We start from the raw sequence: 107,888 nt of genomic DNA on the forward strand, positions 1-107,888 counted from the left end.
CCGCACTTCTGCTGGCCGGCGTCCTGGCCGCCGGCGCCTATTTTGACCAAGACGACGAACCCGAACTGGAGATCCGCCAGCTCGCCGATGCGCTCTACCGCCGCACCGACTGGCGTTGGGCGCAAAATGGCGGCGCCACCGTCACCCATGGCTGGCGGCCCGAAAAAGGTTTTCTGCGCTATCACTGGCAAGGATTTGACGAGGCGCTGATCCTCTACGTGCTTGGTTTGGGATCGCCGACACACGCGCTGCCGCCTGAGAGCTACGCGGCCTGGCTGTCCACCTACAAGTGGAAGACCATTTACGGCCGGGAGCTGATCTATGCCGGACCGCTTTTCATCCACCAGTTCTCGCATATCTGGATTGACTTTCGCGGCATCCGCGATGCCTTCATGCGCGATCACGACAGCGACTATTTCCAGAACACCCGCCAGGCGACCTACCTGCAGCGCGACTATGCCATCCGCAATCCGAAGGGACTGATCGGCTATGGCGAAAACTGTTGGGGCGTCACCGCCAGCGACGGCCCAGGCCCGATCAAACGGGAAATGACGATCGATGGCCGTCGCTTCTACGGTTATCTCGCACGCGGCGCACCGTTCGGCCCGGATGACGGCACGCTCTCGCCGTGGGCGGCGATCGCCTCCTTGCCCTTTGCGCCGGAGATCGTGCTGCCGGCGCTGCGCCATTTTCACGAGATGGACCTGCACGTGGGCAATCCTTACGGCTTCGTCGCAAGCTTCAATCCCACCATCGCCGCCGCCGACGGCCGCGCCTGCGGCTGGGTATCGCCGGACCATGTCGGCATCAATCAGGGGCCTATCGCCCTGATGATCGAGAATTACCGAACGGACTTCCTGTGGCGGCTGATGCGCCGCGTGCCGGCTATCACAACAGGTCTGCGCCGCGCTGGTTTTTCCGGCGGTTGGCTGTGACGGACAGCGATCTATTCCGCACCATCGTCAATGAAAAAGGGCGGCGCAAGCGCCGCCCCCTTGGGAAGATGATTGATCCTTGGGAGGATAAGGCTCAGGCCGCCTGGGCTTCGCCGGCAATCGCGTCGGCCTGACGCGCAGCCTTGAGCACCCGGGCCCACCAGGCAACGTCGTTGACCAAGGCAGCGCCTGCCTGGTTCAGATGCTCGATCTCCTCGAGCTTCTTTTCGCCCTGGCGGACCGCCAGGAAGTCACCCCAGGCGATGTGGACGGCGGACTTGACCGGCGCCATCTGCAGCTCGACGGCGGCTAGGCGCAGATGTTCGACAGCACGCGAACCGCCGACACTGCCATAGCCGACAAAACCGGCCGGCTTCTTGTTCCATTCATTGGCGGCGTAGTCGATGGCGTTCTTCAGCACGGCCGTCGGGCCATGATTGTACTCGGCGGCGGTGAAGATGAAGCCGTCGAACTCGGCGACCTTCTTTTGCCAGCGCTGCGCAACTTCGTTCTGCGAGGGCGCCCAGGCGGACGAAGCGACTTCGTCGAAGAAGGGCAGCGGCCAGTCACGCAGGTCGACGATCTCGACATCGATGTCGGCATGCGACTTGGCGATCTTGGCGATCCACTGGGCGGGCACATCAGCGAAACGCGCGGCGCGTGTCGAACCGACGACAATGGCGATTTTGGGCTTGGACATGGGGCTCTCCATATATGTAAAAGCTGGTATCGTTTGGATACCGGCGCTATATGAGATACTGACAACTGGCCGCGCAAGGAGGCACCGTTTTGTTACTGAGGCACCCGCACAACACCGAAGACTGCCGCGCCGTCTCGGAAATCCTGCAACGCGTCGGCGACAAATGGACCGTCCTGGTCGTCGGCAAACTCGGCGGCGGGCCGCTGCGCTTCAATGAATTGCGTGCGGCCGTCGGCGGCATTTCGCAGAAGATGCTGACCACCACTTTGCGCGGGCTGGAGCGCGACGGTTTCGTCACCCGAACCGTGTTCCCGACCATCCCGCCACGCGTCGACTATGAGCTGACAGAGCTCGGCCATGAGCTGCTGGTCCCGGTCGGCGCGCTGGGCGCTTGGGCGCGCAAAAACACCGAGCGCGTCCAGGCAGCGCGTGAAAGATTCGACGGCGCTAACGCCTGAAAACCATTGCGTTGCAAGGGTTTATGAAATTCCAACGCGAGGGCGCGTGGCCCAGGTTTGACCGGATCTGTATCGCATCGCTTGTCACGCCGTCGCGACAAGACTGCAGCGTCTCGTTCGCCGGCGCATGATCATCTTGAGGCTGATAAGCAGCTTCCGCTGACAGGCCCTCAGGCCTTTGTCGCGGGGTTGCTGCAACACATCGCGCCGCACGTCTCGACGCCTGCAGCCCGCTGGGCGGTCCGCTCGTTGCCAACGGTCCGGTCGCGCGCACAGGCGACGCTTGGAAGCTCTTTCCTGATCTCGGTATAGGCGGTCGTGCACAGCAGACAGACCAGCGCGACAAGGGCTGCCACGAGCCAGCCGTTCAGCATGTGTTGACGCATTGTCTTCCCTCCGCCATCCGCAGAATCGGATGGGAAGGCAACCATCGGATGTCGCGCAGCGCATCGGCCACGTGGGGGATGTTACATAAGCACAAGCTTGGGCGAATCGACTTGCGTCAGCTTTCCGCTGGAATCGGCTTCGGCTTGCCGTCGCTATCCAGCGCCACCATGACAAAATCGGCATGGGTGACCTTCTCCATCAGATCGGAGAGGTAGCGCTGCGCCCAGGCTTCGACCTTGAGCGTCATCGAGGTGCGGCCGACGCGCTCGACTTGGGTGTAGATGCACAACGTGTCGCCGATCTTCATCGCCTTGGCGAAGGACATCTCCTTGACCGCCGCCGTCACCACGCGGCCCTTGGCGCGCTCGGCGGCGCGGATGCCGCAGGCAAGATCCATCTGCGCCATCACCCAGCCGCCGAAGATGTCGCCGGCGGCGTTGGCATCGGCGGGCATGGCCAGCGTGCGCAAGGTCAGATCGCCGACCGGCCGTCCGTCCGCGTAGTGCACCATGCGCCAAATCCCCTGAAACGATTGCCCTCGATCCCGTAGCGTCATGGCGTTGACAGGTCAACGCGATGCGCGAGGCCGGCTGCGCGTGATGTCGTTTCCCTGGTGACATTTCCGAACCATGCGCCTTCCAGTCGCTTTTTTCACAACGCATGCCGGAAGGCGCGGCGACGCGGCGAGCCTGCCGCGTCTAGGCTGCGGCCAGTTTTCCGGAGCCGTCCAAATTCACATGCAGACCTATGACTTCATCATCGTCGGCTCCGGCTCGGCCGGCTCGGTTCTCGCCGACAAACTGTCGGCTTCCGGCCGTTACTCGGTGCTGGTGCTGGAAGCCGGCGGCACCGACCGCCGCTTTTACGTGCAGATGCCGCTCGGCTACGGCAAGACCTTCTTCGACCCGGCGGTCAACTGGAACTACAAGCCCGAACCGGATCCCGGTCTCGGCGGCAATGTCGACCATTGGCCGCGCGGCAAGCTGCTGGGCGGCTCGAGCTCGATCAACGCCATGGTCTGGATCAGGGGCGCGCGCGAGGACTTTGACGACTGGCGCGATGCCGGCAATCCCGGCTGGGGCTATGACGATCTGCTGCCCGGCTTCAAGGCGATCGAGGACAATGAAGCCGGCGCCGACGCATGGCGCGGCACCGGCGGACCGCTGCACATCACCGACACGACGAACGCCGTCCATCCGCTGACCAAACGCTATCTCGCCGCCGGCCAGCAGGCCGGCCTGCCGCTCAACCCGGACTTCAACGGCGCTGCCCAGGAAGGCGTCGGCACCTACCAGATCTCGACCAAGGGTGGCCGCCGCATGTCGGCCGCGCGCGCCTTCCTGCGCCCGGCGATGAAGCGCAAGAATGTCCACGTCGAGACCAACGCGCTGGCGACCAAGATTCTGTTCGAGAGCAAGCGCGCCGTCGGCATCGAGTATTTGCAGAACGGCGAGACGAAGACGGCGCGGGCCGGCCGCGAGGTCATCCTGTCCGCCGGTTCGATCAACTCGCCGCAGCTCTTGCAGTTGTCCGGCGTCGGCCCTTCGGCGCTGCTCAAGGGGTTTGGCATTCCGGTCGTCCACGCCAACGAGAATGTCGGCGCGCACCTGCAGGACCATGTCGGCATCAACTACACCTTCAAGGGCAAGGTGCCGACGCTCAACCAGATCCTGCGTCCCTGGTGGGGCAAGCTGCTGGTCGGCATGCAATACATCCTGACCCATTCCGGCCCGCTGTCGCTGTCGATGAACCATGGCGGCGGTTTCTTCCGCACCGACCCGGCGTTTTCACGCCCCAACATGCAGCTCTACTTCCAGGCCTTCTCGACCGTCATTACGAAGAGCGGCGAGCGGCCGATCCTGACGCCGGACCCGTGGCCGGGCTTTTCCATCGGCCTGTCCAATTGCCGCCCGTCGAGCCGCGGCGAGATCATGATCCGCTCCAGCAGCCCGCGCGATTACCCCAAAATCGTCGCCAACGCCTATTCCACCAATGCCGATGTCGACGAGATGCTGGCGGCGGTGAAATTCGTGCGCAAGATCGCCTCGATGCCGGCCATGGCCGAGATCATCGCCGAAGAAGTCTTGCCGGGGCCATCGATCCAGTCGGACGCCGACCTGATCACCGATTTCAGGAAGCGCTCGGGCACCGTCTATCACCCAGTCTCGACCTGCCGCATGGGCCCTGATGCCGGGAGCGCCGTCGTCGACTCGCGCCTGAAAGTACACGGCCTCGAAGGCTTGCGCGTCATCGACGCCTCGATCTTTCCCGCCAACATCACCGGCAACACCAACGCCGCCGCCATCATGACCGGATGGAAGGGCGCCGAACTGGTTCTGGAGGACCAAAAATGAAGATCACCGACGTCAAGACCTGGGTTGTCGGCAATCCGCCGCCAGGCATCGGCGGCAAGTATTTCATCTTCGTCAAGCTGACCACCGACGGTGGTGTCGTCGGCTATGGCGAGGCCTACAACGCCACCTTCTCGGCCCACATTACGGCCAAGCTCGTCGAAGACATGGCTGAGCGCTACTTGATCGGCCACGATCCGCACGACATCGAGAACTTCTTCCGCCGCGCCTATTCCTCTGGTTTCACCCAGCGCCCCGACGTGACCGGCATGGGCTGCTTCTCGGCGCTGGAAATGGCCTGCTGGGATATTGTCGGCAAGGAGGCCAACAAGCCTGTCTACAAACTGCTCGGCGGCCAGGTGCACGAAACGCTGCGCACCTACACCTATCTCTATCCGCACACCGGCAGCGTCCATTCGGAAGACGCGCCGGACGGCAGGAACGTCTACAACGACCCCGAAATGGCGGCAGCCTGCGCGCTCGAATATGTCGAGCAGGGGTTTACTGCCGTCAAGCTCGACCCGGCCGGCCCTTACACGGCCTTTGACGGTCACCAGCCGCGCCTCGTCGACATCGATGTCTCCACCCGCATGATCAAGGCGATCCGCGAAGCCGTCGGCACCCGCGCCGATATTCTGTTCGGCACGCATGGCCAGTTCACCGCATCGGGCGCGCTGCGCATGGCGCGCGCCATCGAGCCTTATGATCCGCTGTGGTTCGAAGAGCCGGTGCCGCCTGATATGCCGGAAGTAATGGCGCAGGTCGCCCGCGGCACCTCGATCCCGATTGCCACCGGCGAACGGCTGACGACCAAGTTCGAATTCGCCCGCGTCATCGAAAACCGTGCCGCAACCATCTTGCAGCCGGATCTCGGCCGCTCCGGCGGCATTTTGGAAACCAAGAAGATCGCCGCCATGGCCGAGGCCTATCATATCCAGATCGCGCCGCATTGCTATTGCGGGCCGATCGTCGGCGCGGCCAACATCCAACTGGCGGTGACGCTGCCCAATTTCCTCATCCTGGAATCGCTGAAGCAGTGGGATGGCTTTCACGCCACGCTGTTGAAGAAGAAGATCGAGTGGCAGGACGGCGACGTCATTCCCTCGAAGGAACCCGGCCTCGGCGTCGAACTCAATGAAGCGGTCTGCGACGCGCATCCCTACACCGGCAAGGATTTGCATCTGCAGATGATGCAAACGCCGCTGATGCCGTGAGCGAGCGCTACGCCTTCATCGGCCTTGGCCATCTCGGCGGCAACCTTGCCGCCAGCCTGCTGCGCAACGGTTTTACCGTGACCGTCTTCGACCGCGACCCCGCAGCCGTCGAGCGCATGGTTGCGCTCGGGGCGCTGGCGGCAGCCAACCCCGCAGAAGCAGCAGCGCTGGCCGGCAATGCCATCTCTTGCCTGCCCTCGCCCAAGGTCAGCGAAGCCGTGCTTGCCGGTCCGGGCGGGCTGCTCGAAGGTCTGCCCAAGGGCGGCACCTGGATCGAAATGTCGACCAATGGCCGCGACGAGATTCTGCGACTTGCCGCCCTCGCCTCGGCCAAGGGCGTCGAGACGCTGGAGTGTCCGGTCACCGGCGGCGTGCACCTCGCAGCGGTCGGCAAGATCACAGCGCTGGTCGGTGGCGATGCAGCCCTCTACGAACGGCATCGGCCGGCCATCGAAGCGATGTGCGCAAAATCGTTTCTGATGGGACCGATCGGCTCGGCGGCGGTCATCAAGGTCATCACCAACATGCTGGCCTTCATCCATCTCGTCGCCGCCGGCGAAGCGCTGATGCTGGCCAAACAGGGCGGGCTGGATCTCGCCCAGTCCTACCACGCCATCGTCGCGTCCTCCGGCAACAGCTTCGTTCATGAGACCGAAAGCCAGCTCATCCTGAATGGCTCCTACGACATCGGCTTCACCATGGACCTGGCGCTGAAGGACCTCGGCTTCGCGCTTCGCATGGCCGAACAATCCGGCGTACCGCTCGACCTTGCCGCGCGCGTCAACGCGATTTTCGAGCAGGGCAAAGCGGCCTATGGCGGCAGCGCCTGGTCGACCCAGATCGTCAAACTGCTAGAGGATGCGGTCGGAACCGACCTGCGCGCGCCCGGCTTCCCGTCCAAACTTGAGACCTAGCCGGCAAAGCATTTAGCCAATGTCTTCAGCGGCTTGGTCTGGCCTTCAGAATCAGCGCCTAAGGCACTTGATTCAATATCTCAACGTCAGCGCACCGGGCAGAATCTCGAAGGTCGCGGGAATACGCCCTGGCGATTCGCCATCTATGTCGACAAGCGCGCCATTTTTCTCGACATCGCCGAGCGGTTCGACCACCACTTTCCGGCCGCGCAATATGGTGATGGCCGGATGATTGCGATGCCGTCCGCCATAAAGCAGGCGGATGTCCCAGATCAGCTTCAGCTTGCCGGCCGCGCGCAGGATGACGATGTCGAACTGGCCGTCGGCGAGCTCGGCGTCCGGTGCGATCATCATGCCGCCGCCGAAGAACCTTCCGTTGGCCACCGCCACCAGCGCCATGCGCGCTTCGACCGGAGCGCGGTCATCGACGGTGATCCGGACATCCTGAAAACGGTAGCGGATGAACTCGACCACTGTGCGCCACAGGAACAGCGCCTTTGCCGACATCTTGCCCTTGCGCTTGTCGGCATTGACCGCGCGATCGGTCGCGCCGGACAGGCCGAGGCTGGCGATGTTGATGAAATGGCGGCTGGCCAGCGCGCCATGATCGTCGATGTAGCAGATGCGCCCGGCATCGACCTTGCGCGCCTTGGCCTCGGCGATCCGTTTCAGCACGGCATCCACCTCTTTCGGCAGGCCGAGCCCGCGGGCGAAGTCAATCCCGGTGCCGCAAGGCAGCAAACCGAGTTCGGTTGTCCGGCCGCTCTCGTCGAATGCCTGCAGCAAGCCGTCCGCCACCTCGCTGGCGGTGCCGTCGCCGCCGGCCGCGATCACCAGATCGAAGCCGCTGGCCGCGAGGTCGAGCGCCAGCCTTTCGGCATCGCCCTCGGCTTGCGTCTCGCGCAGCTCGAATTCGCCGAAATGCTTGTTCAGCGACGCGGCGACCTCCGGCCAATGCCGTTTCAGCCGGCCGCCACCCGCAATCGGATTGAGCACCACCCCGACTTTCAACGACGCCTCCCCAAAAGGACGGCGGGACGTGGTGGCCGCAGAGTCCTTTGCCGGCATTGAAACCCGTGCCGACCGCCGGAGCAAGGGGCACTGCCGATGGGAGTGTCAAAAAGCGGGAAGGCTGTCTAAAGCAGCAGTCGCAAGAATTGCGAGATTCGTGGCAAATGATCCCCGATAATCCCGTTATCCACAGGCTCGCGCCCATTCCCCAAAGCCCTTACCCGGCGTAAGTTTAACTCATCTCAGGCGGCTACCGATCGCCACGCCGAAAGGCAAAGCGAAAAGGCGGATTTCCTGAGGCCCGTACGGCCCGAAGCGAGAGCAGGCTTGCCTGTTTTAGGGACGGATGCCGAGACCTACGGGGCCGCGGAAAGCGTGCGAACGCCGACGGCGGACCGATGCTGCCATGAAGGACGGCAAAACCTTCGATGGCACGCTGAGCGAAGCTCGCAAGGGTGGAGAACGGCGTGGCCTGGAACGGGCATCGCCCTCGGGTGGTGACTGGCAGGGCCGTCAAAATCAAGGCCGGCATGGCGCGACATCTTTAGGGAAGTTGCTGCCTGACTGGTTCCTGATCTGACAGGGAGGCGCTGGGAGAAATCCCGGCGCCGACTGTCTTTTGGACCCACACACCTTTCCAGCTGGGGCTGCAACCCTCGGTAAAATCGGCTAACGTCCTGTCGGCGGCCGAGCTTGCGCCGCCCGAAGGCGCCCGCGCGCTGTTCAGCCAGCCGATCCCGGTCGATCCGGCCACGCGCCGCACTGGGCTGATTGTCGCCGTGCGCAAGCTGCACCTTCTGCTGCCAGCGCTGCTGAAGGCAGGCGCAAGGCTGGAACACGTCTACGATTACTGAAGCGGCGACGGCCGCACTGCGACGAGGCCGGCCTCCACGCCGGCCTACTGCTTTGGCCCGATGCCCGGGATCAATTTGAGGACCGAGTTTATATATTCCGGCCGTACAGCGCCGCTGATGAGCGTGAAGGTGGCGAGCATGATGCTGGCCAGGGCTCCGTCATGCCAAGGCCTGAAGGCCAGAGCATCGACGGCATAAGCCCAGAACGGGAAAGCGAGCATCGACATGACGATGTTGGCGCCCGGAGCCTCCGCATTGTCGGCGGCATCGCTCACCGATTTCAGGTACACTGGCGTCATTGCCAGCGCGATGAACAGCACGGCCCATGAAATGGTCCAGACGCTGATGCCGGCCATTTCAATCTTGTAGATAGCTGCCCGGACGTCCCCCGGGATATTCTTGGAGTCTGCGGCCACCGCATCGGTCAACGCCTTGGCGGCTGGCTTCTCGACCGCATTGACGAGGATGGAATTGACGAAGATGAAAAAGGCCACGACCTCGGCAGGCACATATTTCGCCACCCGGTCGAGATAACCATCGCCGTCTTTCGAGTCCGTTTCGCCCTGACCGTTCTGCCCGCCTTCGTCGTCTTCAGCGCCTGCAACGGCCTCAAGCCCCGGCCTGCCTCTCGACACCACCGCGGACCGGACAATTCTTCCCATGGTACCCCCCGACATTTGTTGTATCGCACCGTCAGTATCGTAATAGAAAACCGCTCCAGGAAACAGTTGTCGCTGCGATAGAAGGCAATGTTTATTTTGCGCTTCTTTCCGCAAACGCTCCATGGCCACCACCCATCTGCTTTCGGGCGTTTCGAAATCCACCTATAGTGAGCCGCTCCCGAAAACGTATCGACTGGCTCGTTGCAGGAGCGCGGCCAAATTCCCGCCTTGTTCGCGCGCGATGGAAAGGCGGGCTGCCGGGGGGCAATCCGAAGGACAAGACCGTGATCAAGACCGCCCTTGTCGCCATGACCATCGTCGGCTGCGACTGCGACGCCAAGCTTTGCGAATATATCGGCGAGACGCCGGCAAAGTGGGCGACCATCGCCGACTGCGAAGCGGCGATGAAAAGCCAGATGCTGCACCAGAAGAACTTCGACTATCCGCTGGTTTCCGGCATCTGCCGCACCAAGGGGTCGGCTTCCTCATCACAACTGGCGGCGACCGCATCCCGCCCGGAACTGAAGCCGGCCAGCCGGAGTGTTCAGTCGGAAAGCCCATTGCCGCCGGAACTGAGCCACCGGCCGAGCGTTCCCGTCGGCTCGCCGACGACGGCCATGGAAGCGGCAGCAGCCCGGCCCGTCGCCTACGAGCAGGTGGTCGATGGCGGAACCGGCGTGCTCTACCGCACCAGGAACGGCTATGCGGTGGTCAAGACCGATCTCGGCCGTGCCGCCTCGGCAACGGTCGGCATGGCCAAGCGCTCCGCGAACTGGCTGGCAGGACTGCTGCCCGGCGGGTTGTGAGCGGACGCGCCGTTCGGGGCCAATACCGCACCGTCGTACTGCCGTTGAAAACTCCAGGTAGATGCATGAAGGTGTGAGGCATCGACACGGAGGAGCGCCTTTCCATGAAGCATGCAATTCGCGTGATGCTGTCCCTGATGCTGGCGTCCGTTCCGATTTCGGCCGGGGCGCAGAATTCCCAGCAGGGCGACGACAAGGTTGTCAACGTCGCAAGGGACGATCCGGACATGGCGGCGGCAATTGCGCAAGCGCGCGCCAGCCTCGATCAATTCCTGGCACTGTCTGAAGCACCGCCGGCCGGAACCAGCGAGTACAAATTGAAGGTCGAGGTCAAGGAGGGGGACAACTCGGAGCACTTCTGGATCATCCCCTTCCACAAGACCGCAAGCGGCTTTGTCGGAACGCTGTCGAATGAACCGCAGGTCGTGCACAATGTCGTGGCCGGCCAAGAGCTCGAATTCACCCGCGACGAGATTTCCGACTGGGGCTACACCAAAAACGGCCGCCAGGTCGGCAGCTTCACCGTCTGCGTGCTGTTCAAGACGATATCGAAGGAAGAGGCCGACTATTATCGCCAGAATTACGGCTTCGACTGCTGATCCGCGTCAGCCGGGCTGAACCTCGCCATCCGTCGCGCCGATCTTGCGCACCAGCGCTGCCGTCGCCAGGATCGCGCCCATGTCGGCGATCATCGGCGCGATATGCGTGGTGTAGTCGAGCGGCACGGAAATGGCGGGCAATTCGAAAAAGTTCTTCGACTGCGGCAAAAGCAGGAAACCGTCGCTGCCGTTGAGCGCCACCCGCGCCGGATCATCGCGCCATGTCTCATGCAGCCATTTCAGCGCCTGCGCCAGCCGGCCGGTCACCAGCGGTTGGGCAGCGGCGACATTGTCGGTGCGGAATTCATAGTCGCCATCAAGCAGCGGATCGCCGCTCGACAGCTCCTGCATCTTGCCGGCGAAGATGCCGCGGAAGAAGCCGACGACAGCATTGCTGCGCCGCGTCGCCACCAATGTGCCTGGGAATGGCGCGATCGTCTCGAAGGCGACGATGACACCCTTGAAGACCGTCGACGAGCCTTTGCCCGTGCCCTGGCGCAACTCCGCCTCGTAAAGCTCGAACGGAAACTCCTCGTAGCGGCCCGACACGATGTCGTCGAAGCTCTGCCGGTTGAAGGCGCCGACCACGGCGCGCGGCAGCCGGTCGAAGGAATTCGGCGTCACGCTGTGCTGGTAGCGCACATCCCTGATGAAGCCGAAGATGATCGGCAGCAGCGTGTCGCGGAACGATTGCTGCAGCCGCGTCGCCGGTCTCATCGCCAGGAAATAGAGCAGCAGCGCCGCGAAGAAACCAACGACATAGAGGAACACATGCGGTGTCGAGAACCACTGCTCGTTCAAGTCGGCGACCTTGTTGAACAGCCAGGCCACCAGCGCGACGAAAACCAGCAGCAGCCCCAGAAAGACCGGCACCCGCCAGCGCACCTGGCGATAGGCCGAGGCGCGTCCGGCCTCATAGGCTTCGATGTTTTTCCTGATGCCGGCGATGACCGTTTCATCAGGCATGAACTCAGCTGCTTCCATCGCCCCCTCGCAAGCCCATTTCGCCTACCATACCGTTTTTGCGGAAAGTCGTCAGTCGCCGAAAATCGCCTTCAGTCGTTCCTCGACCTTGCCCTTCATCCGGCCCGCCAGCGCCTCGACCGGAACCAGCCGCTCATGCCCGCCAGCGCGCAGCCGCATGAAAGGATGCATCCGGTAGCCGGCAATGGCGCCACGCTTGCCGAGATCGGCGCTGACGTCGACGACGAAAATGCCGCCGATGCGACCGGGCCATGGCTGTCGCACCAAAGCGGTACCGAGGAAGTCGCCGAGCCCATAGGCGACAAGCGTTTTGCCGACCCACTGCACCGGTTGGACGACATGGGCGTGGTGTCCGGCAATCAGCCCGACGCCATGCGAGGCAAGCTGCCTGGCCAGCGCCTGCGTCTGTGGGCGCGGGAAATGCCGGAACTCCCAGTCCCAGTGCGGAATGGCGCAGCGCAGATCGATGCTCTTACCCGCCGCGCCTCGCTGCCATGCGACCGGGTCGCTCTGCATCGACACACGCTCGGTGAATGGCGCAGCGTCGGCATTGCGCCACAGCGTGAAAGCGGCAAAGCCGATTGTCAGCGGCCCGGCCTTGACCTGCTCGACCGGTCCCTTCTTTGCGGTGCCGATGGTGCGGATGCCGAGCCGCTTCAGCGCCGCAACGGTCTCGTCGAAACCGGCGATACCCTGGTCGAGCACGTGGTTGTTGGCCAGCGACAGCACCAGTTTTTCGCGCGGGATACCGGCGGCGGCCAGTGCCTCGGCGAGGAACCGCTCGCTCATCGCATGGTGCGTACCGAGCCGCGTGCCAAGCGCCACGCTTGGCCGCTCGACCACCGGACTTTCGCAATTGCCGATCACCAGATCGGCCGAAGCCAGCAGCTTGGCGATTTGCGGATCGCATTCGGGCGCGCTGCGATTGGCCACCGCCGAAATGTCGCCGACAAACGCCAGCCGCACCTTCCGCCCCGGCGGCGGATCGATGATGGTTGTCGCCGCGATCGGCGCAAAGTCCCTGACATCGCCGCCGAGCGACGGCTTCAGGAACCGCGGCAGCCATGACAGTTTATAGGAAAGCGGATAGTTCGACACGCGACGCCCAATCGTTTGCCCAATCGGTTGGCTTGTGTAGACGGTCTGCCTGGGAAGTGTCGACCGTCAGCCTCGAAACACTGCCGCCCGTGATGGGCAGACGCGGTGCACTGAATACGTGTATGGTCCGCGCAATGGCATAGTGGAGGAATGAGATGACACGTGTAGCAAGCTTGTTGGCGTCCGCCCTCCTTCTTTTGCTGCCCTTGTCTTCGGCATCCGCCGCGGCGCCCGAAGCGGCAACCGCTTTGTTCGAGGCCAAAACCGTGGCCGACCGCAATGCCGCGCTGACCACGCTCGAGGCTGCGGCGTCAGGCGATCCCGCATCGGCCTATGCCGCCGGCGCGGGCGAGTTCTTCACCGCGCTGGAAATCCTGGCCGGCGGCCTACACCGCCACGGCTTCGACAGCCCGCAATCCTTCATGCTGCCGCTGATGCGGCTGCCGGTTCCCGACAATCCCAATCCCGAACCGCTGACCTATGAGCAGTTTCGCGCCATTCTCGTCGCCTTCCGCGACCGGCTGGAAAAGTCGGCCGCCACGCTTGGCTCGGTACCGGCGGATGCCGATATTGGCGTGGTCATCGACCTCACCCATGTCGGCATCGATCTCAACGAGGACGGCAATATCGCGCCGGACGAAAGCATGGCCGCCATCATGGCCTCGCTGGCGCGTGGCGGCATGGCGCCGGATGATACCGCGCCGGCGCTCACCTTCCGCTTCGATCGCGCCGACGGTTTCTGGCTGCAGGGCTACGCAGAGTTCCTGATGGCGCAAGCCGATTTCTGGCTGGCACATGATTTCCGAAATATGTTCGACGGCTCGTTCCACATGCTGTTCCCGCACGCCAAACTGCCGCTGCAGGACATTCTCGTGCCGCTGGATGGCGGCGCCGGCGGCGGCATGCTGGCCTCCGAATGGCGCATTGCCGACTTCATCTCGCTGGTCCACCTCGTTAACTGGCCGGTGGTCGAGCCCGAGCGCCGGCAGGCGGCCCGCCGCCATCTCCTGGAAATGATCCGGCTGTCGCGCGAAGACTGGAAGGCGATCCGCGCCGAGACCGACAATGACCGCGAATGGCTGCCCGGCCCGCAGCAGAAGGGCGCCAATCCGCTGACCGGGCTCGAAGTCGGCGAGGAGCAGGTGCAGGCCTGGCTCGCCGCCTTGACCATGGCCGAGGATCTGCTCGAAGGCCGCACGCTGCTGCCGCATTTCCGCATCGCCGACAAGGGCATCAACATGAAGCGCTTCTTCGAGGAGCCGAAAAATTTCGACCTGGTGCTGTCGATCACCGGCCCGGCCATCGCGCCCTATCTCGAGAGCGGCAAGATCCTGACCAGCGACGAGTTCGACCAGATCCAGCGCCAGTTCGGCGGCGCCGGGTTTTTGACCTTCGCGCTGTGGTTCAACTGAGGGCAATCGCCAGGCACTCGCGCCACAGCTCCTGACACCCTTGTGTCAGCAGCCTCGGTTCGCCCAATGCCCGGCGCCACTGCACCCTTTCCATTTCGGCGGACTCTGCCCATATTCGGGGCATGGCCAAACTCCCCGACAAAAAGACGCCCTCGACGGCGGGTGACAACAGCGCTTCGCCGCCCAAGCGGCGCAGCCCGCTGACCGATTTCCTCGATGCCTCGGAGCCGCTGCACAAGGGCGGCTTCGCCGAAGCGCCGCAGGCCGACTTCACCGGCACGCCGCTGACCGGCTCGATTGCGGACTGGGCCGAGCAGATCGAGCAGGAGGCCGAAAAGGAAGGGCGTCTCGCCGGCAAGGGCGACGGCGGCAAATCGCCGAAGGCTGCGAAAAAGATCCCGGAGCGCTCCGCCGCGCCGGGCCGCAGTTCACGCGGCACTTCGATGGGCGGCGCCGCCACGGCCCGCGAACGCACCGCCGCCGGCCTCAATCCGGTTGCCGGCCTCGACATCTCGCTGGAAGACGCCGAGACGATGGCCTCGGGCAGCGTCACCGCCACGGTCGCGGCGCTGTCGGCGCTGATCGAATCCGGCAATCCGCTGCACAAGGACGGCGTGTTGTGGACGCCGCACCGCCCTGCCCGCCCGGAAAAATCCGAAGGCGGCATCGCCATCAAGATGGTGTCGGATTTCGAGCCGGCCGGCGACCAGCCGACCGCCATCAAGGACCTTGTCGAAGGCGTCGACAACAACGACCGCACCCAGGTGCTGCTCGGCGTCACCGGCTCGGGCAAAACCTTCACCATGGCCAAGGTGATCGAGGAGACGCAGCGCCCTGCCCTGATCCTGGCGCCCAACAAGACGCTGGCCGCGCAGCTCTATTCCGAGTTCAAGAAATTCTTCCCGGACAACGCGGTCGAGTATTTCGTCTCCTATTACGACTACTACCAGCCGGAGGCCTACGTCCCGCGCACCGACACCTTCATCGAGAAGGAATCCTCGATCAACGAACAGATCGACCGCATGCGCCACTCGGCGACGCGCTCGCTGCTCGAGCGCGACGACGTCATCATCGTCGCCTCGGTGTCCTGCATCTACGGTATCGGCTCGGTCGAGACCTATACGGCGATGACCTTCCAGATGCAGATCGGCGACCGGCTCGACCAGCGGGCTTTGCTCGCCGACCTCGTCGCCCAGCAATACAAGCGCCAGGACATCAACTTCGTCCGCGGCTCGTTTCGCGTCCGCGGCGACACGATCGAGATCTTCCCGGCCCACCTTGAGGACCGCGCCTGGCGCATCTCAATGTTCGGTGACGAGATCGAGGCGATCACCGAATTCGACCCGCTCACCGGCCAGAAGACCGGCGAGCTGAAAAGCGTCAAGATCTACGCCAACTCGCACTATGTGACGCCGCGCCCGACCTTGAATCAAGCCATCAAGTCGATCAAGGAAGAGCTCAAGCAGCGCCTGCAAGAGCTTGAAAAGGCTGGGCGTCTGCTGGAGGCGCAGCGGCTGGAGCAGCGTACCCGCTTCGACCTCGAAATGCTGGAAGCCACCGGCTCCTGCGCCGGCATCGAGAATTATTCTAGATATCTCACGGGACGCCAGCCGGGCGATCCGCCGCCCACCTTGTTCGAATACATTCCGGACAATGCGCTGGTCTTCGTCGACGAAAGCCACGTCACCGTGCCGCAGATCGGCGGCATGTATCGCGGCGACTTCAGGCGCAAGGCGACGCTGGCGGAGTATGGGTTCCGCTTGCCCTCCTGCATGGACAACCGTCCGCTGCGCTTCGAAGAATGGGACGCCATGCGCCCGCTCTCGGTCGCGGTGTCGGCGACGCCCGGCGGCTGGGAGATGGAACAGTCCGGCGGCGTCTTTGCCGAACAGGTCATCCGCCCGACCGGCCTGATCGACCCGCCCGTCGAGGTGCGTCCGGCCAAGAGCCAGGTCGACGATGTCGTCGGCGAGATCCGCGACACCACGGCCGCCGGCTACCGCACGCTGGTCACGGTGCTGACCAAGCGCATGGCCGAGGACCTGACCGAATATCTGCATGAGCAAGGCATTCGCGTCCGCTACATGCACTCCGACATCGACACGCTGGAGCGCATCGAGATCCTCAGGGATTTGCGTCTCGGCGCCTTCGACGTGCTGGTCGGCATCAACCTGTTGCGCGAAGGTCTCGACATTCCCGAATGCGGTTTCGTCGCCATTCTCGATGCCGACAAGGAAGGTTTTTTGCGCTCCGAAACGTCGCTGATCCAGACCATCGGCCGCGCCGCCCGCAACGTCGACGGCAAGGTCATCCTCTATGCCGACCAGATCACCGGCTCGATGGAGCGGGCGATGGCAGAGACGAACCGCCGCCGCGAAAAACAGATGGAGTGGAACGCCGCCAACGGCATCACCCCGGAATCGGTGAAGTCGCGCATCTCCGATATCTTGGATTCGGTCTACGAGAAGGACCACGTCCGCGCCGACATCTCGCAGTTCACCGACAGCGCCGGCGCCATGATGGGCAACAATCTGAAAGCCCATCTCGACGCCATGGAAAAACAGATGCGCGACGCCGCCGCCAATCTCGACTTCGAGAAGGCCGCCCGCATCCGCGACGAGATCAAGCGGCTGCGCGAGATGGAACTGTCGATCTCGGAAGACCCGCTGGCCAAATATGCCGACATGGAAAGCCCGGTCTCCGGCCGCGAGAAGGGCAAGCACAACAAGGGCGTTGCCAAGCATCGTACCGCAGAGGAACAGGAGCGTTTCCGCAAGTTCGACGAGGCGCGTGCCGCCGATGAAGCGGCCAGGGCTGCCCGGTCCAACCTCTTCCGCAAGCCGGCACTCGACGAAATGGGCGCCGATAGCGCTGTGCCGGTGAAGAAGCCGCTGTTTGCAAAACCGTCGCTGGACGATATGGGGCCCGGCACCGACATGCCGACGCCGTCCGGCGCGGTCTCGCGTTCTCTGTTCAAGAAACAGTCGGCGCAGGAAGCGCACGGCTCCGACTTCGGCATTCCGGGCGACGCCACCAAGCCGCTGTTCAAGAAGAACTCGCTCGATGAGATGACGGTGCGCCGGACGGAAAAGCCGGTGGAAGGAAAAGTGCCGGCCAAGCCGCAGCCAATCTCCCCCCAAGTGGGGGAGATGTCCGGCAGGACAGAGGGGGGCGCGAAGGATCGCGACGTCAAGCCAATCGTTCGCCAGCGAACCGGGATTGGTTCTTACGAAGACCCAGGCGACGCTCGCCGCGAAAAGCGGCGGCCTGGCAAGACGGGCAGACCGGGAAAGTAGTTTATTCGAAACGCTGGCGGGACAGCGCCCCCCTCTGTCCTGCCGGACATCTCCCCCACGAGGGGGGAGATTGGCCGCTTCAGCGCCAGCGCTCCGCACTCCCTGCCCCACTTGCCTCCACCCCCGCCTTTGGTGTAATCGCTCCGCACACTCACCGTCTTGTCTTGAAAGGAGGGCTCACGTGTTCACGTTTCATCGTCACCATCGTCAGCGTGGCCCGATTTCTGCCCTGCGAGCTAGCTTGCAGGGCTGACCAGGGACATCGCGGGTTTTTTCCCGCTTCGATTTTTTGGTCTGCCCTTCGTGGTACGCAAAGCTGAGCCTGATGGCCGGTATGCGCACCGTCAAAGTGCATTGAGCCGGTGACCGGCAAAGACCAGAGAAAATCACAATGGCCCTGATCAGCCTCAAATCCCTCGGCGTCACCCTGAGTGCGCCGCTGTTTTCCAATCTCGACCTCACCATCGGCACCGGCGACCGGCTCGGCATCGTTGCCGCCAACGGCCGCGGCAAGTCGACCTTGCTGAAATGCCTGACCGGCGCGATGGAGCCGACCTCCGGCGACATCACCCGCACGCGCGGCTTGCGCGTCGGCCATGTCGAACAATCGGTTCCCCCTGCCCTTCTCGGCCGCACCTTTCACCAGGTAGTGGCTGACGCGTTGCCGCCAGAGCAGGTCGACAGCGAGATGTGGCGTGTCGACGTGGTGCTGGATTCGCTCGACGTGCCGGAGCCGATGCGCGAACGGCCAATGCAGGCGCTGAGCGGCGGCTGGCAGCGGCTGGCGCTGATCGCGCGCGTCTGGGTCACCGACCCCGATGTGCTTTTGCTCGACGAGCCGACCAACCATCTCGACCTCGCCAAGATCAGCCAGCTGGAGACATGGCTGAACGCGCTGCCGCGCGAAGTGCCGGTGGTAATCGCCAGCCACGACCGCGCCTTCCTCGACGCCGTCACCAACCGCACGCTGTTCCTGCGTCCCGAGGAATCGCCGGTGTTTGCGCTGCCCTATTCGCGGGCGAGGCAGGCGCTGGATGAACTGGACGCTTCGACGGCGCGCCGGTTCGAGCGCGACATGAAGGTGGCCCAGCAACTGCGCAAGCAGGCCGCCAAGCTCAACAACATCGGCATCAATTCCGGCAGCGACCTTCTGACGGTTAAGACCAAGCAGTTGAGGGAACGGGCGGAGAAGCTGGAAGACGCGGCGGTATCAGCGCATCGCGAGAAATCGGCCGGCGCGATCCGGCTGGCCAACCGAGGCACCCATGCCAAGGTGCTGATCACGCTCGACGACGCGGCGGTGGAAACGCCCGACGGCACGCTGCTGTTCAAGACCGGCAAGCGCCACATCTGCCAGGGCGACCGCATCGTGCTGCTCGGCCGCAATGGCGTCGGCAAGTCGCGTTTCGTCGCTCTGATCCGCAACGCCATCGCCGAGCCGGACACGGCGGCCAACGTCAAGGTGACGCCGTCGACGGTGCTCGGCTACAGCGACCAGGCGCTGGCCGGGATCAGCGGCGACGACACGCCACTGGCCATGGTCTCGCGCCGCTACGATGTCGGCGAGCAGCGCGCCCGCTCGCTGCTTGCCGGCGCCGGCGTGGTCATCGAGATGCAGGAGAAAAAGATCGGCGTGCTGTCGGGCGGCCAGAAGGCGCGGCTGATGATGCTGGCGCTCCGGCTCGCCAACCCCAACTTCTACCTGCTGGACGAGCCGACCAACCATCTCGATATCGACGGCCAGGAAGCGCTGGAGGAGGAGTTGCTGAAGCATCAGGCAAGCTGCGTGCTCGCCTCGCACGACCGCTCCTTCATCCGCGCCATCGGCAACCGCTTCTGGCTGATCGACAAGCGCCGGCTGACGGAAGTCGAGGATCCCGAGGCCTTCTTCCGTTCGGTGGCCGGAACACACGATTGAGGGATGACTACATAGTCCGGGCCGGCATCTGGAACTACTGCCGGCCCGTCAAAAGTATTGGCGACACATCCATACTTCCCCATCGGCTGGAAAAGGCGCATTCTGAACCTTCAGCAAACTGAGGGGAAGGAACCAGTCATGGGTGGGGCAGACGTCGTCAAGAGCCTTTATGATGCATATGCAAAACGCGACATCAAAGGTGCACTGGACCATTGCGCCGACGATGTCGTCTTCCATTGGGTCGCCGAACCGGAGGCCCGGTACACCGGAGTTGCCAACGGCAAGCAGGAGTTCCTTGCCCGGCTTATGATGCTAGATCGCGACTTCGACTACCAGAGCTATGTTCCGGTGGAGATCATCGACGGCGGCGACAAGGTTGCGGCGCAGGTGGAGATCCATTTGGTGCACAAGGAAACCGGCCGCAAGCTTCTCGCGCGCACCGCCAATTTCTGGACGCTGCGCGACGGCAAGGTCGTCAAGATGATTGAATATTACGACACCGCCTTGGTCGCATCGGTGATTTGAAAAAAAGTTTCAGCGCTCTGTCGGATCGCCTGATTCTGCCGCGTCCTTGGGATGCCGACACAGTGATGCCGGCTTCATCTGAGGAGAAAGCATCATGTCCATTCTGTCATCCATAGGTCGCGTCGCCACCCGTTACGCACAAAACCGCGCCCGCCATCGCAGCGAGCGCGAGCTGCTGTCCCTGCCGATCGAACTGCGCAAGGATATCGGCTGGCCGGAAATCGTCATCGACGCGCAAAACGGCCCGCGGATCTGCAGGGCGCCCTGACCATGCGGTCGGGAAATATCGATGCAGGCCGCCATGGGGCGACTGTTGCTCAGTCATGCGTATCGCCCGACAGCGGCGTCGCCTGCATCGATCCGCGCTTTTCGAACGCCTCGAACCAGCGCGCCAGCCGTGCCCACGCGCGAAACGACGGCAGCTGGCGGAACGCCATCCAGGACAGCGTGGTGGCGAGCGCTATGTGGCCAACATGCAGCAGCGCCTCATCGTCCAGCGTGCTGTCGATCCAGTCGTAGCTCGCCTCGATTTTTTCGCGGTAGCCTTCGGCAAGGGCGCCGTAGCGCAATTGTTCGGGTCTTCTTTCCGTCTCCCAACGCAAGGCTATGCCCGTCTGCGCCAGGCCTTGAGCGACTGCTTGCAGCCGCAACGCCTGCCAGCGCGCCTCGCCATCTGGCGGCAGCAATTTGCGGCCGTCATGCAGCGTGTCGAGATAGGCGCAGATGACATCGGAATCGAAGAGCGGCGACGCATCCGGCCGCAGCAGCACCGGCACCTTGCCAAGCGGGTTTTCGGAATAGACGCGCGCATTGCGCAAGGTCGGGCTGGTCTCGTGATGAATGACCTCGAGCCGATCGGCAAGGCCGACCTCATGGGCAAAGACGAGCGCCTTGCGCGCGAAGGGCGAGTGGGTCTGGTAGTAGAGGATCATTGTCGTCCCAGGCGGTTGAGGAAGCAGTCCTCGTTCTAGCCTGCGGGTGGCGAGAATTGCGCTCTGATTGGGCGCTCCCAACGCAAGTTCATTTCGCGCCAAAAAAATCCATGGCCCATGTAGGATTGCCGCTGCCTCATTCGTCCTAGGGTTCGCAAGGCCAGACCAAAGCCCAGACCAAACGCAAAGAGGAGCAAGACATGACCGACCAGACCCCCGTTCAGCCGGCCGCGAAAGTTCTCGGTGGATTGACCCCCTATCTGCAACTGGACGGCGCCTTCAAGGCCGCCGAATTCTACAAGAAAGCCTTCGGCGCCGAGCAGGTGTTCTTCTATCCGCCCGATGACCAGGGCCGCACCATGCACATCCATCTCCACATCAACGGCTCGACCTTGATGATTTCCGATTTCTATCCCGAAAACGGCATGCCCGCGGTCAAGCCGCAGGGCTACACCATGCAGCTCCATCTCGGCGCCGACGACATCGACGCCTGGTGGAAGCGCGCCGTCGATGCCGGCTGCGAAGTCGCCGTGCCGCTCCAGCTCATGTTCTGGGGCGACCAGTGGGGCAACATGCGCGACCCCTTCGGTGTCGAATGGGCGATGAACGCACCGGCGAAGAAAGGCTGAGGCTCTCTACCTCTCCCCCTGTGGGAGAGGTTGGACTGCCCCGAATTGCTCTTCGCAATTCGGTTGGCAATCCGGGTGAGGGGTAACTTGGTGCCAAGCTGGAACACCCTCAACCGTCTCGGCGCTGCGCGCCGATCCACCTTCTCCCACAAGGGGAGAAGGAAGAACAAGGAGGAGAACCTCATGTCCTACGTCGATGGTTTCGTGCTCGCCGTGCCCAAGGCAAATCTCGATGACTACAAGAGACTGGCCAACCTCACAGGCCCCATATGGATGGAACACGGCGCGCTCGCCTACGTCGAATGCGTCGGCGACGATGTGCCTTATGGCGAGGTCACTTCGTTTCCGCGTGCCGTTCAGGCCAAGGACGACGAGATCGTCGTCTTCGCCTGGGTGGTTTATGAATCCAGGGAAAGCCGCGACACGGTGATGCCCAAGGTGATGGCGGACCCGCGCTTGACACCCGATTGGGGGCCCATGCCGTTCGATATGAAGCGCATGATCTTCGGCGGCTTCCAGCCGTTCGTGGAGCTGTAGCGCTACCTCAGGCCAGCTTGTCGAGCAGCGGCTTCAGCCGGTCTCCATAGCGCTTCCACAGATCGACCGATCCCTGATACATCGGCTGGCGCACCTGCGCGGCCGAGGCGGTGCGCACGGGACGATCGGTCTCGTGGAACGACAGCACCTTGTCATCCCAGGGCAGGCCGAGATGCGCGATCAGCGCCCGCGTCTGCCCCTCCTGGTCGGCGACAAAATCCTCGTAACGCACGTCATGGACAACGCCGGGCAGCACGCTGCGCCAATGCGCCATGATGTCTGTGTAAAGATTGTGGAAGTCGGCGAGTTCGCCGAGATCATAGCCGTAGCGGTGACTGTCGCCGCGGAAATGCACCTTGTAGATCGAAAGGCAGGTCGCCGCCGCATCGCGCGCGCAATGGATGATTTTCGCCTTCGGCAGCATCATGTGGATGAAGCCGATGAGCAGGAAGTTGCCGGGCATCTTGTCGGTGACATGCCTGAAGTCGGGATAGCGGGCATGCAGCATGTCGAGATAGGCTTGGCCCGCCTCGGCAAACTCCGTGTCGGATACCTCGACCAGTCCCCACGGGAACCCACCGGGCATGGTCGTCGGGAACTGCTTGCCGACCGCGGTCTTCAAAATGCTGAGCTCGCCCGCGCCATAGACCTGAGGATGGCTGGCGATGATCTGCTCGACCAGCGTAGTGCCCGAACGCGGCATGCCGACGACAAAGATCGGCGTATCGTCCGATATCGCGGCTGGCTGGTGCTTTTCGAAAAAGCCGGTGTCGAACACCGTCTTCATCGCGTCGAATTCGGCGCGCGTCCTGACGGGATCGTAGTCGATGCCCTTGCGGCGAATGGCATTGCCTTCGGCGAAATAGTCGAAGGCCCTGCTGTAATCCTTCAAATCGTCATTGGCCTTGCCGAGGCCGAAGGAGAGCTGCATGCGCGCCAGGCTGTCGGCCGGCGCCTTGGCATGCTGTGCCTCCATGCCGGCGAGTTCGGCGTCGCGCTCCTTCTGGCGCTTGACCTGCGTCAGCATCAGCCAGGCTTTGGCCATGCCCGGCGTGATCGCCAGCGCCTGCCGGAACAGGTCGGCCGCTTCATCGAGCTTGCCCTTTTCCATCAGCCCGACGCCGAGCCCGTGCAACAGGTCGGCATCCTTGGGCCGGATCGTCAGCGCCTCGCGAAAGGTCGCCAGCGCCTCGTCCAGACGCCCAGCTTCCTGCAGCGTTTCGGCAAGCCCTATACGCGCACGAACATGGAAGGGATTGCGTCCGACCGTGCCGCGATACATCGTTTCGGCCGCCTCGAACTGGCCGAGCTGTTTCAACGCGGAGCCGAGATTGTCGCGTGCCGCGAGTTGGTCGGGCTTCAGATCGACCGCACCCTGGAAAAAATCGGCGGCCGCTGCAACGCGACCGAGATCGCGCATCACCGTGCCGAGATTGTTGAGGAAATCGGGATTCTTCGGCTGCAGACGCACCGACTGCTCGATCAGTTCCAGCCCTTCGGTGCTGCGCCCCGTCTGGTGCAGCAGCAGGCCCAGGAAGTGCGCCGCCGCCGCGTGATTGGCCTTGCGCGCCAGCACCTGCCGATAGAGCGTCTCGGCCTCCTGCCGGCGCCCGGCCTGATGCAGCTGCAGCGCCTGCTGCACATATTGGTCGAGGCCCAGCGGCGGTTGTCCGCCAGCTCCAGCACCCGCCGCCCTTCTCTGATCTCTGTTGATGGGAAACCTGCCGTGTTTGTCCGCTTGCCGGACCTAAGGCATGGAAGAGACAGATTCAAGGGCAGATCGCGGCCGGGTGTCGCTTCGGTCAGGGCAACAACCGTGCGTAAAATCAAAGTGCTGCGGGGGTGTCCAGCGAGCGCGCAGCGCTACAGGTCATGACCAAGCCCCGGTCAAATCAGCCGGTTGCTTTCGGCAAGCTGGCGCTCCCGCCGCAGCGTCCCGTCGGTGTCGGCGACCTTGCGCCGTGCCGCTTCGTCGCTCCTTATCGTCAGGCGCACGGAGAGGACCTTCGGGAACGCGACGATTGGCGCGATGGTTATGGATGGGCCGTCCGGTGTTTTCATGATTCTCATAGTTTTCGCCTTTTCAGGAAAAATAAAAGCGGGCGACGGGACAATTATTCCGGCGCGCCATCGATAAGGGATTTGTTGATATAATGACGTCATAGCAGTTTTATCCAAGATTTATATGCATTAAATTTTTAGGCCGGTCGAATCTAGCCAGAAATTATCTTGAACAAGCCGCTGTTTAAGGCTATGGATTGCAAGATCGTTTTTGGGCCAAGCTTGGCATATCGCGGCGTCAGAAGTTCTCGACCCGCCAAACTCATTCCAAATAGCCGATATCTGAATTGCCGGCACAGTGGCGTGCAGCGCGTCCAGGCGGAACCAGAGCCAAGCCAATGTCGGAGCGCACCACCCATTCCATCGCCCATTTCGCAGCACCCTTCGTGCTCGGCGGGCTGGAAGGGCAATTGCCGGCTGGCGACTATGACATCGACCACGACGAAGAGCTGATCGAGGGCATGTCGCGGCTTGCCTGGCGTCGCATCGCCACCTTCATCCATTTGCCGGCACGGGCGGTGAAGAACCCGACCACCAGCCAGCTTGTCGCCATCGACTACCTCGAACTCGAAACAGCGCTGAGGCGCGACCAGGAGAACGCAGCATGATCCGCTTCCAGCAGAATGCGCGTCCGCGCACCGACACGCCCTCGCACCGCTTCGCCGTCGGCCAGACGGTCCGCATGAAGAGCCGCATCGGGATGCTCCAGAAGCCCGTGGAACTGTTTGAGATCAAGAGCAGGTTGCCGGTCAAGGACGGCTCGCCGCAATACCGCATCCGCAGCGAGCAGGAGACCTATGAGCGGGTGACCACGGAAGACAATCTCGAAGTGGCCGACGATCTGGTTGCTGCCAACAACCCGGCCATCTGACACTCCGTCCACCCAACACATTAAAGGAGCAGACAGATGGCCAAGGGTCAGCAGCGCAGCAATCGCGAAACGCGCAAGCCCAAGAAAGACAAGGTGGTGGCCAAGGCCCCCTCCCCGTTCGGTTCCGCGGTCAAGCAGGCAGAGAACAGCCTGAAGCCGAAGTCCAAAAACTGACCAGCCAGGGGCGCCTCGTGCGCCCCGCCGTCGCCTTGGAGCAATTCCAGGAAAAGTGTGAGCGGTTTTCCGTCCGGAATTGCGAAAACCAAAGAGATAGAGCGGCTCGCCGTTTCCGGGAAACGGTGAAACGCTCTAGGTGACGGCAACAAGCGCGCAACGCTCTGCCACGGAGACTTGCTTGAACTTCTTCATCGAGTTCTACCGTTCGCGCGACGCCGACGAAGCCACGCTCGACAAAGTGTCGCTGGAAGCGCCCAACCTGCGCGCTGCTCTGCAGGGCGCCACCGCGCTGTTCCACAGCCTGGCCATGCCGCAGATCCCCGACCGTCTGCGCATTTGCGACGAGGACGGCGCCGAGCTCTACGCCGGCCCGGCCGACGGGGCGTATCCGTCGTAGGCAACCATTCCGATCTGATCCGCGAGTCTTCAGCACGGCCCATCGTCGACGACGCGATAGTCGGCGGCGCGAGCCTCGCAGGCATTGGGGAAGGTGCGCAGCTCGCCATGACGGCGGGCGCAGACGGGCGCATATTCGCGGGTGCAGAATGTCCGCTCTTCGCTGCCGCCACCGCCACCGCCACCGTCACGGCAAGTGCCGTCGCGCACGATGCGGTAGCCCTCGCGCTCCGCGAGACAGGCATTGGCGAAGGTCTGGCGATCGCCGCCGCGCCGCGCGCAGACCGGCTCATATTCCCTGGTGCAGAATTCCGGCTCCGGCCGTGGCGGGCGCGGACGCGGTCCCGGCCCGTCGTCGACGACGACAGTGCAGGCGGCAAGAAGACCCGACAGGAAGAGAATGGTAAAACCCTGGCGCGAGAAGATCGTCGCAAGAAATTTCATGAATATATCTCCCTCGAGATCCCTCGTCCCGGCGCAAAACGCGCCTGTCGATCCTCGCCATTCCCTTGCCAAATGCAACCCCTGTTTGCGGCGTTGCGGAGCCACGCAATGCCCTCGCCACACATCGCCCGATGCTGGACTATAGCAGCTGGACCATGCGTGGCCGGGCTCTGGCTGATGACCGCCAACGGGGCCGGGTTTATCGAAGCGCCTGCGTTGGGATGCGTCGATGGGCGCGGCCCGCGGCGCTATCTTGCAACTATCACGTTTCCGTGCGATAAATTTTGTGTTCGGGCATTTGCGACCCGGAGAGCGGAACGTTTTGGACGACCTTTCCCCGATACTGTGAATCTCTGACGGCCCCGTTTTCGGCGGGGGGTTTTACCATGCGCGAATGCAGGACTGCCGAAACAACCACCGGGACTTGCCCACGATGCCAGGCGGCGGGCAAACCACAAGACTGACACGGGTGAAGGAGTTTCCCCAATGGCCCAGACCGGCACCGTTAAATTCTTCAACGCGACCAAAGGCTTCGGCTTCATCACGCCCGACGGCGGCGCCAAGGATGTGTTCGTCCACATTTCCGCGATCGAGGCATCGGGCCTGCGTACCCTCGTCGACGGCCAGAAGGTCACCTTCGACGTTGAACCCGATCGCATGGGCAAGGGTCCGAAGGCGGTCAATCTCCGCGCGGCCTGAACCGGCGGTGCCCGCGCGCCCGCCAGGGCGCGCGAAAAAGCACTTGAAGCGTGCTTGAAGCGGCTTTGTCAGCCGCCCCCGAGTTTTCGAAGGCGCGACGTTTCCCGTCGCGCCTTTTTCATGTCCGCCGTCGCCGTGGCAAAGGACGCTCGACCTGTTCAGGGAATGGCCGATCGCCGGGGCGATCGTCTGGCGCGATTTGCCTTGGCCGCAACGATCTATTTGAGCCCCCTTGACCGTTGCCGGCCCCGGCAAAACTTTCTCTTGCCGATAGCGCTAAAATAAAGGACAAATTTCCCTTCGGGCATTTGCCGGCCCGAAAACTGGACTTTATGGGATCAAAGGGAGCTTCCCATGCCGCAGACCGGCACCGTCAAATTCTTCAATCATGCCAAAGGCTTCGGCTTCATCACGCCGGACGACGGGCAGAAGGATGTCTTCGTCCATATTTCCGCCGTGCAGGCATCGGGTCTTCCCGGTCTGGAGGATGGGCAGAAAGTGACATTCGACACCGAGCCGGACAAGCGCGGCAAGGGTCCGAAGGCCGTCAATCTGTCAGTCGGCTAAGCCGGCTCGAGACAGGCTGGACGGAGATTGACGAGGCGGAGCGCCTTCCGCACGCGCTTGGTTTTTGCCGCGTGGCCTGAATCAGAGATGCAAATTCCGTTCAGCCCCCGTTCAGCCACGGTCTCCTATTAATCGTCCCCAAGGCCGGACCGCATCCCCGAAAAAACGACCCGGGCCGGCACGAAGGAGACCAAAATGAATCGCATTTTCAAAACCGCCATTCTGGGCGCCGCTCTCGCCGCGACCACACTCGCCACTCTGCCCGCCGCCAACGCCGACGAGTGGCGCCATCGCCATCATGGCCGTCACCACAATGGCGACGCCATTGCCGCCGGTGTCGTCGGCCTTGCGGCCGGCGCCCTGATCGCCGGAGCGCTGAGCAATCCGCAGCCGCGCTACAACAGCAGCTATGACGACGACTACGACTATCGCGAAGTGCGGCCGGTGCGCCGTTACTATGCAGAGCCGCGCGTCGTCTATGCCGACCGCTATGCCGAGCCGTGGACCCGCGACTGGTACGAATACTGCTCGGACCGCTACCGGACCTTCAATGCCCGCAGCGGCACGTTCACCGGCAATGACGGCGAGCAGCATTTCTGCACCGCCAACTAGTGCATGTCGCCCAAAAGTGCGTACCGGTTTTGGGATAACGACCTGCACAAGACAAAGACTCTAGGGCGCGGAGCGCCGTAGAACTTCCCTGCCCCAAACAAAAAGCGCTGACCGCAAGGTCAGCGCTTTTTTGTTGTTGGGTACGCCACCCAGGGTGTGTGTTGAGATTCAGGTCAGGCCGAGCCGAGAGCTATGGGCTCCGAGACCGGAGCGGAGCGTACTTTTGGGTACGTGAGCACCGGAAGCGCAGGAGACCATGGCTCGCAAGCCGGCCTGACCTGAATATCGGCACACACTTAGGTCAGGAACGGATTGGTCCGCCTCTCCTCGCCAAAACGGCCGCCTGGGCCGTGGCCGCAGATGAAGCCGATGTCGTCGCCGAGCGGCAAAAGCTTGTCCTTGATCGAGGCGATCAGCATCGCATGGTCGCAGCCCGGCAGGTCGGTGCGCCCCACCGAGCCACGAAACAGCACATCGCCGACATGGGCAAACTTGGCTGCGCGGTTGTAATAGACGACATGGCCGGGCGCATGGCCGGGGCAATGCAGCACCTCGAACACATGCGAGCCGAACGACACGGTTTCGCCTTCGGTGAGGAACCGGTCGGGCACACAGTTGCGCACGCCTGCAATGCCATAGCGCTGGCCTTGCTTTTCGAGATTGTCGAGCAACAGCTTGTCGGCCTCGTGCGGGCCGATGATCTCGATGCCGAGCGCTTCCTTCAGTTCCATGGCGCCGCCGGCATGGTCGATATGGCCATGGGTGATCCAGATCGCGCCGGCCGAGATCGCATTGTCCTTGAGCACTTTGAGCACCTGGTCGATGTCGCCACCCGGATCGACGACGACGCCTTGCTTGTCATCCATGTCGAACAGGATGGTGCAGTTCTGCTGGAAGGGCGTGACCGGCACGATGCCGGCGTTGAGCTGACCCATGATTGTCCTTTCGCTGTGTCTGGCGTGATGTAGAGGCACAGGCAGGCAACGTCCACAGCTCCGCGACAATCTTGACAGACCCGAAAACAGAAATGGGCGGCCCAACGGCCGCCCATTTGACGAAGCCCGAGATTTCGAGGCTTATTTCTTCATCGCGCCCATGACCGCACCGATGATGCCGGTCAGGATGGCGCCGCCGCCTGCGCCGCCGAGGAGATTGTCCACGTTGAATGCGCTGCCAAGTCCGCCAGCGGCTGCCGTCACATCCGGGGCCGCCGCGCCGCCAAGCAGTTGGCCCAGGATCGCCGCGCCGCCGACGCCGCCAATGGCGCCGCCCAGGATTTTGGTCAACTGGCCCATCGCCGCATTCTTCAGCGCAACGCCGATTGCCTGACCACCGACAACACCCGCTATTACCTGCACAACGATCGCAATGAGCGTGTTCGTATCCATGTACCTAGTCCCTCCATAGCTGCCAGCCTCCCGGGCCGACACCATCATGAGACGCCGAATTAGACGAAAGTCAAATGCGTAAATGCTGAAATAAAAGGGGCGGCCCTAAAACCGCCCCTGCTTGCGAAAAAAGCTGTGATTTGCGTTATTCTGCGGCTATCGCATGCTTAGGCTGCACTGCGGCAGAATAGTCGTTCATCAAAGTCTTGGCGATCTCGCCGACCTCGAATCGGTAGGGGCCGATCTCGGAAACCGGCGTCACTTCCGCCGCCGTTCCGGTGAGGAAGCACTGCTCGAAGCCTTCGAGTTCCTCAGGCATGATGGCGCGCTCGATGACCTCGAGGCCGCGGTCCTTGGCGAGGCCGATGACGGTGCGGCGGGTGATGCCGTCGAGGAAGCAATCGGGCTTCGGCGTATGGATCTTGCCGTCCTTGACGAAGAAGATGTTGGCGCCGGTGGCTTCGGCGACCTGGCCGCGCCAGTCGAGCATCATGGCGTCGGCATAGCCCTTGGCCTCGGCGGCATGCTTGGACATGGTGCAGATCATGTAGAGGCCGGCGGCCTTCGACTTCGATGGCGCCGTACGCGGGTCGGGCCGGCGCCATTCCGCCAGATCGAGGCGGATGCCCTTGAGCTTCTGCGCCGGGTCGAAATAGCTCGGCCACTGCCAGATGGCGATGGCGCAGTTGATGCGGCTGTTCTGCGCCGACACGCCCATCTGTTCGCTGCCGCGCCAGGCGATCGGCCTGACATAGGCGTCCTGGAAACCCTGCTTCTTCAGAAGCGTGGTCGAGGCGTCGTTGAGCTCGGCCACCGAATAAGGAATCTTGAAGCCGAGCAGGCGCGCCGATTCATGCAGGCGCTCCGTATGCTCGTTCAGCTTGAAAATCGCGCCGCCATAGGCGCGCTCGCCCTCGAAGACCGCGCTGGCATAGTGCAGGCCGTGGGTCAGCACGTGGATCTTGGCGTCGGCCCATTTGACGAACTCGCCGTTCATCCAGATGAAGCCTTCCAGCTGGTCGAAGGGAACGGATGCCATGGAAACCTCCCGCGGGCGGCGGCCCGCACATCATTGGTGTTGTTGTTGTTTCGCGACAGCCGCATCAGGCGGCCGGATATCGTGAAGCGTAAGCGGATAATCGAACTCTGGCAAACTCAGGAAGTTCCGGAAAAACCGCGCTCCCTTGCCTTTTCGTTCGCAATCCGCCCAAAAGCTTGTCAAAAATTACCATTGCGGGGAAATTACGTCAATAGTACTGACATAATTTCCCTCTATGGACGGAGAAATGATGACGGATCGAAGCCCAGCTGCCGGAAAACCGATCAAGACGGCAATCACCGATGAGGACGGCATCGACTTCGCCATCATCGAACTGTTCTTCTTTGCCTACCGTGACTTCACCTCCGATCCCGACCAGATCCTGGCCGATTACGGTTTCGGCCGCGCCCATCACCGGGTGCTGCATTTCGTCAACCGCCGGCCGGGGCTGACGGTGGCCGAACTGCTCGACGTGCTCAAGATCACCAAGCAGAGCCTGGCGCGGGTGCTGAAGCAGCTGATCGACACCGACCATATCGTGCAGTTGCAAGGCCCGCGCGACCGCCGCCAGCGTGAACTCTACCCGACGGCCAAGGGCCGCGCCCTGGCGCTGGCCCTGGCACGGCCACAGTCACGCCGCATCCGTGCTGCATTGGAGGATTCCGGAGCCAGCGAGCGCCCCTTGATCGAAAGATTCCTGGAAGCCATGGTCAATCCGGAACTAAGGGCGCAGATCGACATTGTGCCCGCAAACATGTCAGGGAAAAGCCATGGAGACCATTGAGAGGGTGGACCAGCCGGCGGCGCCGGACGATGACGCGCCGCATCTGCTTGTCGTCGACGACGACACCCGCATCCGCAATCTGCTGAAGCAGTATCTGACCGAAAACGGCTTTCGCGTCACTGTCGCCGGCAATGCCGGCGAGGCCAGGCGCAAGCTCGCCGGGCTCGACTTCGACCTGCTTGTCCTCGACGTCATGATGCCCGGCGAGACCGGCGTCGACCTCACCAAGGCGTTGCGGGAGGAAAAGAACGTGCCGATCCTGATGCTGACGGCGCTGTCGGAAACCGACAGCCGCATCACCGGGCTCGAGGCCGGCGCCGATGACTATCTGCCCAAGCCCTTCGACCCGCGCGAGCTGATCCTGCGCATCAACAACATCCTGCGCCGCGGCGGCCCGGCGACCACGCCCAAGGTCGAGCAACTGGTGTTCGGCCCCTACACCTTCCAGATCGCCAGGCGCGAACTGAAGCGTGGCGGCGAGGCGTTGAAGCTGACCGACCGCGAGCAGGAGATCCTGGCGATCTTCGCCGCGCGCGCCGGCGAAACCATTCCGCGCCACGAGCTGGTCGGTGACGATTCGGAAGTCGGGGAGCGCACCATCGACGTCCAGATCAACCGGCTGCGCCGCAAGATCGAGCGCGACCCGTCCAATCCGGTCTGGCTGCAGACGGTGCGCGGCATTGGCTATCGGCTCAGCGTGGAATAGCTGGCTCGTCGGCCGGGCGATTTCAGTTGCTTGCTGGCAAAGCTGGTATTTGGTTTGCCAGTTTTTGTCCTTGCATGGTGCCAGGCCATGGCGTTCATCACTTCATGTGGATGCGCTCCCTAATGAATTAGTTGCTTGTTAATCAGGTCGAGCGCATCTTCTCTCGCGGCTTGAGGAGCGATTTGCGCGTGGGCTTTTTGAGAATGCTTCTGATTTGCGCGATTGCGAGCGCCGGTGCCGGTGGTTTCGTCAAGGTCGTCGAATACTTGACCTTTACCCCACCACCACCGGTCGCGCTCGACGCTCCGGTCCTTCTGAAAAAAGCTCCGCCAAAGAAACGAATATGGCGGCGAGCGCTGACGTAACTTCCGCACCGAGGATAGGGCTATCGGCAAAACTGGCGATCTTCGGCCTTTGCTAGGCTAGCTCGCGGCTGGCCTGTTCTCTGAAACCTACCTTGCGGCACTGGGAACACGGCGGCTGCGGGCTGGATTTCAGCGTTGCGTTTTTAGGTGCGCGGGATCATGTATGCTTTGTGGGGGAAATGGACGTCTCAGAAAGGGTTACAGCGCGGCTTTGTCGTGTGACCACGACCAGCGTGGCCGCCCTTTGCATCGCGTATGTTGCTGTGGCCGTTGCGGTAGCACCAACAACCTACTTCGAGATGTTGACGGAATACACGCTCAAAAAATACTCGCTCGCTATCCCCGTACTTCTACTTTTCGGAATGGCAGGCGTTGCGGTGTTGTCGCGGCCTTCCTCGCCTTTGGCGTTCGTCCAGGAGAAGTTGCGCGTCAGAGGCAAGGGCGCGTTGCTGATCACCGGAATGTTCATTCTTGGTGCGGCCGCGTTTTCCACACTGAAACATGTCACCCCGATCTATGTCCCCTTTTTTGCCGACCCGTTCCTGGCGGACCTGGATGCTGTCATTCATATGGGCGATCCCTGGAAGGTCACGCACGCCATCTTCCCCCGGGTGCTGGAGCCAGCTCTGTTCGTGCTCTACGGACCTGTCTGGTTTGTCCAGATGGTAGGCATGGTACTTGTGGCGGCCTTTACTTCGGATCACGCACGTCGAGCTCGTTATTTGCTTTCGTTCCTTCTCGTTGCCATCGTCCTTGGAAATGTCGTCAGGATCATCGGCTCGTCGGCCGGGCCGATTTTCTTCGAGAGGATCGTCGGTGATCCTCGCTTCGCCGACCTCATTTCGGCCCTCGGCACAACCGCATCCGGCAGAGGGATGATCGCCACCTCAAACTATCTCTATTCATCCTACGCTCACGACCGTACGGTTTTTGGAACAGGCATAGCCGCGATGCCAAGTTTGCATGTAGCCGTGGCGCTTCTCAACGCGCTGTTCCTGTCTCAATTTGGCCGGTGGTGCAGATATTGGGGGTTGTTCTACTTCGCCGCCATCATGTTCGGATCAGTCTATTTCGGCTGGCATTATGCGATCGATGGCTATTTGGCGATCCTCGGCACCGTCGTGATCTGGCGATATGTTGGGCGATTTGTTGGTGAGAAGGTGATCTTGTTGGAATAAGAGGTAGTTGGGTTCAATGGCGGTACCAAGTAAGCTCAGTCCATGTCGACCCGGCGATCTTTCATACCGATCTGGAGGCCAGGCTGGGCGTTTAACAGTCGTCCTGCAATAGCCCAGATGATTGGCGTCAACAGCATAGAAGCGTATCCATCGACCGCGTAGTGCCAGGCCAAGTGCACCGAGCCCAGCTGGATTGCTGCCAGAAACGCAATGCTGGCCCAGCGGAGCAAACGCCCAAAACGCCAGAGATAAATCGCGTTGAGGGTTGCGACTGCCACGTGCAACGATGGAAAGGCTGAAATGCCGCTGCCTAGGCGTGGACCATCAAGCCCGGCATCGGCCAGCAGATAATTTTGCGTAGCCAGCGCCGAAACGGGATAGGTCAAGTTGGTCGTTTGAAGGTAGTCCATCAGGGGAGAAAACGTGCCTTCGCCATAAAAGGGCATGACGAATACTGGCCCGACTGAAGCGAAGGCCGCCGCCAAAACGTTACCTATCAACACCCAGGTAAGGACGAACGTGACCAGAAACTGCGAACGCAGCCGCCCGTCCCTCGTTGAAAAAGCGACGCAAAACAAAACGATGAAAACCTCAGCAAACCAAAGATTGTAAAGAACGTTCAGCGAAAAGGTCATAGGGCCAAAGCCAAGCACAGGTTGAAAAAATCTCCATGCATCGACCCCGCCATGAATTGCCCTGTCGATCGCCACCAGGGGCGTGTCGGCATAGAATGGTTGAATCCTGCTGATCCCTCCCTTGATGCTGGTGAACATCGAGAAAAAGAGCGGGATGACGAGCGCAACCGGCAGCCCGGCTGCAATTCGATCCGGCAGGTTGTTGGCCAGCATGAGATCCTTCATGGCACGTAACGGTTGCTCTGGCCGCTGAATAATCAACCGAATCAAGACCACCGCAAGAAGGATCAGGGTCACCGCTGCCCCAAAAAACAGGAAATTCTTACTATATATTTTTAAATTGATGACGATTTTCCAATGCTCCGCGGCAATAAGCGCGAGTAGAACATAGGCGACCACCGTCACTAAAAATGGTTGATTGGCGCGCCAAGCCTCCGAAGTGCTACGGATTGCTAGCCGCGCTATCGACATGGAAGAAATCTCCGGAACCAAGCGCTAGTTAAGCTGCTGCAGTATCCCCGAGCTACCCACCAGCGCCAGACTTGCATAGATCTGGACCGCTATAGTGCAGATCGCAGCCGCCGAAATCGGCACCCCGAAGGGCACGACGCCCTTGCGGTCCAAGTGCTGTATGTAGACGCGAAACGCGCCTGCCGGCAGCATGAAGGGGTTTTTCACGATCGCCGCGGTGGCGAGGGCGAAAACCAGCAGCAGCACCGAGAACACGGCGAGACCGCTTCCACCGGTCAGAAACGGAACGACCGCCAGCAGCTTGACGTCGCCGGCTCCGACCTTGCGCATGATCCAGAAAGGAAAGAGCGCAACGAACAGCACCAGTCCGGCGATCGCACTCAATCCCATATCCCACCACGATCCGCTTGCTACAGAAACAAGCTGAAGCGATCCCAGCCCGAGGCAAAGCAGCAACAGCACTTCGCGGTTGGCTATCTTTTGAGTGACGAAGTCGAGCCAGGCGATCCTTGCCAGCAAAGGAACGGCGAGCGCTTTCAGCAGCAGCGATACGGCAAACAACATTCTACCGCTCGATGTTTTGCACGCTGGACGATAGCAGCTTCAGATTGTTGACCACGGTCGGATCATTGGGCGCCAGTTCGTAGGCCTTGAGGAAATTGCTACGCGCGTCCTGCAGCTTACCGCGCAGCAGATAGGAATAGCCGACATTGTTGTAGTACTCGGGCGTCGCGCCAACCAGCTTGAAGGCACGGCCATAGGCCCGATCGGCAAGGTCGAAGCGGTGTATGCGGTCGCAGGAGGCGGCCAGTCCCATCCAGGCGCCACCATCATTGGGAGCGAGCTGCGTCGCCTTGAAGAACAAGGCGCCGGCATTGCCGTAATTTTCCGCACGGAACTGGTTCTTGGCCTCTGCGACGGCTTGGTCCGAGGCGTAGTATTCAACATCACCGACCGTCTTCAACCCGTCAAAGGCATCACCAAAGGACGTTACGTCGCCTTTCGACGGTTCGTTGGTGCGAACGACACCGTCTGTGGGGTTCGTCTGACAGCCGACAAGTGCCGCCATGAACAGGCAGGCCACGACTGCAATTGGCCTTTTCATACAATCTCCCCGTGAGTCCCCCGACCCATATTAGGACCAAAGCATATACGCAACTAGAAGAAAATGCCCTTCATGCGAATGATCACCGGCAGCATGATTACCATCATAACCACAGGAAAGATGCAGAGTCCCAGTGGTATCATCATTTTGACGGGCAAGGCGTTGGCACGCTCTTCCGCCTGCAGAATCCTCTGGCTGCGCATCTCCGCGCTGTAGACACGCAGGGCGTCAGTCAGGCTGGTGCCCAGTTCTTCCGACTGCCGGAACAGCACGGCCAGCGCCCGCGCCTCGTCAAGGCCAATGCGGTCAGCCAGTTCGCGAAGCCCTTCCCGAAGTGGCTTGCCGGCACGCAGTTGCAGATTCATGATCGTGAGCTGAATTCCCAGCCATTTGTGCGTGGCCGCAAGCTCCTGGCTTACCCGTTCGACCGCGGCCTCGAGGCTCATACCGGCATCGGCGCAAGTGATCATCATATCCATGAAATCGGGGAAGGCGCGACGATAGATCTGTTTCTGTGAATTCTCGAATCGGTCCAGCATGATGCTGGGTATGACAATGCAGCCTAATCCAAACAAGGCCGCACCACCAAACGTAAAGAATCCCGGCAGTCGTGGCGGCAGCACCCACGACAGCAGGGCATACATGGCCAGAAACCCTATGCAAACGGCGCCGAGGCGACAAACCGTGTAGACGAGAGGCGCAGTCGCTCGATAAAATCCGGCGCGGAAGAGTTTCGCCTCCAGAGCATTGGGCTCGGTGCGCTCTTTCTCGATCGACTTGAAGTAAGCGTCGACCGGCTTCTGCGCCGCGATCTTCGCAAGGCGGTCCCGTCCCAGGATCGATCGCGGATCAACAGAGCCTTCGCCCAAAAGGCTGTCCGCGACCAGCTTTCGCGTTTGCAGTGCCGGCAGGAAGACCAGCGCCGCAAACAGGAACAGCGCCACCGCCGACGCGAAGACTGCGATGGATACAAAAAAGGTCAGGTCGTCGGTGTTCGAAAGCAGATTTATGACGCGCTCCTGTCAGAAATCGAAATTAACCATTCGGTACATGATGTAGTCTCCCAACAGGGCCCAGCTTCCACAGATGACGAATGCAGGCGTAATGAGAGGACTGCTCCAGACTTTGCCGTAGTAGCCGGGCGCGATGACCCACAGCATCCCAAACATCACGAGCGGAAACAAGGAAATGATCCAGGCCGAGGCCCGGCCTTCGGCCGACAACGCCCTGATCTTCAACCGCAGTTTCTGGCGTTCCCGCAGCACGGTCGAGAGATTGGCCAGGATTTCGGTAAGATTCCCGCCGGTCCTCGCCTGAATAGAAAGCGACACCGATAGCAGATTGAGTCCCTCGAAGCCGACCCGCTGCGTTAATTTCCGCACGGCCTGCTCCATGCTGAGTCCGAAAGTAATCTCGTCGGCGACGATGCCGAATTCCGTGCCAAGCGGATCAGGTATCTCGCGGGCGACAAGACCTATCGCAACTGACGCAGGATGCCCTGCGCGCAATGAACGAACGATCATGTCCAGTGCATCGGGCAATTGCTTGGCGAATTTCTTTATCCGTCTGTTACGTGCCCGGCGCAAAACAAGAACAGGCAAGGCAAAGCCCACCACAAGAAAGATGATGAAGGCTGCCGGCGCCGCTAAGTGCAGGAAAAGCCAGAGCAGCAAAGCCAGCGCCAGGCCGGCCAGAAAAAACGAGGCTGCGAAGGTCATCGGGTTTCCGGTGATGCCGGACTGGGTATAAAGCCTGTTCAGCGAGACAAAGCCGAAGATAAAATCTCCTGAATCGGTCAGGCCGCGTTCTCGCAGCAAACTTTGCAGGGTTTTTTCCGCGGGCGCTTCATCAGCGAGGCGGCGGAGCCGGTGGTTCACCGCCACTATGCGGGAGCGGCGACCGGCTAGAGAAAGGTAAAGGGCTTCGCCGGCAAGGATCACCGAAGCTGCCGCAACCATGTAGATGAAATAAAGCAGCGCCTGTCCGGTAAGCATCAGAGGGCAACCTGCGGGTTGAAGGCATCCTTGGCGAAATGGAGACCCAGCGTTGCGGCCTCAGGCGCAAAGCGCGGACGAACACCAGTGGCGCGAAAATCCCCGATGATCGTCCCATCCGCGGCCACGTCGCGCCTTATGAAGGTATAGATTTCCTGCAATTGGACGACATTGCCTTCCATACCGGTAATCTCGGAAATCGACGTTACGCGCCTGCCGCCATCGGAGAGCCGCTGCGTCTGCACGATGATGTCTATGGCTGAAGCGATCTGTGCCCGGATGGATTCGTGCGTCATTGGCATGCCGGCCATGCCGACCATCTGCTCCAGCCGCGAGATCGCGTCGCGCGGCGTGTTGGCATGGATAGTGGTCATCGACCCCTCATGGCCGGTGTTCATGGCCTGCAGCATGTCAAAGGCCTCCTCGCCGCGGACTTCGCCGACGATGATGCGGTCCGGCCGCATGCGCAGCGCGTTCTTCAGCAGTTCGCGCTGACGGACCTCGCCTCTACCCTCGACATTCGGTGGCCGCGTCTCCAGACGGCCGACATGCGGCTGCTGCAGTTGCAGTTCCGCCGCGTCCTCGATGGTGATCAGGCGCTCCCTGGCCGGGATGTAGCTCGAGAGCGCGTTGAGCAAGGTCGTCTTGCCGCTGCCGGTGCCGCCCGAGACCAGGATCGACTTGCGCGCCTGGACGGCGATCCGCAGCAGCTCGATCATTGGCGGGCGTATCGAATTGAACGCCATCAGGCGCTCGAGCGAATAGGGATTCTTGGAGAATTTGCGGATCGACACCAGCGGACCGTCTACAGAAACCGGTCGCACCGCGATGTTGACGCGCGAGCCGTCTGCCAGGCGAGCGTCGACCATAGGCGCCGATTCATCGACGCGCCGGCCGATAGCCGAGACGATCTTGTTGATGACACGCAACAGATGCGCCTCGTCGCGGAAACGGATTGCCGTCTCCTCGATCACGCCGCGCCGCTCGATGAACACGCGGTCGTGCGTGTTGATGAGGATATCGGTGATGGAATCGTCCTTGAGCAGTGGTTCGATCGGTCCGAGGCCCAGCATCTCGTCAGCGGTGTCGCTGGTTAACTGATCCAGTTCGCGGGCGTTTAGCGGCACGGCACGAGTGCGAACGAACTCGCGCACGATCGGGCGGATCTCGTTGAGGATCTGATCCTTGGACGCTGTTTCAAGAGCGGACAGATTGAACCTGTCGATCAGGTGCCGGTGCAGCTCGACCTTGAGCGTCAGAAAATCGTCGCCGTGTGGTTCGACTTCCGGCGGCGGGGCTGGAGTCGAAACGGTTGCAGCGAGCGGCGCCAACTGCTGCAGCGCCTGCGGTTCACTCGGTCCCTTGATGAAGCGGCCCAACATTTCGCCCAGCCCTCTAAAATCCCCGAGCTGAAACTAAGCGTTAACCACAAGGGGCACAAGCGCCGAGCAAGGCCAAGGCGACCGATACTTACAACATAGTTAAGAATGCCTTCGGGAAAACGACGTCTTATCTTTCCTGAAGGCGCCTCTCCGCCGAACCTCACGGAACCTTTCGGCACGCAACAAGCCGTGCACCTCCGGAAGCCATCTCTAACCCCTTATATATAAAGGAATATGCATAACCACTAATTCAACTGCTTCGCCGCGGCACCGTGGCGGAATTGTGAATGAATGGTTAAGGCGGCTTGAAAAATTAAACGAATCAAGATCTTGTCGAAATTTAAGTGCCTTTCGATCAGGTATTCGAAGGTTAAGGAACCGTTAATCCGTTTGACTCTGCTTTTTCGTGGGACCTAGGATTGAGGTGACGGGGGATGCTTGGGTATGGGGTTCATCCTTGGCTCTGTCTCGTCGGGTTAAAACCTCCAAAGGGAGAAATTGACATGAAAAAGCTCATGACGATGACCCGGCAGTTCCGCGACGACGAAAACGGCGCTGCTATGGTCGAATATTCTATCCTGATCGGCATCATCGCAGTCGCCTCTATCGGCTTCATCATCGGTATCGGCGGGTGGGTTACGGGCCGCTTCACCGGCCTCTGCACCGCCATGGACAACTCCGGTATCGGATCTTGCGCCAGCGGTAGCGGTTCTTGATCGTTTGATCGGCATCAGGCCCGGGTTGTCCAAACCCGGGCCTGAATTCACTCGTGGCGGGCGAATTCCCGCTCTATTGGTTGGGGGCTTGGGGTTATGCGCGCCAACACACTTATTATGATAGTCCTCGCCGGCGTCTTCGGGGTGCTGGCGGTCGTGCTGATCAACATCTGGCTGGCTGGCCAGCGTAGTGCCTTGGCTCAATCAAACGGCACAGGCAATACGATCGTTGTAGCGGCACTGCCACTGAAGTTCGGCGACACATTGAGCGCCGACAAGTTGCATGAGATAGCCTGGCCCGCGGGCGCAGTCCCGGCTGGAGCGTTCAAGACCACCAAGGAAGCCTTGGCCGGCAGTGGCGCAAGGCAGGCCCTGCAGGCGATCAGCACCAACGAGCCGATCCTCGCCAGCAAGATCACCGGTCCAGGCCAGCGCGCCACGCTTTCGGCCGTGCTTGGCGAAGGCATGAAGGCAGTTTCCATCAGGGTCAACGACGTGCTCGGAGTCGCCGGCTTCGTCTTCCCGGGTGACCGGGTCGATGTGCTGTTGACGCGCTCGGTGCGCGGCGATGACGGTTCGGACAAGAGTTTTGTCGACGTTCTGCTGCAGAGCATGAAGGTGCTCGCCGTCGACCAGGTCGCCGACGTGAGCAAGGATAACCCGACGGTGGTTAAGTCGGTGACGCTCGAAGCCACCACGAAGGACGCGCAGAAACTGACGCTGGCCGCCGGCGCTGGGCAGTTGTCTCTTGCACTGCGCCAGGCCGCCGGCAGCAAGGGCGAGACGACCGAACGCGTCACGCTTTCCGACCTGACCGGCGAGACACCGGATGATGTCGCAAAGAGGCAGGCCGAGCTGGACAGACAGGCCGCAGCCGACGCTGCAGCCGCCGCCGAACGCCAGCGCGCGGCTGACAAGATCGCCGGATTGGAAAAGGCCGTGGACAGGGTGGGAAACCAGCTCGACCAGTTGAGCAAGGTCAAGCCGGCTCCGGCTGTGGTAACGGCACCCGCATCAAAGGAAGTCGTCAAGGAAGTTATCAAGTATTTGGAGCCAGCACCGCCGAAGAATGTTACAGTGGGTGTGTTTCGCGGCGTGAAGCTTGAATCCTATGACGTGCCGCGGCAACCATAAAGGGCCGCGGCGAATCGGGGGGCTGCTGTGGCAGCAGTTTGGGAGATGGGGATGCAGGGGTTTTGGATGAGGGTAGCGGCGGCCGCGCTGTGTTGTTTGGCTGCGCCGCTGACGTCGATTGCGGTGGCTGAAGCAGCCGACCGGTTCATCGACGTATCGAACCCGAGCGTCCATCGCATCTTCCTGCCGATGTCGCAGTCGGTGACTCTCCAGGTGAGCGCCAATCTCGGCGATATCGTTGTCGGCGACGAGAAGATCGCCGATGCCCAGCCGATGACCGACCGGACGCTTTATGTCATCGGCAAGAGCGCCGGCACCACCACGGTCAATCTCTTCTCCCCGGAAAAGCGCTCGCTCGGCGTCATCCAGATTGAGGTCGGCGTCGACGTCAGCGATATGGCGCAGGCGATCCGCCAGGTGGCGCCCAGGGCGCGCATCGAAATCGGGTCGATCAACGGCAAGGTCAGGCTTGGCGGTCACGTCAAGGATGGCGCGACGCTGGCGTCGATCATGGAGGTGGTACAGCAATATGGGCCTGACGCCATCATAAATTCCGTCATTGTCGACGACAGCCAGCAAGTGAACCTGGAAGTGCGCATTCTCGAGGCCAAGCGCAACGCCGGGCGCGATCTCGGTGTCTCGTTCAGGAGCAGGGACAGCAATGCAACCAAGTTTGGAACGGGCATCGCGGCTACCACTCCAAACGGCGTAGACCCTGGCACCCTGGTGTCGGGCCTGCTGTCGAAGTCGAATCCTTTCGCGACACTGATCACCCAGGTGATCGACAGCAACATCAAGGTCGACCTGATCATCGAAGCGCTCGAGGCCAAGGGCGTCGTGCGCACGCTGGCTGAACCCAATCTTACCACCTTGTCCGGTGAGCCGGCCAGCTTCAACGCCGGCGGCGAAGTGCCCATCCGTGTCGTCGGCAATGATGGCCAGGTAACCGTCACGTACAAGCAATTCGGCGTCAATCTGCTGTTCACGCCGGTCGTACTCGACGACGGCAAGATCCATATGAAGCTGGCGCCGGAGGTCAGCGATCTGACCAGTTTCACAACCGCCGGCGACCCGATCTTCACCAACCGCAAGCTTGATACCGTCGTCGAACTGCGCGACGGCCAGAGCTTCGCGGTCGGAGGGCTGCTGTCCAGCAAGACCACCAAGCTGCAGAACCAGGTGCCCTGGCTCGGCCAGGTGCCGGTCATCGGCTCGCTGTTCCGCAATTCGAGCAACCAGAAGGAAGAGACCGAACTGGTCGTCATCGTCACGCCACACGTCGTGCGGCCGGTGAAGCCCGGCGAGCAACTGGCGACGCCGTTCGACAAGACGCGGCCGGCCAACGATCCGGAATTCTTCGTGCTCGGTCAGCTCGAGGTGAACAAGGACATGATCCGCAAATATGAAACGGGCGACGGCGTAACTGGCCCCTATGGCCACATGCTGGACTTCAAATCGAAGGACAAGATGCTCTATGTCAAGAAATAGCGCCTTGATCCTCTTGCTGTGCGCCGGTGCATTATCGGGCTGCGCCGCCGACTATCTCAATCACTATGACACGGTGACCCTGGCCGCCGGCGATACGCAAAAATTCAATTCGCTGGCGCAGACGGTCGATCCGTTCAATCCGAATTCGAAGAACACACATATCGAAGGCGACGGCACGCGGGCTGCGCTTGTTGCCCGCAACTACAAATTTCCACCACCACCACCACCACCGCCTGCGATAACGGTCAATGTAGGCGGGGCAGTGAACAACGGAGCGAATTGAACAGAAGGATGCGGGTCGCATTGCGCCGGGTGAGCGAGGGGCTTGGTGCAAGGTAACTAGAGAGTAACGGTCATGTTGGGGACCATTAGGGCGTTCTGGAACGATCAACGCGGCATCGCGATGATTTTGGTGGCTATTATGCTACCTGTGCTTGTCGGTTTCGCCGTTCTTGCAATCGACGGCAGCCGGGCCAGCGGCCTTCACAACGATCTGCAGAAGGGCGTCGACGCGCTGGCGCTTGCCACGGCGGCTGAACTCGATGGCAAATCGGATTCGATCGTTCGAGCCAACCGAGCGGCCGCCAACCTTCTAAATGACCAGAAGACGAAGTTTTCGACAGCAGGCGATCACACGCTGACACTGTCTGACGTGACCATCACTTATCTGACCGGCATTCCGGCTAGCGATAATACCAGGCTGGGCGCCGATGGCGTTGATGCCAACGGTGCGCATTGGGAGAGCACCGACCCGACCGCCGTGACGTTCTCCGTGGTGACGGTGAACGCTTCCGGCCTGACGGATGGTGCCGGCGCGTTCGCGACGATATTTCCCGCAGCCTTTGTCGGCGCCAGCGACACTATGGACATTCGTCCGCAGGCCGTGGCCGGGTTCGTTCAGTCGATCTGCGAAACCGTGCCGATTTTCATGTGCAACCCGTTCGAGACGACCGTTCCGGCAACCAGCAAGACGATCCAGCAGGCGTTTGCCGCCGGCCTCACCTATAGCCGCGAATACCGCATCCTCAAGGTTGACTCGAATCCTGGCCCCGGCAACTTCGGACTGATCGACAACAATTTGGCCTCGCTGCGAGATGCCATGGCGATGGGCACTGCAGGCACCTGCTATCGACGCGACGCGCTCACCACGAAAACCGGCGTCACCTTGGGCCAGGTCAACGCTGGGCTCAACGTCCGCTTCGACATCTACAGTTCCTCGCTCAAGTCGCATGATAATGACTGGAAATATCGGCCAGCAAGCAACGTGCGCAAGGGAGTGGACAAGACCTCCAACTGCAACAAATATACGCCCAACACAGACGGCACGGCCATGGCGCTACCGCCGGGCAATAGCTTCGATTCCACGACCGGGATGACGAACTCGACATGGGATCGCACAAACTATTGGCTGATCAACCACGGCGCGGCCTACCCCAGCGTACCCAGCACCACCAACCCGACCGGCGCCGCCGTGCCGGCTTCCAGGTATGACGTCTATAAATACGAGATTTCGCACGGGCTCGTCGGGGACAAGTCCAAGGCGCCGACGAAGGAGACCGGCGTTCCAGCCTGCTTCAAGGGCACGACCCCGACTGCCGATCCCGACCGGCGGCTGCTCAACATGGCGATCGTCAACTGCATCGCCAACCAGGCCAAGATCAATGGCCATATCCAGCTCAAGCCTGATGGCTATGCCAGCGTCTTTATAAACAGCCCCATCCAGAAGCAGGATAACAGCAAGAACGATGAGGACACCTCGGCCGGTGAGAAGCCGATCAGCCTTGAGATCGTCGATGTCGATGGAGGGTTTGCCAACAACACCCTTGTAGACAAAGCATTCCGCAATGAAGCCCAGCTGTACCGGTAGAGCCGACATGACCAAGCTTGGCCAAATCATCCGGCGGTTCCAAGGCGATGAAAGGGGCGCCGCCTTGGTGGAAGTCGCGATCACCGCACCACTCGTATTGCTTTTGTCGGCCGGTGTGTTTGAGTTTTCCAACGCTCTGAACACGCGCCTGCTCCTTGAGGCGGGCGTCGAAGACGCAGCGCGCTACATGGCGCGGTGTAGCAGCGATTGGGATACTTGCCAGGGTTTGGCAAAGAACCTTGCGGTCAAAGGTGCCGTCACAGGCGGTAGCGCAAGGGTTTCGGGATGGACCACGGGGCAAATCACGATCAGCAAGACTTCCACCGCAGCCGTCGATGGCAGTGGCAACCTACTTTATCTGAGCAACACCAGTACCGTTGGTGTCGTGCAGGTCAGCACCGCGTTGCCCTATAACGGCATTGGGTTCTGGGGTTACCTGGGCTTTGGAACCATCAACATCACCGCATCGCATCAGGAGCGAGTCTTCGGATGGTGATGGAAAACCGAAAGTTTTGCGCCTCGCAGGCAGGCACCGCAATGGTCGAAATGGCCATCGCTCTACCGTTGCTCTTGACGCTTCTGCTTGGTTTCGTCGATTTCGGCTACGCCTTTTACCAATGGAACGCCGGGAACAAGGCTGTCCAAGCCGGCGCTAGGCTGGCGCAGATTTCGACCCCCGTAGCACTCGGCCTTCCATCCGAGACGCTAACGCAGAGCGATCTGACCAAGGTCGGAACCGCGGTGCCGGCCGGCACGTATGATTATGTCTGTACGGCAAGCACAGCCGGCGTCGCCTGCTGCAGTGTCGGAGGAGGCGCGTGCCAACCCTCGAAAGCGAGCCAGGCCTCGTTCGACGCGATCTTTGATGGCACTGCCAACCGTGCCGGGATGCAGGACTTCTTGCCGATGCTTACGAAATCGCAGGTGCGGATCGAATACGCCGCCTCCGGCCTCGGCTACTGGACGCGCCCCAGCGGCCCTGTACCAACCGTCACGGTCAGCATCGTCAATCATCCTATCCAGTTCTTCTTCCTGGGCGGACTGCTCGGATTCGGAAACCTCACCATGCCCTCCATGCTGAGCACGGTTACGGGCGAAGACTTGAAGAGCACCTGGCCATGAATGCCATCAACACCAAGGTTACGCCGACCAAGCGAAAGCAGGTGGCGCTGTTCTCGTCGGATGCGAATTTCAGGCGCGAAGTGACGACACGGCTCGATGCGCTGGCGATCTACGACGTCAGGGTATCCGATACCGGCGACTTCCTTAGGGGGCCGCCCGCGGATACGCGCCCCGGCATCGTCATTCTCGACCTCGGCAATGGCGAGTTGCTCGGCAGGCCCGACATCGTCGAAGCGCGCGCCCTTTGGGCAACCGTGCCGCTGATCGCGGTCTCCGACGAACTATCGTCGGAGCAGACGCGCGTTCTGGTGCGCATGAATGCTTCGGACTGGCTGCATAAGCCGCTCGACGGCAAGGAACTGCTGAACGCCGTGACCTTCCACGACACCGGCAACCAGGGAACGAAAAGCCGCATCATCACCTTCATCAGCGCCAGCGGCGGCGCCGGCGCGACGACGCTCGCTTTGTCGGCGGCCGAACACCTGGCATCGAAATCGAAAGAACGCGGGGCTTCCACCTGTCTGGTCGACCTCGATTTCCAGAGCGCCAATTGCGGTGCCTATCTCAACCAGTTCAACCAGTTCGACCTCGGCGGCATCATCGGCCAGCCGGAGAGGCTCGACGTCGAGCTGATGGATGTCATCAAGCTCTCGCGTCCGTCCGGGCTGACGCTCTATTCCTTCGAGAGGCCGCAATTGCCTTTCGAGCCGCAGGGCGCCGATTTCGTGTTTCGTCTGCTGGACCTCGTCGCCTACCGGTTCGACGACATCGTCATCGACCTGCCGAACATCGAGACGCGCTGGCATAATTCCGTTCTGTCGACGAGCGATGAGATCTTCATCGTCTTCGAACTCAACGTCGCCTCGCTGCGGCAAGGCAAGCGGCTCTACAAGAAGATCCGTGAGTTGCGTGGCAATGCAGTGAGCATCACGCTGGTCGCCAACAAGCACAAGCGCAAATGGTTCGGGAACCACTTTTCGCGCAGCGAGCTGGAAAAGATTTTCAAGGCGCCGCACATCAAATCGGTCGCGCTGGACAATGCGCTTCTGGCAGATGCGTTGAACCGTGCTATCCTGCCCGCCGAGGTGGATGGGCGTGCGCGCTTCAACAAGGACCTCAAGCGGATGTTCAAAGAGCGGCTTGATGACGCTGCCAAATAGGTATCGGCCAAGTAGGCATCGGATTGTCCCAGTCTTGGCCTGCGCGATGGGTATGGCGCTGGCGATGTCGGTCCAGGACCTCGCCAGCGCGCGATCGGCGCTTTCCGATCGGCCGCCGCTGCCGGCAATGGGGCCGAGCCTGCGCAAGACTGTCGCCTTCGAAACCACCGAACAACCCGGCACGATCGTTATCCGCAAGAACGAGAAAGCGCTTTATCTGGTGACCCGGCAAGGCCAGGCGCTTCGCTATCAGATCAGCGTCGGACGCGACGGATTTGGCTGGACCGGGGTCGTCAAGGTCGGGGCGAAGACCGAATGGCCGGAATGGCGCCCGCCGAGGGAAATGCGCGCCCGCCAGCCGGAACTGCCGGAAATGGTGCCTTCCGGTCCCTACAATCCACTCGGCGCCAGGGCGCTCTATCTGCTTCGGGACGGGCGTGACACGCTCTATCGCATACACGGCACCAACGATCCCAAAGGGGTCGGCTTCGACGGAACATCGGGGTGTTTTCGCCTGACCAACACCGATGTGATTGATCTCTTCAAGCGCGTCGCGATCGGCGCAAAGGTGGTGGTTCAATGACCATGATCAGCGAACCGGACATGCCGGCAATCGAGATTGGGACAGCAGCCCGCACTGGAGAGCAGGCTGCCGTTGGGAAACCGGGCGACAAAAGCATTATCGGCGCGGTCATCATCGGCACGTCCCTGATCACCTTGGTGAATGTGGTAGCCGCGGTTTATCTCTACCGCGGCATCAGCGATATGCGCTTTCTCGAAGCGCGCCTTGAACAACTCGGCACGTTCGAACAACGAATCGGGGGCCGGCTGGACACCGTCAACAACGGTTTTCAGAGCCGATTTGAAAAACTCGACACTCAACTGCAGAGCAGCTTTGGTGAAATCAACAGGAGCATCGCCCGACTGGAACAGAACCAGCCTGTTGCCGGTGACGAAGTCATGTCGAGCGCAGCGGAACCTTCGATGGTCGCGGCCAACGCCGCGGCGGAGGCACCCGCCGCTCTCGATGGTGAAGACGCGACTGAGCCCAGCATTGTCGATGCGCCGCCTGCTCCGAAAAAGAGGATCGTAGCTGTTGCACCTGCCCCAAGCCCCAACTATCAGCGCATACAACAGGCCGACGGCAAGGTTTACTACAAAAAGATCAACTAGGGCCGTTCCGGGAAAAGTGTGACGCGCTTTCCCGAGGCACCGCATCAAAACAAAGAGATAGAGCGGTTCGCTGGTTCCGTGAAGGCGAAACGCTCAAGCGCCGGAAAGAGTGGGGCTCCCCTAGTAATCTCGCTGCAAAGCAACAAGCCTCGCGGCTAGCGCTTCGGACCGCTGTCGGGTTTCGCTGAGGAAGGCAACATGACAGTAGGCGCATGCTGTCAGGCCCAGAAACAGCACAAGGCTGTTCTTCAAGGTGAAATCGACCATGAGTGAGAATGGAAGGCCGCCGGGTACCGTGAACGAGGCGATCGTGCTCGCTGTTTCGGAATGGCTGGTGGCGGCGATCATCAACCCGGCAAAAAGCAGGGCGACGTGATTGGCAAGGAAGAAGAAGGCGGCCGACTTTCTTGTGCGGCACGCCGTCCAGCAAACGATCGACGCGGCGGCCACGATGGAGGCATCAACGACCATCGACGCTCCCAGATAGAGATCGATCTGTTGCCAGAACATCGTCGACAGCGGCCTTAGTTCAAGCCAGATCCACCACATCGTGGGACTGGCCGGAAACGCTCCAAGCAACAAGGCAGCCATCCGTTCCCCTGCAAGAATCAGCAGGATCAGGGCCGGGAAGGCAAACAGCAGTATCGACTTGCGCCTCATGTCACCCTCGACAATCTGCCATTCAAGATAGATTGCAGAGATTACGCGAGGCTTAACGGAGCGTTGCTGGTCCTGCGGCAGGGTGGCCAGCTGCGAATTGCAGCCTGCAAGTCGGAAGAAACCGTTCCCCATCAGTTGTTTTGGCTGAGCACGAGCGTCACCACCTCGGGCTCAACTCGTTGCAGACATCGTTGCGGAATATTGGGCCACGTCGCCTTGGCGCATCCCTCGTTGTCGTCTGGCGCCAGGGCCAGCCATTGTTCTGACTTAAGCGCTTCCTCGGTGGTCGACAGGAATACCTGTGTAGCCAGCGCAGACGCAATGGATACCTGGACAAAGATAAGGGCGTAAGCAAATAATCTGATCATCCGCTCGCAACGCTCAATCCGCGAAGTGGTTCCAGCGTCACGGCGGAGTAACTTGATCACGATTCTTGCGATTCTGCGCCACAGCGGTGATCGGCCGCCATGCCACGGCTGTTCCAGAACTGCTCAGCCTGGAATAGAATGCCACCGATGGCCGCCGTTTGGCCATAGACGAGTGCCATCGACGAGCGACCAGCGGAAGGACACATGGCGACCACGCAACTGGAACGGCCGGACGGCTTCGGCGCGCGCATATCACGCGCGCTGAAAGCCATGCCGCGCGCCTGGAACCGGTTCTGGCGGCTGGTCGCGCTCTATATGCCCAAGCGGCTTTATGCCCGCTCGCTGATCATCGTCATCGCGCCGATGATCCTCCTGCAATCGGTTGTCGCCTTCGACTTCATGGAACGCCACTGGGCAACCGTGACGCAGCGCCTGTCGCAGGCGACCGTGCGCGACATCGCCGCCATCATCGACATGATCGAGACCTATCCGCACGATGGCGACTACGCCAACATCATCCGCATCGCGCAGGACCGCATGCAGTTGAAGGTCGACCTTCTGCCGCCCGACCCGCTGCCGGCGCCTGGACCCAAGCCCTTCTTCTCGATCCTGGACGACGTCCTTTCCACCGAGATCACGCGCCAGATCAACCGCCCGTTCTGGATCGACACCGTCGGCAATTCCAACATCGTCGAGGTGCGCATCCAGCTTGAGGGCAAGGTGCTGCGCGTCTTCGTGCGCCGCAGCCAGGCCTATGCCTCCAACACCCACATCTTCCTGATCTGGATGGTCGGCACCTCGCTGGTGCTTTTGACCATCGCCATTCCCTTCCTGCGCAACCAGATCCGGCCGATCCTGATGCTGGCCGAGGCCGCCGAAAGTTTCGGCAAGGGCAGGCCTATGCCGCAGAATTTCCGCCCCCGCGGCGCCGAGGAGGTTCGCCGCGCCGGCTTTGCCTTCATCCAGATGCGCGAGCGCATCGAACGCCAGCTGGAACAGCGCACCGCCATGCTGACCGGCGTCAGCCACGATCTCAGGACCATCCTCACCCGCTTCAAGTTGCAGCTGGCGCTGGCCGGCGGCAAGCCAGAGACCAAGGCGGCCCTCAACCAGGACATCGACGACATGCAGTCGATGCTGGAAGGTTATATCGCCTTTGCCCGCGGCGAAGCCTCGGAAGATGCCGGCCATTTCGATCTCGAGGCCTATTTCCAGAAGCTCGGCGAGGAGGCGTCGCTGCACAAGCGCAAACTGTCGACCGTGCTTGCCGGCGATCCGGACGTGCATGTGCGCCCGCACGCTTTCGCCCGTCTGTTGTCCAATGTCGCCGGCAATGCCTTGCGCTATGCCAAGACGGTGGAGATCAGCGCCAATCACGGCCGCGGCTCGCTGGTCGTCACCATCGATGATGACGGTCCGGGCATTCCGCTGGAAAAGCGCGAGGACGTGTTCAAACCGTTCGTGCGGCTCGACGAGGCGCGCAACCTCGACTCCAGCGGCACCGGCCTTGGCCTCTCCATCGCCCGCGACATTGCCCGCAGCCATGGCGGCGACATCATGCTGGACGACAGCCCGCTCGGCGGCCTGCGGGCCGTGATCAAGGTGCCTGCCTGATCAACGCATGATCCACCAGGCGGCTCGGCCAAGAACCACCTTCATCCGCCCGTCATGAAACCATGGTCAAGAGCGCGCATGAAGCGCCCGACCTCAGTTGATTCGGCTCAGCCGCCTCACTTCGACCTCGTGCCTGCCCGGGTGCGCTGGAGCGAAGCGAGGGCAGCCGCGTGGGTGCCGTTCCGCCATCGCATCAAGGCAACCGACCATCCGAGCAAAGGACCGCCATGCGCATCCTGATGGTCACAGACGCCTGGCGCCCACAAGTCAACGGCGTCGTCCACACGCTGGAGCGGCTCACCGAAACGCTGAAATCCTTCGACGTCGCGGTCGACTTTCTGACCCCGAACATTTTTCGCACCTTGCCCTTGCCGACCTATCCCGACATCAGGCTGGCCCTGACCACGCCCGGCCATGTCGCGCGGCTGATCGATCAGCGCAAGGCCGATCATATCCATATCGTCACCGAGGGACCGCTCGGCATCATGGCGCGGCGCTATTGCCGCAACGCCGGCCGTCCCTTCACCACCAGCTATCACACCCGCTTCCCCGAATATCTCAGCGCCCGCCTGCCGGTGCCGGAAAGCTGGGCCTATCGCTGGCTGCGCGATTTCCACAATTCGGGACAAGGCACGCTGGTCGCCACCCAGTCGCTGGCCGACGATCTCGCCGCGCGCGGTTTCAACAAGCTCAGGCCCTGGACGCGCGGCGTCGACACCGATCATTTCCGTCCGGACAAGAAGAAGGACCTCGGCTTTCCCGGCCCGGTGTTCCTGTGCGTCGGCCGTGTCGCGATTGAAAAGAACCTGGGCGCCTTCCTCGATCTCGACCTGCCCGGCAGCAAGGTGATCGTCGGCGAGGGGCCGGAACTGGCCAAGCTCAAGGCGAAATATCCGCAGGCACACTTCCTCGGCCACCGTCCGAACGACGAACTGGCCGAAATCTACGCCTCGGCTGACGTCTTCGTTTTCCCCAGCCGCACCGACACGTTCGGCAACGTCATCATCGAGGCGCTGGCCAGCGGCACGCCGGTCGCCGCCTACCCGGTCACCGGCCCGATCGACATTGTCGGCGACGGCATTGGCGGCGCGGTGTCGACCGATCTGCGCGAGGCAGCCCTCACGGCCCTGAACGTCGACCGCACCGAAGCGCGCGAACGCGCCATGCGCTACAGCTGGAAAGCCTGCGCCGAAATGTTCATGGACACGGTGGAAGAGGCGCTTGGCACCAAGCGCAAGCTGGCAGCCTGACGATCGTTAGAACAGCCTGCCGCCGTCCGGCACCTTGCGCTCGATGGCGCCCAGCACCACGGCGCCTTCCTCATCGGGGAAGCCCAGCGTCAGCACTTCCGACATGAACGGGCCGATCTGGCGCTGCGGGAAATTCACGACGGCAAACACCTGCCGTCCCACAAGCGTTTCCGGCGCATAATATTTGGTGATCTGCGCCGAGGATTTCTTCACGCCGATATCGGGACCGAAATCGATCTTCAGCTTGAATGCGGGCTTGCGCGCCTCAGGGAAAGGTTCGGCTTCGACAATGGTGCCGGCACGGATGTCGACACGATCAAAATCGGCAAAGCTGATCTCAGGCTTGCGCGCGCTGCTCGAACTCATCTTTTTCCTATGGGACGATCAGGCGTTGCCATAGGTCTCGAACAGGACGCCGGCTAGCGCATCCTTGGCCGAGGTTCCCGACCAGACGACGAACTGAAAGGCCTGGAAATAGCATTCGCAGGCTTCCAGAGCCGAGGACAAAAGCACCTCGACCTGCTGGCTCGACGGCTCGACGCCGCCGGCGAGGAGCAGCGACTGGCGAAACATGATCGCGCCCTCCTGCTCCCAGAGATCGAAATGGCCAAACAGCATCTGCTCGTTGATCAGCGACAGAAGCCGCATCACTTCCAGCGCACGCGCTTCCGGCACCTTGATGTCGAAAGCGCAGGCAAGATGCAGCGCCTCGAAATCCTCCATCCATGAGAAGGAGACGTGATAGTCGGTCCAGCTGCCGGCAACCGAGATCGAGATTTCGTCATCGCCGGCCCGTTCGAAGGCCCAGTCATTGTTGTGAGCCACCTGCTCGATGACATCCACCGGATGGATTTCGCGGGAGAATTCGAGTTCGAGAAGTTCCATGGAATGCTTCCTGTGTTCAGGGGAGCGCCACACGCTCCGCGGGGCACACACGACGAACAATCTTGTCTAGAACTCGGACGGCCAGGACTTCATGACACAAAGACCCAGACCGGACCCCACCGCCCGGCCGCATGACCCTGCTCCGAATCATGCAACAAATTCAGTCTATTGATCGGGAGTCGCGTGAACAGCCTAATTTTTCGCACTGCGTCATCAGCATGTGGAAAGGCGCTGTCACAAAGATTCATGCATTGCCGGTAAACGATTCACGGCAAAGCACTTTTTCGGATTGTGCTTTGTGGAAAAGTTTAAAGATTATTTTTTTGCTTTGGGCTTTGCCGCAGCCGCCGGTGCGGCCTGTCCGGTCAATTCGGCAAGCCTGGCCTCGAGCGCGTCGATGCGGGCAGCCAGCCTGGTGTTTTCTTCCCGGGCCTTTGCGGCCATCTCGCGGGCGGCCTCGAACTCCTCGCGCTGCACCACGTCCATGGTATTCAGGATGCGCTCGGCCTGCCCCTTGAAGGCAGTCTCTACTTCGCGGCGCACCCCTTGCGCGGCACCCGCGGCGTCGGTCATCAGCTTGGCGAATTCATCGAGAATGCGGTTCGGTCCGGTCGACATGGCAAATCCTCGCTTGCTCGAATTGACGTAGTGGCACTGCCTGCGGAATGCAAGAACGTTGCGATGGCTGCGGCATCGCGGCCTATACGTGATGGCGCGACGTCGCCTATTGTAGTGCTTTCAAGTCGGCTTGCGTCAAGCCGCCCTCACTCAGGATCACCCCATGGCAACGCCCCCGCGCCGACCGACAAATCCGATGGAAGCCGCTGAAGCGGCCTTCAAGCCGATCAAAAAAGCCGCCCCTCCCATTCGCGAAGCGTCGGCCGCACCAAACGTCAGGGAGCTTGTTTCGATCAGGATCGACCGGGCCGTGTTGGATCATTTCCAGGAGGATGGTCCCGGCTGGCAGGACAGGATCAACGACGCGCTCAGGCAATTGGTCGCCGACAAGCCGCAGCGCTGAGCCACCACCTGCGACGATCAGGCAGCCGTCACCTTGCCTTGACCCTGCCAAAACCCTGCCGCATGGTCCGCGCCCAAACGCGAGCCCTCCCGGGAGACCCTGTTGAACGACTATTTGCTGCTGCCGATGGCCTCGCTGCCCTTCCCCAACGTCGACCCGATCCTGGTCCAGGTCGGCCCGCTGGCGGTGCATTGGTACGGCATCGGCTACATCGTTGGCATCCTGTTCGCCTGGTGGTACGCCAAGCGGCTGGTCACCAACACCAGGCTGTGGCCCGACGGCGTCTTGCCGATGAAGCCGATCGATCTCGATGATTTCATCGTCTGGGCCGCTGTTGGCGTCGTGCTTGGCGGACGTACCGGCTACGTGCTGTTCTACGACCTCAAGCGCTACATCGACCATCCGTTCGACATTCTCGCCATCTGGCAGGGCGGCATGTCGTTCCATGGCGGTTTGCTCGGCGTCATCCTCGCCATGACGCTGTTTTCCATCAAGCGGGGCATCCGCACCTGGACGCTGTTCGACGTTGTAGCGGCCGGCGTGCCGGTCGGCCTCGGCCTTGTCCGTATCGCCAACTTCGTCAATGCGGAGCTCTGGGGTCGCGTCACCGATATGTCGTGGGGCGTCGTCTTCTGTAACGAGCGCCTCCAGCAGACAGTGGCGGGTTGTGTCGCGGGCCTCGAACCGCGCCATCCGAGCCAGCTCTACGAGGCCTTGCTCGAGGGCCTGGTGCTGTTCCTGGTCCTGCGCTTCCTCACCCATTCGCGACTGAAGCTGAAGACGCCGCGCTTCGTCGGCGGCGCCTTCATCTGCGGCTACGGCCTGTCGCGCATCTTCGTCGAGTTCTTCCGCGAGCCCGACCAGCAGCTCGGCTACCTCCTCGGCGGCTGGCTCACCATGGGCATGGTGCTGTCGCTGCCGATGGTGCTCGCCGGCATCTGGGCGATGGCCACCGCCAGGCCGGTGCCGCAGCCACAGCCGGCATGACACGGCTGAAAACCCGCATCGTCGACCTGATCGGTGCGCTAGGCCCCCTTCCCGTCAACGAGTACATGGCGCTCTGCCTGTTCGATCCCAGCGATGGCTACTACACGACGCGCGAGCCGTTCGGCGCCGAGGGCGACTTCGTCACCGCGCCGGAGATCAGCCAGATGTTCGGCGAACTCGTCGCCGTCTGGCTGTATCAGGCCTGGTCGGCGATCGGCCGGCCGCTGCCGGTCACCATCGCCGAAATCGGCCCCGGCCGCGGCACGCTGATGAAGGACATACTGCGTACCCTGGCGCGGCTCGACCCTGCGCTCGCCGAAGGCGCATCGTTCGCTCTGATCGAGACCAGCCCGCGCCTGACCGAAATCCAGAAACAGACGCTTGCCGGAAGTTCGGTTGAGGTCGGCTGGCACGAAACCATCACCACCCTGCCGCAAGCGCCGCTGCTGATCGTCGGCAACGAATTGTTCGACGCCGTGCCGATCCGCCAGTTCATCCGCGCCGGCGCCGGTTGGCGAGAACGCATGATCGGTCTCGATGACAGTGACGAACTGAGTTTCTTCGTCGGCGCCGGTTCGGTCGAGGCGACGCTGCTGCCGGACAATGCCACTGAAGCGCCGCAAGGCGCTGTTGCCGAGGTGGCGCCGGCGCGAGCCGCGCTGATGGCGGCTATTGCCGAGCGTATAGCCGGCCATGGCGGCGCCGGGCTATTCCCTGACTACGGCCATCTCCAGCCTGGTTTCGGCGACACATTGCAGGCTGTGCGCAAGCACGCCCCTGAAGATGTGCTGGCCAATCCCGGGCAAGCCGATCTCACCGCCCATGTCGACTTCGCAGCACTGGCCGCTGTCGTGCGCGCGCATGGCCTTGAAGCGGAATTGACGACGCAGGGCGACTTCCTGCTTTCCATGGGTTTGCTCGAACGGGCCGGCCTGCTGGGCAGCCAGGCAGGTGAAGGGGCACGGCAAACCATTGCCGACGCCGTCGAGCGCCTCGCTGGCCCCGACGCCATGGGCACGCTGTTCAAGGTCTTGAAAATCCTGCCGCACCAGCCGGGCTGACCGTCAGAGATCGTTTACAAGCCGCCCCGCCACACCGCCAAGGTAAGTCGCCCAGACATGATCGCACATCAGCCGGCGATAGTGCCGCGCGCTGATCAGGTCGCGATACGAAGCGCCGCCGACATGAAAGAAGCTGTCATCCAGCATGCGATGATCGGCCTCGATGCCGCCGAGCTTCAGCCTGATCGTGGTCTTCCCGGCATTGACGATGTTGTCGTCGTCCAGCCTGTCGCGCAGCATCGGCCAGTTGCCGCCGCCAGTATCGAGCCCGGTGTCGAAGCGCGGCGTGAAATCGAGCTCAAGGTCCTCGACGACGGAAAAGCGAAAGAAGCAAAGCCCCGCCCAGAAATACCATCCCTCATGGCCCCGCTTGGCGGGGTATTTGGTGCCGTAGGCGTCCTTGCCCTCCATGCGCCTGGCTATATCGAGGGCAACCACGGGAAAACAGTCGTGGTCGAGAAAGCCGAGTAGCTCGGGCCGCAGCGGGCGCACGATGTTATGGAAGACCCAGTTCATCGAGATGCCGTGCGACCGGTTCGGATTCCATTCCGGGTTTCGCGGTAGGCCGAAATAGGCAATGCCGCGCTGCCGGCAGATGGCCTCGATCGCCTGCCGCGCCGCGGGCCTGGACGAATTGTCGATGACCACCAGCGTCATCCCGGTGGAATAGGTCAGCCAGGCCTTGGTCAGAGCATCGATGACCCAGGGCGTGTTGTAGGCAATGGAGAAGCAAAAATGCCGGGCGCCGGTCCGCCGCAGGCCTTCGGCAAATTCCGCGCCCGACGCCGCATTGCGTGAGCGGAAATAGCCTTTCACCAGCGTGTTGCGAAAATCCTTCGCCTTGCGCACCTGCCGGTTCCGGTGGATCCGTCGGATCAGGCTTTTGACTGGATTCCAGCCCATGCACTTTCGCCCGCCCCGGAAATTGTCTGGCCATTGCCTATAGTCGAATGCCTGCTTTTCGCCAACATAGGCCCAATCCGGCACCGCTGCCGCCAATGCTTGGCCGAACTTCGCCTTGACGAAAGCGCTGGCGCGGACAACAAACCCATCCATGCTGAATCAGACCAAACCGGATCCTGTTCGCTCGCCGCTGCTGGAAGCGGCGAAGCCGCAAGGCATCCGCCATGGCTATTTCACCCGCGTCGGCGGCGTCTCCAGTGGCATTTACCAAGGCCTCAACATCGGTACCGGCTCGGATGACGACCAGGCGCTGGTCGCCGAGAACCGCCGCCGCGTCGCCGCCTGGATGGGCGTGCCGGCCAGCCATCTCTTGACCGCGCATCAAATCCACTCGCCCGACGTCGTCATCGTGAACCAGCCCTTCCCCGGCCCGCGGCCCAAGGCAGACGCCATCGTCACCGACCGCCCGGGCATCGCCATCGGTGCCTCGACGGCAGATTGCGGCCCCGTGCTGTTCGCAGACGCCGAAGCCCGCATCATCGGTGCAGCGCATGCCGGCTGGAAGGGCGCTTTTACGGGCGTGCTTGAAAACACCATTGCGGCGATGGAAAGCCTCGGCGCCCGCCGCGATCGCATCGTTGCGGTTCTCGGTCCTTCGATCGGACCCGACAATTACGAAGTCGGGCCGGAATTCGTCGCCCGCTTTGTCGAAGCCGATGCCGAAAACATCAGCTATTTCATGGCGTCGGCCAATGCCGGGCATGCCATGTTCGACCTCAACCTCTATACGGTCGACCGGCTCAAAAAGGCGGGCGTGACCGCCGAGGGGCTTGGCCGCTGTACCTATGCCGAAGAGGATCTCTTCTTTTCCTACCGGCGCACGACGCATCGCAAGGAACCGGACTACGGTCGGCAGGTTTCGGCAATTGTTTTGGAGAATGACTGATGGCGCTGCATTTCGAACGATCGGAATTTGACGCCCGGCGTGACCGGCTGATGATCGAAATGACCGAGAAGAAGCTCGATGCGGTGCTGCTTTTCGCCCAGGAGAGCATGTACTGGCTGACCGGCTACGACACGTTCGGCTTCTGCTTCTTTCAGTGCCTGGTGGTGAAGGCCGATGGTTCGATGGTGCTGCTCACCCGCTCGGCCGACCTGCGTCAGGCACGCCACACCTCGATCATCGACAAGATCGTCCTGTGGACCGACCGCGACGGCGCCAATCCGGCGATCGACCTGCGCAACCTGCTCAACGACCTCAATCTGCTCGGCGCCCGCATCGGCGTCGAATACGACACCCATGGCCTGACCGCCTTCAATGGCCGCCGCGTCGACGAGCAGTTGCAGACCTTCGGCCAGATCGCCGACGCTTCCGGCATTGTCGGCCGTCTGCGCCTGTTCAAGAGCCCGGCCGAAATCGCCAAGGCCGAAAAAGCCGCCAAGCTGTCCGACGACGCGCTCGACGCGGCCCTGCCGCTGATCAAGCAAGGCGGCGACGAGGCGCTGATCCTTGCCGCCATGCAGGGGGCTGTCTTTGCCGGCGGCGGCGATTATCCAGCCAATGAATTCATCATCGGCTCGGGTGTCGACGCACTGCTCTGCCGCTACAAGGCCGGGCGGCGAAAACTGACCAAGAACGACCAGCTGACGCTCGAATGGGCGGGTGTGTTCCACCACTATCACGCGCCGATGATGCGCACCGTGCTGACCGGCAAGGTGTCGAAGCGCCACCAGGAGCTGTTCGACGCAGCCCGCGCCGCTCTGCTGGCTGTCGAGAAGGCGATGACGCCGGGCAACACCTTCGGCGACGTCTTCGACGCCCATGCCCGCACGCTGGAAGCACACAATCTGACCAAGCACCGGCTCAACGCCTGCGGCTACTCGGTAGGCGCCCGCTTCACCCCGTCCTGGATGGACATGCCGATGTTCTACCAGGGCAATCCCGAGCCGATCGCGCCCAACATGACGCTGTTCGCCCACATGATCATCATGGACTCCGAAACCGAGACGGCAATGACGCTTGGCCGCACTTACCTGACCACCGAATCCCAACCGAAGCCGCTTTCACGCCATGATCTCGACTTGATCGTACAGTGAATCCATAATGGCTGGTTCACGCGGGGGCGTTCACTACTAAGGAGTTTTCGGGCAGATGAGACGATCGCATGTGACGACCGTGTCATTGCTCGCAGCGCTTGTGCTCACCGCCTGCACCAACGCCAAGGACGTTCTCGAACCCTCCGCCATTACGCCGCCGGCAGCCTCGGCCCAGCCCGCTCAGCCCCTATCGGCAGACCCGGGCGGCGCCCCTGCCACACCGGCGCCATCGTCGCCGGCTGCACCCGCACCACCCGCCAGTCCAGCGCAAAGCGCCGCCGCCCTGTCGAAGACGCGGCTGCAGATCGCGCCGATCGTCGGCGCCTCGGTGGAAGCGGCGACACCGCTGACGGCCGAATTGCAGACGCGCGCCAGGCAGCGCGGCATCACCCTTGCCGGCAGCGCCGATCAGGCCGCCACACATGTGCTGAAGGGCTATTTCTCGACCATGACGGAGGGTAAGGACACCACCGTCATCTATGTCTGGGATATCTATGATCCCGCCGGCAACCGGCTGCATCGCATCAACGGCCAGCAGAAGGCGCCCTCGGTCGGCGCCACCGAAGGCTGGCCCGCGGTCGCGCCGGCTACAATGCAGGCGATCGCCGACCAGACGATCGACCAGTTCGCGGCCTGGCTCGGCGGCAGCGCCGGCTGATCTGCCTGTTGCAGGCTTTCGTCACTGTTGACGTTTTTGAGATTAGCCGGCGGATTCCCGTCAACGGGCTTGCAATACCGGCACGGCTCGCTAAAAGCCCGGGTTAAGAGGACCCCTCCCATCCTTCGCCAGGAACGGTGCATGAAGCTTTTCGCGGGCAATTCCAACCGGGTGCTGGCCGAAGCGGTCGCCCGCTATCTCAACATCCCGCTGGGCAAAGCCAGCGTCAGGCGCTTCGCCGATCAGGAAATCTTCGTCGAAATCCAGGAAAACGTGCGCGGCGAGGATGTCTTCATCCTGCAGTCGACCTCGTTCCCGACCAACGATCATCTGATGGAACTGCTCATCATGATCGACGCCTTCATGCGCTCGTCGGCCAAGCGCATCACCGCGGTCATCCCTTATTTCGGCTATGCCAGGCAGGATCGCCGCGCATCGGGCCGTACGCCCATTTCGGCCAAGCTGGTCGCCAACATGATCACCCGTGCCGGCGTCGACCGCGTTTTGACGCTCGATCTGCATGCCGGACAGATCCAGGGCTTTTTCGACATTCCGACCGACAATCTGTTCTCGGTGCCGGTGATGGCTCGCGACGTGAAGGCGAAATACAAGCAGCTCGGTAACGTGGTTGTCGTATCACCCGACATCGGCGGCGTGGTCCGCGCCCGTGCGCTCGCCAAGCGCTTCGACGCGCAACTGGCCATCGTCGACAAGCGCCGCGAACGCCCCGGCGAATCCGAAGTGATGAACATCATCGGCGCGGTTGCCGGCAAGGATTGCTTGCTGATCGACGACATCGTCGATTCCGGCGGCACGCTGTGCAACGCCGCCGACGCGCTGCTTGCCAACGGCGCCACCAGCGTCACCGCCTACATCACCCATGGCGTGCTGTCGGGCGGCGCGGTTGCCCGCATCAGCGGCTCGAAGCTGCAGGAACTGGTGATCACCGATTCGATCCAGCCGACGCAGGGCGTGCTCGATGCGCCGAACATCCGCGTCATCTCCATCGCCGACCTGATGGGCGAGGCGATCTCACGCACGGCGACCGAAGAGTCGGTGTCGAGCCTGTTCGACTAGAGCAATTCCAGGAAGAGTGTGAAGCGGTTCTCCCGAGAAAAGCGCGTAGCGTTTTCCCTTGGGCATTGCGTCAAACAAAGATAGAGCGGACGCTAACATTAGCGGCGCGTAATCTGCATTGTTGCCCGAAGCAGACGTTTCTTCTGACGCGCCTACCATGGCATACTGCCTCTCCAAACAATGGAGGAGTAACAGATGCCAATGCGGCGAAGGACTTTGCTCGGGCTTGCGGTTTTTATCGCGGCCGCCTTTTCGGCGCCGGTGGCCTCGGCCGCCAATTTTCCGGACCGGACCATCACAATGGTCGTCCCCTTTTCCGCCGGCGGCTCGACGGATCTGGTCGCCCGTCTCGTCGCCAACAAGATGTCCGAGAAGCTGGGCCAGCAGATTGTCGTCGAAAATGTCGGCGGCGCCGGCGGCAGCATTGGTGCTGCACAGGTCGCCCGGGCCGAACCGGACGGCTACACAATCCTCATGGGCACGGTTGCGACACATGCGCTCAACCCTCTGATCCTGAAGACAAAGCCCTATGATGCGGAGAAGGATTTTGCGCCGATATCGCTGCTTGTCCTGGTGCCGAACGTCCTGGTCGTGAACCCTGAATTCCCCGCCAAGGACGTCAAGGAACTGATCGAGATGCTGAAGAAGGATCCGGACAAATACGCCTACGCCTCGTCGGGCAATGGCACTCCGCTGCATCTCTCCGGCGAACTTTTCAAGACGATGGCCGGCGTCAGCATGCAGCACATTCCCTACAAGGGCGCCGGACCGGCCTTGAACGACGTCATCGGCAACCAGGTGCCGATGATGTTCGATAACCTTCCGTCTTCGTCGGGCCATATCAAGAGCGGGACGCTGAGAGCGCTCGGCGTTACCACCAAGGAGCGCGTTCCCTCCTTCCCCGACGTGCCGGCCATTGCCGAAACCATCCCCGGCTATGAAACCTACAGCTGGAACGCTTTGTTCGCACCCGCGGGCACGCCGCCGGAGGTGATCGCCGTTCTACAGAAGGCGGCAGTTGAATCCCTGAAGGATCCGGACGTGATTGCCCGCATGGCGCAGTTCAGCGCCTCGATCGTGGCCTCCACCCCGGAAGAGCTTGGCGCGCATGTGAAGGCCGAGCTCGCCAAATGGGAGCCGATCGTCAAGGCCAGCGGCGTCCAGATGGACTAGCGGCGTCGACGTACCGCTCCGACGCTATCTAGGGTGTCGGAGCCTCGAGCCGAGGCGGAGCCCGCCGCATGGCTTCGCCGCTGTCGCGCGCGCCGCGCATATAACCGCGCGGCGAAGCGCCCAGCATGCGCTTGAACATGGTGATGAAGGCCGGCACGCTGTCATAGCCGAGATCGAGCGCCACCCTGGTGATCGGCTCGCCGTCGGCGAGCCTAGGGAGTGCTGCAAACAGGCAGGCTTGCTGGCGCCATGTCGACAGTGACAGCCCGGTCTGGCGGTGGAAGGCGCGGGTGAACGAACGGCGGCTCATGCCTGCGGCATCGGCCCATTCGTCGATCGTGGCATGCGGCGACGGTGCCGCGACGAAGCGCCGGCAGAGCGCTGCCAGCTTCGGATCGGTCGGGAACGGCAGCCCGAGCGGCCGTTCCGGCAAGATCGGGATTTCGTGCAACAGCAGGTTCATGATCAGCCCGCCGCGCCCTTCCAGTTCACCGCCTTGCGGCAGCTTTTCCGATTCCACGATCAGGCTGTGCATCAGTTCGGTGACGCCGACGACGCGCAAGCCTTCCGGCAGGCCGGGGATCGCGCCCGGCATGACATAGACCGAGCGCATCGAGACATCGCCCAGCATTTCGACCGAATGCTCGGTGCCGGCCGGTATCCACATAGCGTGGTCGGGCGGCACCATCCAGCGCCCGTACCTGGTGGTCACCAGCACGACGCCGACCAGCGCATGCAAGAGCTGGCTGCGGCTGTGGCGGTGTTGCGGCACATGGTAACCGTCGGGATATTCGGTCGGCAAAGCCACCGCCGGCCCGGAAACCTCCTCCAGCCACTGCCAGCGGCTTTCGTGCAATTGGCCGAGATCGGCATTGCCGGCGCGAAAGATGTCCCTGCCATGTGGCATCGGCTATGGCCCACTTGCGAAACTATTGGACCAAACCACGAAAGAAGTCGCCTCGCAAGCAGCTTATAAGGCAACCATCCCCCAAGGCGCTTCAGACGAGCGTCCTTAAGGCGGTCCGCAGGAGCGGCCGCCAAGCCTGCCCGCGGGCAAACACCCGCCAAAAAGACCTCGGAGCCTGCCTTGACCGATACCACAGCCACCAGCATTGCGCCGCCGGCGTCCGCCAGCCTCCCATCAGTCCAGGCAACCGCCTTCACCGTCATTCTGGCGGTGAGCTTTTGCCACGGCATCAACGACATCATGCAGTCGCTGCTGCCGGCGATCTATCCGCTGCTGAAAGAGAATTACGGTCTCGATTTCTGGCAGATCGGTCTTTTGACCTTCACCTTCCAGGTCACGGCATCGCTGCTGCAGCCGGTCATCGGCATGATCACCGACAAGCGGCCAATGCCCTATTCCCTGCCCTATGGCATGGCCTCCTCGCTGATCGGCCTGATCGTGCTGGCCTATGCCGGCCATTATGCGCTGCTTCTGGTCGGCGCCTCGCTGATCGGCATCGGCTCGGCGATCTTCCATCCGGAATCCTCGCGCATTGCCCGCTTTGCCTCGGGCGGCCGCTTTGGTCTGGCGCAATCGCTGTTCCAGGTCGGCGGCAATTTCGGCCAGTCGATGGGGCCGCTGCTTGCCGCCTTCATCGTTGTGCCCTTCGGCCAGACCAGCATTTCCTGGTTCGCCGTCGGCTCGCTGATCGGCATCATCGTTCTGTCGCGGGTCGGCGGCTGGTACAGCCGCATGCGCGCAGCGCAAGGCAATCGCAAGGCGACTAGCTTCGTCTCGCCCTTCCCGCGCCGCAAGGTGATGGGAGCGCTGGCTGTGCTGACGCTGCTGGTGCTGACCAAGAACGCCTACATCGCCTCGCTCTCCAGCTACTACACCTTCTACTCCATCCATAAGTTCGGCGTGTCGGTGCAGATGAGCCAGGTCATGCTGTTCCTGTTCCTCGGCGCCTCGGCACTGGGCATCCTGCTCGGCGGCCCGTTCGGCGACCGCTATGGACAGAAGGCGATGATCTGGTTCTCGATCGTCGGCGTGCTGCCCTTCACGCTGGCCCTGCCCTACGCCAATTTCGAATGGACGATGGTGCTCACCGTGCTGATCGGCCTGATCCTGTCCTCGGCCTTCTCCAACATCGTCGTCTTCGCGCAGGAACTGGTGCCGGGGCGTGTCGGCACGATCGCCGGCATCTTCTTCGGCTTCGCCTTCGGCATGGGTGGCATCGCCGCTGCCGTACTCGGCGTCATCGCCGACATGAAGGGCATCGATTTCGTCTTCCAGATCTGCTCGTATCTGCCGCTGCTTGGCCTGCTGACGGTCTTCCTGCCCAACATGAAGGAAGCCAGGAAGGCGCAGGCGGCGACCAGTTAAAAACCCCGATCTTCAGCACTCGAATAAGGGCGTGGCAGCTGCCACGCCCTTATTGATTCTTTCCCCAGGTGAAAAGCCTGTTAGTGTTCGAGACGTGCGCGCGGGGCAACGCTGCCACAGATCCTCAACGTCTCTGGAGAATGATATGCGCAAGATCGTGTTGGCTGTGTTGGGTGTGCTTTTTGTTACCGTGCCGGCTATGGCACGCATCGTTCCCTTTCCCTCGGGTTTCAAGACGCAGTCCGTCGAAACCAATGGGACCAAACTCTATGTGCGCGTCGGCGGGAAAGGTCCCGCGGTCGTGCTGCTGCACGGCTTTGCCGATACCGGAGACATGTGGGGCGCCGCTGCGGTGGCACTTGCGAAGGACCATACCGTCATCGTGCCGGATTTGCGCGGCATGGGTCTGTCCGCTCACCCGGAGGCGGGCTACACCAAGAAAAACCAGGCCGTCGACATCGCCGGCGTGATGGACGCGCTGAAGATCGATAAGGCCGACCTGGTCACGCACGACATCGGCAACATGGTCGGCTACGCGCTTGCCGCGCAATATCCCAAGCGCATCACCAAATGGGTCATCATCGATGCGCCGCTGCCCGGAATCGGCGACTGGGAAAAGATCAAGCAGAGCCCGCTGCTTTGGCACTTCAACTTCCGCGGCCCGGACATGGAGCGGCTGGTCGCGGGGCGCGAGCGCATCTATCTCGACCGCTTCTACAATGAGCTGTCGGCCGACCCCAAGAAGATCGACGAGGCAACGCGCAGGCACTACGCCAAACTCTATGCCCGCCCGCATGCGATGCATGACGCTTTCGAGCAGTTCAAGGCCTTCGACCAGGACGCGATCGACAACCAGGCGATGCTCGCCGCCGGCGGTAAACTGACCATGCCGGTGCTGGCAGTTGGCGGCGAAAAATCCGCCGGCACCACGCAGGCCGATACACTGCGGCTTGTTGCGACCGATGTCACCGGTGGCATTGTGCCCGCCTCCGGTCACTGGATCATGGAGGAAAATCCCGACGCCACCGTCAAGCTGATCACGGATTTTCTCGCCAAATAGGCCCCGCGGACATTTCAATGAAAACACAAGGCACCCGCCTGACGGCGGGTGCCTTGCTTGTTCCAGCTAGACGGTATCAGGCCTTGATGAAGGCCAAGAGGTCGGCATTGATGACATCGGCGTGGGTCGTCGCCATGCCATGCGGGAAGCCCTTGTAGACCTTGAGTTCGCCCTTCTTGAGCAGCTTGACCGACAGCAGCGCCGAGTCGGCGATCGGGACGATCTGGTCGTCGTCGCCATGCATGACCAGCACCGGCACGTCGATGGCCTTCAGATCGTCGGTGAAGTCGGTTTCCGAGAACGCCTTGATGCAATCGTAGTGCGCCTTGGTCCCGCCCATCATGCCCTGGCGCCACCAATTCTCGACGACCGCCTGCGAGACTTGAGCCCCGGGACGGTTGAAGCCATAGAACGGACCGGCTGCAACATCGTGGAAGAACTGGGCGCGGTTGGCGGCCTGGGCAGCGCGGAAGCCATCGAACACTTCGATCGGCAGGCCGCCGGGATTGGCCGCAGTCTTCAGCATGATCGGCGGCACGGCGCCGAGCAGCACCGCCTTGGCGACGCGACCGCCTGAACCATACTTCGCGACATAGCGGGCCACTTCACCGCCGCCTGTGGAATGGCCGATATGGATGGCGCCCTTGAGGTCGAGATGCGCCACAAGTTCCGCGACGTCGGCCGCATAGGTGTCCATCTCGTTGCCGGTATCGGTCTGGGTCGAGCGGCCATGGCCGCGCCGGTCATGGGCGATGACGCGGTAGCCCTTCGACAGGAAGAACAGCATCTGGGCGTCCCAGTCGTCGCTGCTCAGCGGCCAGCCATGATGGAAGACGATGGGCTGGCCGGTTCCCCAATCCTTGTAGAAAATCTCGGTTCCGTCCTTGGTGGTGATCGTGCTGCTGCCGGGCTTGGTCATCTCAATCTCCGTTAATTGTCTTTCGCGATAATCAATATCGCGATAACGATATGACTAGCGCAGATCGAAACCCTTGTCTACAGAAAATATATATCGCGATATAATTTTTCGTGGTACATATCTGAAACGCTCAGTCGGCAAAGGAATATATCGTGCCTCTCCCGTTGGACAATCAGCTCTGTTTCACCCTCTACGCCACCTCAATGGCGATCAACCGCACCTACAAGCCGATGCTGGACGAGATGGGGATCACCTATCCGCAGTACCTCGTGCTCAACGCGCTTGCCGAGGCCGACGGCATGTCGGTCGGCTCGATTGCGCACAGGCTCGCTCTGGAATCGAGCACGATCACGCCATTGGTGAAGCGCATGGAACAGGCGGGCCTGGTCACCCGTCAGCGCAGCCAGACCGACGAGCGCCAGGTGCAGGTCGACCTGACCCCTGCCGGCCGCGCCCTGCTCGTCCAGTGCAACTGCCTCAACGAAACACTGATCGAGCGCTCGGGCATGACGCTGCCTCAGCTCGATGCGCTCAACCGGCAGATCCAGACGCTGCGCGATGCGTTGAGCGGCGACCGGTAGGTCGGCAGCGAAAACGCTACAGCCCCAGATCTGCCTTGAAAGTGGACAGTTCCGTGTCGGTGATAGGGACCACGTGCTGCGGTTCGGGATACGCGCCCGTCTGCACGTCGGAGATGAACTCGCGATAGGCGGCGACACGCTCTCGCTGCAGCCGTTCATACTCGGCGGCGAAGTTGCGGTAGGTCTTGGCGTGGCGCGGTCTGTGGCCAGCCGTGTGGCCGAGCACGTCCTCGCTGAAAAGATACTGCGCGTCGGCATGCGGCCCGGCGCCCATGCCAAGCATGATCATCGGCGTATTCCTGGTGATCAGTTCGCCAATCCGGTCGGGCACCACCTCCAGCTCAGCGCCGAAGCAGCCAATGGCTTCCAGGCGCTTGACGTGATCCCACACGGCGCGCGCGCTCTCGGCGGTCCTGCCAACGGCCTTGAAGCCGCCGGTCCAGGTGCATTGCGAAGGGATCAGGCCGACATGGGCGACAACAGGCACCGCATTGTCGCAGAGCGCCTTCTGGGTATCGAGCGAGGCGGCGCAGTAGAAGCAGTCGCCGCCGATGCGCATGAAGTGGTAGGCGGTTTTGAGATAATCCTCTGCGGTGACCAGATTGCCGGCGGGGCCGTAGGGCAGCCCGACCTGCACGAAACAGCGGCCGGCTGCCTCGCGCATTTCGGGCGAGAAGAAGCGGCCCTCGATCGACAGCATGTCGACGCCGGCCGCGTTCGCCGCCGCCGCCTCCTCGAGCGACGTGACGTAAAGCATGGAGATCTTTTGTCCGCGGCTCTTCATGGCGCGGATGTCGGCGACGGTGGGTCGGCTGCTCTTGGTGACCATTCTCGTTCCTCAGACGGTGAAAGCTTCGCGGAAGGCTTCGAGCGCCGCCTCGGGATCACCGGAGGCAAACGCCTCCATGCCGACCGGCCCGCTATAGTCCATGTCCTTCAGCGCACGGGCAATGCCTCGATAATTGATCTCGCCGCTGCCGGGTTCCATGCGTCCGGGAACGTCGGCGACCTGCACCTCGCCGATCCATGGCAGGCAGGCGCGGCAGAGCTCGATCAGATTCCCTTCGCCGATCTGCGCATGGTAGAGGTCGAGATTGAGACGAAGTCCCGGCCGGTTCACGCTCGACACCAGCGCCAGCGTGTCTTCCGCGCGCCCGAACGGCACGCCGGGATGGTCGACCGGAAGGTTCAAATTCTCCAGCGTAAAGGTCACGCCCTCGGCGTCTGCGAGGTCGGCGATGCGGTTGAGCGTATCGCGCGCCTTGAGCCACATCGCGCCGGTAACGGTCTCGCAAGGCGTCACCGGCAGGCCGCCCTCGCCCAGTCCGGTGCCGTGCAGGTTGAGCCGTGCGACGCCGAGGCGCTTGCCGACCGCCGCCGTCTCCTTTGCCGTCTTCAACAGTTCGGCGGCGCCCTCGTCATCGGCCAGCCGGCCACGCAGATAGCCGTTCATGATCGAGAAGGTCGCGCCGGATTTCTCCAGCATTGCAAGGTCATGCTCGGGCCAGTTCCACAGGCCGACCTGGAAGCCCATTTCGGTGAGGCGCTTGACGCGGAATTCCATCGGCCGGTCGCGCCAAAGCATTTCGGCGCAAGCCGCAAGCGTAAAACTATCGGACATGTCAGACCTCGATGTACACGCGGCCGTCCTCGACCTTCGTGTTGTAGGTTTTAAGGTTTACGCAGACCGGCGCGCGCACCGCTTCACCGGTCCGGTAATCGAACACGCCGTTGTGCTTCGGGCATTCGATCCTGTATTCCATAACCAGCCCGTCGCAGAGATGCACCTTCTCATGCGTGCACAGCCCGTCGGTACAGAAGAAGGTATCGTCCGGACTGCGGAAGATGGCGAAGGTCCGGCCTTCGTGATCGAAACGGATGACGTCCTCTTCCTCGATATCGTCCGTCGCACACGCATCAATCCACTTTGCCATTGCTGGTTCCTGCAAGTCTGTCTCTGGTTGGTTGAAAAGGCGGCCGGCGGAATTCCGCCGGCCGCACAGGAAGATGCCCGGGAGGAGGAGATGGGCGTCTTCACTGTGTCGCGCTGAAGCTCTCGATCTCGGCTTCGAGCTCAGCCATCTGCTCGCCGCCGGCCATCAGATCGGTGATCGCTTCGCGGCTTTTCTCGCCCTTGCGGAAATCGGCGGCCTTGGAGCCTCTGATCAGCACGGCGAAGTGGTCGCCGACGGTCAGCGCATGGACGACATTGTGGGTGATGAAGATGACCGCGATGCCCTTGCGGCGTGCCTGCAACACGATGCGCAGCACATGCGCCGCCTCCTTGACGCCAAGGGCCGCGGTCGGCTCGTCGAGGATCAGCACGCTGGCGCCGAAATGCACGGCGCGCGCGATGGCCAGCGCCTGGCGTTCGCCGCCGGACAGTCCGCCGACGAGGCGGTCGCCATCGTCGATGCGGGTGATGCCGAGCTGGCGCATCTCGGTGACGGCGATCTCGTTGGCCCGCTTGCGATCGTAGATGGTGAGCGGTCCCCAGCGCCGCGTCGGCTCCGCGCCGACGAAGAAGGAACGGCCGATGCTCATCAGCGCGAACGTCCCGCCAAACTGGTGGACGGTGGCGATGCCATGGTCGCTGGCGTCGCGCGGGCTGGCGAATTCGACCGCCTTGCCGTCCATTTCCATTGTCCCCGATGTCGGCTTGTGGACGCCGGAGAGGATCTTGATCAGCGTCGATTTGCCGGCGCCATTGTCGCCGAGCAGGCACAGCACCTCGCCTGCGTTAACCTCCAGCGAAATGTCATGGAGGACGTCGATCGGACCGAACGACTTGTTGATTGCGGTCAGCCTGAGCAGGGGCGTGGTCATCAGCGGGCCCTCTGTCTGGTGCGCGGTGCGTAGGTGAGCGCCATGGTGCGGAAGGTGTTGTTCATCAGCACGGCGGCAAGCAGCAGGACGCCGATGATCAGGCTCGCCCAGTTGGCGTCGAAACCGGTGTAGAAAATGCCCTGGTTGACGATGGAGAAGGTCAGCGTGCCAAGCACGATGCCGACCACCGAACCATAGCCGCCGGTCAGCAGCACGCCACCGATGACCACCGCGATGATCGAGTTGAAGATGAACGACTGCCCGGCGGCCACCTGGGCGCTGTTGTAGAGGATCGCCTGCGACATGCCGACGAAGGCAGCGCACAGGCCGCTGCTCATGAACAGCGCGATGGTGACCCGGTCGGTCGGGATGCCGGCATTGCGGGCGCTGACCGCATCGCCGCCCATGGCCAGGATCCAGTTGCCGAAGCGCGAGAAATTCAGGATGAAGCCGACGATCAGGATGATGGCGATCCACCAGAACAGGGTGACCTGGAACTTGCCGCCAAGATAGTCGCCGAACAAAAGCTTGGCGGTCGGCCCGCTCTTCAGCGCCACACTCGTGCTGCCGGACAGGATGACCGAGAGGCCGAGCGTCAGGCCGGCCAGCGCGAACAGCGTTGCCAGTGTGACGACGAAGGACGGCACCTTGGTGCGGATCACCAGGACCCCGTTGATGAAGCCGACGGCCAGCCCGAGGCCGAGCGCCGCGAGGATGCCGACGATGATCGGCAACCCGAAGTGGCCCGAGAGGATGGCAATGGTCATTGAGCTGGCCGGGATCATCGACCCGATGGAGAGATCGAGGTGTCCGGCAATCATCAGCAGCCCCACCGGCAGCGCAATGATGCCGAGTTCCGAAGCGACGTTGAGCCAGCTGGCGGACCCGCCGGCCGACAGGAAATTGGCGCCGCCGAAGATCGAGAAGAAGACCAGAACGGCGATCATGCCGATCAGCGAGCCCACCTCCGGGCGCCGCACCAGACTGCCGAGCGAGGGCATCGAAGAGGCGGGTGGCGCGGTCGCGGCCACGGCAGGTTGGTGATGGGCTTGGGATGTCATCGAAGTGCTCCCTGGCTTGAACGATGGATGAGGGGGCTGGGCGGAGTGAGGTGTTGGCGTTTCTTCCAACACCCTCATCCGTCTCGGCGCTGCGCGCCGATCCACCTTCTCCCACAAGGGGAGAAGGCAACTGCGCAGCACTACCGGGCGCCAGCCGCCGCGCCACCCATCGTCGCCTCGACATTGGCCGCGTCGACGATCCCCGGCCCGGTCAGCACCGGTTTCGTCGGCAGGTCCAGCCCATAGTTGACGAAGCCGTTGAGCAGCGACACCGCGAGGTAGCCCTGCAAATAGGGCTGCTGGTCGACAGCGAACAATTGTGTCCCGTCTTTGATGCGCTCCAGGCCGGTTTCATCCATGTCGAACGACGCAAGCTTGACCTTGTCGCCGACACTGGCCTGGCTGATGGCGTTGGCCGCGCTGTTGGCGTCGCCGGCGCTGATGGTGATGACACCGTCGAGCGTATTGTCTTTCAAGACGGCGGCCTTGATCGCTTCGGCGACCGCGGTCGGATTGCCGAAGCTGGATGAAGGCAGCGGCAGCTGGCTCGATTTGCCGCCGCTCTTGCCGATGGCGTCGGCGATGCCCTTGCAGCGGTCTTCGGTGTTGGTGGAGCCAGGCAAGGTGTTGACGCACAAAACGTTCTTGGCGCCGTGGTTGCCGAAATAGGCGCCGCCGCCCAGACCAGCCGTGTATTCTTCGTTGCCGACATAGTTCATGGCGCCGAGCCGTTTGGCTGCATCCATGCCGCCGGAATTGTAGATGATGAGCGGCACGCCCGCGGCAACGACTTCCTTGAAGGCGTCATCCATGGCCTCCGGCACCCAGTCGGGGCCGACGATGGCGCTGGGCTTCTGGCTGAGCGCGGTGCGGATCAGCTTGGCCGCGTCAGGGCCGAGATTGTCGTAGTTCTGCGGACCGAGCCAGGTGACCGAGCCGCCGGTCAGTTCGGCGACCTTGCCGGCATCGTCGGCGCCCTTCTTGACCTTCGACCAGAACGGGTCGTCCGCCTTGCCGCCGATGACGAAGATCTTCGCCCCGTCGGCAAACGCCGCTGTGGCGCCTATCGCCAGCACGGCGGCCGTCATCATCGCCGTCAAAAGGTTCGTGGTGCGTTTCATGTCATTTCCTCCCGGTTGCCGTCCTTGGACGGATTCAGAAAAACGTTGAATTCATCTGCGTGCGCACCTCCCGTTGCGCGTGGCGTCAATTGATCAATGGTTCGCCGCGGCCTTGGCGTTCATGCGTTCCTTCTTTTTCTGGAAGCGGGCGTCCATCATGGCGTCGCCCTCCCTGGTGCCGTCGTGCCAGGTGCCGAACCAGCGATCGAGCGGGATCAGCCCGTCGCCGCCGTAGTTCACCTCGAAATATTTGTGGTGCAGGTAGTGCGCGTAGGCATGGCTATCGACGGCCGTGTCTTCGCTCACCTCGAGCTTGTCGAAACCGAGATGACCGTTGACGGCACCGAAGCCGGCGACATGCAGCTGGAACAGCGCGACGATCGGATTGGACGGGATGACAAGGTGCCAGAAGGCCACCGCGTGATAGAGGAAGCCTTCCACCGGATGCATCGACAGCGACGACCACGGCGAGGGGTTGATCGAATTGTGATGGACCGAGTGGATCCAGCGATACAGCGGCCCCCAGTGGATCAGGCGGTGGATGAAGAAGAAGTGCACCTCGTGGATGGCCGGCGCAATCAGCACCAGTGCTGCGAGGTAGACTGGATGATCCGACCAGCTGACCCATGGTGCGTAGCCATTGGCGAAGCACCACAGGAAAATGACTTCGACCACGGTCCACAACGGGATGGTGATGAAGAACGAGCGCAGGAAGTTGTCGAGGTTCTGGCTCTGGAACCAGAACACATCCGAGGGCGCATCCCCTGGAAATTTGTGGTTGTATTTGAATCGCGTCGCCTGGGCGCGCCTGACGTAATAGCGCAACTCGAAGATGCCGTAGAACACCAGGATCGCCGCGGCGTTGACGGCGTAGAGCCAAAGCGCCCAGCCCCAACTGAGCGTCTTCATCGTCTCGACGCCGGGGACGACATAGAACCAATAGATCAGCGCCGTCGCCATGTGGAACGCATTCCACGGCCAGATATAGCCGGGCAGCCATGCCAGGATTTTCGGCAGCCTGGGCGGCCAGTTCAACAACGGCGCGCCTTCGATGCGCCCGTTCGGCTTCCAGTCACCGCGCTTGTCGCGCGCGCCGTATTTGAGATCGTCCATGCCAATCCTCCACCCGCAATGCCGCACCACAACGCCTTGGGATGGGCCACACGCGCGCGCTGCCAGGCACCGCCGGGGCGGTGGGCAAAAACCCGTCTGCGCTGTGCTGCTGCTATCCCTGGGCTGGCGGGTGCGTCCGCCTTGCTTGCTTTTGCGGAGATAAACATCTTGATCCAAAATGAATCAAGAATAGAATGTTTATTCCAAATTGATTGTGTCATTCATATCAATCGTGCGCGGCAAATGATATCTTCGTATCAATTGCTACAGACGGATGAGACGAAATGGATCAGAACAAGCGACCGACGATCAGGGATGTCGCCGCCGAGGCGAAGGTCTCGGTGGCCACCGTCAACCGGGTGCTGAGCGGCGCCGGCGCCGTCCGCCAGGGCACGCGCGAGCGCGTCAGGCTGGCGGCCGAGCAGATCGGCTTCTACGGCATGGGCGCGCTGCGCAGCCGCATAGCGGCCGCCCGGCCGCGCTACCGCTTCGGCTTTCTGCTGCACCAGCCCGGCCGCGCCTTCTATCGCAACATCGCCGAGGCGCTGCGCGCGGTGGCGCCGACCATGCCTGACTGCGAGATTGAACTGCGCACCGAGTTTCTCGACGATCTGTCACCGCAGAACGTCGCCGCCCGCCTGCTGGCGCTAGGTGCCGAATGCGACGCCGTCGGCGTTGTCGCCGCGGTCCATCCTCTCGTCAGCCAGGCGGTCGATGCGCTGCAGGCCCGCAACGTGCCCGTGTTTGCGCTGATCTCGCAGATCTCGGCGACCGGTCAGGTTCATTACATCGGACTGGACGGCTGGAAGGTCGGGCGCACCGCGGCCTGGGTGTTCGAGCATGTCTGCAAGGCGCCCGGCAAGCTCGGCATCCTCGTCGGCAATCATCGCTATCGCTGCCAGGAGATGAACGAAAGCGGTTTCCGCTCCTATTTCCGCGAGCACGCGCCTGGTTTCACGCTGCTGGAGCCGCTGCTGACCTTCGAATCCAGCGCGATCGCGCAAGAGATGACCGAAAAGCTGCTCAACGAAAATCCGGATCTTTCCGGCCTCTATGTCGCAGGCGGTGGCATCACCGGCGCCATCGCTGCGCTGCGCTCCACCGGCCGCGCCGGCAGCATCGTCGTCGTCGGCTATGAACTGATGGATTCGACCCGCCCGGCACTGCTCGACGGCACGCTGACCTTCGTCATCTCGCACCCGCTCGCCCGCATCGCGCAGGAAGCGCTGGCCGGCATGATCCGCGCAGTGTCCGCGCCGAACGAAAGCGGCAACGTCACCACCATCCTGCCTTTCGAGATTTATACCCGGGAGAATATCTAGGCGGTGGAATATTTCCCGCTCTGGCGCTATCGACAGCTTTGGACCTTGAAGTGTCCAAACACGGTGCAAAGCAGACCGTTGCCACCGACTTGCACCCTTTCCCGCCTTCCGCTATAGAGCCGCCACCCGCGTAGACACCCTTGGAGGCAACGCGGCGGAAGGCTGCCTTCCCCTTGGTGATCCCGAACAAAGCTCCGTGTCAAAGCGGCCGCGTTCTCTGGGATATCCAGGCCTGGCGGCTTTCGACGTTTACGGTCCAGGCACATTGCCCGCCGCAAACGCTCCATAACACGCGAAAGGAAATGCCATGAGCCACGATACTTACGAGCTCAAGGCCGAAGCGCGCGAACAGGTCGGTAAGGGGTCCGCCCGTGCAGTTCGCCGTAACGGTAAAGTGCCTGCAGTCATTTATGGCGACAAGCAGCCTCCCCTGGCTATTGCGCTGAACTACAAGGACGTCTTCTACAAAATCCATGGCGGCGGGTTTCTGACCACGATCGCCACGATCGATGTCGACGGCAAGAAAATCCAGGTTCTGCCCAAGGATTTCCAGCTCGACCCGGTCAAGGATTTCCCGGTCCATGTCGACTTCCTGCGCATCGGCAAGGACACCGAGGTCAATGTCGACGTGCCTGTCCACTTCATCAATGAAGACAAGTCGCCCGGCATCAAGCGCGGCGGCGTGCTCAACATCGTGCGTCACGAAGTCGAGTTCCACTGCCCGGCCAATGCGATCCCGGAATTCATCACCGTCGATCTCACCGGCGCCGACATTGGCGATTCGATCCACATCTCGGCGGTGACCCTGCCGGCCGGCGTCAAGCCGGTGATCTCCGACCGCGACTTCACCATCGCGACCATTGCCGGTTCCTCGGCGATGAAGCCGGAGGCGGAAGAGACGGCGGAAGCGGCAGCCCCCGAAGCGGCGGCTCCTGCTGCCGAAGAGAAGTAATTTTCGGGTCCGGAGCGCACGATGCTTGTCTTTGCAGGCCTCGGCAATCCGGGCGCGAAATACGCTGATAACCGGCACAATGTCGGCTTCATGGCGGCGGACGCAATTGCCCGCCGCCATTCCTTTTCGCCCTGGTCGAAGAAGTTCCAGGGCCTGATCGCCGAAGGCATCATTGCAGGCGAAAAGATCCTGCTGATCAAACCACAGACCTTCATGAACCTGTCGGGGCAGCCGGTCGGCGAAGCTCTGCGCTTCTACAAGCTCGGCCCTGAGGCGCTGACCGTCTTTTACGACGAGATCGACCTGCCCGCGGGCAAATTGCGGGTCAAGGTCGCCGGCGGCGCCGGCGGCCATAACGGCATCCGCTCGCTCGACCAGCATGTCGGCAAGAATTACCGCCGCGTGCGCATCGGCGTCGGCCATCCCGGCGTCAGGGAAATGGTGCACGGCCATGTGCTCGGCGACTTCGCCAAGGCCGACCGCGAATGGCTGAACGTTCTGCTCGACACCATCGCCGACGATGCCGGGCTGCTGGCCAAGGGCGACGACAGCTCCTTCATGAACCGCGTGACGCTGGCCTTGCGCGACAAGCTCGTGCCGACCGACGACAACGACCGGCCACCGCCCAAGGCGCCGAAAGTGCAAGGCCCGAAAGCCCAGAGCCACATTCGCCAGGCGCGGCCGCAGCAGGCGCCGGCCAAGCTGCCCGAAAGCGGCCCGATGGCCGCCATGCTGAAGAAACTGTTCGGCAAGAAGGACTGAGCTTCGATAGGATTGGGGCCGCAGGGCTTGACGTTCCTCGCCCCTATCGCCCATAGCCCTCATCAAATTTCTAGTTTTCCCGATAGGACCGGACACAATGGGTTTCAAATGCGGCATCGTTGGCTTGCCCAACGTCGGCAAGTCGACGCTTTTCAACGCGTTGACCAGGACGGCGGCGGCGCAGGCCGCCAACTATCCGTTCTGCACCATCGAACCGAACACCGGCGAAGTCGCGGTGCCCGATCCGCGCCTGCAGAAGATCGCGGCGATCGCCAAGTCGAAGGAAATCATCCCGACCCGCATCTCCTTCGTCGACATTGCCGGCCTGGTGCGCGGCGCCTCCAAGGGCGAAGGGCTGGGCAACCAGTTCCTCGCCAACATCCGCGAGGTCGACGCCATCGTGCACGTGCTGCGCTGCTTCGAGGATGACGACATCACCCATGTCGAGGGTCGCATTGACCCGGTCGCCGACGCCGAGACGGTCGAGACCGAGCTGATGCTCGCCGACCTCGACAGCCTCGAGCGCCGCATCGTGCAGATCCGCAAGCGCGCCGGCTCGAAGGACAAGGAAGCCACCACCGTGCTGCCGATGATGGAGGCTGCGCTCGAATTGCTGCAGGCCGGCAAGCCGACGCGCATCCTGCTCAAGGGCATTTCAGCCGAGGATCTGCGCATCCTGCAGGGGCTGAACCTCTTGACCTCGCATCCAGTGCTCTATGTCTGCAACGTCGCCGAGGCCGATGCCGCTACGGGCAACGAACACACCAAGGCCGTGGAGACGATGGCGACCGCGCAGGGCGCCGGCACCGTTGTGATCTCGGCCGCGATCGAGGCCGAGGTCGCCCAGCTCTCGGATGAAGAAGAGATGGAATTCCTGTCCTCGCTCGGGCTCGACGAACCTGGCCTGAACAAGGTCATCCGCGCCGGCTACGATCTGTTGCATCTCATCACCTATTTCACCGCCGGGCCGAAGGAGACGCGCGCCTGGACCATCCACAAGGGCGACAAGGCCCCGCAGGCGGCCGGCGTCATCCACACCGACTTCGAACGCGGCTTCATCCGCGCCCAGACCATCGCCTATAACGACTACATCACGCTGGGCGGCGAAGTGGCGGCCAAGGAAGCCGGCAAGGCGCGCGACGAAGGCAAGGAATATGTCGTCCAGGACGGTGACGTCCTGCTGTTCAAGTTCAACACTTAAGAGTGCCATGTCCATGAGGTGGGCCTGGCTTGACCTTGCCAGTCGCCGGGTCTAAGCGCAGCAAACATCCTCCGGCAGCGCCTGTCTCGATCGTTGAGCCGGTCATAGTCCTGAAACAGGCGTCGTCCATGACACGCCTGCCCCAACCAACGGAGAGCGGCGATGATCAAGGCCTTCGTCGTCGACAATGACCGCCTGCGCATCGCCGACGATCTAGCGACCGACGGCGACCATGTCGTCTGGGCCGACCTTCTCAACCCGACCAAGGAAGAAGAAGCGACGATCGAGACCTGGCTCGGTGTCGCCATCCCGACGCGTGAGGAGATGGAAGAGATCGAGATTTCGAGCCGCCTCTACATCGAGGACGGCGCCTATTTCATGACCGCGACTTTGCCGGCGCAGACCGAGATCGACGATCCGCTGATGTCGCCCGTCACTTTCGTGCTTGCCGGACCGAGACTGGTCACCATCCGCTATCACGAGCCGAAGGCGTTCAAGACCTTTCCGCTGCGCGCCGAGAAGGTGGCGACAGGCTGCACCACCGGCAACACCATCCTGATCGGCCTGCTGGAGGCGATCGTCGACCGGCTCGCCGATATTCTCGAACGCGCCGGCCGCGACATCGAGACGATTTCGCGCGATATCTTCGAAGCGCGCTCGACCAAGGTGAACAAGCGCAACCGCGATTTCCAGGAGCTGCTCAAGGCCATCGGCCGCAAGGAAGACATCGCCTCCTCGATCCGCGACAGCCTGATCTCGCTGCAGCGCCTCACCGGCTTCCTCGCCCATGTCGCGACCCAGATCAAGATGAGCAAGGACATCCGCGCCCGCATCAAGACCGTATCGCGCGACGTGCTGTCGCTCGCCGACCACGCCACCTTCCTGTCGCAGAAAATCTCGTTCCTGCTCGACGCGACGCTCGGCATGATCTCAATCGAACAGAACGCCATCATCAAGATCTTCTCGGTCGCCGCCGTCATCTTCCTGCCGCCGACGCTGGTGGCTTCGATCTATGGCATGAATTTCGACGTCATCCCGGAGCTGAAGTGGGAGCTCGGCTATCCCTTCGCCATCGGCCTGATGATCCTGTCGGCGATCCTGCCCTTCTGGTATTTCCGCCGCCGCGGCTGGCTCTGACAGGCCTGGATCAGTGAAAATTGCTTGACCAAACGCCGCCCGGACGGCATCCGGATGCCCGGTGATCGTACAACCTTGAACCGGATTAGGATCATGACCGCAAAGACCTGGGCCTATGAGGACTTCGTCGAGGGCGGCTCGTTCGACCTCGGCGTCAAGCAGGTGAGTGCTGCCGAGATCATCGAGTTCGCCAGCGAATTCGATGCCCAGCCGATGCATCTCGACGAGGAAGCCGGCAAAGCCAGCATTCTCGGCGGCCTGTCGGCTTCGGGCTGGCACACCTGCGCCATGTTCATGCGCATGCTGTGCGATGCCTTCCTGCTCGACTCGACCTCGCAAGGTTCGCCCGGCATCGACCATGTCAAATGGAAGAAGCCGGTCCTGGCCGGCGACCGGCTTACCGGCACCCTCACCGTGCTTGCCAAGCGCCAGTCCAAATCACGGCCTCAGCTCGGCCTCGTCATCATGCGCAGCGAATTGTTCAACCAGCGCGGCGAAAGCGTCTTCGAGCTCGAGAACACCGGCATGTTCCTGACCCGCGAGGCCGCCGCATGACGCTCGACGAGTTCTTCCTGATCGGCGTCACCGTGACGCTGGGCTCACACAGATTCGAGCCCGACGAGATCAAGGCCTTCGCCCGCAAATACGATCCGCAAATCTTCCATGTCGACGAGGAGGCGGCGAAGAAGAGCGTGCTCGGCGGGCTCTGCGCCTCGGGCTGGCACACCGCCGCCACCTGGATGAAATACAACCTCGAAAAGCGCATGGAGACCGAGGGCGTGCGCTGGACCGGCCCGGGCCCGCAGCCGGAATTCGGCCCCTCGCCCGGCTTCCGGAACCTGAAATGGCTGAAGCCGGTCTATGCCGGCGAGACCGTCACCTTCACGCGCACGGCGCTGGCCCACCGCCCGCTTGCCGCGCGTCCCGGCTGGAGCCTGCTGACGCTGCTCTGCGAGGCCTCCGATTCGACCGGCGACAAGGTCATCGCATTCGACAGCGCGGTGCTGGTGAAGGTGGAGTAACTTCTTCCTTCTCGCCGTTCACGGGTGAGGGTGCCCGAAGGGCGGATGAGGGGCAGCGCCAGCGGCGGTGTCTCAAACTCTACGCCGCGCTCGCGTTGCTCGCTTCGCTGTCCCTCTCCCCGTAAACGGGGCGAGGGAAAACAGCTAATGTCCCTCAAACCCGATCAGCGTCCGCACCGGCACACCCAGCGCCTCAAGCTTGGCTCGCCCACCGAGGTCCGGCAGATCGATCACAAAGCATGCCGCGAGGATGTCTGCGCCGATCTGCCTGAGCAGCTTGACCGCCGCTTCCGCCGTGCCGCCGGTGGCGATCAGGTCGTCGACCAGGATCACCTTCTCGCCCGGCGCAACGCCATCCTTGTGCATCTCCATCTCGTCCAGCCCGTATTCCAGGCTGTAGGCGACGCGCACCGTCTCGTAAGGCAGCTTGCCCTTCTTGCGGATCGGAACGAAGCCGGCCGAAAGCTGGTGCGCGACGGCGCCGCCGAGGATGAAGCCGCGTGCCTCGATACCGGCGATCTTGTCGATCTTCTGGCCGGCATAGGGATGCACCAGCTCATCGATAGCGCGGCGGAACGCACGCGCATTGCCGAGCAGCGTGGTGATGTCGCGAAACAGGATGCCGGGCTTGGGATAGTCCGGAATGGTGCGAATCGCGGCCAGCAGCGTGTCTTCGAGCGAGGATTTCATGAGCCGAGATTACCTGAAACGGAGATTCGTGCGCGACAATTGTTCGATCGAACTGCAGCCCATCAGCTTCATGCCGCGCTCGATCTCGACCCGCATCTGCTCGAGCGCACGTTCGACGCCCGGCTGGCCCGCAGCCGCCAGCGGGAACAGATAGTAGCGGCCGACGCCGACAGCCTTGGCGCCGAGCGACAGCGCCTTCAGCACATGCGTGCCGCGCTGCACGCCGCCATCCATGATGACGTCTATCCTGTCGCCAACGGCATCGACGATCTCCGCCAACTGGTCGAACGCAGCGCGTGAGCCGTCCAACTGCCGGCCGCCATGATTCGACAGCACAATGCCGCTGCAGCCGATCTCGACGGCGCGCCTGGCGTCCTCCACCGACATGACACCCTTGAGACAGAACGGACCTCCCCACAGCCTGACCATCTCGGCGACATCGTCCCACGTCATCGACGGATCGAGCATCTCGGTGAAATAGCGGCTGATCGACATCGTGCCGCCCCCCATGTCGACATGCTCGTCGAGCTGCGGCAGCTTGAACCCCTCATGGGTGAAATAGTTGATCGCCCAGCCCGGCTTCAGCGCGAACTGCAGCATGCCGGCAAGGCTGAGCTTGAAGGGAATGGCAAAGCCGGTGCGCTTGTCGCGCTCTCGATTGCCGCCGGTGATGCTGTCGACGGTCAGCATCATCACCTCGACGCCTACCGCCTTGGCCCGCTGCATCATTGCCCGGTTGAGGCCGCGATCCCTATGGAAATAGAACTGGTAGACCTGCGGGCTGCTGCTGATCTTGCGCGCTTCCTCGAGGCTGACCGTGCCCAGCGAGGAGACGCCGAACATAGTGCCGAATTTGGCCGAAGCCTTGGCCACCGCGCGCTCGCCCTGATGGTGGAACAGCCGCTGCAAGGCGGTCGGCGAGCAATAGACGGGCATTGCCAGCTTCTGGCCCATGACGGTCACCGACATGTCGATCTCGCTGACACCGCGCAGCACATTGGGAACGAGGTCGCAGCGCTCGAAACTCTCGGTGTTGCGGCGATAGGTGACCTCGTCGTCTGCCGCGCCGTCGATGTAGTTGAAGATCGGCCCCGGCAGCCGCTGCTGCGCCATGCGGCGGAAATCGGAAAAGTTGTGACAGTCGCGTAGCCGCATCATCGATTTCCATTGCCATGGCAAGACAAGCTCGCTGCGTCGAATATCAATCGGATGCCGCCATGCCAACGGGCGAATTGCCGAACTGCCTCTTGGCCACAGCCAAAAACGAAAAAGGGGCGCCTCTGGCGCCCCTTCCCGTCGAAAACCGATCGTTGGGAATAGCTTACATACCGAGATCGGAACGCAGCTCGGCCTTGGCCACGTCATACTCGGCCTTGAAGTCGTCGCGGTTGAGCAGGACGGCGGCGATGACGCTGCCGGAAATCTTGCCCATCTCGACATCGGACGGATAGTGGATGCCGCCGACCACGCGGTTGTGGGCATATTCGGCCGCACGGGCCATGATCTCGGCGCGCTTTTCCGGAACCATGTCGGCGAGAATGATGCCCATCATGGTGCCGACCGTGGCATGACCCGAAGGCCAGGAGCCGGAGCTCGACAGCTTGACCACCGGCTTGACGAGGTCACTGAGCTGGTGCGGACGCGGGCGCTTCCAGACATCCTTGGCCGGATCGACGACGGCGCCTTCGGTGGCCACCACTCGATCGAAGAAGGCAGCGAATTTCGGCAGCTTTTCCTTGTTGAAGTTCGGCCCCATGACATTGGTGAAGCGCCAGACGTCTCCCTCGGCGTCGGCAACGGCGCTGGCCTCCATTTCGGGCGTGCGCGTCACCTGCAGCGTCAGCACCGCGCCGAGTTCGGCCTTGGTCTCGGCCGAATCGTTGGCCGGCGGCGGCGGCAGGATCATCGTCAGGTCGACATCCTTGTTGGTGACGAAGGGTTTTGCGTCTTCGGCCTGGGCGGCCGAGCCGACGACGAGCAGCAGCAGTCCTGCCGCGAGCGATGCATATCTTTTCATGGGTGCGATCCTTTGATGAGGGCGTCACAGGATCGCCAGCTGCAGTGACCGCCATGTGACAAGCCGCCTCCGCAAAAGCAAAAGAGCGCCTCTCGGCGCCCTTTTTTTGACTTTGCTGGTGGCGCTTAGTGCGCCACGCCTTCCCATACCTTGCGCTTGGTCAGATACATAAGCGTCCCGAACAGAAGCAGGAACACCAGCACGCGAAAGCCGGTCTTCTTGCGGTCTTCCATATGCGGCTCGGCGGCCCACATCAGGAAGGCGGAGACGTCGCGCGAATACTGGTCGACCGTCTGCGGCGAGCCGTCATCATAGGTGACCTGGCCGTCGGAGAGCGGCTTGGGCATCTTCAGCGACACGCCGGACATGAAGTACGGATTGTAGTGCGTGCCTTCCGGGATCACCATGCCGGCCGGCGGCGTCTGGTCGTAGCCGGTCAGCAGCGAGTGGATGTAATCCGGGCCGCCCTGAGCATACTGGGTGAAGATGTCGAAGACGAAGCGCGGGAAACCGCGCTCGACGCCGCGTGCCTTGGCCAGCAGCGACATGTCGGGCGGAGCAGCGCCACCGTTGGAGGCAGCGGCCGCCGCCTCATTGGCGAACGGCGCCGGGAAATAGTCGGATGGCTTGCCCGGGCGGTCGAACATGTCGCCGGCATCGTTGGGACCGTCATGGATGGTGTATTCGGCGGCAAAGGACTTCACCTGCGCCTCCGAATAACCAAGACCTTCCAGCGTGCGGAACGACACCAAATTCATCGAATGGCAGGCCGAGCAGACCTCCTTGTAGACCTTCAGGCCACGCTGCAACTGCGCCTTGTCATAGGTGCCGAACGGACCGGCGAAGCTCCAGTCCATTTCCTTCGGCTCGTCGATCGGAAAATGCGTCGGCGCTGCCGGGTTGTGTGCCTCTTCGGCGGCAATAGCCACGCTGCCGACGGACCCGATGCCGCCGGCAAACAGGCCGAGCAGGGCGAGCGAGGTGAGAATCTTTTTCATGCCAAATCCCCTTAGATTCTCGCTCAGCCCTTGGTTTCCGGCGCGGAGGTTGCACCGGCCGGATGTCCCCCACCGGCACCCTTGTTCTTCTCAAGCACCGCCTCGGTAATCGAATTCGGCAGTCTGCGCGGCGTCTCGATCAGGCCGAGCACCGGCAGGATGACGAGGAAGAAGGCAAAGTAGAACAGCGTCGCCGCTTGAGCGTAGCCAACATAGTTGCCCGAGACCTCACCTATCACGAGGGTCAGCAGACCGCCGCCTTCCGCCGGCTGCGAGCCCAGCCAGCCAAGCAGGACGGCATCGGCCACGAACAGCCAGAAGAACAGCTTGTACCAGGGCCGGTAAACCGCCGAGCGTACCTTGGAGGTGTCGAGCCACGGCACCAGGAACAGCATGACGATAGCGCCGAACATGCACAGCACGCCGCCGAGCTTGGAGTTGATCGGCCCGATGTTGAAGGTGATGGCGCGCAGGATCGCGTAGAACGGCAGGAAGTACCATTCGGGCACGATATGGGCCGGCGTCTTCAACGGGTTGGCGACCGTGTAATTGTCCGGATGGCCGAGGAAATTCGGCAGGTAGAAGACGAAATAGGCGAAGAAGAACAGGAACACGATCATGCCGAACGCGTCCTTGATGGTCGCGTAAGGGGTGAAGGCGACGGTGTCGGTCTTCGACTTGACCTCGATGCCGGTCGGGTTCGACTGGCCGACCACATGCAGCGCCCAGACGTGCAGCACAACGACGCCGGCAATCATGAACGGCAGCAGATAGTGCAGCGCAAAGAAGCGGTTGAGCGTCGGATTGTCGACGGCGAAACCGCCGAGCAGCAGCTGCTGGATCCAGTCGCCGACAAGCGGAATGGCGCTGAAGAAGCCGGTGATGACAGTGGCGCCCCAGAAGCTCATCTGCCCCCAGGGCAGCACATAGCCCATGAAGCCGGTTGCCATCATCAACAGGTAGATGATGCAGCCAAGGATCCACAGCAGCTCGCGCGGCGCCTTGTAGGAGCCGTAATAGAGCCCGCGGAAGATGTGGATGTAGACGGCGACGAAGAAGAACGAGGCACCGTTGGAATGCATGTAGCGCAACAGCCAGCCCGAATTCACGTCGCGCATGATCTTCTCGACCGAATTGAAGGCGAGATTGGTGTCGGCCGTATAGTGCATGGCCAGCACGATGCCGGTCAGGATCTGCGCCACCAGCATGATCGCCAGGATACCGCCGAAGGTCCAGGCATAGTTGAGGTTGCGCGGCACCGGATAGGCGATGAAGCTGTCATAGACCATGCGCGGCAGCGGCATGCGGGCGTCGAACCAGCGTTCGATACCGGTCTTGGGCGTATAGGTCGAGTGTCCCTCGCTCATCGAAATATCCCCTGCCTCAACCGATAAGGATTTTGGTATCGGAAATGAACTTGAATACCGGCACAGCCATGTTTTCAGGCGCCGGGCCTTTGCGGATGCGGCCGGCGGTGTCGTACTGCGAACCGTGGCACGGGCAGAACCAGCCGCCGAAATCGCCTTCCTGGCCGAGCGGAATGCAGCCCAGATGCGTGCAGACCTGCACCATCACCATCCAGGCTTCCTTGCCGGGCGTGGTGCGGTTGGCGTCGGTCGCCGGCGCATCGGCCGGCAGATTGGCGTTGCGGGCGATCGGATCCTTGAGATCGGCAAGGTTGACGGCCTCGCCGTCCTTCATCTCCTGCTCGGTGCGGTTGCGCACCACGACCGGCTTGCCGCGCCATTTGACGATCAGCGACGTGCCAGGGGTCAGCGAGGAAACATCGACCTCGACCGAGGCCAGCGCCAGCGTCGAAGCATCGGGGCGCATCTGGTCGATGAACGGCCAGGCGACAGCGCCTGCGCCGACCACCGCGGCCATGCCGGTGGCGACGTAGAGAAAATCACGACGGTTGGGATCCTGGGTATCGGTTGCGCTCACGGGTGCCTGATCCTTTCGCCTCTTCCGAGCCGGCGGTCGAGCTTTGTTCCCCGCTCCATCGCGCCGGCCCGACAGCGCATGGCGAACAAGCTAGCGAATTCCTCCGGCATTTGGATTTCGGTTTATGCGTGAAGCCTGTTTTTGTCCAGCGGGGTGAGGCCACAAGGGCAGATTGTCGCGGGGACAAAACACCGTGTCAGTCGGCCAGACGCCCAACGGCCGGAAAAGGCGGCTAAACAACCGGGAAATCTCAGCAAATCCTGGGCATCCCGCCTGTCTCGACAGGACAGCTTGCCGTGATCTAGTCTCGCCGACATGGCACACATCATCGACCTCGAGACCTGGACCAGGACGCCCGGCCGCTGGCAGGGCGAATTGCAACTCGCCGCCCATGGCTCCAACTCTTGCCTGATCTTCAATTACCAGGCGGAGATCGGCGGCGGCCCGCGGCTGCACAGCCACCCCTATAGCGAGATCTTCATCATCCGCCAGGGCACCGGCCTGTTCACGGTCGGCGATCAGCAGATCGAGGCCACGGCTGGCCAGATCCTGATCGTGCCGCCGAACACGCCACACAAATTCACCAATCTCGGACCCGGCCCGCTCGAATCGACCGACATCCACGAAAACGGCAGTTTCATCACCGAATGGCTGGAATGATCGTTTGCCGGCCGGCGACCTCTAGCTGGCGCCGAGCCTGACCAGCACGGCCCTTGGGATGTCATATTCACGGATCACCGACTCATGCCGGCGCAAACCGCAAAGTTCGCGCTGGATGAAATAGGCGTGCACCGCCGCGGCGGCTTCTTTCAGCAACTGCGGGCGATGGTCGTCATCGCTGTTCTCGCGCAGCTTCTTCAGTGCCTCCTCGACACGCTGGCCGGCGCGGCCGAGCGCGGCTGCCTTTTCGGCCAGGATCTCGTGGCCAAGCAGGTCGAGCGCGCTCTCCTGCGCGCTGCTTTGTCCAAAATTCGAGGGCATCCTGACCGACATTCCAGCGTTCTACTCCGCCGGCCGGGTCTCTTCCAGCACGCTTTCCTCGTGATAGAGGAAGCCGCCGGACTGCCGTTTCCACAGCCGCGCATAGAGCCCGTCCGTGGCCACCAGTTCGTCATGCGTGCCTTGTTCGACGATGCGGCCGCCGTCCAGCACCACCAGCCGGTCGAGCGCGGCGATGGTCGACAGCCTGTGTGCGATGGCGATGACCGTCTTGTTCTCCATCAGCTTTGCCAGGTTCTCCTGGATCGCCGCCTCGATGTCGGAATCAAGCGCCGAGGTCGCCTCGTCGAGGATCAGGATCGGCGCATCCTTGAGGAAGACGCGGGCGATCGCCACGCGCTGGCGCTGGCCGCCTGACAGTTTCACGCCACGCTCGCCGACAAAGGCCTCGTAGCCGGCACGGTCCCGGTTGTCGCGCAGGCCTAATATGAAGTCGTGCGCCTCGGCCTTCTTCGCCGCCGCGATCACCTCGGCGTCGGTTGCGTCCGGCATGCCGAGCTTGATGTTGTCGCGCAGCGAACGGTGGAAGAGCGCGGTGTCCTGGCTGACGACACCGATATTGGCGCGCAGCGAGTTCTGCGTCACATCGGCAACGTTCTGGCCGTCGATGGTGATCGACCCGCCTTCGAGGTCGTAGAGGCGCAAGATGAGGTTGGCGAGTGTCGTCTTGCCGGCGCCAGACGGCCCGACCAGCCCGACCTTCTCGCCCGGCCTGACGACAAGGTTGATGCCGTTCAGCACGCCGAACCCTTTGCCATAATGGAACTCGACATTCTTCACGTCGATGCGGCCGCCGGCCACGACAAGCTCCTTCGCGTCCGGCGCATCGATGAGGCCGAGCAGCTGCGAGATCAGCGCCTTGGAGTTTTCCAGCACGCCGAGATTTCGCAATATGCCGTTGAGCTGCATCATCACCCGCCCAAGCAGCATGTTGAGCCGCAGGACCAGCGAAAGCGTGAAAGCGACGGCGCCGACCGTGATCGAGCCTTCGACCCAGAGATAGACGGCAAAGCAGCCGATCGCGGTGATCATGATGCCCGACAGGGTGGTCAGCGCCATGCGCACGCCGGTCAGCCGGCGGGTGAAAGGCCGCAGTGCGTCAAGATAGATGTCGAAGCCGTTCCTGATGTAGCGGTCGTCGCCATCGGCCGAGAACAGTTTTAGAGTCTGCACGTTGGAATAGGAATCGATGATGCGCCCATTGATCATCGAGCCGGCTTCAGCCGTGGCCTCGGCATTCCTGCGGATCGACGGCAGATAGAGCTTGGCCAGCCAGGCGAAAGCAAGGATCCAGACCACCACCAGCACGGCCAGGCGCAGATCGAGCCCCGCGACCAGCGCCAGCGTCGTCACCGTATAGATGAGCATGAACCAGATGACCTCGATGAAGCTCTCCATCAGGTCGCCGGTCGCTTGCCCCGCCTGCCAGACTTTTGTCGCGATGCGGCCGGCGAAATCGTTCTGGAAGAAGGTGTAGGACTGGCGCGAGACATGCCGGTGCGCCTGCCAGCGCACCAGATTGTAGAAGCCAGGCGTAATCGTCTGTTCGTTGACCAGCGCCGCCATGCCGACGACCACGGTGCGGATGACCAGCACCACCGCGATCATGAAGACAAGCTCAGGCCCGGCAGCGGCCCACAGCGCGTGCCAGCTGCGTTCACCGGGAAGCTGGTCGAGAATGTCGACCAGCCGCCCGACGAAGTAGAACAGCCCGGCCTCGATCAGCGGCGCGAAGCCGCCGATGACCAGCATGGCGAAGAAGGCGAACTTCGCCTGGCCGACATAGTGCCAGAGGAAGCCGCCAACGCTTGACGGTGGCCGAAGATTCGCTGGCTCCCTGAACGGATAGACCCAGTTCTCGAACCAGCGATAGACGGCTGTCATCATGCTGACGTCATCACTCCGCGGCTTCTCCTTTGGCCATGGCGTCATTGGCGGCATCGACCGGACCGTCGTCGAGCAGGAACCCGCCCGACTGGCGCTGCCAGAGCTGCGCGTAGAGCCCGCCGCTGGCGACGAGTTCCTCGTGCGACCCTTCCTCGATGACACGGCCCTTGTCGAGCACGACAAGCCTGTCCATCGCCGCGATGGTCGACAGCCGGTGCGCAATGGCGATGACGGTCTTGCCTTGCATGAGCTTGTAGAGATTCTCCTGGATGGCGGCCTCGGCTTCGGAATCCAGCGCCGACGTCGCTTCGTCAAGGATAAGTATCGGCGCGTCCTTCAACATAACGCGAGCAATGGCGATGCGTTGCCGCTGGCCGCCGGACAATTTGACGCCGCGGTCGCCGACATGGGCGTCGAGCCCTTTGCGTCCAGTGTGGTCCGAAAGCCCGGCGATGAACTCCAGCGCCTCGGCCCGTCCGGCTGCCTCGACAAGCATCTCTTCCGTGGCGTCCGGCCGGCCATAAAGGATGTTGTCGCGCACCGAACGGTGCAGCAGTGAGGTGTCCTGCGTCACCATGCCGATCTGCGCGCGCAGCGAATCCTGCGTCACCGAAGCGATCTCCTGACCGTCGATCAGGATCCGGCCATTCTCGAGGTCGTAGAAGCGCAACAGCAGGTTGACCAGCGTCGACTTGCCCGCACCCGAGCGGCCGACAATGCCGACCTTCTCGCCGGGCTTCACCGTCAGTGACAGGCTCTCGATGACGCCCTTCTGCTTGCCGTAGTGGAAGCGGATATCGTCGAAGCGAATCTCGCCCTTGGTGACGGCAATGTCCTTCGCCCCCGGCCGGTCCTCGACCAGGCGCGGCAGCGAGATCGAGGCAATGCCGTCCTGCACCGTACCGATGTTCTCGAACAGGCCCGACATTTCCCACATGATCCACTGCGACATGCCCCACATACGGAGCACCAGGCCGATGACCACGGCAACCGCACCGATCGTCACTGCCTGGCCGAGCCACAGCCACAGCGCCAGCGCCGTCACCGAAAACAAGAGCAGCGCGTTGAGGACGTAGAGCAGGCCGTAAAGGACCGTCACCAGCCGCATCGACCGGTAGACCGTGTCGAGGAAGCCGGCCATCCCCTCTTTGGCGAACGTTGCTTCGCGGCGCGCATGGGAAAACAGCTTGACCGTCTGGATGTTGGTGTAGCTGTCGACGACGCGGCCGGTCATGGTCGAACGCGCATTGGCCTGCGCCTCGCCGACCTTTCCCAGCTTCGGGATGAAGTAGCGCAACAGCCCGATATAGCCGAGCAGCCAGACGCCAAGCGGTGCCGCCAGCCGCAAGTCGGCCGAGCCGACGATGAACAGCATGCCGAGGAAATAGACGATGACGTAGTTGAGGACGTCGATCACCTTGATGACGCATTCGCGCACGGCAAGCGCCGTCTGCATCAGCTTGGTGGCGATGCGGCCGGCGAACTCGTCCTGGTAGAAGCTCATCGACTGCTTGAGCAGATAGCGATGCACCTGCCAGCGGATGCGCATGGGATAGTTGCCCATCAGCGTCTGCTGGTTGAGTAGCGAATGCAGCCATACCGTGCCCGGCAGCGCGAACAGCACGACGAAGGCCATGCCGGCGAGCTTCCAGCTCTCGGTCTGCAGGAAGGTTTCGCGATTCTGGCCGGACAGCCAGTCGACGATACGACCCATGAAGCCGAACATCCACACTTCGGCCACCGCGATCGCCGTCACCAGCACCGCATCGACGATGATGTAGGGCCAGGCGCCGCGCGTATAGTGCACGCAGAAGGCAACCAGCGTCTTCGGCGGCTCGACCGGTTCCGCTGCTGGGAACGGATCGAGCCTTTTTTCAAACCAGCTAAACATAGTGATGCTCACAAATCAGTTTTCCGCTCAAGCGGCGTGGGAAAGATCCCCGGAGCGTACGAAATCGGGGACCGACGGCCCGGAATCACCCGGGCCATCAGTCCTGCTTCGCGCAATATAGGGACTTGCGGGCTTTTCGCCGACAGACGCGTTAGACTGACCTGACGGCACGCTGCTGGCCCGATTTTTCGCGCCCGGCCGGATCAGCCGGATGATCCGGCGCACCAGCGACGGCCGGCTGTGATCGGGAACCGCGCGCGAGAAATCGACATCCGGCAGCATGCCGCGATGTGGACGCCGGCGCGTCTCGGCGTGAACTGCCGACGAATAGGTCTCGCCGATCAGCAGCGCCCAGGTCGCCGTCTTGCGCTCGTGCAGGCTTCTTGAACCAGGTATTTTGTAGGGATCGAACATCGGTCCATCCTCCGTGTGCAAATAGAGATAGAAAGGCGAAGCAACAACGTGCGCCGGCATTCGGCCGGAGGCACGGATTGCGTCGGTCGGGACGCGAGGGGACACCTCGGTCGGGACGCGCTCAGCTGGGGCGGGCAGCCCCTTTAACAGTTTGAAAAACATCGCAGGATTCCTTCAACGGCCGAAAACTGGGTTCGGCGGGAATCGGTGCGATCAGATCTAAGAAGTCAGGTAAATCGTCGTACCGAAACCGCCGGCAGGCAGGTAAGCCCACGGGAGGGGCGCTGGATGTGCATGGTCATCATGAAATACCCCTCCATCGGTTCGGGTTGACAATGCGTGCGGTATACTCGACTTCGCAGAAAATGGCCACCCGCAGGTCCAGCAATTTCCGAAACCAGCCACCCGCTGTGGCCGATCTGCCACTTATTAGAAAGACGCGGAAATGAACCACCGTCTCCGCATCGCCCTCTACCAGCCTGACATTGCCGGCAACACCGGGACAATCCTGCGCTTCGCCGCTTGCCTCGGTCTCGGCGTCGATATCATCGAGCCCGCCGGCTTCCCGCTCTCCGACAAAGCGCTCAAACGCGCCGGCATGGACTATCTCGAAATGGCTGCCCTGACCCGGCATGTCGACTGGAACGCCTTCGAGGATTGGCGCAAGCGAGAATCGCGCCGTTTGGTGCTGCTCACCACCAAAGGCGCGACCGCCTACACCGGCTTTGCCTTCGCCGACGGCGACATCCTGCTGTTCGGCCGCGAATCGGCCGGCGTGCCGGATTCTGTCCACCAGGCGGCGGATGCGCGGCTGACGATCCCGATGCAGCCGGGCACGCGCAGCATCAACGTCGCGCTGTCCGTCGCCATGGTTGCCGGCGAAGCCATCCGGCAGCTCGGCTAGGATCTTAAACGCGCCGTCGCGAACGGCTGCTGCTTCTTGCGTCATTCTCACCCAGGCGCACATCGCCTTCTCCTCAATTGCCCTATCGACATTTCCTGGCTACAAGCTCAACTTAACTTGAGGTCAAGCGGAAAGATCGAGATGGCTCCGGTAAAGGAATTGACGGTTGGCCAAGTGGCCATGCGCAGCGGTGTGGCGGTGTCGGCGCTGCATTTCTACGAGGCGCGCGGGCTGATCCGCAGCCACCGCACATCGGGCAACCAGCGGCGCTATGGCCGCGACGTGCTGCGGCGGGTGGCGATCATCAAGGTGGCGCAGGAGGTCGGCATCTCGCTGGCCGAGATCGGCGCCGCACTTGAATCACTCCCGGAAGGCCGCACGCCGACCCGCGAAGACTGGAACCTTTTGTCGACCGGGTGGCGCGACGACCTCGACCGCAAGATCAGCCAGTTGAAGAAGCTGCGCGACGGCCTGACCGACTGCATCGGCTGCGGCTGCATGTCGATCGACAAATGTCCGTTAAGGAACAGGGAAGACCGGCTGAGTGCGCAAGGACCGGGCGCGAGGCGGCTGGTGGTTCTCCCTAGCGCACACGCGCGGCAAGAAAGCACCGAAACAAAATAGCGGCAGATCACCGCTCAGCCCGATGACACTAGCAGTGACTCATGCGACTGAAGCATGCCATGCGTGGTTGGCACGTTAGGAGCGGATGGGAAATGGCCCGGCTTCCAGGTTTGAAGAGATTTCTCGGAGGCGAGCCGCCGAAATCCGGAAGCTCCAATAGCGAATACAGACGATCTGCCTACACTGAAGAGCTTGGTGAACCTGCCCGCGTCTTCCCTGCCAACGGGCCCGATAGCGTCGAGGTTCTTGCGTTTGGCCGAGACTTTTCACTCATCGATCCTGTGAGTGACGGCTTTGTACTTCTGACCAACGGCATGAGCGACCGGCGCATGGCTGTTCCTTCAACCGTTGGCGACGGTATCAACCGGCGGGCTGAGTTGATGTGGTACGTTCGCGAACCTGAACCGAAGATCCTGAGCAATCTTAGGTGGCTGGCGGAGTATCCGTTCATAGACAATACATGGTTGGGCTTTGGCCACCGCATCGCGATGCCCTGGCCGCCAGCCTCAGGATCGGACTTCAGAACTTTCCTGCTTTTGACGCCCATCATCGCGCCGGACCAACGTATCGCAGAGCGGCTCACCATCGACGACGATGAGGTCGCAATCCTTTGCGTCCATTTGATCTCTGGCATGGAGTTGGACTTCATCAAGACAAAAGGATTGGATGCGTTCCTCGATGTGCTTGATGAGCAAGCCTATCCGGTCGTCTTCAACCCGGCACGGCAATCCTACGTGTAGGGGGGCATGCCCTCTGTCTTGGGTCTACCCTTAATCCGCCGCCGGCAGCCGCCGGATCGTGAATTCGATCACATCCCCCGGCCGTTCGAACCAGCTTTCGATTTCGGTCCAGTAGGCCTGCTTGGGGAAGCGCTCGAACCATTCCTTGGCTTTGAGCCGCGCATCCGAACGCGGCAGGACGAAAGTCTCGCGCAAAAAACCGTCGCGCGGCATGCGCTCGCGCTCGGCGCGCGAACGATCGAGCCTTTTCTTCAAGCCGTGCAGCGGCGGTCTTGCCGGGGCGCGCATGAAAGAACTCCTGGGCCTGAACCAGATGACACTTGACCCTTGCCCCTAAGAGATTAGGGATCGCGCCCGGAAAAGACGAGTCCTTTGTCGGCTGCGACCGGAGACCTGATTTTGGAACGACCAGAAATACCGGCAGGCCTGCCGGCCGACATCGAACAGAAGAAGATGAAGGCCAGGCTCTGGTTCGAGACGCTGCGCGAGCGCATCTGCGCGACCTTCGAGCAGATCGAGCAGGAATTGCAGGGGCCGATGGCCGCCTGGACGCCCGGCCGCTTCGAAAAGACGCCGTGGGAGCGCGACCAGGGCAAGGGCGGCGGCGGCACCATGTCAATGATGCATGGCCGCGTCTTCGAAAAGGTCGGCGTCCACACCTCCACCGTCTATGGCGAATTCTCACCCGAATTCAGGAAGCAGATGCCTGGCGCCGAGGAAGACCCGAGCTTCTGGGCCTCAGGCATTTCGCTGATCGCGCATCCCTGGAGCCCCAACGTGCCGGCCGTGCACATGAACACCCGCATGGTGGTGACGTCGCGCCACTGGTTCGGCGGCGGCGCCGACCTGACCCCGGTGCTCGACCGCAACCGCACCGAGGATCACCCCGACACGGTCGCCTTCCACCGCGCCATGCAGTTCGCCTGCGAGAAGAACGCTGCGGTCGCCGACCACCCGAAATTCAAGGCCTGGTGCGACGAGTATTTCTATCTGCCGCACCGCAACGAACCGCGTGGCGTCGGCGGCATTTTTTTCGACTGGCTGCATTCAGCCGAGGACAAAGGCGGCTGGAATGCCGATTTGAACTTCGTGCAGGATGTCGGGCGTTCTTTTCTTGTCGTCTACGGCCATTTGGTTCGGGCCCATTTCAACGAAAACTGGACCGACGACGACCGCGACGAACAGCTGATCCGGCGCGGCCGTTACGTCGAGTTCAACCTTCTTCACGATCGCGGCACCATCTTCGGTCTGAAGACCGGCGGCAATGTCGCCTCGATCCTGTCCAGCCTGCCGCCGGAGGTCAGGTGGCCGTAACAAATCGGTGATCGAGACCAGCGCCGCATTGACGTCCCATTCGCTGAATCTGGGCATGGAATGTGGCGCGCAAACTATCTTTTTCGTCTAATAGGCAATTGAAATAAAACGACTATTTGTCGTTTCCGGGCCGGGAAGCGCCGGCGGTTCAGTCCCGAACCGCGACACGACGCTACCGGACGGCCCTGAACAAGGCGGAGCATTCTCAAGAAACGGATGCCCGCATTTTCCAGGAGTACTTACCATGCGAAAGCTCATTGTAACGGCAGCCGCCGCTGCCCTTCTCGCTTCCGGTTCGGTCGCCTTTGCCGCGGTCAAGCACACCACCGGCACGGTCAAAACCTATGATGGAACGGCCATGAGCCTTGTTCTGGACGATGGATCGACCTTTACGCTGCCCAAGACCTTCAAGGATCCTGGCCTGAAGGCCGGCGAAAAGGTCCGCGTTTCCTGGGACATGAGCGGCAAGAACAAAGTTGCCGAGTCCGTCAAGATCGTGAAGTGACGGCCCTGTCGGGACAAGACCACGCTGGTCTTGCTCTGGGGTAGCGTAGAGAGGCGGAGCAGCGCTGCTCCGCCTTTTTCGTCTCTGCGTGTCAGCCAAAAGCGACCTCGGTTCTGGGAAAATGACATGCATAAAATCAAAGGCCTAAAGCGCGTCGCGTGAATCCGCTTCGACGCGACGCGCTTTAGCGGCAACCAAAACCGCCGAACCGTGTTATGCTTGTTCCCCCATACGTGCCCTCAAAACCGACTGCTACGACAGGGCGCGGAACAAAGGTGGCGGAGCTTCGTGCCCGTGAGAGGCACAGGCTCCCAGGAGGAAAGGAGAAAAAACCATGAAGGAATTCCATTGCGGCTCGCTGGTTCCCGGCTGTGAGTGGCACACCCGTGCTGACGAAGAAGCCGAGGTGATGCGCCGTGCCGTCGACCACCTGCGCGAGACGCATGGCGAAACGGTCATCCGCGAGACGATGATCGAAGCGATCCGCTCGCGCATCGAAAAGGTTCGCGACGCGGCCTAAGGCTCAACTGGCCCTTAACGCCTCCGCGGCGCGCTCAAGCAGCGCGTCGCGATCAAGCGCAAAGCCGGAGCCGATCCATTCCTTTTCCAGGTTTTTCAGGATCGCGCCGAGTTTCGGCCCCGGCGACGCGCCGAGCGCGGTCAGATCGGCGCCCTTGATCGGAAACACCGGTTTTTCCCATTTTCCGGCGAAAGCCAGCAGGCGCGAAAAGCCGCCCGCCTGGATCATTGCATCATTGTCCTCGACGGCGCGCGCCCGTGCCGACGCGAGCGACAGCCGCAGGCGATCGACAAAACCCTGGCGGTCGCCGGAATAAAGCTTTTTTGCCAGTTCCGCTTCGCTCGTCTTGGGCTCGATGGTACCCGTCAGCGCCCAGTGTCGCAGGCGCTCCGCCTCATTGGTGGACAGTTTCAGCCGCTCCGCCAACACCTTCATCCGCGCCGCATCGGGCGGCACGATGGCCTCCAGCCTGAGCAGCGGATCCGGCGCCCAGCCCAGATCCTTCTCGGTCTTGGTCAGCCCGTGAATAGCATCGATGCCCCATTTCTCGCTTTCCGGCAGGGCGCTGGTCAGCACGCCGGCCTGGCGCATCCACAGCAGCGCACGCGACGGGTCCGGGGCTGCGAGAAGCTTCTTCAGTTCGGACCAGATGCGCTCCGCCGAGAGCTGGCTGATGCCATCCTTGAGCCGGGCGCAGGCCTTCAATCCCTCGGCATCGGGTCGGCCGTCGCCATACCAGGCGAAAAAACGGAAGAAGCGCAGGATGCGCAAATAGTCTTCGCGGATGCGCTGCTCGGCATCGCCGATGAAGCGCAGCCGGCGCGCTTCGATATCGCCGACACCGCCGACCAGGTCGATGACGGTGCCGTCGGCTTCGGCATAGAGCGCGTTGATGGTGAAATCGCGCCGTTCCGCGTCGGCCTTCCAGTCGCGGCCGAACGAAACCTTGGCGCGACGCCCGTCGGTCTCGATATCGGCGCGCAAAGTAGTGATTTCATAGGGTTTGCCACCGGCGACCACGGTGATGGTGCCGTGTTCGATGCCGGTCGGTACCGCCTTGAAGCCCGCCGCCTCGGCACGGCGGATGGTTTCCTGCGGCAAGCAAGTGGTGGCGATGTCGATATCGGCGACCGGCTGGCCGATCAGCGTATTGCGCACCGCACCACCGGCGACACGCGCCGCCTCGCTGCCATCCGACAGCACGGCGAGCAGGCGCTGCAGATGTTTTTCACCGAGCCAGTCTGCTTTGCCCGCAATCGAAACCTTCACGCATAAAGCCTTTCATAGAGCGTGCGGATGATGCCGGCGGTGACGCCCCAGATGCGCTGGCCGCCATAGGGCATCTCGTAGAAGAACCATTCGAGCTCGTTCCACATGCGGCTGTCCCTGGTGTGATTGGCCGGATCCATCAGGAAGGAGAGCGGCACCTCGAAGGCGGCATCGACCTCATCGGCGTTGAGCGAGAGCGTAAAACCAGGTCGCACGATCGCCAGCACCGGGGCGATGCGATAGCCGCTGCCGGCGACGTAGTCGGGCATGCGGCCGACGATCTCGATGCGATCGTGGCCAAGCCCGATTTCCTCGAAAGTCTCGCGCAGCGCTGCTGCTTCCGGGGTTGGATCGGCCGGATCGATGGTGCCGCCGGGGAATGCCACCTGCCCGGAATGGCTGCGCAGCTTTTCCGCCCGCTTGGTCAAGAGCACGGTCGCATCGCTCCCGTGATCGACGACAGGGATCAGCACGGCCGCATCGCGCAGCGCTTTCAACTGCTTCAACCGGGGATGGCCGGGGTTGAAGCGATGGTCGCCATAATCGTCGCCGGCATGGGCGTCAGCCTGCGCTGCGACCCGCGCGCGAAAATCAGCTGTGGAAAACGGCGGCGGCGTCACCTGGTCCATCATGCGCTCAGCCGCTTCAGTCTTTCCGCCGGCATGATCGGATAGACCTCGCCCTTAGAGCGCACGGCAAACATCGCCTTGCCGTCGATGTCGATTTCCTCGCCATGCTCGACCAGTTCGTACATCACCGGCCGCGCCACCAGCGCTTCCAGCCGTCCGCGCACCAGCACATAGGGTTTCAGCCCGCCGGTCTCGTCCTCGTCGACGAAGCGCAGCGGATGACCGGGGCCGGCCTCGACGACATCGCCGACATTGGTGCGGAAAGTGATGATTTGCTCGGCGCCGGCGCCGGAAACGTCCATTTCGACGGCAACGAACGGCGCATCGACGACGCGGATGCCGACCCGTTCGACCGGCGTCACCAGATAGGTCCTGCCATCCTCGTCCTTGCGCAGCACGGTGGAAAACAATTGCACCAGCGGCATCCGACCGATCGGCGTGCCGAGATAAAACCAGGTTCCGTCCTGCTTGATCTCCATGTCGAGATCGCCGCAAAAGTCGGGATTCCAGCGCTCCACCGGCGCCGCACCCTTGCCGGCACGGGTGGCGCGCGAGATCAGCGCCTCGAGGCCCCGCGCCTCTGTGGCACCGGTAAGGCCTTGTTCGTTATGTTCGGAGCGGTCCGTCATGGTCACGAAATAGTCACTGTTGTTCCGCTTGTCAGCCTAAGTCTGTGATTTAAGTTGAAATGCAGGCGCCAGGCGAGGCCGAATCGCGGCATTCTGCGGCACTGCTACAGTGCAAGCCGGTACTTCCAGCACAAGGATCGATGCGGCATGAGCGTGATGGTCAAGGAAAGCCCGATCAACGAAAAGGACATGATCGCCCAGGCGGAGGCGGCGCTGGCCGATATTTCGAGGGTCCGCGACGGCGTCGGCCGCGTCATCTTCGGCCAGGAAGCGGTGGTCGAACGCACGCTGGTGGCACTGCTTGCCGGCGGCCATGCACTGCTGGTCGGCGTGCCCGGCCTTGCCAAGACCAAGCTGGTCGAAACGCTGGGCGTCGTGCTCGGCCTCGATTCGCGCCGCATCCAGTTCACCCCCGACCTGATGCCGTCCGACATTCTCGGCTCCGAGGTGATGGAGCAGGACGAAGCCGGCAAGCGCTCCTTCCGCTTCATCTCCGGCCCGATCTTCGCCCAATTGCTGATGGCCGACGAGATCAACCGCGCCTCGCCGCGCACCCAGTCGGCGCTGCTGCAGGCGATGCAGGAATATCACGTCACCATCGCCGGCGTCCGCCACGACCTGCCCGCACCCTTCCACGTGCTGGCGACGCAGAACCCGCTGGAGCAGGAAGGTACCTATCCGCTGCCCGAGGCGCAGCTCGACCGCTTCCTGATGCAGGTCGACATCCTCTATCCCGAAATCGAGGCCGAGCGCCGCATCCTGCTCGAAACCACCGGCATCGAGGACGCCAAGGCGCAAAACGTCCTGCAGCCCGTGCGGCTGAAGGAGATCCAGACGCTGATCCGCCGCATGCCGGTGCCCGAAAGCGTCGTCGAGGCGATCCTCACGCTGGTGCGCTCGGCGCGTCCCGGCCAGGGCAATGCCGACACCGACAAGCACGTCGCCTGGGGTCCGGGCCCGCGCGCCAGCCAGGCGCTGACGCTCTGCGCCCGCGCCCGCGCGCTTTATGACGGACGACTGGCGCCTTCCGTCGACGATATCCGCGCACTGGCCGAGCCTGTCCTGCAGCATCGCATGGCGCTGACCTTTGCCGCCCGCGCCGAGGGCACGACCGTGCGTGATGTGGTGGCGAAACTGGCCAAAGGCATCTGATGGCGCGTATTGGCGAAGTCCAGACACCGGCCGCGACGCGCGACGCGCTCGCCAGGGGCCGGTTGCGGGCTTCGCTGGTGCCGGACCTGCTGGTCGAGGCGCGCCGCATCGTCAACACGGTGATTGCCGGCTGGCATGGCCGCCGCAAGCGCGGCATCGGCGAAAATTTCTGGCAGTTCCGCCCCTATGTCGAAGGCGATTCCTCGCGCATCGACTGGCGCCGTTCGGCTCGCGACGACCACACCTATGTGCGCGACCGCGAATGGGAGGCCGCCCATACAGTATGGCTGTGGGCCGACCCCTCGCCTTCCATGCTCTACAAATCGACCGGCGCCAGCGTGTCCAAGGAATCGCGCGCGCTGGTGCTGGCGCTGGCCATGGCCGAACTGTTGTCGCGCAGCGGCGAGCGCATCGCCTGGCCCGGTCTGACCGATCCGTTCACCGCCCGCAACGGCGCCGAGCGCATCGCAGCGCAGTTGATGCACGCCGCCGATCCGCCGGCAAAGCCTGACCTGTCCAGCATCCGCCGCTTCTGCGACATCGTCATCGTCAGCGATTTCCTCGATCCGGTCGAGGAGACCATGGCCTGGCTCGACGTGCTGGCCCGCCATGGCGTGCGTGCGCATCTGATCGAGGTCGCCGATCCGGCCGAGGAAACCTTTCCCTACGCCGGACGCACCGAATTCACCGATCCCGAGACCGGCGACAAGCTGACCGCCGGCCGCGCCGAAATGCTCGGCGACGAATACCGCCTGCTCTACACCGCCCGCCGCCAGGAGTTGGCCGGATGGTGCAAGCGCCTCGGCTGGAGCTACACCGTCAACCACACGGATCGCCTCGCCTCCGAGGCGCTGGTGCGCATCCACATGGCGATGACCGCCGATGGCTTTGCCGGGCCGGCCGCCAGCGGCCGTGCCGGAAAGGCCGGCGCATGAGCTGGCTGCCGCTCTCCTTCGGCGCTCCCATGGTGTTGTGGGGCCTTCTGGCGCTGCCGGTGATCTGGTGGCTTCTCAGGCTGACGCCGCCCAAGCCGCAGACCGAAGTATTCCCGCCGCTGAAGATCCTCGCCCGCGTGCTGAAGCGCGAGGAAACACCGCAGCAGAGCCCATGGTGGCTGACGCTGCTGCGGCTGCTGATGGCTGCCCTTGTCGTCGCCGCCTTGGCCGAACCCGTCTTCAACCCGCGCGAAAAACTGCCGGCCGAGGGTGCTGCGCTTGCGCTGGTCATCGACAATGACTGGGCAAGTGCCGCCGACTGGGGCAAGCGCGTCGCCACCGCCCAGCGGCTGATCGCCGATGCCGGCTCGAACGGCGTGCCGGTCGTCATCGCCTTCACCGCCGAAAAGCCCAATGCCGAGATCGGCCCCTTCGACGCCGCGGCCGCCCTCGACCGGTTGCGCGCGGCAAAACCGCGGCCGATCCCGACCGACCGCCCCGCCGTCTATGCCCGTGTTGTCGGCGTGCTGGAGACCTTGCCCGGCGCCAGCGTTGCGGTTCTCGCCGACGGCCTTGCCGCAAAAGGCGACGAGGCCGCCTTCAACACGCTGCTGTCGAAAAATGCCGCCCGTGTCGTCTGGGCCAGTGCCGACCGGTTGGCGCTGACCGGGCTGACCGGCGCCGAGAACCAGGTCGACGGCTTTGCACTGACCGCCATTCGCGCACCCGGCGATCCAGCACCGGCGCAGGTCACCGCCGGCGCCTTCGATGACAAGGGCCGGCGTATCGCCGACGCGACGCTGACTTTCGCACCGGGTGAGACCACCGCCACCGGCACAATGGCGGTGCCGTTCGAACTGCGCAACGACTTCGCCTCGATCGCCCTTGATGGCGAGCGCCAGGCAGGTGCGGTGCGCGTGCTCGACGAAAGCTCGAAGCGCCGCCGCGTCGGGCTGTTGTCGCAGGCCGAGGCCGACCAGGCGCAGCCGCTCCTGTCGCCGCTCTACTACATCAGGCGCGCGCTGCAGCCCTTCGCCGATCTGGTCGAACCGTCGAGCGCCGACCTCGCCGACGCCATCCCGCAGCTCCTCGACCAGAAGCCGGCGATGATCGTCATGGCCGATATCGGCACCATTCCGCCGCAGGTCCGTCAGCGGCTGGTCGACTGGGTCGACAATGGCGGCACGCTGGTGCGCTTCGCCGGGTCGCGGCTGGCCGCCGCCGGCAATGACGATGATCTTCTGCCGGTCCGACTGCGCACCGGCGAACGCTCGCTCGGCGGCTCCCTGTCATGGACGACGCCGCAGCCGGTCACCGAATTTCCGAAGAACGGCCCCTTTGCCGACCTCGCGCCGCCGGCCGAAGTCACGGTGAGCCGGCAAGTTTTGGCCGAGCCGACGCCCGATATCGTCGAGCGCACCTGGGCAACGCTCGCCGACGGCACGCCGCTGGTGACCGGGCTGAAAAAGGGCAAGGGCACCCTCGTCCTGTTCCACGTCACGCCGGAAGCGACATGGTCGACCCTGCCGATCTCCGGCAGCTTCGTCGAGATGCTGCGACGCATCGTGCAGCTGTCGCGCAACCAGGGTGCGGCGGTCGCCAATGCCGAAGCCGCCGCGACGTCGCTGGCGCCCTACCGCATGATCGCGGCCGACGGAACGCTGGTGCCGCCGACGCCGGATGCGCGGCCGCTGGTGCCCGTCGCCGGCCCGCTGCCGGTGACGTTCGAGAACCCGCCCGGCCTCTACGGCTCCGAAACCGGTGTCTTCGCCCACAATCTGCTCGATCCGGCCACCGCCTTCGCACCGCTGGTCCGTCCGCAGTTCACCGTGCCAGTGACCAACATCCAGTATGCTTTCGATGAATCGCGCGACCTCAAGGGTCCGCTGGTAACCGCAGCACTCGTGCTGATGCTGCTCGATACGCTGGCGGTGTTCTGGATGGGCGGGCTGTTGTCGCGCCGGCCGCGCCGCGCCCGCACGGCTGCGGCAACGACGGCTGCGCTGCTGCTCGGCCTCGGCATGCTGTTTGGCCATGCCGACCTCGCCCGCGCCGACGATGCCAAACCGGGCGACGCCGCCGCCATCGAGGACATTGCCAAGACCCGCATCGCCTATGTGCTGACCGGTGTGCCCGGTGACGATTCGATCAGCCGCGCCGGGCTTGAAGGCCTGACCCGCTTCCTGATCGAAAAGACCGCGCTCGAGCCGGGCGCCCCAGCGGGCGTCGACATCTCGAAGGACGAGCTGTCCTTCTATCCGCTGATCTATTGGCCGATCGACCCTTCCGCGCCAATGCCGAGCGAGGCCGCGATCGCCCGCATCGACGCCTATATGCAGCAGGGCGGCACGGTGCTGTTCGACACCCGCGACCAGTTCGCAAACGGCATCGGCGCCGATTCGGCGAGCCCGGCGACCGAGCGGCTGCGCGACATCCTCGGCAATCTCAACGTGCCGCCGCTGGAGCCGGTGCCTGCCGACCATGTGCTGACCAAATCCTTCTTCATTCTGCCCGAATTTCCCGGCCGCTTCGCCGGCAGCCCGCTCTGGGTGGAAGCCTCGCTCGACGCCAGCAATGCCGAGAACCGGCCGGTGCGCGTCGGCGACGGCGTCTCGCCGATCCTCATCACCGCCAATGATTTTGCCGGCGCCTGGGCCGTCGACGAGAATGGCGACCCGCTGCTGCCGACCGTGCCGTCGGACCCGATGCAGCGCATCTATGCGCTGCGCGCCGGCGTCAACATCATGATGTACATGCTGACCGGCAACTACAAATCCGACCAGGTGCATGTGCCCATCCTGCTCGAACGGTTGGGGCAGTAGGATCATGAACTGGTCGATCTCCTTCGAACCGCTGCTGTCCTGGCCCTTGCTGACTTTGGTGCTGGTGCCGCTGCTGATGCTGGCGGCTGTCGGCCTGTGGTTTCGCCAGCGCGGCGCGATCTTCCGCTTTGCAGCGCTGATTGCCCTCGGCGCCGCCTTGCTCAACCCGGTGTTTCTCGACGAGGAGCGTGAGGCGTTGAAAAGCGTCGTTGCCGTGATCGTCGACCGCAGCCAGAGCCAGGACATCGGCGACCGAACCAAGCAGACAGACGAGGCGCTCGCCGGCCTTCAGCAGCGCCTTGGCCGCTTCAAGCAGTTCGACGTCCGCGTCGTCGAGGCCGGCAAGTCCGAAGCCGCCGAAGAGCGCACCGAAACCAAGCTTTTCGCAGCCCTCGAAGGCGCGTTCCGCGACGTACCGCCCTCGCGCATCGGCGGCGCCATCATGATCACCGATGGCGAGGTGCATGACGCGCCACCCGCCGCTTCCGACTTCAACGCCCCGCTGCATGCGCTGATCACCGGCAATGAGCACGAGAAGGACCGTCGCATCCGTTTCGAGAACGCGCCGCGCTTCGGCCTCGTCGGCAAGCCGCTCGACATGACTTACCGCGTCATCGCCACCGACGGCGAAACCGGCCCAGTCGATGTCCGCGTCTCGGTCAATGGCGAGCAGGTCGCGGTCGAAGAGGCCACCATCGGCCAGGCGATGCCGCTGCAGGTGACCATTCCCGGCGCTGGCCGCAACATCGTCGAACTTTCCATCGACCGCGAACCGGGCGAACTGACCGAGGCCAACAACCGCGCCATCGCGCTGATCGACGGCATCCGCGAAAACCTGCGCGTGCTGCTGGTCTCAGGCGAGCCGCATGCCGGCGAGCGCACCTGGCGCAATCTGCTGAAGTCAGACGCTTCGGTCGATCTCGTCCATTTCACCATTTTGCGGCCGCCGGAAAAGCAGGACGGCACGCCGATCAACGAACTGTCGCTGATCGCCTTCCCGACGCGCGAACTCTTCGTCGAGAAGATCAAGGATTTCGACCTCATCATCTTCGACCGCTACCAGCACCGCGACGTGCTGCCGATCCTCTATTACGACTACATCTCCGAATATGTCGAAAAGGGCGGCGCGCTTTTGATCGCGGCCGGACCGGAATATGCCGGCGATGCCTCTATCGCCCGCACGCCGCTGATGTCGTCGCTGCCGGCGATGCCGACCGGCGAAGTCATTGACAAGGCCTTCTATCCGCGCCTCACCGATGTCGGCCAGCGCCATCCTGTGACGCGCGGGCTCGACGGCTCAGCGACGGAGCCGCCGCATTGGAGCCGCTGGTTCCGCACCATCGGCGTGCAGAATCCCGAAGGCGAAGTGGTGATGAAGGGCGCAGACAACCGTCCCCTGCTTTTGCTCGACCACAAGGGCGAAGGCCGCGTCGGCATGCTGCTGTCGGATCAGGGCTGGCTGTGGGCGCGCGGCTTCGAGGGCGGCGGCCCGCATGTCCAGCTCTATCGCCGCATCGCCCACTGGCTGATGAAGGAGCCCGAGCTTGAGGAAGAGCGGCTAACCGCCGACGGACGCGGCATGGTGCTGGAAATCCGCCGGCAGACGATGAGCGACGACCCCGGCTCGGCCCAGGTCATCACCCCGTCGGGCAAGGCGCTGATCGTCAAGCTGGAAAAATCCGAGCCCGGCGTTTTCCTGGGCAGCGTCGAGACCAAGGAGATCGGCCTCTACCAGATCGGCAATGGCGACCTGACCGCACTTGCCCATGTCGGTCCGGTCAACGCGCCGGAATTCTCCGACGTCATCTCCACTGAGAACCGGCTGAAGGCGCCGGCGGAAGCCACCGGCGGCAGCGTGCGCCGGCTTGCAGCGTCCTCGACCTTTGGCCAGCTCACCGGCAGTGTCGCCTTGCCCTCCATCGTCCCTGTCCGCGCCTCGGGCGCGGCCTCGGGCGCCGACTGGATCGGCCTGCGCACCACCGACGACAGCGTATTGAAAGCCGTCTCGCGCGTGCCGCTATTCGGCGGCTTCCTCGGCCTCGGCCTGCTGCTGCTGGCGATGGGCGCTATGTGGTTCAGAGAGGGACGGTGAGAGCTTCTTCCTTCTCCCCCTGTGGGAGAAGGTGGATCGGCGCGAAGCGCCGAGACGGATGAGGGGTGTTCCAGGGAACGCCAACGCCTCACTCCGCTGGAACACCCCTCATCCGCCGCCTTCGGCGACACCTTCTCCCACAAGGGGAGAAGGAAGCACGCGCGCACGGCCTCTGCCCTCCGCTATGGCTCCGGGCGTTCGTCGTTTCAATCGACAAATCGTTGTCGATTGATCGCCCTACGGGCGACCACTCCTCACTCCTCCGGCTCCGTCGTAAACAGCAGCGGATAGCCCTTGGCCTTGCCGGCATCTGTGGCTCGCGTCGCCTTGGTCTCGGCGACGTCCCGCGTGAACACGGCGACGACGCAGACGCCGCGCTGGTGGGCGGTGATCATCACCCGGCGCGCCTGGTCTTCGCTGAGCTTGAATTCGCCCTTCAACACCGTGACGACGAATTCGCGCGGCGTGAAATCGTCATTGACCAGGATGACCTTGTAGAGCTTCGGCCGCTCGGTCTGCGGCTTGGTCTTGGTGCGGGGCTTGGAGGTGATCTCAGGCATGGGGAACCGTCATCGCGCCAGCGTCGCTCTCACTTTGTCATGGGGGAAAGCGGTCGTCCATTTTGATCGGCGCGCAAAACCGGCTTCCCGGAAGTGCTGCCGTTCACAAATTTAGGAACTGTCTGCCGCGGTTCAACGGCCCTGGCGGTCGGCGATGCGACGGGCCTGGAATTGCCGTGTGGGAGATGCCTCATCCGGCCTCGATCCGGCCGCCCTGCGCTCCATCCAGGCGACAGCAAGCCAGCCGACAAAGCAGGCCAGCGCACCGCCGGTGAGCACGGCAAGCAGCAGGCTCTGCCATGGCGTGATGTATTGCCAGTTGCTGGATATCGCCGGCGCAAACAGCGACGGCTCGGTGCGCCCGCTCACCGGGTCGGGTACCGGACTGGCGGTAAACTGGATCAGCACCCTGACTACAGCCGAGGCGACAAGGCCGCCGATGGCCATCGAGCGCAGAATGGATAAAATCCGCTTCTTCATGCTGGCTGTCCTATCCGACCGGCATTGCAAACGGGTTAAAGTCCTGGGTGGCCGGCACCCATCAATGGGCAATCATATCAACTCATGCGACAAGGCCGCTCCAGCCCGGGGGGTGCTGGAGCGGCCCTGTACCAGACAAGCCAACTGGCTTGTCTGAAATCAGGCCTTCGGCGCGTCCTTCTTGACGACCTTCTTGTGCTTCTTGTGCTTCTTGACGGGCGTCTTGGCGGCGACCTTCTTCACCGGGGGCTTGGCGGTCGTGGTCGCCGGAGCGGTCGTCGTGGCAGCCGGAGCAGCGGTCGTGGTGGCAGCAGCGTTGCCCAGAGCCGGCATCGCGAAAGCGAGAGCGACGGCGAGACCGGTGGCGGAGAGGATGGACTTTTTCATGGCTTCATTTCCTTTTTGGTGCGGGTCGGTTTGAGTGTCACTGAACCGGGTCGATCGGTGTCACTCCAAGCAGCTTCAAAGCGTTCGCGAGCATCCGGATACCCTGTGCCTGTTTCTTGTTGGCGCAGAACCGGTTTCCCTTTCTTTGCAGTGCTTTCGCCGCGGTGACCTGCGTTGCCGCGGCATGGGTTTCGAGGGCTTCGTCTACCTGGCGATTGAGATCGATGCAGCGCTCGCTCCTTGTGATCGGCGTCACCTTTGCGCTGGAGGCTGCGACCGCGGCCGTGACGAGCGAAATGCTGAACAGCGCACTCATCAAGCTGATCGTGAACCTGTGCATCGGTAATGTCCGTTACTCCGGAGACTAGCGTCGCAGCCGATGTCCTGACCGCCACGGCACCCTTTATGCCTTTGATTTTTTTCGTGAGTTTTTCCGAACTATAGAATTTTGTTTCTGGATTGTTTCTGGCAAAAGCCGCTGCCGGGCGATCATCGCCGCTGGCCAACATCTGGCCAGAATTCTATCGTGTGGGTGACGCCACAGAAGCAGACTCAAGAAGGCAGCCACAGACCGGCCGCCAACAAAGACAGGATCGCCGTGAAATCCGATGCGCACATACTGATCGTCGATGACGACAAGGGCATTCGCGACCTGCTTCAGGAGTTCTTCCAGAAGCGTGGCTTGCGCACGACTGTTGCGGCCGACGGCATCGAGATGGAGGACATCTTGCGCCGCACGCAGGTCGACCTGATCGTTCTCGATGTGATGCTGCCGGGAAAGAGCGGGCTGGAGCTCTGCCGCGACCTGCGCGCCAGCTACTCGACGCCAATCATCATGCTGACGGCGGTCACCGAAACCACCGACCGCGTCGTCGGCCTCGAAATGGGCGCCGACGACTATGTGCCGAAGCCTTTCGATCCGCGCGAACTGCTGGCCCGCATTCGTGCGGTGCTGAGGCGCAATGGTGCTGCCGAGCCGAAGCGCGCCAGCACCAAGCAGATCTATCACTTCGCTGGCTGGACGATGGACTGTTCGCGCCGCCGGCTGATGGCGCCCGGCGACGTCAGGGTCGAGCTGACCATGGCGGAGTTCAACCTGTTGCAGACCTTCGTCAAGAGCGCGCAGCGCGTGCTCACCCGTGACCAGCTCATCGAGCTTTCCGGCGGCGACAGCGACTATTCCTTCGACCGCAGCATCGACATCCTGGTCAGCCGTCTCAGGCGCAAGATGGAAGACGATCCGAAAACGCCGAAACTGATCCTGACCGTGCGCAGCGGCGGCTACCAGTTTCTGCCCGAGACCACCTCCGAATGAGACGCTTCCTGCCGCAAACCCTGCCGGTCTGGGTTTTGCTCATCGTCATTGCCGGCCTGCTGATCAGCCAGGTCGCCACCCTCTACATCGTCTCACGCGACCGCGCCGTCGCCAATGACGAGGTCGATCTCTACCGGCTCAACGACCGCGCCTATTCGCTGGTGCAGCTGATGCATGACGATACGCCCGAACAGCGCAAGCTGACGGCGTCCGGCCTGTTCAACGCCACCTATGCGCTCACCGTTTCGGACACGCCCGCCGTCACCTCGTCGATCGCCGGCGACGACGAACTGGCCGAACTCGAGGACATTCTGGTCGGGCGGCTATCGAAATTCGGCATCACCGACGCACGCGTCCGGCGCGATCCGGCATCGCAGGCAACCAACGCGCCTGGCGGCGTGGTGCTCACCAAGGATGTCGGCGCCGTGGAGCGCGACTTGCTGGGATTGGCGGCGAGCTTCGCCCAGAGCGACAAGCTGACGGCATCCGTCCGCTTCGCCGACGGCCAGTGGCTGAATTTCACCGAGCCCAACACGCCGGTTGGGCCGATCCTCAGCTTCGACAGCCTGCCGCTCTATTCGCTGATCGCGGCCCTGGTTGTGATCATGTCGATCTGGTCGCTCCGCCGGCTGACGGCGCCCTACCGGATGATGGAAACGGCGGTGAACCGGATCGGCACGGATCTGAAGAGCCCGCCGATCGCCGAGACAGGCAGCCGCGAGATCCGCGCCGCGGCGAAAGCCGTCAACGCCATGCAGGTCCGGTTGCGCGACTATGTCGAAGATCGCGAACATTTGGCCGCCGCGCTCGCCCACGATCTGCGCACGCCGCTGACCCGTATGCGGCTGCGCCTCGAACTGTTGCGCAAATCGACGGCGCGCGAGGCGCTGGCGCACGACCTCGCCGACATCGAGAGCATCGCCAGTTCCGTCATCGACTTCGCCACCTTCGAAGTCACCGAGGAAAAGAGCGAGCGGATCGATTTCTGGTCGCTGGCGGAATCGATCGCCGACGGTTTCGAAGAGGTCACGTTCGACCATGACGGCGCAAGGCCGCGCGGCATGATCTGCATGGCGCGGCCGGTGGCGCTGAAGCGCTGCGTCAACAATCTGGTTCAGAATGCGGTGACCTACGGCAAGAAGGCGCATCTGAGCCTGCGCCAGTCCGACGGCACCATCACGCTGGTCATCCGCGACGAAGGACCGGGCATTCCGCAGGCGCAGCTCGACCAGGTGTTCGGTTCCTTCGTGCG

121 protein-coding genes (2 of these 121 cut by a window edge) are annotated in these 107,888 nt (G+C 62.5%); 68 read left to right on the forward strand and 53 right to left on the reverse strand.

The window, feature by feature from the left end:
- On the forward strand, positions 1-935 hold the 3' portion of the coding sequence (locus tag AC1DYC_RS12705) for a glucoamylase family protein (RefSeq protein WP_477406747.1). 367 nt of this gene lie to the left of the window's left edge; 935 of the gene's 1,302 nt are visible here — the last part of the coding sequence; its start codon lies beyond the left edge, outside the window; its stop codon occupies positions 933-935.
- Between the two features lie 94 nt (positions 936-1,029).
- Here AC1DYC_RS12705 and AC1DYC_RS12710 read toward each other — a convergent pair whose 3' ends face one another.
- Complete coding sequence (locus AC1DYC_RS12710; protein WP_477303006.1) at positions 1,030-1,635, reverse strand: NADPH-dependent FMN reductase; 606 nt, start codon at positions 1,633-1,635, stop codon at positions 1,030-1,032.
- An 89-nt stretch (positions 1,636-1,724) separates the two neighbouring features.
- On the opposite strand from AC1DYC_RS12710, the gene AC1DYC_RS12715 reads away from it, so the two are divergent.
- Positions 1,725-2,093, forward strand: coding sequence for a winged helix-turn-helix transcriptional regulator (locus AC1DYC_RS12715; protein WP_477406749.1), 369 nt, complete (start codon positions 1,725-1,727; stop codon positions 2,091-2,093).
- Between the two features lie 170 nt (positions 2,094-2,263).
- Here AC1DYC_RS12715 and AC1DYC_RS12720 read toward each other — a convergent pair whose 3' ends face one another.
- The gene (locus AC1DYC_RS12720; protein WP_477406751.1) at positions 2,264-2,479 is read right to left on the reverse strand and encodes a hypothetical protein; all 216 of its coding nucleotides are present in this window, start codon (positions 2,477-2,479) and stop codon (positions 2,264-2,266) included.
- A gap of 116 nt (positions 2,480-2,595) precedes the next feature.
- Positions 2,596-2,991 carry an acyl-CoA thioesterase gene (locus AC1DYC_RS12725; RefSeq protein WP_477406753.1) on the reverse strand — a complete coding sequence of 132 codons (396 nt, stop codon included), beginning with the start codon at positions 2,989-2,991 and terminating at the stop codon, positions 2,596-2,598.
- A 226-nt stretch (positions 2,992-3,217) separates the two neighbouring features.
- Between AC1DYC_RS12725 and AC1DYC_RS12730 the strand changes: the two genes are divergently transcribed.
- Genes AC1DYC_RS12730 through AC1DYC_RS12740 form a run of 3 tightly spaced genes read left to right on the forward strand, consistent with a single transcriptional unit; the run spans position 3,218 to position 6,959 of the window.
- Positions 3,218-4,834 carry a GMC family oxidoreductase gene (locus AC1DYC_RS12730; protein ID WP_477406755.1) on the forward strand — a complete coding sequence of 539 codons (1,617 nt, stop codon included), beginning with the start codon at positions 3,218-3,220 and terminating at the stop codon, positions 4,832-4,834.
- Complete coding sequence (locus AC1DYC_RS12735) at positions 4,831-6,045, forward strand: mandelate racemase/muconate lactonizing enzyme family protein (protein ID WP_477406756.1); 1,215 nt, start codon at positions 4,831-4,833, stop codon at positions 6,043-6,045. The genes AC1DYC_RS12730 and AC1DYC_RS12735 overlap by 4 nt, the downstream gene beginning before the upstream one ends.
- Positions 6,042-6,959, forward strand: coding sequence for an NAD(P)-dependent oxidoreductase (locus AC1DYC_RS12740; protein WP_477406758.1), 918 nt, complete (start codon positions 6,042-6,044; stop codon positions 6,957-6,959). The genes AC1DYC_RS12735 and AC1DYC_RS12740 overlap by 4 nt, the downstream gene beginning before the upstream one ends.
- Positions 6,960-7,031: 72 nt before the next feature.
- Here AC1DYC_RS12740 and AC1DYC_RS12745 read toward each other — a convergent pair whose 3' ends face one another.
- On the reverse strand, positions 7,032-7,970 hold the full coding sequence (locus tag AC1DYC_RS12745) for a diacylglycerol/lipid kinase family protein (protein ID WP_477406760.1): 939 nt from the start codon (positions 7,968-7,970) through the stop codon (positions 7,032-7,034).
- 406 nt (positions 7,971-8,376) lie between these two features.
- Here AC1DYC_RS12745 and AC1DYC_RS12750 point away from each other — a divergent pair, with 406 nt between their 5' ends.
- Entirely contained in the window at positions 8,377-8,550 is a 174-nt protein-coding gene (locus tag AC1DYC_RS12750; protein ID WP_477303020.1) for a hypothetical protein, read from the forward strand.
- 318 nt (positions 8,551-8,868) lie between these two features.
- Here the strand turns inward: AC1DYC_RS12750 and AC1DYC_RS12755 are convergent, their stop codons facing one another.
- Positions 8,869-9,648 carry a hypothetical protein gene (locus AC1DYC_RS12755; protein WP_477406762.1) on the reverse strand — a complete coding sequence of 260 codons (780 nt, stop codon included), beginning with the start codon at positions 9,646-9,648 and terminating at the stop codon, positions 8,869-8,871.
- 122 nt (positions 9,649-9,770) lie between these two features.
- On the opposite strand from AC1DYC_RS12755, the gene AC1DYC_RS12760 reads away from it, so the two are divergent.
- Together AC1DYC_RS12760 and AC1DYC_RS12765 are read left to right on the forward strand one after the other, a co-directional pair.
- Complete coding sequence (locus AC1DYC_RS12760; protein WP_477303024.1) at positions 9,771-10,292, forward strand: hypothetical protein; 522 nt, start codon at positions 9,771-9,773, stop codon at positions 10,290-10,292.
- 104 nt (positions 10,293-10,396) lie between these two features.
- On the forward strand, positions 10,397-10,891 hold the full coding sequence (locus tag AC1DYC_RS12765; RefSeq protein WP_477406764.1) for a YegJ family protein: 495 nt from the start codon (positions 10,397-10,399) through the stop codon (positions 10,889-10,891).
- 6 nt (positions 10,892-10,897) lie between these two features.
- On the opposite strand, the gene AC1DYC_RS12770 is transcribed toward AC1DYC_RS12765, so the two are convergent.
- Both AC1DYC_RS12770 and AC1DYC_RS12775 read right to left on the reverse strand, forming a co-directional pair.
- Positions 10,898-11,875, reverse strand: a complete 978-nt coding sequence (locus AC1DYC_RS12770; RefSeq protein WP_477406766.1) for a hypothetical protein — start codon at positions 11,873-11,875, stop codon at positions 10,898-10,900.
- A gap of 51 nt (positions 11,876-11,926) precedes the next feature.
- Positions 11,927-12,973 carry a CapA family protein gene (locus AC1DYC_RS12775; protein ID WP_477406768.1) on the reverse strand — a complete coding sequence of 349 codons (1,047 nt, stop codon included), beginning with the start codon at positions 12,971-12,973 and terminating at the stop codon, positions 11,927-11,929.
- Between the two features lie 155 nt (positions 12,974-13,128).
- Between AC1DYC_RS12775 and AC1DYC_RS12780 the strand changes: the two genes are divergently transcribed.
- The 5 genes from AC1DYC_RS12780 (at position 13,129) to AC1DYC_RS12800 (ending at position 20,392) form a co-directional block, all read left to right on the forward strand.
- Positions 13,129-14,385, forward strand: a complete 1,257-nt coding sequence (locus AC1DYC_RS12780; RefSeq protein ID WP_477406770.1) for a hypothetical protein — start codon at positions 13,129-13,131, stop codon at positions 14,383-14,385.
- Between the two features lie 122 nt (positions 14,386-14,507).
- On the forward strand, positions 14,508-17,681 hold the full coding sequence (uvrB, locus tag AC1DYC_RS12785) for an excinuclease ABC subunit UvrB (RefSeq protein ID WP_477406772.1): 3,174 nt from the start codon (positions 14,508-14,510) through the stop codon (positions 17,679-17,681).
- 391 nt (positions 17,682-18,072) lie between these two features.
- Positions 18,073-19,599 (forward strand): ABC-F family ATP-binding cassette domain-containing protein, encoded by a 1,527-nt coding sequence (locus AC1DYC_RS12790; protein WP_477406774.1) that lies wholly within the window; start codon positions 18,073-18,075, stop codon positions 19,597-19,599.
- Between the two features lie 138 nt (positions 19,600-19,737).
- Positions 19,738-20,124, forward strand: coding sequence for a nuclear transport factor 2 family protein (locus AC1DYC_RS12795; RefSeq protein WP_477406776.1), 387 nt, complete (start codon positions 19,738-19,740; stop codon positions 20,122-20,124).
- A gap of 94 nt (positions 20,125-20,218) precedes the next feature.
- Positions 20,219-20,392 (forward strand): hypothetical protein, encoded by a 174-nt coding sequence (locus AC1DYC_RS12800; RefSeq protein WP_477303042.1) that lies wholly within the window; start codon positions 20,219-20,221, stop codon positions 20,390-20,392.
- Between the two features lie 49 nt (positions 20,393-20,441).
- Here AC1DYC_RS12800 and AC1DYC_RS12805 read toward each other — a convergent pair whose 3' ends face one another.
- Complete coding sequence (locus AC1DYC_RS12805) at positions 20,442-21,056, reverse strand: glutathione S-transferase family protein (RefSeq protein WP_477406778.1); 615 nt, start codon at positions 21,054-21,056, stop codon at positions 20,442-20,444.
- Positions 21,057-21,256: 200 nt separating this feature from the next.
- Here AC1DYC_RS12805 and AC1DYC_RS12810 point away from each other — a divergent pair, with 200 nt between their 5' ends.
- Positions 21,257-21,685, forward strand: a complete 429-nt coding sequence (locus AC1DYC_RS12810; protein ID WP_112561031.1) for a VOC family protein — start codon at positions 21,257-21,259, stop codon at positions 21,683-21,685.
- A gap of 183 nt (positions 21,686-21,868) precedes the next feature.
- Entirely contained in the window at positions 21,869-22,222 is a 354-nt protein-coding gene (locus AC1DYC_RS12815; RefSeq protein WP_477303048.1) for a DUF1428 domain-containing protein, read from the forward strand.
- 7 nt (positions 22,223-22,229) lie between these two features.
- Here the strand turns inward: AC1DYC_RS12815 and AC1DYC_RS12820 are convergent, their stop codons facing one another.
- On the reverse strand, positions 22,230-23,864 hold the full coding sequence (locus AC1DYC_RS12820; protein ID WP_477406780.1) for a sulfotransferase: 1,635 nt from the start codon (positions 23,862-23,864) through the stop codon (positions 22,230-22,232).
- Between the two features lie 245 nt (positions 23,865-24,109).
- Positions 24,110-24,283 carry a hypothetical protein gene (locus AC1DYC_RS12825; RefSeq protein WP_477406782.1) on the reverse strand — a complete coding sequence of 58 codons (174 nt, stop codon included), beginning with the start codon at positions 24,281-24,283 and terminating at the stop codon, positions 24,110-24,112.
- Positions 24,284-24,621: 338 nt separating this feature from the next.
- Here AC1DYC_RS12825 and AC1DYC_RS12830 point away from each other — a divergent pair, with 338 nt between their 5' ends.
- From AC1DYC_RS12830 to AC1DYC_RS12845, 4 genes are all read left to right on the forward strand, one after another.
- A complete protein-coding gene (locus AC1DYC_RS12830) occupies positions 24,622-24,891 on the forward strand; it encodes a hypothetical protein (protein ID WP_192257805.1) in 270 nt (89 codons plus the stop codon).
- Positions 24,888-25,154 carry a hypothetical protein gene (locus AC1DYC_RS12835; RefSeq protein ID WP_477303058.1) on the forward strand — a complete coding sequence of 89 codons (267 nt, stop codon included), beginning with the start codon at positions 24,888-24,890 and terminating at the stop codon, positions 25,152-25,154. Before AC1DYC_RS12830 ends, AC1DYC_RS12835 begins: the two co-directional genes overlap by 4 nt.
- A 36-nt stretch (positions 25,155-25,190) precedes the next feature.
- The gene (locus tag AC1DYC_RS12840) at positions 25,191-25,328 is read left to right on the forward strand and encodes a hypothetical protein (RefSeq protein WP_477406784.1); all 138 of its coding nucleotides are present in this window, start codon (positions 25,191-25,193) and stop codon (positions 25,326-25,328) included.
- A 181-nt stretch (positions 25,329-25,509) separates the two neighbouring features.
- A complete protein-coding gene (locus AC1DYC_RS12845; RefSeq protein ID WP_477303062.1) occupies positions 25,510-25,728 on the forward strand; it encodes a hypothetical protein in 219 nt (72 codons plus the stop codon).
- Between the two features lie 29 nt (positions 25,729-25,757).
- Here AC1DYC_RS12845 and AC1DYC_RS12850 read toward each other — a convergent pair whose 3' ends face one another.
- The gene (locus AC1DYC_RS12850) at positions 25,758-26,171 is read right to left on the reverse strand and encodes a Kazal-type serine protease inhibitor domain-containing protein (RefSeq protein WP_477406786.1); all 414 of its coding nucleotides are present in this window, start codon (positions 26,169-26,171) and stop codon (positions 25,758-25,760) included.
- A gap of 486 nt (positions 26,172-26,657) precedes the next feature.
- Between AC1DYC_RS12850 and AC1DYC_RS12855 the strand changes: the two genes are divergently transcribed.
- The 3 genes from AC1DYC_RS12855 (at position 26,658) to AC1DYC_RS12865 (ending at position 28,049) form a co-directional block, all read left to right on the forward strand.
- A complete protein-coding gene (locus tag AC1DYC_RS12855; protein ID WP_006202520.1) occupies positions 26,658-26,870 on the forward strand; it encodes a cold-shock protein in 213 nt (70 codons plus the stop codon).
- Positions 26,871-27,224: 354 nt separating this feature from the next.
- Positions 27,225-27,437, forward strand: coding sequence for a cold-shock protein (locus AC1DYC_RS12860; RefSeq protein ID WP_112561038.1), 213 nt, complete (start codon positions 27,225-27,227; stop codon positions 27,435-27,437).
- Positions 27,438-27,632: 195 nt separating this feature from the next.
- A complete protein-coding gene (locus tag AC1DYC_RS12865; RefSeq protein ID WP_477406788.1) occupies positions 27,633-28,049 on the forward strand; it encodes a BA14K family protein in 417 nt (138 codons plus the stop codon).
- 296 nt (positions 28,050-28,345) lie between these two features.
- On the opposite strand, the gene AC1DYC_RS12870 is transcribed toward AC1DYC_RS12865, so the two are convergent.
- From AC1DYC_RS12870 to AC1DYC_RS12880, 3 genes are all read right to left on the reverse strand, one after another.
- Positions 28,346-28,984: an MBL fold metallo-hydrolase gene (locus AC1DYC_RS12870; RefSeq protein ID WP_477406790.1), complete on the reverse strand. Its 639-nt coding sequence runs from the start codon at positions 28,982-28,984 to the stop codon at positions 28,346-28,348.
- A gap of 141 nt (positions 28,985-29,125) precedes the next feature.
- Positions 29,126-29,437, reverse strand: a complete 312-nt coding sequence (locus tag AC1DYC_RS12875) for a hypothetical protein (RefSeq protein WP_477406792.1) — start codon at positions 29,435-29,437, stop codon at positions 29,126-29,128.
- A gap of 145 nt (positions 29,438-29,582) precedes the next feature.
- Positions 29,583-30,476 (reverse strand): branched-chain amino acid aminotransferase, encoded by an 894-nt coding sequence (locus tag AC1DYC_RS12880; RefSeq protein ID WP_112561042.1) that lies wholly within the window; start codon positions 30,474-30,476, stop codon positions 29,583-29,585.
- A gap of 250 nt (positions 30,477-30,726) precedes the next feature.
- Between AC1DYC_RS12880 and AC1DYC_RS12885 the strand changes: the two genes are divergently transcribed.
- From AC1DYC_RS12885 to AC1DYC_RS12895, 3 genes are all read left to right on the forward strand, one after another.
- Positions 30,727-31,260 carry a MarR family winged helix-turn-helix transcriptional regulator gene (locus AC1DYC_RS12885; RefSeq protein ID WP_112561176.1) on the forward strand — a complete coding sequence of 178 codons (534 nt, stop codon included), beginning with the start codon at positions 30,727-30,729 and terminating at the stop codon, positions 31,258-31,260.
- Positions 31,247-31,966, forward strand: coding sequence for a response regulator (locus AC1DYC_RS12890; RefSeq protein WP_112561043.1), 720 nt, complete (start codon positions 31,247-31,249; stop codon positions 31,964-31,966). The genes AC1DYC_RS12885 and AC1DYC_RS12890 overlap by 14 nt, the downstream gene beginning before the upstream one ends.
- Before the next feature lie 583 nt (positions 31,967-32,549).
- Positions 32,550-33,509, forward strand: a complete 960-nt coding sequence (locus tag AC1DYC_RS12895; protein ID WP_477406794.1) for a phosphatase PAP2 family protein — start codon at positions 32,550-32,552, stop codon at positions 33,507-33,509.
- A gap of 35 nt (positions 33,510-33,544) precedes the next feature.
- On the opposite strand, the gene AC1DYC_RS12900 is transcribed toward AC1DYC_RS12895, so the two are convergent.
- Genes AC1DYC_RS12900 through AC1DYC_RS12925 form a run of 6 tightly spaced genes read right to left on the reverse strand, consistent with a single transcriptional unit; the run spans position 33,545 to position 39,096 of the window.
- The gene (locus AC1DYC_RS12900) at positions 33,545-34,615 is read right to left on the reverse strand and encodes a phosphatase PAP2 family protein (protein ID WP_477406796.1); all 1,071 of its coding nucleotides are present in this window, start codon (positions 34,613-34,615) and stop codon (positions 33,545-33,547) included.
- A gap of 24 nt (positions 34,616-34,639) precedes the next feature.
- Positions 34,640-35,179 (reverse strand): prepilin peptidase, encoded by a 540-nt coding sequence (locus tag AC1DYC_RS12905; RefSeq protein WP_477406798.1) that lies wholly within the window; start codon positions 35,177-35,179, stop codon positions 34,640-34,642.
- Between the two features lies 1 nt (position 35,180).
- Complete coding sequence (locus AC1DYC_RS12910; RefSeq protein ID WP_477406800.1) at positions 35,181-35,720, reverse strand: tetratricopeptide repeat protein; 540 nt, start codon at positions 35,718-35,720, stop codon at positions 35,181-35,183.
- Positions 35,721-35,773: 53 nt separating this feature from the next.
- The gene (locus AC1DYC_RS12915) at positions 35,774-36,724 is read right to left on the reverse strand and encodes a type II secretion system F family protein (protein ID WP_477408278.1); all 951 of its coding nucleotides are present in this window, start codon (positions 36,722-36,724) and stop codon (positions 35,774-35,776) included.
- A gap of 18 nt (positions 36,725-36,742) precedes the next feature.
- Entirely contained in the window at positions 36,743-37,714 is a 972-nt protein-coding gene (locus AC1DYC_RS12920; protein WP_477406802.1) for a type II secretion system F family protein, read from the reverse strand.
- Positions 37,714-39,096 (reverse strand): CpaF family protein, encoded by a 1,383-nt coding sequence (locus tag AC1DYC_RS12925; protein WP_477406804.1) that lies wholly within the window; start codon positions 39,094-39,096, stop codon positions 37,714-37,716. The genes AC1DYC_RS12920 and AC1DYC_RS12925 overlap by 1 nt, the downstream gene beginning before the upstream one ends.
- 503 nt (positions 39,097-39,599) lie before the next feature.
- On the opposite strand from AC1DYC_RS12925, the gene AC1DYC_RS12930 reads away from it, so the two are divergent.
- The 10 genes from AC1DYC_RS12930 (at position 39,600) to AC1DYC_RS12975 (ending at position 47,756) form a co-directional block, all read left to right on the forward strand.
- Positions 39,600-39,812 carry a Flp family type IVb pilin gene (locus AC1DYC_RS12930; RefSeq protein WP_477406806.1) on the forward strand — a complete coding sequence of 71 codons (213 nt, stop codon included), beginning with the start codon at positions 39,600-39,602 and terminating at the stop codon, positions 39,810-39,812.
- Positions 39,813-39,908: 96 nt separating this feature from the next.
- The gene (gene cpaB / locus AC1DYC_RS12935) at positions 39,909-40,946 is read left to right on the forward strand and encodes a Flp pilus assembly protein CpaB (RefSeq protein WP_477406808.1); all 1,038 of its coding nucleotides are present in this window, start codon (positions 39,909-39,911) and stop codon (positions 40,944-40,946) included.
- A 51-nt stretch (positions 40,947-40,997) separates the two neighbouring features.
- Positions 40,998-42,434, forward strand: coding sequence for a type II and III secretion system protein family protein (locus tag AC1DYC_RS12940; protein WP_477406810.1), 1,437 nt, complete (start codon positions 40,998-41,000; stop codon positions 42,432-42,434).
- 4 nt (positions 42,435-42,438) lie between these two features.
- Positions 42,439-42,717: a hypothetical protein gene (locus AC1DYC_RS12945; protein WP_477406811.1), complete on the forward strand. Its 279-nt coding sequence runs from the start codon at positions 42,439-42,441 to the stop codon at positions 42,715-42,717.
- Positions 42,718-42,789: 72 nt separating this feature from the next.
- Entirely contained in the window at positions 42,790-44,301 is a 1,512-nt protein-coding gene (locus AC1DYC_RS12950) for a TadE/TadG family type IV pilus assembly protein (protein ID WP_477406813.1), read from the forward strand.
- 7 nt (positions 44,302-44,308) lie between these two features.
- Positions 44,309-44,797, forward strand: a complete 489-nt coding sequence (locus AC1DYC_RS12955) for a TadE/TadG family type IV pilus assembly protein (RefSeq protein ID WP_477406815.1) — start codon at positions 44,309-44,311, stop codon at positions 44,795-44,797.
- Positions 44,791-45,423, forward strand: a complete 633-nt coding sequence (locus tag AC1DYC_RS12960) for a TadE/TadG family type IV pilus assembly protein (RefSeq protein WP_477406817.1) — start codon at positions 44,791-44,793, stop codon at positions 45,421-45,423. The genes AC1DYC_RS12955 and AC1DYC_RS12960 overlap by 7 nt, the downstream gene beginning before the upstream one ends.
- Complete coding sequence (locus AC1DYC_RS12965; protein WP_477406819.1) at positions 45,420-46,583, forward strand: CpaE/TadZ family protein; 1,164 nt, start codon at positions 45,420-45,422, stop codon at positions 46,581-46,583. The genes AC1DYC_RS12960 and AC1DYC_RS12965 overlap by 4 nt, the downstream gene beginning before the upstream one ends.
- Entirely contained in the window at positions 46,567-47,166 is a 600-nt protein-coding gene (locus AC1DYC_RS12970) for a L,D-transpeptidase (RefSeq protein WP_477406821.1), read from the forward strand. The genes AC1DYC_RS12965 and AC1DYC_RS12970 overlap by 17 nt, the downstream gene beginning before the upstream one ends.
- Entirely contained in the window at positions 47,163-47,756 is a 594-nt protein-coding gene (locus AC1DYC_RS12975) for a hypothetical protein (RefSeq protein ID WP_477406823.1), read from the forward strand. Before AC1DYC_RS12970 ends, AC1DYC_RS12975 begins: the two co-directional genes overlap by 4 nt.
- A gap of 120 nt (positions 47,757-47,876) precedes the next feature.
- On the opposite strand, the gene AC1DYC_RS12980 is transcribed toward AC1DYC_RS12975, so the two are convergent.
- The gene (locus AC1DYC_RS12980; protein ID WP_477406825.1) at positions 47,877-48,548 is read right to left on the reverse strand and encodes a hypothetical protein; all 672 of its coding nucleotides are present in this window, start codon (positions 48,546-48,548) and stop codon (positions 47,877-47,879) included.
- The gene (locus AC1DYC_RS12985; RefSeq protein ID WP_477406827.1) at positions 48,548-48,844 is read right to left on the reverse strand and encodes a hypothetical protein; all 297 of its coding nucleotides are present in this window, start codon (positions 48,842-48,844) and stop codon (positions 48,548-48,550) included. Before AC1DYC_RS12985 ends, AC1DYC_RS12980 begins: the two co-directional genes overlap by 1 nt.
- Before the next feature lie 144 nt (positions 48,845-48,988).
- Between AC1DYC_RS12985 and AC1DYC_RS12990 the strand changes: the two genes are divergently transcribed.
- Both AC1DYC_RS12990 and AC1DYC_RS12995 read left to right on the forward strand, forming a co-directional pair.
- Complete coding sequence (locus AC1DYC_RS12990) at positions 48,989-50,398, forward strand: ATP-binding protein (RefSeq protein ID WP_477406829.1); 1,410 nt, start codon at positions 48,989-48,991, stop codon at positions 50,396-50,398.
- A 227-nt stretch (positions 50,399-50,625) separates the two neighbouring features.
- On the forward strand, positions 50,626-51,648 hold the full coding sequence (locus tag AC1DYC_RS12995; RefSeq protein ID WP_477406831.1) for a glycosyltransferase family 4 protein: 1,023 nt from the start codon (positions 50,626-50,628) through the stop codon (positions 51,646-51,648).
- A 6-nt stretch (positions 51,649-51,654) separates the two neighbouring features.
- Here AC1DYC_RS12995 and AC1DYC_RS13000 read toward each other — a convergent pair whose 3' ends face one another.
- From AC1DYC_RS13000 to AC1DYC_RS13010, 3 genes are all read right to left on the reverse strand, one after another.
- Entirely contained in the window at positions 51,655-52,014 is a 360-nt protein-coding gene (locus tag AC1DYC_RS13000) for a tRNA-binding protein (protein WP_477406833.1), read from the reverse strand.
- Between the two features lie 18 nt (positions 52,015-52,032).
- A complete protein-coding gene (locus AC1DYC_RS13005; protein ID WP_112396392.1) occupies positions 52,033-52,533 on the reverse strand; it encodes a type III secretion system chaperone family protein in 501 nt (166 codons plus the stop codon).
- Positions 52,534-52,848: 315 nt separating this feature from the next.
- On the reverse strand, positions 52,849-53,151 hold the full coding sequence (locus AC1DYC_RS13010; RefSeq protein ID WP_352510484.1) for an accessory factor UbiK family protein: 303 nt from the start codon (positions 53,149-53,151) through the stop codon (positions 52,849-52,851).
- A 163-nt stretch (positions 53,152-53,314) separates the two neighbouring features.
- On the opposite strand from AC1DYC_RS13010, the gene AC1DYC_RS13015 reads away from it, so the two are divergent.
- The 3 genes from AC1DYC_RS13015 to AC1DYC_RS13025 all read left to right on the forward strand — a co-directional run bounded on the left by AC1DYC_RS13015 (position 53,315) and on the right by AC1DYC_RS13025 (position 55,602).
- Entirely contained in the window at positions 53,315-53,554 is a 240-nt protein-coding gene (locus AC1DYC_RS13015) for a BrnA antitoxin family protein (protein ID WP_477303114.1), read from the forward strand.
- A gap of 102 nt (positions 53,555-53,656) precedes the next feature.
- A complete protein-coding gene (gene lgt, locus AC1DYC_RS13020) occupies positions 53,657-54,541 on the forward strand; it encodes a prolipoprotein diacylglyceryl transferase (RefSeq protein ID WP_477406834.1) in 885 nt (294 codons plus the stop codon).
- Positions 54,538-55,602 carry a class I SAM-dependent methyltransferase gene (locus tag AC1DYC_RS13025; protein ID WP_477406836.1) on the forward strand — a complete coding sequence of 355 codons (1,065 nt, stop codon included), beginning with the start codon at positions 54,538-54,540 and terminating at the stop codon, positions 55,600-55,602. Before lgt ends, AC1DYC_RS13025 begins: the two co-directional genes overlap by 4 nt.
- 3 nt (positions 55,603-55,605) lie before the next feature.
- Here AC1DYC_RS13025 and AC1DYC_RS13030 read toward each other — a convergent pair whose 3' ends face one another.
- Complete coding sequence (locus AC1DYC_RS13030) at positions 55,606-56,658, reverse strand: hypothetical protein (protein WP_477406838.1); 1,053 nt, start codon at positions 56,656-56,658, stop codon at positions 55,606-55,608.
- Between AC1DYC_RS13030 and pgeF the strand changes: the two genes are divergently transcribed.
- The 5 genes from pgeF (at position 56,657) to AC1DYC_RS13055 (ending at position 61,510) form a co-directional block, all read left to right on the forward strand.
- Complete coding sequence (pgeF, locus tag AC1DYC_RS13035) at positions 56,657-57,451, forward strand: peptidoglycan editing factor PgeF (protein WP_477406839.1); 795 nt, start codon at positions 56,657-56,659, stop codon at positions 57,449-57,451. The genes AC1DYC_RS13030 and pgeF overlap by 2 nt on opposite strands.
- The gene (locus tag AC1DYC_RS13040) at positions 57,451-58,602 is read left to right on the forward strand and encodes a M24 family metallopeptidase (protein WP_477406841.1); all 1,152 of its coding nucleotides are present in this window, start codon (positions 57,451-57,453) and stop codon (positions 58,600-58,602) included. Before pgeF ends, AC1DYC_RS13040 begins: the two co-directional genes overlap by 1 nt.
- Positions 58,603-58,657: 55 nt before the next feature.
- Positions 58,658-59,260, forward strand: coding sequence for a hypothetical protein (locus AC1DYC_RS13045; RefSeq protein WP_477303125.1), 603 nt, complete (start codon positions 58,658-58,660; stop codon positions 59,258-59,260).
- 141 nt (positions 59,261-59,401) lie between these two features.
- On the forward strand, positions 59,402-60,337 hold the full coding sequence (locus AC1DYC_RS13050; protein ID WP_019860650.1) for a ribose-phosphate pyrophosphokinase: 936 nt from the start codon (positions 59,402-59,404) through the stop codon (positions 60,335-60,337).
- A 195-nt stretch (positions 60,338-60,532) separates the two neighbouring features.
- Positions 60,533-61,510, forward strand: a complete 978-nt coding sequence (locus tag AC1DYC_RS13055; RefSeq protein WP_477406843.1) for a Bug family tripartite tricarboxylate transporter substrate binding protein — start codon at positions 60,533-60,535, stop codon at positions 61,508-61,510.
- Positions 61,511-61,538: 28 nt separating this feature from the next.
- Here AC1DYC_RS13055 and AC1DYC_RS13060 read toward each other — a convergent pair whose 3' ends face one another.
- The gene (locus AC1DYC_RS13060) at positions 61,539-62,417 is read right to left on the reverse strand and encodes an AraC family transcriptional regulator (protein ID WP_477406845.1); all 879 of its coding nucleotides are present in this window, start codon (positions 62,415-62,417) and stop codon (positions 61,539-61,541) included.
- Between the two features lie 180 nt (positions 62,418-62,597).
- On the opposite strand from AC1DYC_RS13060, the gene AC1DYC_RS13065 reads away from it, so the two are divergent.
- Together AC1DYC_RS13065 and AC1DYC_RS13070 are read left to right on the forward strand one after the other, a co-directional pair.
- Positions 62,598-63,842 carry an MFS transporter gene (locus AC1DYC_RS13065; protein ID WP_477406847.1) on the forward strand — a complete coding sequence of 415 codons (1,245 nt, stop codon included), beginning with the start codon at positions 62,598-62,600 and terminating at the stop codon, positions 63,840-63,842.
- Between the two features lie 145 nt (positions 63,843-63,987).
- Positions 63,988-64,902 carry an alpha/beta fold hydrolase gene (locus AC1DYC_RS13070; RefSeq protein WP_477406848.1) on the forward strand — a complete coding sequence of 305 codons (915 nt, stop codon included), beginning with the start codon at positions 63,988-63,990 and terminating at the stop codon, positions 64,900-64,902.
- Positions 64,903-64,978: 76 nt separating this feature from the next.
- On the opposite strand, the gene AC1DYC_RS13075 is transcribed toward AC1DYC_RS13070, so the two are convergent.
- A complete protein-coding gene (locus AC1DYC_RS13075) occupies positions 64,979-65,821 on the reverse strand; it encodes an alpha/beta fold hydrolase (protein ID WP_477406850.1) in 843 nt (280 codons plus the stop codon).
- A 152-nt stretch (positions 65,822-65,973) separates the two neighbouring features.
- Between AC1DYC_RS13075 and AC1DYC_RS13080 the strand changes: the two genes are divergently transcribed.
- Positions 65,974-66,402, forward strand: a complete 429-nt coding sequence (locus AC1DYC_RS13080; RefSeq protein WP_477406852.1) for a MarR family winged helix-turn-helix transcriptional regulator — start codon at positions 65,974-65,976, stop codon at positions 66,400-66,402.
- A 16-nt stretch (positions 66,403-66,418) separates the two neighbouring features.
- Here AC1DYC_RS13080 and AC1DYC_RS13085 read toward each other — a convergent pair whose 3' ends face one another.
- The 7 genes from AC1DYC_RS13085 to AC1DYC_RS13115 all read right to left on the reverse strand — a co-directional run bounded on the left by AC1DYC_RS13085 (position 66,419) and on the right by AC1DYC_RS13115 (position 72,523).
- The gene (locus AC1DYC_RS13085; RefSeq protein WP_477406854.1) at positions 66,419-67,231 is read right to left on the reverse strand and encodes a 3-methyl-2-oxobutanoate hydroxymethyltransferase; all 813 of its coding nucleotides are present in this window, start codon (positions 67,229-67,231) and stop codon (positions 66,419-66,421) included.
- A 9-nt stretch (positions 67,232-67,240) separates the two neighbouring features.
- Positions 67,241-68,023, reverse strand: coding sequence for a TIM barrel protein (locus tag AC1DYC_RS13090; protein WP_477406856.1), 783 nt, complete (start codon positions 68,021-68,023; stop codon positions 67,241-67,243).
- 1 nt (position 68,024) lies between these two features.
- Positions 68,025-68,336 carry a MocE family 2Fe-2S type ferredoxin gene (locus tag AC1DYC_RS13095; protein ID WP_477406858.1) on the reverse strand — a complete coding sequence of 104 codons (312 nt, stop codon included), beginning with the start codon at positions 68,334-68,336 and terminating at the stop codon, positions 68,025-68,027.
- A gap of 100 nt (positions 68,337-68,436) precedes the next feature.
- Positions 68,437-69,228: an ATP-binding cassette domain-containing protein gene (locus tag AC1DYC_RS13100; RefSeq protein WP_477332983.1), complete on the reverse strand. Its 792-nt coding sequence runs from the start codon at positions 69,226-69,228 to the stop codon at positions 68,437-68,439.
- Positions 69,228-70,229, reverse strand: coding sequence for an ABC transporter permease (locus AC1DYC_RS13105; RefSeq protein WP_477408280.1), 1,002 nt, complete (start codon positions 70,227-70,229; stop codon positions 69,228-69,230). Before AC1DYC_RS13105 ends, AC1DYC_RS13100 begins: the two co-directional genes overlap by 1 nt.
- 200 nt (positions 70,230-70,429) lie before the next feature.
- Complete coding sequence (locus AC1DYC_RS13110) at positions 70,430-71,410, reverse strand: sugar ABC transporter substrate-binding protein (RefSeq protein WP_477406860.1); 981 nt, start codon at positions 71,408-71,410, stop codon at positions 70,430-70,432.
- 93 nt (positions 71,411-71,503) lie between these two features.
- Complete coding sequence (locus AC1DYC_RS13115) at positions 71,504-72,523, reverse strand: sterol desaturase family protein (protein ID WP_477406862.1); 1,020 nt, start codon at positions 72,521-72,523, stop codon at positions 71,504-71,506.
- Positions 72,524-72,807: 284 nt separating this feature from the next.
- On the opposite strand from AC1DYC_RS13115, the gene AC1DYC_RS13120 reads away from it, so the two are divergent.
- The 7 genes from AC1DYC_RS13120 (at position 72,808) to AC1DYC_RS13150 (ending at position 78,919) form a co-directional block, all read left to right on the forward strand.
- Positions 72,808-73,845 carry a LacI family DNA-binding transcriptional regulator gene (locus AC1DYC_RS13120; RefSeq protein WP_477406864.1) on the forward strand — a complete coding sequence of 346 codons (1,038 nt, stop codon included), beginning with the start codon at positions 72,808-72,810 and terminating at the stop codon, positions 73,843-73,845.
- Between the two features lie 307 nt (positions 73,846-74,152).
- Positions 74,153-74,797, forward strand: a complete 645-nt coding sequence (locus AC1DYC_RS13125) for a 50S ribosomal protein L25/general stress protein Ctc (RefSeq protein ID WP_352588437.1) — start codon at positions 74,153-74,155, stop codon at positions 74,795-74,797.
- Between the two features lie 21 nt (positions 74,798-74,818).
- Positions 74,819-75,559: an aminoacyl-tRNA hydrolase gene (gene pth / locus AC1DYC_RS13130; protein WP_477406866.1), complete on the forward strand. Its 741-nt coding sequence runs from the start codon at positions 74,819-74,821 to the stop codon at positions 75,557-75,559.
- A 97-nt stretch (positions 75,560-75,656) separates the two neighbouring features.
- Positions 75,657-76,760, forward strand: a complete 1,104-nt coding sequence (ychF, locus tag AC1DYC_RS13135; RefSeq protein WP_477406868.1) for a redox-regulated ATPase YchF — start codon at positions 75,657-75,659, stop codon at positions 76,758-76,760.
- A gap of 162 nt (positions 76,761-76,922) precedes the next feature.
- Entirely contained in the window at positions 76,923-77,897 is a 975-nt protein-coding gene (gene corA / locus AC1DYC_RS13140; RefSeq protein ID WP_477406870.1) for a magnesium/cobalt transporter CorA, read from the forward strand.
- Between the two features lie 93 nt (positions 77,898-77,990).
- Positions 77,991-78,452, forward strand: coding sequence for a MaoC family dehydratase (locus AC1DYC_RS13145; protein WP_477303156.1), 462 nt, complete (start codon positions 77,991-77,993; stop codon positions 78,450-78,452).
- On the forward strand, positions 78,449-78,919 hold the full coding sequence (locus AC1DYC_RS13150) for a MaoC family dehydratase (RefSeq protein ID WP_477406872.1): 471 nt from the start codon (positions 78,449-78,451) through the stop codon (positions 78,917-78,919). The genes AC1DYC_RS13145 and AC1DYC_RS13150 overlap by 4 nt, the downstream gene beginning before the upstream one ends.
- A 144-nt stretch (positions 78,920-79,063) precedes the next feature.
- On the opposite strand, the gene AC1DYC_RS13155 is transcribed toward AC1DYC_RS13150, so the two are convergent.
- The 6 genes from AC1DYC_RS13155 to petA all read right to left on the reverse strand — a co-directional run bounded on the left by AC1DYC_RS13155 (position 79,064) and on the right by petA (position 84,568).
- Positions 79,064-79,609, reverse strand: a complete 546-nt coding sequence (locus tag AC1DYC_RS13155; RefSeq protein WP_013529989.1) for an adenine phosphoribosyltransferase — start codon at positions 79,607-79,609, stop codon at positions 79,064-79,066.
- A 9-nt stretch (positions 79,610-79,618) separates the two neighbouring features.
- The gene (locus AC1DYC_RS13160; RefSeq protein ID WP_477408282.1) at positions 79,619-80,764 is read right to left on the reverse strand and encodes an alpha-hydroxy acid oxidase; all 1,146 of its coding nucleotides are present in this window, start codon (positions 80,762-80,764) and stop codon (positions 79,619-79,621) included.
- 166 nt (positions 80,765-80,930) lie between these two features.
- Positions 80,931-81,626, reverse strand: coding sequence for an acid phosphatase (locus tag AC1DYC_RS13165; RefSeq protein ID WP_477406874.1), 696 nt, complete (start codon positions 81,624-81,626; stop codon positions 80,931-80,933).
- Positions 81,627-81,751: 125 nt separating this feature from the next.
- A complete protein-coding gene (locus tag AC1DYC_RS13170; RefSeq protein WP_477303165.1) occupies positions 81,752-82,624 on the reverse strand; it encodes a cytochrome c1 in 873 nt (290 codons plus the stop codon).
- A gap of 23 nt (positions 82,625-82,647) precedes the next feature.
- Positions 82,648-83,991 (reverse strand): cytochrome b, encoded by a 1,344-nt coding sequence (locus AC1DYC_RS13175; protein ID WP_477303167.1) that lies wholly within the window; start codon positions 83,989-83,991, stop codon positions 82,648-82,650.
- A gap of 16 nt (positions 83,992-84,007) precedes the next feature.
- Entirely contained in the window at positions 84,008-84,568 is a 561-nt protein-coding gene (gene petA, locus AC1DYC_RS13180; RefSeq protein ID WP_477303169.1) for a ubiquinol-cytochrome c reductase iron-sulfur subunit, read from the reverse strand.
- Between the two features lie 315 nt (positions 84,569-84,883).
- On the opposite strand from petA, the gene AC1DYC_RS13185 reads away from it, so the two are divergent.
- A complete protein-coding gene (locus AC1DYC_RS13185; RefSeq protein ID WP_477406876.1) occupies positions 84,884-85,228 on the forward strand; it encodes a cupin domain-containing protein in 345 nt (114 codons plus the stop codon).
- Positions 85,229-85,249: 21 nt separating this feature from the next.
- On the opposite strand, the gene AC1DYC_RS13190 is transcribed toward AC1DYC_RS13185, so the two are convergent.
- From AC1DYC_RS13190 to AC1DYC_RS13205, 4 genes are read right to left on the reverse strand one after another with little or no spacing between them, the layout of a single operon-like run.
- Positions 85,250-85,561: a DUF6665 family protein gene (locus AC1DYC_RS13190; RefSeq protein WP_477406878.1), complete on the reverse strand. Its 312-nt coding sequence runs from the start codon at positions 85,559-85,561 to the stop codon at positions 85,250-85,252.
- A 9-nt stretch (positions 85,562-85,570) separates the two neighbouring features.
- Positions 85,571-87,454 carry an ABC transporter ATP-binding protein gene (locus AC1DYC_RS13195; protein ID WP_477406880.1) on the reverse strand — a complete coding sequence of 628 codons (1,884 nt, stop codon included), beginning with the start codon at positions 87,452-87,454 and terminating at the stop codon, positions 85,571-85,573.
- Between the two features lie 10 nt (positions 87,455-87,464).
- Positions 87,465-89,345, reverse strand: a complete 1,881-nt coding sequence (locus AC1DYC_RS13200; protein WP_477406882.1) for an ABC transporter ATP-binding protein — start codon at positions 89,343-89,345, stop codon at positions 87,465-87,467.
- A 27-nt stretch (positions 89,346-89,372) separates the two neighbouring features.
- On the reverse strand, positions 89,373-89,759 hold the full coding sequence (locus AC1DYC_RS13205) for a hypothetical protein (RefSeq protein WP_477406884.1): 387 nt from the start codon (positions 89,757-89,759) through the stop codon (positions 89,373-89,375).
- Between the two features lie 445 nt (positions 89,760-90,204).
- On the opposite strand from AC1DYC_RS13205, the gene AC1DYC_RS13210 reads away from it, so the two are divergent.
- The 3 genes from AC1DYC_RS13210 (at position 90,205) to AC1DYC_RS13220 (ending at position 92,027) form a co-directional block, all read left to right on the forward strand.
- Positions 90,205-90,663 (forward strand): tRNA (cytidine(34)-2'-O)-methyltransferase, encoded by a 459-nt coding sequence (locus tag AC1DYC_RS13210; RefSeq protein ID WP_477406886.1) that lies wholly within the window; start codon positions 90,205-90,207, stop codon positions 90,661-90,663.
- A 141-nt stretch (positions 90,664-90,804) separates the two neighbouring features.
- Positions 90,805-91,287, forward strand: coding sequence for a redox-sensitive transcriptional activator SoxR (gene soxR / locus AC1DYC_RS13215; RefSeq protein WP_477406888.1), 483 nt, complete (start codon positions 90,805-90,807; stop codon positions 91,285-91,287).
- 92 nt (positions 91,288-91,379) lie between these two features.
- A complete protein-coding gene (locus AC1DYC_RS13220; protein ID WP_477406890.1) occupies positions 91,380-92,027 on the forward strand; it encodes a suppressor of fused domain protein in 648 nt (215 codons plus the stop codon).
- Between the two features lie 30 nt (positions 92,028-92,057).
- Here AC1DYC_RS13220 and AC1DYC_RS13225 read toward each other — a convergent pair whose 3' ends face one another.
- Positions 92,058-92,315: a hypothetical protein gene (locus tag AC1DYC_RS13225; RefSeq protein WP_477285335.1), complete on the reverse strand. Its 258-nt coding sequence runs from the start codon at positions 92,313-92,315 to the stop codon at positions 92,058-92,060.
- A 111-nt stretch (positions 92,316-92,426) separates the two neighbouring features.
- On the opposite strand from AC1DYC_RS13225, the gene hemF reads away from it, so the two are divergent.
- From hemF to AC1DYC_RS13240, 3 genes are all read left to right on the forward strand, one after another.
- Entirely contained in the window at positions 92,427-93,341 is a 915-nt protein-coding gene (hemF, locus tag AC1DYC_RS13230; protein WP_477406892.1) for an oxygen-dependent coproporphyrinogen oxidase, read from the forward strand.
- Between the two features lie 244 nt (positions 93,342-93,585).
- Positions 93,586-93,846, forward strand: a complete 261-nt coding sequence (locus AC1DYC_RS13235) for a DUF1344 domain-containing protein (RefSeq protein WP_192258836.1) — start codon at positions 93,586-93,588, stop codon at positions 93,844-93,846.
- Positions 93,847-94,180: 334 nt separating this feature from the next.
- Positions 94,181-94,366 carry a DUF1059 domain-containing protein gene (locus AC1DYC_RS13240; RefSeq protein WP_192258835.1) on the forward strand — a complete coding sequence of 62 codons (186 nt, stop codon included), beginning with the start codon at positions 94,181-94,183 and terminating at the stop codon, positions 94,364-94,366.
- A 3-nt stretch (positions 94,367-94,369) separates the two neighbouring features.
- Here AC1DYC_RS13240 and AC1DYC_RS13245 read toward each other — a convergent pair whose 3' ends face one another.
- From AC1DYC_RS13245 to AC1DYC_RS13255, 3 genes are read right to left on the reverse strand one after another with little or no spacing between them, the layout of a single operon-like run.
- The gene (locus AC1DYC_RS13245; protein ID WP_477406894.1) at positions 94,370-95,635 is read right to left on the reverse strand and encodes a CCA tRNA nucleotidyltransferase; all 1,266 of its coding nucleotides are present in this window, start codon (positions 95,633-95,635) and stop codon (positions 94,370-94,372) included.
- Complete coding sequence (locus tag AC1DYC_RS13250) at positions 95,632-96,264, reverse strand: CoA pyrophosphatase (RefSeq protein ID WP_477408284.1); 633 nt, start codon at positions 96,262-96,264, stop codon at positions 95,632-95,634. The genes AC1DYC_RS13245 and AC1DYC_RS13250 overlap by 4 nt, the downstream gene beginning before the upstream one ends.
- Positions 96,264-96,893 (reverse strand): DUF1285 domain-containing protein, encoded by a 630-nt coding sequence (locus tag AC1DYC_RS13255; RefSeq protein ID WP_477408286.1) that lies wholly within the window; start codon positions 96,891-96,893, stop codon positions 96,264-96,266. The genes AC1DYC_RS13250 and AC1DYC_RS13255 overlap by 1 nt, the downstream gene beginning before the upstream one ends.
- Positions 96,894-97,040: 147 nt before the next feature.
- Between AC1DYC_RS13255 and AC1DYC_RS13260 the strand changes: the two genes are divergently transcribed.
- Genes AC1DYC_RS13260 through AC1DYC_RS13275 form a run of 4 tightly spaced genes read left to right on the forward strand, consistent with a single transcriptional unit; the run spans position 97,041 to position 103,894 of the window.
- Positions 97,041-98,045 (forward strand): AAA family ATPase, encoded by a 1,005-nt coding sequence (locus AC1DYC_RS13260; protein WP_477406896.1) that lies wholly within the window; start codon positions 97,041-97,043, stop codon positions 98,043-98,045.
- The gene (locus AC1DYC_RS13265; protein ID WP_477406898.1) at positions 98,045-98,980 is read left to right on the forward strand and encodes a DUF58 domain-containing protein; all 936 of its coding nucleotides are present in this window, start codon (positions 98,045-98,047) and stop codon (positions 98,978-98,980) included. Before AC1DYC_RS13260 ends, AC1DYC_RS13265 begins: the two co-directional genes overlap by 1 nt.
- Entirely contained in the window at positions 98,977-101,802 is a 2,826-nt protein-coding gene (locus AC1DYC_RS13270; protein ID WP_477406900.1) for a DUF4159 domain-containing protein, read from the forward strand. Before AC1DYC_RS13265 ends, AC1DYC_RS13270 begins: the two co-directional genes overlap by 4 nt.
- 4 nt (positions 101,803-101,806) lie before the next feature.
- Positions 101,807-103,894: a hypothetical protein gene (locus AC1DYC_RS13275; RefSeq protein WP_477406902.1), complete on the forward strand. Its 2,088-nt coding sequence runs from the start codon at positions 101,807-101,809 to the stop codon at positions 103,892-103,894.
- Positions 103,895-104,148: 254 nt separating this feature from the next.
- Here AC1DYC_RS13275 and clpS read toward each other — a convergent pair whose 3' ends face one another.
- The 4 genes from clpS to AC1DYC_RS13295 form a co-directional block, all read right to left on the reverse strand.
- Positions 104,149-104,454 carry an ATP-dependent Clp protease adapter ClpS gene (gene clpS / locus AC1DYC_RS13280; RefSeq protein WP_477285351.1) on the reverse strand — a complete coding sequence of 102 codons (306 nt, stop codon included), beginning with the start codon at positions 104,452-104,454 and terminating at the stop codon, positions 104,149-104,151.
- A 132-nt stretch (positions 104,455-104,586) separates the two neighbouring features.
- A complete protein-coding gene (locus tag AC1DYC_RS13285; RefSeq protein ID WP_477406904.1) occupies positions 104,587-104,934 on the reverse strand; it encodes a hypothetical protein in 348 nt (115 codons plus the stop codon).
- A gap of 159 nt (positions 104,935-105,093) precedes the next feature.
- Positions 105,094-105,321, reverse strand: a complete 228-nt coding sequence (locus AC1DYC_RS13290; protein ID WP_477406906.1) for a hypothetical protein — start codon at positions 105,319-105,321, stop codon at positions 105,094-105,096.
- A gap of 37 nt (positions 105,322-105,358) precedes the next feature.
- Positions 105,359-105,661 (reverse strand): hypothetical protein, encoded by a 303-nt coding sequence (locus tag AC1DYC_RS13295; protein ID WP_477406908.1) that lies wholly within the window; start codon positions 105,659-105,661, stop codon positions 105,359-105,361.
- A 258-nt stretch (positions 105,662-105,919) separates the two neighbouring features.
- Between AC1DYC_RS13295 and AC1DYC_RS13300 the strand changes: the two genes are divergently transcribed.
- Together AC1DYC_RS13300 and AC1DYC_RS13305 are read left to right on the forward strand one after the other, a co-directional pair.
- Entirely contained in the window at positions 105,920-106,636 is a 717-nt protein-coding gene (locus tag AC1DYC_RS13300; RefSeq protein WP_112561185.1) for a response regulator, read from the forward strand.
- Positions 106,633-107,888 carry the 5' portion of an ATP-binding protein gene (locus AC1DYC_RS13305; protein ID WP_477406910.1) on the forward strand. It continues 154 nt past the right edge of the window, so only the first 1,256 of its 1,410 coding nucleotides appear in the window; the start codon lies at positions 106,633-106,635; the stop codon falls past the right edge of the window. The genes AC1DYC_RS13300 and AC1DYC_RS13305 overlap by 4 nt, the downstream gene beginning before the upstream one ends.

It is taken from the genome of Mesorhizobium sp. P2_E7 (genome assembly GCF_056403855.1).

Excerpts from the sequence above, each read along its gene's own strand:
- AC1DYC_RS12710 (WP_477303006.1), bottom strand. The coding sequence starts at position 1,635 with ATGTCCAAGCCCAAAATCGCCATTGTCGTCGGTTCGACACGCGCCGCG.
- AC1DYC_RS12720 (WP_477406751.1), bottom strand. The coding sequence starts at position 2,479 with ATGCGTCAACACATGCTGAACGGCTGGCTCGTGGCAGCCCTTGTCGCG.
- AC1DYC_RS12725 (WP_477406753.1), bottom strand. The coding sequence starts at position 2,991 with ATGGTGCACTACGCGGACGGACGGCCGGTCGGCGATCTGACCTTGCGC.
- AC1DYC_RS12730 (WP_477406755.1), top strand. The coding sequence starts at position 3,218 with ATGCAGACCTATGACTTCATCATCGTCGGCTCCGGCTCGGCCGGCTCG.
- AC1DYC_RS12735 (WP_477406756.1), top strand. The coding sequence starts at position 4,831 with ATGAAGATCACCGACGTCAAGACCTGGGTTGTCGGCAATCCGCCGCCA.
- AC1DYC_RS12750 (WP_477303020.1), top strand. The coding sequence starts at position 8,377 with ATGAAGGACGGCAAAACCTTCGATGGCACGCTGAGCGAAGCTCGCAAG.
- AC1DYC_RS12765 (WP_477406764.1), top strand. The coding sequence starts at position 10,397 with ATGAAGCATGCAATTCGCGTGATGCTGTCCCTGATGCTGGCGTCCGTT.
- AC1DYC_RS12770 (WP_477406766.1), bottom strand. The coding sequence starts at position 11,875 with ATGGAAGCAGCTGAGTTCATGCCTGATGAAACGGTCATCGCCGGCATC.
- AC1DYC_RS12780 (WP_477406770.1), top strand. The coding sequence starts at position 13,129 with ATGACACGTGTAGCAAGCTTGTTGGCGTCCGCCCTCCTTCTTTTGCTG.
- uvrB (WP_477406772.1), top strand. The coding sequence starts at position 14,508 with ATGGCCAAACTCCCCGACAAAAAGACGCCCTCGACGGCGGGTGACAAC.
- AC1DYC_RS12790 (WP_477406774.1), top strand. The coding sequence starts at position 18,073 with ATGGCCCTGATCAGCCTCAAATCCCTCGGCGTCACCCTGAGTGCGCCG.
- AC1DYC_RS12795 (WP_477406776.1), top strand. The coding sequence starts at position 19,738 with ATGGGTGGGGCAGACGTCGTCAAGAGCCTTTATGATGCATATGCAAAA.
- AC1DYC_RS12800 (WP_477303042.1), top strand. The coding sequence starts at position 20,219 with ATGTCCATTCTGTCATCCATAGGTCGCGTCGCCACCCGTTACGCACAA.
- AC1DYC_RS12805 (WP_477406778.1), bottom strand. The coding sequence starts at position 21,056 with ATGATCCTCTACTACCAGACCCACTCGCCCTTCGCGCGCAAGGCGCTC.
- AC1DYC_RS12810 (WP_112561031.1), top strand. The coding sequence starts at position 21,257 with ATGACCGACCAGACCCCCGTTCAGCCGGCCGCGAAAGTTCTCGGTGGA.
- AC1DYC_RS12815 (WP_477303048.1), top strand. The coding sequence starts at position 21,869 with ATGTCCTACGTCGATGGTTTCGTGCTCGCCGTGCCCAAGGCAAATCTC.
- AC1DYC_RS12825 (WP_477406782.1), bottom strand. The coding sequence starts at position 24,283 with ATGAAAACACCGGACGGCCCATCCATAACCATCGCGCCAATCGTCGCG.
- AC1DYC_RS12830 (WP_192257805.1), top strand. The coding sequence starts at position 24,622 with ATGTCGGAGCGCACCACCCATTCCATCGCCCATTTCGCAGCACCCTTC.
- AC1DYC_RS12835 (WP_477303058.1), top strand. The coding sequence starts at position 24,888 with ATGATCCGCTTCCAGCAGAATGCGCGTCCGCGCACCGACACGCCCTCG.
- AC1DYC_RS12840 (WP_477406784.1), top strand. The coding sequence starts at position 25,191 with ATGGCCAAGGGTCAGCAGCGCAGCAATCGCGAAACGCGCAAGCCCAAG.
- AC1DYC_RS12850 (WP_477406786.1), bottom strand. The coding sequence starts at position 26,171 with ATGAAATTTCTTGCGACGATCTTCTCGCGCCAGGGTTTTACCATTCTC.
- AC1DYC_RS12855 (WP_006202520.1), top strand. The coding sequence starts at position 26,658 with ATGGCCCAGACCGGCACCGTTAAATTCTTCAACGCGACCAAAGGCTTC.
- AC1DYC_RS12860 (WP_112561038.1), top strand. The coding sequence starts at position 27,225 with ATGCCGCAGACCGGCACCGTCAAATTCTTCAATCATGCCAAAGGCTTC.
- AC1DYC_RS12865 (WP_477406788.1), top strand. The coding sequence starts at position 27,633 with ATGAATCGCATTTTCAAAACCGCCATTCTGGGCGCCGCTCTCGCCGCG.
- AC1DYC_RS12870 (WP_477406790.1), bottom strand. The coding sequence starts at position 28,984 with ATGGGTCAGCTCAACGCCGGCATCGTGCCGGTCACGCCCTTCCAGCAG.
- AC1DYC_RS12875 (WP_477406792.1), bottom strand. The coding sequence starts at position 29,437 with ATGGATACGAACACGCTCATTGCGATCGTTGTGCAGGTAATAGCGGGT.
- AC1DYC_RS12880 (WP_112561042.1), bottom strand. The coding sequence starts at position 30,476 with ATGGCATCCGTTCCCTTCGACCAGCTGGAAGGCTTCATCTGGATGAAC.
- AC1DYC_RS12885 (WP_112561176.1), top strand. The coding sequence starts at position 30,727 with ATGACGGATCGAAGCCCAGCTGCCGGAAAACCGATCAAGACGGCAATC.
- AC1DYC_RS12890 (WP_112561043.1), top strand. The coding sequence starts at position 31,247 with ATGGAGACCATTGAGAGGGTGGACCAGCCGGCGGCGCCGGACGATGAC.
- AC1DYC_RS12900 (WP_477406796.1), bottom strand. The coding sequence starts at position 34,615 with ATGTCGATAGCGCGGCTAGCAATCCGTAGCACTTCGGAGGCTTGGCGC.
- AC1DYC_RS12905 (WP_477406798.1), bottom strand. The coding sequence starts at position 35,179 with ATGTTGTTTGCCGTATCGCTGCTGCTGAAAGCGCTCGCCGTTCCTTTG.
- AC1DYC_RS12910 (WP_477406800.1), bottom strand. The coding sequence starts at position 35,720 with ATGAAAAGGCCAATTGCAGTCGTGGCCTGCCTGTTCATGGCGGCACTT.
- AC1DYC_RS12920 (WP_477406802.1), bottom strand. The coding sequence starts at position 37,714 with ATGCTTACCGGACAGGCGCTGCTTTATTTCATCTACATGGTTGCGGCA.
- AC1DYC_RS12925 (WP_477406804.1), bottom strand. The coding sequence starts at position 39,096 with ATGTTGGGCCGCTTCATCAAGGGACCGAGTGAACCGCAGGCGCTGCAG.
- AC1DYC_RS12930 (WP_477406806.1), top strand. The coding sequence starts at position 39,600 with ATGAAAAAGCTCATGACGATGACCCGGCAGTTCCGCGACGACGAAAAC.
- cpaB (WP_477406808.1), top strand. The coding sequence starts at position 39,909 with ATGCGCGCCAACACACTTATTATGATAGTCCTCGCCGGCGTCTTCGGG.
- AC1DYC_RS12940 (WP_477406810.1), top strand. The coding sequence starts at position 40,998 with ATGCAGGGGTTTTGGATGAGGGTAGCGGCGGCCGCGCTGTGTTGTTTG.
- AC1DYC_RS12950 (WP_477406813.1), top strand. The coding sequence starts at position 42,790 with ATGTTGGGGACCATTAGGGCGTTCTGGAACGATCAACGCGGCATCGCG.
- AC1DYC_RS12955 (WP_477406815.1), top strand. The coding sequence starts at position 44,309 with ATGACCAAGCTTGGCCAAATCATCCGGCGGTTCCAAGGCGATGAAAGG.
- AC1DYC_RS12960 (WP_477406817.1), top strand. The coding sequence starts at position 44,791 with ATGGTGATGGAAAACCGAAAGTTTTGCGCCTCGCAGGCAGGCACCGCA.
- AC1DYC_RS12965 (WP_477406819.1), top strand. The coding sequence starts at position 45,420 with ATGAATGCCATCAACACCAAGGTTACGCCGACCAAGCGAAAGCAGGTG.
- AC1DYC_RS12970 (WP_477406821.1), top strand. The coding sequence starts at position 46,567 with ATGACGCTGCCAAATAGGTATCGGCCAAGTAGGCATCGGATTGTCCCA.
- AC1DYC_RS12975 (WP_477406823.1), top strand. The coding sequence starts at position 47,163 with ATGACCATGATCAGCGAACCGGACATGCCGGCAATCGAGATTGGGACA.
- AC1DYC_RS12980 (WP_477406825.1), bottom strand. The coding sequence starts at position 48,548 with ATGGGGAACGGTTTCTTCCGACTTGCAGGCTGCAATTCGCAGCTGGCC.
- AC1DYC_RS12990 (WP_477406829.1), top strand. The coding sequence starts at position 48,989 with ATGGCGACCACGCAACTGGAACGGCCGGACGGCTTCGGCGCGCGCATA.
- AC1DYC_RS12995 (WP_477406831.1), top strand. The coding sequence starts at position 50,626 with ATGCGCATCCTGATGGTCACAGACGCCTGGCGCCCACAAGTCAACGGC.
- AC1DYC_RS13000 (WP_477406833.1), bottom strand. The coding sequence starts at position 52,014 with ATGAGTTCGAGCAGCGCGCGCAAGCCTGAGATCAGCTTTGCCGATTTT.
- AC1DYC_RS13005 (WP_112396392.1), bottom strand. The coding sequence starts at position 52,533 with ATGGAACTTCTCGAACTCGAATTCTCCCGCGAAATCCATCCGGTGGAT.
- AC1DYC_RS13010 (WP_352510484.1), bottom strand. The coding sequence starts at position 53,151 with ATGTCGACCGGACCGAACCGCATTCTCGATGAATTCGCCAAGCTGATG.
- AC1DYC_RS13015 (WP_477303114.1), top strand. The coding sequence starts at position 53,315 with ATGGCAACGCCCCCGCGCCGACCGACAAATCCGATGGAAGCCGCTGAA.
- AC1DYC_RS13025 (WP_477406836.1), top strand. The coding sequence starts at position 54,538 with ATGACACGGCTGAAAACCCGCATCGTCGACCTGATCGGTGCGCTAGGC.
- pgeF (WP_477406839.1), top strand. The coding sequence starts at position 56,657 with ATGCTGAATCAGACCAAACCGGATCCTGTTCGCTCGCCGCTGCTGGAA.
- AC1DYC_RS13030 (WP_477406838.1), bottom strand. The coding sequence starts at position 56,658 with ATGGATGGGTTTGTTGTCCGCGCCAGCGCTTTCGTCAAGGCGAAGTTC.
- AC1DYC_RS13040 (WP_477406841.1), top strand. The coding sequence starts at position 57,451 with ATGGCGCTGCATTTCGAACGATCGGAATTTGACGCCCGGCGTGACCGG.
- AC1DYC_RS13045 (WP_477303125.1), top strand. The coding sequence starts at position 58,658 with ATGAGACGATCGCATGTGACGACCGTGTCATTGCTCGCAGCGCTTGTG.
- AC1DYC_RS13050 (WP_019860650.1), top strand. The coding sequence starts at position 59,402 with ATGAAGCTTTTCGCGGGCAATTCCAACCGGGTGCTGGCCGAAGCGGTC.
- AC1DYC_RS13055 (WP_477406843.1), top strand. The coding sequence starts at position 60,533 with ATGCCAATGCGGCGAAGGACTTTGCTCGGGCTTGCGGTTTTTATCGCG.
- AC1DYC_RS13060 (WP_477406845.1), bottom strand. The coding sequence starts at position 62,417 with ATGCCACATGGCAGGGACATCTTTCGCGCCGGCAATGCCGATCTCGGC.
- AC1DYC_RS13070 (WP_477406848.1), top strand. The coding sequence starts at position 63,988 with ATGCGCAAGATCGTGTTGGCTGTGTTGGGTGTGCTTTTTGTTACCGTG.
- AC1DYC_RS13075 (WP_477406850.1), bottom strand. The coding sequence starts at position 65,821 with ATGACCAAGCCCGGCAGCAGCACGATCACCACCAAGGACGGAACCGAG.
- AC1DYC_RS13085 (WP_477406854.1), bottom strand. The coding sequence starts at position 67,231 with ATGGTCACCAAGAGCAGCCGACCCACCGTCGCCGACATCCGCGCCATG.
- AC1DYC_RS13090 (WP_477406856.1), bottom strand. The coding sequence starts at position 68,023 with ATGTCCGATAGTTTTACGCTTGCGGCTTGCGCCGAAATGCTTTGGCGC.
- AC1DYC_RS13095 (WP_477406858.1), bottom strand. The coding sequence starts at position 68,336 with ATGGCAAAGTGGATTGATGCGTGTGCGACGGACGATATCGAGGAAGAG.
- AC1DYC_RS13100 (WP_477332983.1), bottom strand. The coding sequence starts at position 69,228 with ATGACCACGCCCCTGCTCAGGCTGACCGCAATCAACAAGTCGTTCGGT.
- AC1DYC_RS13105 (WP_477408280.1), bottom strand. The coding sequence starts at position 70,229 with ATGCCCTCGCTCGGCAGTCTGGTGCGGCGCCCGGAGGTGGGCTCGCTG.
- AC1DYC_RS13110 (WP_477406860.1), bottom strand. The coding sequence starts at position 71,410 with ATGAAACGCACCACGAACCTTTTGACGGCGATGATGACGGCCGCCGTG.
- AC1DYC_RS13115 (WP_477406862.1), bottom strand. The coding sequence starts at position 72,523 with ATGGACGATCTCAAATACGGCGCGCGCGACAAGCGCGGTGACTGGAAG.
- AC1DYC_RS13120 (WP_477406864.1), top strand. The coding sequence starts at position 72,808 with ATGGATCAGAACAAGCGACCGACGATCAGGGATGTCGCCGCCGAGGCG.
- AC1DYC_RS13125 (WP_352588437.1), top strand. The coding sequence starts at position 74,153 with ATGAGCCACGATACTTACGAGCTCAAGGCCGAAGCGCGCGAACAGGTC.
- pth (WP_477406866.1), top strand. The coding sequence starts at position 74,819 with ATGCTTGTCTTTGCAGGCCTCGGCAATCCGGGCGCGAAATACGCTGAT.
- ychF (WP_477406868.1), top strand. The coding sequence starts at position 75,657 with ATGGGTTTCAAATGCGGCATCGTTGGCTTGCCCAACGTCGGCAAGTCG.
- corA (WP_477406870.1), top strand. The coding sequence starts at position 76,923 with ATGATCAAGGCCTTCGTCGTCGACAATGACCGCCTGCGCATCGCCGAC.
- AC1DYC_RS13145 (WP_477303156.1), top strand. The coding sequence starts at position 77,991 with ATGACCGCAAAGACCTGGGCCTATGAGGACTTCGTCGAGGGCGGCTCG.
- AC1DYC_RS13150 (WP_477406872.1), top strand. The coding sequence starts at position 78,449 with ATGACGCTCGACGAGTTCTTCCTGATCGGCGTCACCGTGACGCTGGGC.
- AC1DYC_RS13155 (WP_013529989.1), bottom strand. The coding sequence starts at position 79,609 with ATGAAATCCTCGCTCGAAGACACGCTGCTGGCCGCGATTCGCACCATT.
- AC1DYC_RS13160 (WP_477408282.1), bottom strand. The coding sequence starts at position 80,764 with ATGCGGCTACGCGACTGTCACAACTTTTCCGATTTCCGCCGCATGGCG.
- AC1DYC_RS13165 (WP_477406874.1), bottom strand. The coding sequence starts at position 81,626 with ATGAAAAGATATGCATCGCTCGCGGCAGGACTGCTGCTGCTCGTCGTC.
- AC1DYC_RS13170 (WP_477303165.1), bottom strand. The coding sequence starts at position 82,624 with ATGAAAAAGATTCTCACCTCGCTCGCCCTGCTCGGCCTGTTTGCCGGC.
- AC1DYC_RS13175 (WP_477303167.1), bottom strand. The coding sequence starts at position 83,991 with ATGAGCGAGGGACACTCGACCTATACGCCCAAGACCGGTATCGAACGC.
- AC1DYC_RS13185 (WP_477406876.1), top strand. The coding sequence starts at position 84,884 with ATGGCACACATCATCGACCTCGAGACCTGGACCAGGACGCCCGGCCGC.
- AC1DYC_RS13190 (WP_477406878.1), bottom strand. The coding sequence starts at position 85,561 with ATGTCGGTCAGGATGCCCTCGAATTTTGGACAAAGCAGCGCGCAGGAG.
- AC1DYC_RS13195 (WP_477406880.1), bottom strand. The coding sequence starts at position 87,454 with ATGATGACAGCCGTCTATCGCTGGTTCGAGAACTGGGTCTATCCGTTC.
- AC1DYC_RS13200 (WP_477406882.1), bottom strand. The coding sequence starts at position 89,345 with ATGTTTAGCTGGTTTGAAAAAAGGCTCGATCCGTTCCCAGCAGCGGAA.
- AC1DYC_RS13205 (WP_477406884.1), bottom strand. The coding sequence starts at position 89,759 with ATGTTCGATCCCTACAAAATACCTGGTTCAAGAAGCCTGCACGAGCGC.
- AC1DYC_RS13210 (WP_477406886.1), top strand. The coding sequence starts at position 90,205 with ATGAACCACCGTCTCCGCATCGCCCTCTACCAGCCTGACATTGCCGGC.
- soxR (WP_477406888.1), top strand. The coding sequence starts at position 90,805 with ATGGCTCCGGTAAAGGAATTGACGGTTGGCCAAGTGGCCATGCGCAGC.
- AC1DYC_RS13220 (WP_477406890.1), top strand. The coding sequence starts at position 91,380 with ATGGCCCGGCTTCCAGGTTTGAAGAGATTTCTCGGAGGCGAGCCGCCG.
- AC1DYC_RS13225 (WP_477285335.1), bottom strand. The coding sequence starts at position 92,315 with ATGCGCGCCCCGGCAAGACCGCCGCTGCACGGCTTGAAGAAAAGGCTC.
- AC1DYC_RS13235 (WP_192258836.1), top strand. The coding sequence starts at position 93,586 with ATGCGAAAGCTCATTGTAACGGCAGCCGCCGCTGCCCTTCTCGCTTCC.
- AC1DYC_RS13240 (WP_192258835.1), top strand. The coding sequence starts at position 94,181 with ATGAAGGAATTCCATTGCGGCTCGCTGGTTCCCGGCTGTGAGTGGCAC.
- AC1DYC_RS13250 (WP_477408284.1), bottom strand. The coding sequence starts at position 96,264 with ATGGACCAGGTGACGCCGCCGCCGTTTTCCACAGCTGATTTTCGCGCG.
- AC1DYC_RS13255 (WP_477408286.1), bottom strand. The coding sequence starts at position 96,893 with ATGACGGACCGCTCCGAACATAACGAACAAGGCCTTACCGGTGCCACA.
- AC1DYC_RS13260 (WP_477406896.1), top strand. The coding sequence starts at position 97,041 with ATGAGCGTGATGGTCAAGGAAAGCCCGATCAACGAAAAGGACATGATC.
- AC1DYC_RS13265 (WP_477406898.1), top strand. The coding sequence starts at position 98,045 with ATGGCGCGTATTGGCGAAGTCCAGACACCGGCCGCGACGCGCGACGCG.
- AC1DYC_RS13270 (WP_477406900.1), top strand. The coding sequence starts at position 98,977 with ATGAGCTGGCTGCCGCTCTCCTTCGGCGCTCCCATGGTGTTGTGGGGC.
- AC1DYC_RS13275 (WP_477406902.1), top strand. The coding sequence starts at position 101,807 with ATGAACTGGTCGATCTCCTTCGAACCGCTGCTGTCCTGGCCCTTGCTG.
- clpS (WP_477285351.1), bottom strand. The coding sequence starts at position 104,454 with ATGCCTGAGATCACCTCCAAGCCCCGCACCAAGACCAAGCCGCAGACC.
- AC1DYC_RS13285 (WP_477406904.1), bottom strand. The coding sequence starts at position 104,934 with ATGAAGAAGCGGATTTTATCCATTCTGCGCTCGATGGCCATCGGCGGC.
- AC1DYC_RS13290 (WP_477406906.1), bottom strand. The coding sequence starts at position 105,321 with ATGAAAAAGTCCATCCTCTCCGCCACCGGTCTCGCCGTCGCTCTCGCT.
- AC1DYC_RS13295 (WP_477406908.1), bottom strand. The coding sequence starts at position 105,661 with ATGCACAGGTTCACGATCAGCTTGATGAGTGCGCTGTTCAGCATTTCG.